At 72.5% G+C, this 111,406-nt stretch carries 108 protein-coding genes, 1 pseudogene and 2 riboswitches (2 of these 111 running past the window's edge); of the genes and pseudogenes, 52 read left to right on the top strand and 57 right to left on the bottom strand.

Features of this window, described 5'->3' with window-relative positions:
• The 4 genes from ACIBTX_RS12465 to ACIBTX_RS12450 form a co-directional block, all read right to left on the bottom strand.
• Window positions 1-289 carry the 5' portion of an HNH endonuclease gene (locus tag ACIBTX_RS12465; RefSeq protein ID WP_396832456.1) on the bottom strand. 155 nt of this gene lie to the left of the window's left edge, so 289 of the gene's 444 nt are visible here — the first part of the coding sequence; the start codon lies at window positions 287-289; its stop codon lies beyond the left edge, outside the window.
• A 215-nt stretch (window positions 290-504) separates the two neighbouring features.
• Window positions 505-1,725: a hypothetical protein gene (locus ACIBTX_RS12460; RefSeq protein ID WP_357172497.1), complete on the bottom strand. Its 1,221-nt coding sequence runs from the start codon at window positions 1,723-1,725 to the stop codon at window positions 505-507.
• 66 nt (window positions 1,726-1,791) lie between these two features.
• Window positions 1,792-3,345, bottom strand: a complete 1,554-nt coding sequence (locus ACIBTX_RS12455) for an FAD-dependent oxidoreductase (RefSeq protein ID WP_357128818.1) — start codon at window positions 3,343-3,345, stop codon at window positions 1,792-1,794.
• A 29-nt stretch (window positions 3,346-3,374) separates the two neighbouring features.
• Complete coding sequence (locus ACIBTX_RS12450) at window positions 3,375-3,857, bottom strand: MSMEG_6728 family protein (RefSeq protein ID WP_357392325.1); 483 nt, start codon at window positions 3,855-3,857, stop codon at window positions 3,375-3,377.
• 94 nt (window positions 3,858-3,951) lie between these two features.
• On the opposite strand from ACIBTX_RS12450, the pseudogene ACIBTX_RS12445 reads away from it, so the two are divergent.
• Window positions 3,952-5,718: pseudogene (locus ACIBTX_RS12445) on the top strand (potassium channel family protein); the annotation flags it as partial.
• 21 nt (window positions 5,719-5,739) lie between these two features.
• Here the strand turns inward: ACIBTX_RS12445 and ACIBTX_RS12440 are convergent.
• Together ACIBTX_RS12440 and ACIBTX_RS12435 are read right to left on the bottom strand one after the other, a co-directional pair.
• Entirely contained in the window at window positions 5,740-6,978 is a 1,239-nt protein-coding gene (locus ACIBTX_RS12440; protein ID WP_396832455.1) for an APC family permease, read from the bottom strand.
• A gap of 11 nt (window positions 6,979-6,989) precedes the next feature.
• Window positions 6,990-7,736, bottom strand: a complete 747-nt coding sequence (locus ACIBTX_RS12435) for a phosphatase PAP2 family protein (RefSeq protein WP_396832454.1) — start codon at window positions 7,734-7,736, stop codon at window positions 6,990-6,992.
• A 102-nt stretch (window positions 7,737-7,838) separates the two neighbouring features.
• Here ACIBTX_RS12435 and ACIBTX_RS12430 point away from each other — a divergent pair, with 102 nt between their 5' ends.
• On the top strand, window positions 7,839-9,050 hold the full coding sequence (locus ACIBTX_RS12430; RefSeq protein WP_396832453.1) for a DUF4032 domain-containing protein: 1,212 nt from the start codon (window positions 7,839-7,841) through the stop codon (window positions 9,048-9,050).
• Window positions 9,051-9,361: 311 nt separating this feature from the next.
• Here ACIBTX_RS12430 and nagA read toward each other — a convergent pair whose 3' ends face one another.
• Genes nagA through ACIBTX_RS12415 form a run of 3 tightly spaced genes read right to left on the bottom strand, consistent with a single transcriptional unit; the run spans window position 9,362 to window position 12,366 of the window.
• Window positions 9,362-10,471 carry an N-acetylglucosamine-6-phosphate deacetylase gene (gene nagA, locus ACIBTX_RS12425; RefSeq protein ID WP_357128833.1) on the bottom strand — a complete coding sequence of 370 codons (1,110 nt, stop codon included), beginning with the start codon at window positions 10,469-10,471 and terminating at the stop codon, window positions 9,362-9,364.
• Window positions 10,472-10,486: 15 nt separating this feature from the next.
• Window positions 10,487-11,440, bottom strand: coding sequence for an ROK family protein (locus ACIBTX_RS12420; protein WP_357128836.1), 954 nt, complete (start codon window positions 11,438-11,440; stop codon window positions 10,487-10,489).
• Window positions 11,437-12,366 (bottom strand): sugar isomerase, encoded by a 930-nt coding sequence (locus tag ACIBTX_RS12415; RefSeq protein WP_357128839.1) that lies wholly within the window; start codon window positions 12,364-12,366, stop codon window positions 11,437-11,439. Before ACIBTX_RS12415 ends, ACIBTX_RS12420 begins: the two co-directional genes overlap by 4 nt.
• 203 nt (window positions 12,367-12,569) lie before the next feature.
• Here ACIBTX_RS12415 and ACIBTX_RS12410 point away from each other — a divergent pair, with 203 nt between their 5' ends.
• From ACIBTX_RS12410 to ACIBTX_RS12385, 6 genes are all read left to right on the top strand, one after another.
• A complete protein-coding gene (locus ACIBTX_RS12410; RefSeq protein ID WP_053654382.1) occupies window positions 12,570-13,355 on the top strand; it encodes a DeoR/GlpR family DNA-binding transcription regulator in 786 nt (261 codons plus the stop codon).
• A 120-nt stretch (window positions 13,356-13,475) separates the two neighbouring features.
• Complete coding sequence (locus tag ACIBTX_RS12405) at window positions 13,476-14,486, top strand: ATP-binding cassette domain-containing protein (protein ID WP_357128843.1); 1,011 nt, start codon at window positions 13,476-13,478, stop codon at window positions 14,484-14,486.
• Window positions 14,483-15,499 carry an ABC transporter permease subunit gene (locus tag ACIBTX_RS12400; RefSeq protein ID WP_357172479.1) on the top strand — a complete coding sequence of 339 codons (1,017 nt, stop codon included), beginning with the start codon at window positions 14,483-14,485 and terminating at the stop codon, window positions 15,497-15,499. Before ACIBTX_RS12405 ends, ACIBTX_RS12400 begins: the two co-directional genes overlap by 4 nt.
• A 113-nt stretch (window positions 15,500-15,612) precedes the next feature.
• Window positions 15,613-16,035 (top strand): DUF3263 domain-containing protein, encoded by a 423-nt coding sequence (locus ACIBTX_RS12395; protein WP_357172476.1) that lies wholly within the window; start codon window positions 15,613-15,615, stop codon window positions 16,033-16,035.
• A 161-nt stretch (window positions 16,036-16,196) separates the two neighbouring features.
• Window positions 16,197-17,027 (top strand): hypothetical protein, encoded by an 831-nt coding sequence (locus ACIBTX_RS12390; protein ID WP_357172474.1) that lies wholly within the window; start codon window positions 16,197-16,199, stop codon window positions 17,025-17,027.
• A gap of 126 nt (window positions 17,028-17,153) precedes the next feature.
• Complete coding sequence (locus ACIBTX_RS12385) at window positions 17,154-17,663, top strand: GNAT family N-acetyltransferase (RefSeq protein ID WP_357172471.1); 510 nt, start codon at window positions 17,154-17,156, stop codon at window positions 17,661-17,663.
• 49 nt (window positions 17,664-17,712) lie between these two features.
• On the opposite strand, the gene ACIBTX_RS12380 is transcribed toward ACIBTX_RS12385, so the two are convergent.
• The 8 genes from ACIBTX_RS12380 to ACIBTX_RS12345 all read right to left on the bottom strand — a co-directional run bounded on the left by ACIBTX_RS12380 (window position 17,713) and on the right by ACIBTX_RS12345 (window position 27,064).
• Complete coding sequence (locus ACIBTX_RS12380) at window positions 17,713-18,609, bottom strand: superoxide dismutase (protein ID WP_357128858.1); 897 nt, start codon at window positions 18,607-18,609, stop codon at window positions 17,713-17,715.
• A gap of 128 nt (window positions 18,610-18,737) precedes the next feature.
• Complete coding sequence (locus ACIBTX_RS12375; protein WP_396832452.1) at window positions 18,738-20,936, bottom strand: AAA family ATPase; 2,199 nt, start codon at window positions 20,934-20,936, stop codon at window positions 18,738-18,740.
• A gap of 36 nt (window positions 20,937-20,972) precedes the next feature.
• Window positions 20,973-21,482, bottom strand: coding sequence for a hypothetical protein (locus ACIBTX_RS12370; protein ID WP_396832451.1), 510 nt, complete (start codon window positions 21,480-21,482; stop codon window positions 20,973-20,975).
• Between the two features lie 38 nt (window positions 21,483-21,520).
• Window positions 21,521-22,276 (bottom strand): ATP/GTP-binding protein, encoded by a 756-nt coding sequence (locus ACIBTX_RS12365; protein WP_357128867.1) that lies wholly within the window; start codon window positions 22,274-22,276, stop codon window positions 21,521-21,523.
• Window positions 22,254-22,754 (bottom strand): DUF742 domain-containing protein, encoded by a 501-nt coding sequence (locus ACIBTX_RS12360; protein WP_396832450.1) that lies wholly within the window; start codon window positions 22,752-22,754, stop codon window positions 22,254-22,256. Before ACIBTX_RS12360 ends, ACIBTX_RS12365 begins: the two co-directional genes overlap by 23 nt.
• The gene (locus tag ACIBTX_RS12355; RefSeq protein WP_355050923.1) at window positions 22,751-23,224 is read right to left on the bottom strand and encodes a roadblock/LC7 domain-containing protein; all 474 of its coding nucleotides are present in this window, start codon (window positions 23,222-23,224) and stop codon (window positions 22,751-22,753) included. Before ACIBTX_RS12355 ends, ACIBTX_RS12360 begins: the two co-directional genes overlap by 4 nt.
• Window positions 23,221-25,905, bottom strand: coding sequence for a nitrate- and nitrite sensing domain-containing protein (locus tag ACIBTX_RS12350; RefSeq protein WP_396832449.1), 2,685 nt, complete (start codon window positions 25,903-25,905; stop codon window positions 23,221-23,223). The genes ACIBTX_RS12355 and ACIBTX_RS12350 overlap by 4 nt, the downstream gene beginning before the upstream one ends.
• Window positions 25,892-27,064 (bottom strand): hypothetical protein, encoded by a 1,173-nt coding sequence (locus tag ACIBTX_RS12345; protein WP_396832448.1) that lies wholly within the window; start codon window positions 27,062-27,064, stop codon window positions 25,892-25,894. Before ACIBTX_RS12345 ends, ACIBTX_RS12350 begins: the two co-directional genes overlap by 14 nt.
• Before the next feature lie 374 nt (window positions 27,065-27,438).
• On the opposite strand from ACIBTX_RS12345, the gene ACIBTX_RS12340 reads away from it, so the two are divergent.
• Together ACIBTX_RS12340 and ACIBTX_RS12335 are read left to right on the top strand one after the other, a co-directional pair.
• On the top strand, window positions 27,439-30,303 hold the full coding sequence (locus tag ACIBTX_RS12340) for an alpha/beta fold hydrolase (RefSeq protein WP_396832447.1): 2,865 nt from the start codon (window positions 27,439-27,441) through the stop codon (window positions 30,301-30,303).
• Window positions 30,303-31,169: an ABC transporter permease subunit gene (locus ACIBTX_RS12335; protein WP_355050919.1), complete on the top strand. Its 867-nt coding sequence runs from the start codon at window positions 30,303-30,305 to the stop codon at window positions 31,167-31,169. The genes ACIBTX_RS12340 and ACIBTX_RS12335 overlap by 1 nt, the downstream gene beginning before the upstream one ends.
• Here the strand turns inward: ACIBTX_RS12335 and ACIBTX_RS12330 are convergent.
• The 3 genes from ACIBTX_RS12330 to ACIBTX_RS12320 form a co-directional block, all read right to left on the bottom strand.
• Window positions 31,159-31,767 carry a DUF4232 domain-containing protein gene (locus tag ACIBTX_RS12330; protein WP_396832446.1) on the bottom strand — a complete coding sequence of 203 codons (609 nt, stop codon included), beginning with the start codon at window positions 31,765-31,767 and terminating at the stop codon, window positions 31,159-31,161. The genes ACIBTX_RS12335 and ACIBTX_RS12330 overlap by 11 nt on opposite strands.
• Window positions 31,768-31,958: 191 nt before the next feature.
• The gene (locus ACIBTX_RS12325) at window positions 31,959-32,243 is read right to left on the bottom strand and encodes a hypothetical protein (RefSeq protein WP_357128888.1); all 285 of its coding nucleotides are present in this window, start codon (window positions 32,241-32,243) and stop codon (window positions 31,959-31,961) included.
• A gap of 43 nt (window positions 32,244-32,286) precedes the next feature.
• Entirely contained in the window at window positions 32,287-32,790 is a 504-nt protein-coding gene (locus ACIBTX_RS12320) for a hypothetical protein (RefSeq protein WP_357128891.1), read from the bottom strand.
• Between the two features lie 248 nt (window positions 32,791-33,038).
• Here ACIBTX_RS12320 and ACIBTX_RS12315 point away from each other — a divergent pair, with 248 nt between their 5' ends.
• Window positions 33,039-33,275, top strand: coding sequence for a winged helix-turn-helix domain-containing protein (locus ACIBTX_RS12315; RefSeq protein WP_396832445.1), 237 nt, complete (start codon window positions 33,039-33,041; stop codon window positions 33,273-33,275).
• 387 nt (window positions 33,276-33,662) lie between these two features.
• A complete protein-coding gene (locus tag ACIBTX_RS12310) occupies window positions 33,663-34,106 on the top strand; it encodes a DoxX family protein (protein WP_357128909.1) in 444 nt (147 codons plus the stop codon).
• Between the two features lie 108 nt (window positions 34,107-34,214).
• Here the strand turns inward: ACIBTX_RS12310 and ACIBTX_RS12305 are convergent, their stop codons facing one another.
• Window positions 34,215-34,520: a metalloregulator ArsR/SmtB family transcription factor gene (locus ACIBTX_RS12305; protein ID WP_357128912.1), complete on the bottom strand. Its 306-nt coding sequence runs from the start codon at window positions 34,518-34,520 to the stop codon at window positions 34,215-34,217.
• 91 nt (window positions 34,521-34,611) lie between these two features.
• Between ACIBTX_RS12305 and ACIBTX_RS12300 the strand changes: the two genes are divergently transcribed.
• From ACIBTX_RS12300 to paaN, 4 genes are all read left to right on the top strand, one after another.
• Window positions 34,612-35,580, top strand: coding sequence for a DMT family transporter (locus ACIBTX_RS12300; protein ID WP_357128915.1), 969 nt, complete (start codon window positions 34,612-34,614; stop codon window positions 35,578-35,580).
• 67 nt (window positions 35,581-35,647) lie between these two features.
• A riboswitch (SAM riboswitch) is annotated at window positions 35,648-35,783 on the top strand.
• 10 nt (window positions 35,784-35,793) lie between these two features.
• Window positions 35,794-37,080 (top strand): threonine synthase, encoded by a 1,287-nt coding sequence (gene thrC / locus ACIBTX_RS12295; protein WP_357172454.1) that lies wholly within the window; start codon window positions 35,794-35,796, stop codon window positions 37,078-37,080.
• A 236-nt stretch (window positions 37,081-37,316) separates the two neighbouring features.
• A complete protein-coding gene (locus ACIBTX_RS12290; RefSeq protein ID WP_357172451.1) occupies window positions 37,317-38,336 on the top strand; it encodes a GNAT family N-acetyltransferase in 1,020 nt (339 codons plus the stop codon).
• 50 nt (window positions 38,337-38,386) lie between these two features.
• Window positions 38,387-40,060: a phenylacetic acid degradation protein PaaN gene (paaN, locus tag ACIBTX_RS12285; protein ID WP_357128924.1), complete on the top strand. Its 1,674-nt coding sequence runs from the start codon at window positions 38,387-38,389 to the stop codon at window positions 40,058-40,060.
• A gap of 91 nt (window positions 40,061-40,151) precedes the next feature.
• On the opposite strand, the gene ACIBTX_RS12280 is transcribed toward paaN, so the two are convergent.
• On the bottom strand, window positions 40,152-40,682 hold the full coding sequence (locus tag ACIBTX_RS12280) for a GNAT family N-acetyltransferase (protein ID WP_357172448.1): 531 nt from the start codon (window positions 40,680-40,682) through the stop codon (window positions 40,152-40,154).
• A 284-nt stretch (window positions 40,683-40,966) separates the two neighbouring features.
• Between ACIBTX_RS12280 and ACIBTX_RS12275 the strand changes: the two genes are divergently transcribed.
• From ACIBTX_RS12275 to groL, 3 genes are all read left to right on the top strand, one after another.
• The gene (locus ACIBTX_RS12275) at window positions 40,967-41,170 is read left to right on the top strand and encodes a cold-shock protein (protein WP_124815530.1); all 204 of its coding nucleotides are present in this window, start codon (window positions 40,967-40,969) and stop codon (window positions 41,168-41,170) included.
• 114 nt (window positions 41,171-41,284) lie between these two features.
• The gene (locus ACIBTX_RS12270; RefSeq protein ID WP_396832444.1) at window positions 41,285-42,502 is read left to right on the top strand and encodes a hypothetical protein; all 1,218 of its coding nucleotides are present in this window, start codon (window positions 41,285-41,287) and stop codon (window positions 42,500-42,502) included.
• A 272-nt stretch (window positions 42,503-42,774) separates the two neighbouring features.
• Window positions 42,775-44,397, top strand: a complete 1,623-nt coding sequence (gene groL / locus ACIBTX_RS12265; protein ID WP_357128934.1) for a chaperonin GroEL — start codon at window positions 42,775-42,777, stop codon at window positions 44,395-44,397.
• A gap of 58 nt (window positions 44,398-44,455) precedes the next feature.
• Here groL and ACIBTX_RS12260 read toward each other — a convergent pair whose 3' ends face one another.
• From ACIBTX_RS12260 to ACIBTX_RS12250, 3 genes are all read right to left on the bottom strand, one after another.
• Complete coding sequence (locus tag ACIBTX_RS12260) at window positions 44,456-44,701, bottom strand: hypothetical protein (RefSeq protein ID WP_357128937.1); 246 nt, start codon at window positions 44,699-44,701, stop codon at window positions 44,456-44,458.
• A gap of 76 nt (window positions 44,702-44,777) precedes the next feature.
• Window positions 44,778-45,713: a GNAT family N-acetyltransferase gene (locus tag ACIBTX_RS12255; protein ID WP_396832443.1), complete on the bottom strand. Its 936-nt coding sequence runs from the start codon at window positions 45,711-45,713 to the stop codon at window positions 44,778-44,780.
• A 39-nt stretch (window positions 45,714-45,752) separates the two neighbouring features.
• The gene (locus ACIBTX_RS12250; protein ID WP_396832442.1) at window positions 45,753-48,362 is read right to left on the bottom strand and encodes a S8 family serine peptidase; all 2,610 of its coding nucleotides are present in this window, start codon (window positions 48,360-48,362) and stop codon (window positions 45,753-45,755) included.
• A 155-nt stretch (window positions 48,363-48,517) separates the two neighbouring features.
• Between ACIBTX_RS12250 and ACIBTX_RS12245 the strand changes: the two genes are divergently transcribed.
• The gene (locus ACIBTX_RS12245) at window positions 48,518-50,347 is read left to right on the top strand and encodes a glycerol-3-phosphate dehydrogenase/oxidase (RefSeq protein WP_357128946.1); all 1,830 of its coding nucleotides are present in this window, start codon (window positions 48,518-48,520) and stop codon (window positions 50,345-50,347) included.
• An 89-nt stretch (window positions 50,348-50,436) separates the two neighbouring features.
• Window positions 50,437-50,973: a hypothetical protein gene (locus ACIBTX_RS12240; protein ID WP_357128949.1), complete on the top strand. Its 537-nt coding sequence runs from the start codon at window positions 50,437-50,439 to the stop codon at window positions 50,971-50,973.
• A gap of 10 nt (window positions 50,974-50,983) precedes the next feature.
• On the opposite strand, the gene ACIBTX_RS12235 is transcribed toward ACIBTX_RS12240, so the two are convergent.
• Entirely contained in the window at window positions 50,984-52,384 is a 1,401-nt protein-coding gene (locus ACIBTX_RS12235) for an FAD-linked oxidase C-terminal domain-containing protein (protein WP_357172433.1), read from the bottom strand.
• 56 nt (window positions 52,385-52,440) lie between these two features.
• Between ACIBTX_RS12235 and ACIBTX_RS12230 the strand changes: the two genes are divergently transcribed.
• Entirely contained in the window at window positions 52,441-52,716 is a 276-nt protein-coding gene (locus ACIBTX_RS12230; RefSeq protein ID WP_357128955.1) for a DUF4031 domain-containing protein, read from the top strand.
• On the opposite strand, the gene ACIBTX_RS12225 is transcribed toward ACIBTX_RS12230, so the two are convergent.
• Entirely contained in the window at window positions 52,694-53,344 is a 651-nt protein-coding gene (locus ACIBTX_RS12225; RefSeq protein ID WP_357128957.1) for a metal-dependent phosphohydrolase, read from the bottom strand. The genes ACIBTX_RS12230 and ACIBTX_RS12225 overlap by 23 nt on opposite strands.
• 140 nt (window positions 53,345-53,484) lie before the next feature.
• Between ACIBTX_RS12225 and ACIBTX_RS12220 the strand changes: the two genes are divergently transcribed.
• A complete protein-coding gene (locus tag ACIBTX_RS12220; RefSeq protein WP_357129244.1) occupies window positions 53,485-54,687 on the top strand; it encodes an FUSC family protein in 1,203 nt (400 codons plus the stop codon).
• A gap of 9 nt (window positions 54,688-54,696) precedes the next feature.
• On the opposite strand, the gene ACIBTX_RS12215 is transcribed toward ACIBTX_RS12220, so the two are convergent.
• Window positions 54,697-55,932, bottom strand: a complete 1,236-nt coding sequence (locus ACIBTX_RS12215) for an aminotransferase class V-fold PLP-dependent enzyme (protein ID WP_396832503.1) — start codon at window positions 55,930-55,932, stop codon at window positions 54,697-54,699.
• Between the two features lie 79 nt (window positions 55,933-56,011).
• Window positions 56,012-56,132: riboswitch (SAM riboswitch) on the bottom strand.
• Between the two features lie 23 nt (window positions 56,133-56,155).
• On the opposite strand from ACIBTX_RS12215, the gene ACIBTX_RS12210 reads away from it, so the two are divergent.
• Window positions 56,156-57,637, top strand: coding sequence for a PrsW family intramembrane metalloprotease (locus tag ACIBTX_RS12210; RefSeq protein WP_357128960.1), 1,482 nt, complete (start codon window positions 56,156-56,158; stop codon window positions 57,635-57,637).
• Between the two features lie 36 nt (window positions 57,638-57,673).
• Here the strand turns inward: ACIBTX_RS12210 and ACIBTX_RS12205 are convergent, their stop codons facing one another.
• Together ACIBTX_RS12205 and ACIBTX_RS12200 are read right to left on the bottom strand one after the other, a co-directional pair.
• On the bottom strand, window positions 57,674-57,841 hold the full coding sequence (locus tag ACIBTX_RS12205; protein ID WP_355050889.1) for a hypothetical protein: 168 nt from the start codon (window positions 57,839-57,841) through the stop codon (window positions 57,674-57,676).
• An 84-nt stretch (window positions 57,842-57,925) separates the two neighbouring features.
• Window positions 57,926-58,264 carry a co-chaperone GroES gene (locus ACIBTX_RS12200; RefSeq protein WP_357128963.1) on the bottom strand — a complete coding sequence of 113 codons (339 nt, stop codon included), beginning with the start codon at window positions 58,262-58,264 and terminating at the stop codon, window positions 57,926-57,928.
• Between the two features lie 158 nt (window positions 58,265-58,422).
• On the opposite strand from ACIBTX_RS12200, the gene ACIBTX_RS12195 reads away from it, so the two are divergent.
• Window positions 58,423-59,721, top strand: a complete 1,299-nt coding sequence (locus ACIBTX_RS12195) for an AI-2E family transporter (RefSeq protein WP_363660095.1) — start codon at window positions 58,423-58,425, stop codon at window positions 59,719-59,721.
• A gap of 133 nt (window positions 59,722-59,854) precedes the next feature.
• On the opposite strand, the gene ACIBTX_RS12190 is transcribed toward ACIBTX_RS12195, so the two are convergent.
• The gene (locus tag ACIBTX_RS12190) at window positions 59,855-62,044 is read right to left on the bottom strand and encodes an ATP-dependent DNA helicase (protein ID WP_357172422.1); all 2,190 of its coding nucleotides are present in this window, start codon (window positions 62,042-62,044) and stop codon (window positions 59,855-59,857) included.
• An 88-nt stretch (window positions 62,045-62,132) separates the two neighbouring features.
• Here ACIBTX_RS12190 and ACIBTX_RS12185 point away from each other — a divergent pair, with 88 nt between their 5' ends.
• The 4 genes from ACIBTX_RS12185 to ACIBTX_RS12170 all read left to right on the top strand — a co-directional run bounded on the left by ACIBTX_RS12185 (window position 62,133) and on the right by ACIBTX_RS12170 (window position 65,411).
• Window positions 62,133-62,639, top strand: coding sequence for a DUF402 domain-containing protein (locus ACIBTX_RS12185; RefSeq protein WP_357128972.1), 507 nt, complete (start codon window positions 62,133-62,135; stop codon window positions 62,637-62,639).
• 55 nt (window positions 62,640-62,694) lie between these two features.
• Window positions 62,695-63,645, top strand: a complete 951-nt coding sequence (locus ACIBTX_RS12180; protein ID WP_357128975.1) for a PPK2 family polyphosphate kinase — start codon at window positions 62,695-62,697, stop codon at window positions 63,643-63,645.
• A gap of 127 nt (window positions 63,646-63,772) precedes the next feature.
• The gene (locus ACIBTX_RS12175; protein ID WP_007465788.1) at window positions 63,773-64,399 is read left to right on the top strand and encodes a DUF47 domain-containing protein; all 627 of its coding nucleotides are present in this window, start codon (window positions 63,773-63,775) and stop codon (window positions 64,397-64,399) included.
• Window positions 64,400-64,403: 4 nt separating this feature from the next.
• The gene (locus tag ACIBTX_RS12170; RefSeq protein WP_357128979.1) at window positions 64,404-65,411 is read left to right on the top strand and encodes an inorganic phosphate transporter; all 1,008 of its coding nucleotides are present in this window, start codon (window positions 64,404-64,406) and stop codon (window positions 65,409-65,411) included.
• Window positions 65,412-65,462: 51 nt separating this feature from the next.
• Here the strand turns inward: ACIBTX_RS12170 and ACIBTX_RS12165 are convergent, their stop codons facing one another.
• Window positions 65,463-66,431, bottom strand: a complete 969-nt coding sequence (locus tag ACIBTX_RS12165; RefSeq protein WP_357128982.1) for a Gfo/Idh/MocA family oxidoreductase — start codon at window positions 66,429-66,431, stop codon at window positions 65,463-65,465.
• Window positions 66,432-66,663: 232 nt separating this feature from the next.
• Between ACIBTX_RS12165 and ACIBTX_RS12160 the strand changes: the two genes are divergently transcribed.
• Window positions 66,664-67,497 carry an NUDIX hydrolase gene (locus ACIBTX_RS12160; protein WP_357128985.1) on the top strand — a complete coding sequence of 278 codons (834 nt, stop codon included), beginning with the start codon at window positions 66,664-66,666 and terminating at the stop codon, window positions 67,495-67,497.
• Between the two features lie 36 nt (window positions 67,498-67,533).
• Here the strand turns inward: ACIBTX_RS12160 and pstB are convergent, their stop codons facing one another.
• The 7 genes from pstB to ACIBTX_RS12125 form a co-directional block, all read right to left on the bottom strand.
• Window positions 67,534-68,310 (bottom strand): phosphate ABC transporter ATP-binding protein PstB, encoded by a 777-nt coding sequence (gene pstB, locus ACIBTX_RS12155; RefSeq protein ID WP_099848932.1) that lies wholly within the window; start codon window positions 68,308-68,310, stop codon window positions 67,534-67,536.
• Between the two features lie 17 nt (window positions 68,311-68,327).
• Window positions 68,328-69,416, bottom strand: a complete 1,089-nt coding sequence (gene pstA / locus ACIBTX_RS12150; protein ID WP_357128988.1) for a phosphate ABC transporter permease PstA — start codon at window positions 69,414-69,416, stop codon at window positions 68,328-68,330.
• Complete coding sequence (gene pstC, locus ACIBTX_RS12145; protein WP_357128991.1) at window positions 69,413-70,507, bottom strand: phosphate ABC transporter permease subunit PstC; 1,095 nt, start codon at window positions 70,505-70,507, stop codon at window positions 69,413-69,415. Before pstC ends, pstA begins: the two co-directional genes overlap by 4 nt.
• Before the next feature lie 41 nt (window positions 70,508-70,548).
• Window positions 70,549-71,658 carry a phosphate ABC transporter substrate-binding protein PstS gene (gene pstS / locus ACIBTX_RS12140; RefSeq protein ID WP_396832441.1) on the bottom strand — a complete coding sequence of 370 codons (1,110 nt, stop codon included), beginning with the start codon at window positions 71,656-71,658 and terminating at the stop codon, window positions 70,549-70,551.
• A gap of 213 nt (window positions 71,659-71,871) precedes the next feature.
• Complete coding sequence (gene mshD, locus ACIBTX_RS12135; RefSeq protein ID WP_357128997.1) at window positions 71,872-72,798, bottom strand: mycothiol synthase; 927 nt, start codon at window positions 72,796-72,798, stop codon at window positions 71,872-71,874.
• An 87-nt stretch (window positions 72,799-72,885) separates the two neighbouring features.
• Window positions 72,886-73,767, bottom strand: coding sequence for a polysaccharide deacetylase family protein (locus ACIBTX_RS12130; protein ID WP_396832440.1), 882 nt, complete (start codon window positions 73,765-73,767; stop codon window positions 72,886-72,888).
• 134 nt (window positions 73,768-73,901) lie between these two features.
• Window positions 73,902-74,621 carry a response regulator transcription factor gene (locus ACIBTX_RS12125; protein WP_357129003.1) on the bottom strand — a complete coding sequence of 240 codons (720 nt, stop codon included), beginning with the start codon at window positions 74,619-74,621 and terminating at the stop codon, window positions 73,902-73,904.
• Window positions 74,622-74,862: 241 nt separating this feature from the next.
• Between ACIBTX_RS12125 and ACIBTX_RS12120 the strand changes: the two genes are divergently transcribed.
• The 5 genes from ACIBTX_RS12120 (at window position 74,863) to ACIBTX_RS12100 (ending at window position 78,393) form a co-directional block, all read left to right on the top strand.
• Entirely contained in the window at window positions 74,863-75,915 is a 1,053-nt protein-coding gene (locus ACIBTX_RS12120) for a hypothetical protein (RefSeq protein WP_357129006.1), read from the top strand.
• 105 nt (window positions 75,916-76,020) lie between these two features.
• On the top strand, window positions 76,021-76,818 hold the full coding sequence (locus tag ACIBTX_RS12115; RefSeq protein WP_357392824.1) for a DUF2993 domain-containing protein: 798 nt from the start codon (window positions 76,021-76,023) through the stop codon (window positions 76,816-76,818).
• Window positions 76,819-76,934: 116 nt separating this feature from the next.
• Complete coding sequence (locus ACIBTX_RS12110) at window positions 76,935-77,012, top strand: Ms5788A family Cys-rich leader peptide (protein WP_310503780.1); 78 nt, start codon at window positions 76,935-76,937, stop codon at window positions 77,010-77,012.
• A gap of 209 nt (window positions 77,013-77,221) precedes the next feature.
• On the top strand, window positions 77,222-78,070 hold the full coding sequence (locus ACIBTX_RS12105; RefSeq protein WP_357129012.1) for a sulfurtransferase: 849 nt from the start codon (window positions 77,222-77,224) through the stop codon (window positions 78,068-78,070).
• 2 nt (window positions 78,071-78,072) lie between these two features.
• Window positions 78,073-78,393, top strand: coding sequence for a DUF1416 domain-containing protein (locus tag ACIBTX_RS12100; RefSeq protein ID WP_357129015.1), 321 nt, complete (start codon window positions 78,073-78,075; stop codon window positions 78,391-78,393).
• A gap of 71 nt (window positions 78,394-78,464) precedes the next feature.
• On the opposite strand, the gene ACIBTX_RS12095 is transcribed toward ACIBTX_RS12100, so the two are convergent.
• Window positions 78,465-82,850, bottom strand: a complete 4,386-nt coding sequence (locus ACIBTX_RS12095) for a S8 family serine peptidase (RefSeq protein ID WP_396832439.1) — start codon at window positions 82,848-82,850, stop codon at window positions 78,465-78,467.
• Window positions 82,851-83,001: 151 nt separating this feature from the next.
• Between ACIBTX_RS12095 and ACIBTX_RS12090 the strand changes: the two genes are divergently transcribed.
• On the top strand, window positions 83,002-83,862 hold the full coding sequence (locus tag ACIBTX_RS12090; RefSeq protein WP_396832438.1) for a hypothetical protein: 861 nt from the start codon (window positions 83,002-83,004) through the stop codon (window positions 83,860-83,862).
• Window positions 83,863-83,871: 9 nt separating this feature from the next.
• Here the strand turns inward: ACIBTX_RS12090 and ACIBTX_RS12085 are convergent, their stop codons facing one another.
• From ACIBTX_RS12085 to ACIBTX_RS12075, 3 genes are all read right to left on the bottom strand, one after another.
• Complete coding sequence (locus ACIBTX_RS12085; protein WP_357172401.1) at window positions 83,872-85,926, bottom strand: glycogen debranching N-terminal domain-containing protein; 2,055 nt, start codon at window positions 85,924-85,926, stop codon at window positions 83,872-83,874.
• Window positions 85,923-86,303: an SCP2 sterol-binding domain-containing protein gene (locus tag ACIBTX_RS12080; RefSeq protein ID WP_396832437.1), complete on the bottom strand. Its 381-nt coding sequence runs from the start codon at window positions 86,301-86,303 to the stop codon at window positions 85,923-85,925. Before ACIBTX_RS12080 ends, ACIBTX_RS12085 begins: the two co-directional genes overlap by 4 nt.
• A gap of 71 nt (window positions 86,304-86,374) precedes the next feature.
• Window positions 86,375-86,749, bottom strand: coding sequence for a DsrE family protein (locus ACIBTX_RS12075; protein ID WP_357129035.1), 375 nt, complete (start codon window positions 86,747-86,749; stop codon window positions 86,375-86,377).
• A 12-nt stretch (window positions 86,750-86,761) separates the two neighbouring features.
• Between ACIBTX_RS12075 and mtfM the strand changes: the two genes are divergently transcribed.
• The gene (gene mtfM / locus ACIBTX_RS12070; protein WP_267897534.1) at window positions 86,762-86,866 is read left to right on the top strand and encodes a small membrane protein MtfM; all 105 of its coding nucleotides are present in this window, start codon (window positions 86,762-86,764) and stop codon (window positions 86,864-86,866) included.
• Window positions 86,867-86,873: 7 nt separating this feature from the next.
• Window positions 86,874-87,464: an FABP family protein gene (locus ACIBTX_RS12065; RefSeq protein ID WP_355050865.1), complete on the top strand. Its 591-nt coding sequence runs from the start codon at window positions 86,874-86,876 to the stop codon at window positions 87,462-87,464.
• Between the two features lie 4 nt (window positions 87,465-87,468).
• Here the strand turns inward: ACIBTX_RS12065 and ACIBTX_RS12060 are convergent, their stop codons facing one another.
• Complete coding sequence (locus tag ACIBTX_RS12060; protein ID WP_396832436.1) at window positions 87,469-88,350, bottom strand: aminotransferase class IV; 882 nt, start codon at window positions 88,348-88,350, stop codon at window positions 87,469-87,471.
• Between the two features lie 69 nt (window positions 88,351-88,419).
• On the opposite strand from ACIBTX_RS12060, the gene ACIBTX_RS12055 reads away from it, so the two are divergent.
• From ACIBTX_RS12055 to ACIBTX_RS12040, 4 genes are all read left to right on the top strand, one after another.
• Window positions 88,420-88,848 (top strand): Fur family transcriptional regulator, encoded by a 429-nt coding sequence (locus ACIBTX_RS12055; protein WP_357129042.1) that lies wholly within the window; start codon window positions 88,420-88,422, stop codon window positions 88,846-88,848.
• The gene (locus ACIBTX_RS12050; protein WP_396832435.1) at window positions 88,845-89,957 is read left to right on the top strand and encodes a YgfZ/GcvT domain-containing protein; all 1,113 of its coding nucleotides are present in this window, start codon (window positions 88,845-88,847) and stop codon (window positions 89,955-89,957) included. Before ACIBTX_RS12055 ends, ACIBTX_RS12050 begins: the two co-directional genes overlap by 4 nt.
• Before the next feature lie 23 nt (window positions 89,958-89,980).
• Window positions 89,981-90,808: a 3-keto-5-aminohexanoate cleavage protein gene (locus tag ACIBTX_RS12045; RefSeq protein ID WP_357172396.1), complete on the top strand. Its 828-nt coding sequence runs from the start codon at window positions 89,981-89,983 to the stop codon at window positions 90,806-90,808.
• Between the two features lie 94 nt (window positions 90,809-90,902).
• Entirely contained in the window at window positions 90,903-91,862 is a 960-nt protein-coding gene (locus ACIBTX_RS12040; RefSeq protein ID WP_396832434.1) for an asparaginase, read from the top strand.
• Between the two features lie 349 nt (window positions 91,863-92,211).
• Here the strand turns inward: ACIBTX_RS12040 and ACIBTX_RS12035 are convergent, their stop codons facing one another.
• Window positions 92,212-93,009, bottom strand: a complete 798-nt coding sequence (locus ACIBTX_RS12035; RefSeq protein ID WP_396832433.1) for an alpha/beta fold hydrolase — start codon at window positions 93,007-93,009, stop codon at window positions 92,212-92,214.
• A 112-nt stretch (window positions 93,010-93,121) separates the two neighbouring features.
• On the opposite strand from ACIBTX_RS12035, the gene ACIBTX_RS12030 reads away from it, so the two are divergent.
• The 6 genes from ACIBTX_RS12030 to ACIBTX_RS12005 all read left to right on the top strand — a co-directional run bounded on the left by ACIBTX_RS12030 (window position 93,122) and on the right by ACIBTX_RS12005 (window position 97,448).
• Entirely contained in the window at window positions 93,122-93,718 is a 597-nt protein-coding gene (locus tag ACIBTX_RS12030) for a helix-turn-helix domain-containing protein (protein ID WP_396832432.1), read from the top strand.
• Complete coding sequence (locus ACIBTX_RS12025; protein WP_396832431.1) at window positions 93,715-94,461, top strand: hypothetical protein; 747 nt, start codon at window positions 93,715-93,717, stop codon at window positions 94,459-94,461. The genes ACIBTX_RS12030 and ACIBTX_RS12025 overlap by 4 nt, the downstream gene beginning before the upstream one ends.
• A gap of 72 nt (window positions 94,462-94,533) precedes the next feature.
• Window positions 94,534-94,854: a DUF2516 family protein gene (locus tag ACIBTX_RS12020; RefSeq protein ID WP_355050857.1), complete on the top strand. Its 321-nt coding sequence runs from the start codon at window positions 94,534-94,536 to the stop codon at window positions 94,852-94,854.
• Window positions 94,851-95,738, top strand: a complete 888-nt coding sequence (locus ACIBTX_RS12015; protein WP_357129064.1) for an alpha/beta hydrolase — start codon at window positions 94,851-94,853, stop codon at window positions 95,736-95,738. Before ACIBTX_RS12020 ends, ACIBTX_RS12015 begins: the two co-directional genes overlap by 4 nt.
• Window positions 95,739-95,749: 11 nt before the next feature.
• Complete coding sequence (locus tag ACIBTX_RS12010) at window positions 95,750-96,487, top strand: alanyl-tRNA editing protein (protein ID WP_151488505.1); 738 nt, start codon at window positions 95,750-95,752, stop codon at window positions 96,485-96,487.
• 46 nt (window positions 96,488-96,533) lie between these two features.
• Window positions 96,534-97,448, top strand: a complete 915-nt coding sequence (locus tag ACIBTX_RS12005) for an SDR family oxidoreductase (protein ID WP_357392828.1) — start codon at window positions 96,534-96,536, stop codon at window positions 97,446-97,448.
• Here ACIBTX_RS12005 and ACIBTX_RS12000 read toward each other — a convergent pair.
• Window positions 97,432-98,436 carry a helix-turn-helix transcriptional regulator gene (locus tag ACIBTX_RS12000; protein ID WP_396832430.1) on the bottom strand — a complete coding sequence of 335 codons (1,005 nt, stop codon included), beginning with the start codon at window positions 98,434-98,436 and terminating at the stop codon, window positions 97,432-97,434. The two genes, ACIBTX_RS12005 and ACIBTX_RS12000, sit on opposite strands and share 17 nt — an antisense overlap.
• A gap of 53 nt (window positions 98,437-98,489) precedes the next feature.
• Between ACIBTX_RS12000 and ACIBTX_RS11995 the strand changes: the two genes are divergently transcribed.
• Entirely contained in the window at window positions 98,490-99,281 is a 792-nt protein-coding gene (locus tag ACIBTX_RS11995) for an EI24 domain-containing protein (RefSeq protein ID WP_357129074.1), read from the top strand.
• 1 nt (window position 99,282) lies between these two features.
• Window positions 99,283-99,798 (top strand): O-acetyl-ADP-ribose deacetylase, encoded by a 516-nt coding sequence (locus ACIBTX_RS11990; protein ID WP_357129077.1) that lies wholly within the window; start codon window positions 99,283-99,285, stop codon window positions 99,796-99,798.
• Window positions 99,799-99,868: 70 nt separating this feature from the next.
• Here the strand turns inward: ACIBTX_RS11990 and ACIBTX_RS11985 are convergent, their stop codons facing one another.
• From ACIBTX_RS11985 to ACIBTX_RS11945, 9 genes are all read right to left on the bottom strand, one after another.
• A complete protein-coding gene (locus ACIBTX_RS11985) occupies window positions 99,869-100,114 on the bottom strand; it encodes a hypothetical protein (protein ID WP_357172384.1) in 246 nt (81 codons plus the stop codon).
• 148 nt (window positions 100,115-100,262) lie between these two features.
• Window positions 100,263-101,159 (bottom strand): GNAT family N-acetyltransferase, encoded by an 897-nt coding sequence (locus tag ACIBTX_RS11980; protein WP_396832429.1) that lies wholly within the window; start codon window positions 101,157-101,159, stop codon window positions 100,263-100,265.
• A 1-nt stretch (window position 101,160) separates the two neighbouring features.
• Entirely contained in the window at window positions 101,161-101,574 is a 414-nt protein-coding gene (locus ACIBTX_RS11975) for a RidA family protein (protein ID WP_355050847.1), read from the bottom strand.
• 155 nt (window positions 101,575-101,729) lie between these two features.
• Window positions 101,730-102,737 carry a LacI family DNA-binding transcriptional regulator gene (locus ACIBTX_RS11970; protein WP_396832428.1) on the bottom strand — a complete coding sequence of 336 codons (1,008 nt, stop codon included), beginning with the start codon at window positions 102,735-102,737 and terminating at the stop codon, window positions 101,730-101,732.
• A gap of 19 nt (window positions 102,738-102,756) precedes the next feature.
• Entirely contained in the window at window positions 102,757-104,136 is a 1,380-nt protein-coding gene (locus ACIBTX_RS11965; protein ID WP_357392832.1) for a GH1 family beta-glucosidase, read from the bottom strand.
• Window positions 104,133-104,966, bottom strand: a complete 834-nt coding sequence (locus ACIBTX_RS11960) for a carbohydrate ABC transporter permease (protein ID WP_355050844.1) — start codon at window positions 104,964-104,966, stop codon at window positions 104,133-104,135. Before ACIBTX_RS11960 ends, ACIBTX_RS11965 begins: the two co-directional genes overlap by 4 nt.
• Window positions 104,963-105,937, bottom strand: coding sequence for a sugar ABC transporter permease (locus ACIBTX_RS11955; protein ID WP_357129096.1), 975 nt, complete (start codon window positions 105,935-105,937; stop codon window positions 104,963-104,965). Before ACIBTX_RS11955 ends, ACIBTX_RS11960 begins: the two co-directional genes overlap by 4 nt.
• Before the next feature lie 69 nt (window positions 105,938-106,006).
• The gene (locus tag ACIBTX_RS11950; RefSeq protein ID WP_357129099.1) at window positions 106,007-107,314 is read right to left on the bottom strand and encodes an extracellular solute-binding protein; all 1,308 of its coding nucleotides are present in this window, start codon (window positions 107,312-107,314) and stop codon (window positions 106,007-106,009) included.
• Window positions 107,315-107,495: 181 nt separating this feature from the next.
• Entirely contained in the window at window positions 107,496-108,254 is a 759-nt protein-coding gene (locus tag ACIBTX_RS11945; protein WP_357129102.1) for a maleylpyruvate isomerase family mycothiol-dependent enzyme, read from the bottom strand.
• Window positions 108,255-108,323: 69 nt separating this feature from the next.
• On the opposite strand from ACIBTX_RS11945, the gene ACIBTX_RS11940 reads away from it, so the two are divergent.
• Window positions 108,324-109,406: a UDP-N-acetylmuramate dehydrogenase gene (locus ACIBTX_RS11940; protein WP_363660099.1), complete on the top strand. Its 1,083-nt coding sequence runs from the start codon at window positions 108,324-108,326 to the stop codon at window positions 109,404-109,406.
• On the opposite strand, the gene ACIBTX_RS11935 is transcribed toward ACIBTX_RS11940, so the two are convergent.
• The gene (locus tag ACIBTX_RS11935) at window positions 109,403-110,194 is read right to left on the bottom strand and encodes a class I SAM-dependent methyltransferase (RefSeq protein ID WP_396832427.1); all 792 of its coding nucleotides are present in this window, start codon (window positions 110,192-110,194) and stop codon (window positions 109,403-109,405) included. The genes ACIBTX_RS11940 and ACIBTX_RS11935 overlap by 4 nt on opposite strands.
• 16 nt (window positions 110,195-110,210) lie before the next feature.
• Window positions 110,211-110,975, bottom strand: coding sequence for an SDR family oxidoreductase (locus tag ACIBTX_RS11930; protein WP_357172370.1), 765 nt, complete (start codon window positions 110,973-110,975; stop codon window positions 110,211-110,213).
• Between the two features lie 204 nt (window positions 110,976-111,179).
• Between ACIBTX_RS11930 and mshA the strand changes: the two genes are divergently transcribed.
• Window positions 111,180-111,406, top strand: partial view of a D-inositol-3-phosphate glycosyltransferase gene (mshA, locus tag ACIBTX_RS11925; RefSeq protein WP_363660100.1) — the 5' portion only. 1,138 nt of this gene lie beyond the right edge of the window; 227 of the gene's 1,365 nt are visible here — the first part of the coding sequence; it begins with the start codon at window positions 111,180-111,182; the stop codon falls past the right edge of the window.

Raw genomic sequence — 111,406 nt, 5'->3', positions numbered from 1 at the left:
GCAGGATGTGGTCGATGGTCGACGCCGGGCCATCGCAGTACGCGCAGCAGTGGTCGTCGCGGCGTAGCACCCCGGCCCGGGACCAGGCCGGCCCGGAGTTGAACCGCCACCGGGTGACCACGTAACGGACCAGCCGCACCACCCGGGGCAGCGGGAAGACGCCGATCAGCCGATCGGGCTCCGCCTCGTGGATCTCGGCCACCCGTCGGCAGAGCATCCGGACGGCGTGCTGGACGGTGACCCGGTGCAACGGGCCGAGGTCGGCGTTGACGACGAGGACGGCATCCACCGGGACTCCTTTCTACAGTGGCGGCGGACAGCGAAGAGCCGCCCGGTCCGGCGTTCGGACGGGCGGCTCAGCACGTACGGGTACGCGTCAGTCGGGCCGGCCCGCCCGGGGGTGTTCCGCCGGCCAACCGCCGCAGGACAGCAGTGACGACAGCACGGTGGTGGCGTGCGACCTCGTCATGACCTGCTCCCGCTGTGGTGGCTGACCTTGCGCGATCACGGTAGGTCCGCACGGGAGAGGGGGGCAACGTATTTCGATCGGCCACCCGGCTCCTCGGGAGCGCGCTGGCGCCGGGTGCGAGGAGCGCTCCCCGCCGTGCGGCGGGCGTTCGTCAGCGGTTTGTCCAGCCGCAGTGCCATCCGCGCGGTGAGTTCGCTGTCCAGCAGCGGCCGGTTGACCTCGCCGGCGACCGCCAGCGCGGGTCCCGAGACGGAGCGCCAGATGGCGGCCAGCCCGGCGCCCAGACCGAGCAGGGCCACGGCGGCCCGGGTGGTCGGCGAGCCGGCCGCCGCTGCCGCGCTCACGCCGACCAGCGCGAAGAGCACCACCAGCAGCGGCACCAGCACCGGCCAGAAGATGCCCCGGGCGGCCTGGGCGACCAGCCGGCGGTCCCGGATGATCAGGTTCCGGGCGACCACCGCGTAGTCCTCCTCGTCGAGCAGGTCACGCGGGTGCAGGCCGCCGGTGAGCACGCCGCGCCACAGGTCGCCCTGGTTGCGCAGTTCGCGGCTCAGTTCGGCGGGCTCCGGTTCGGTCGGGTCACCCCGGCCGGCCCGTTCCACGGCCACCGCCCAGGCGGCCAGCGAGCGGCGCACCACCGCGGCCGAGTACGGCGGCAGCACGCTGGCCAACTCGTCCAACCACCGGCTGATCTGGACTTGTCGGCCGTCGAAGCGGCGCAGGAGTTGGGCGGCGTCGCCGGGCCGGACCGTGTCGGCCAGGGACCGGCCCAGCCGGTAGGCCAGTCCGACCCGGAGGTTGGTGGCCATCGCCCAGCGCAGCACGTCCACGTTGAGGTCGTCGAGGGCGAGCAGCAGCGGCTCGGTGTCGACCAGGTCCGGCCGCTCCAGATCGGGTAGGCGGTCCAGGTCGGGCAGCCGCGTGCGGGCGGCGGACGTGTCGGGCAGCGACCCGGTGTGCCGGGTGAGCGCCGAGATCTGGGCCAGCGCGACGTCGACGCCGTCGAGGTACATCCGCATCCGGCGGGGGAGTGACATCTCGGTCAGGTTGGAGAGCTTGGCCGGTGGGTGGATCGGCGTGGTCGGCCCCGGTTCGGCGTGTTGCCCGTGGTGGTAGGCGTCCGCCATCCACCAGCCCAGCCGCAGGGCGGTGACGACACAGGCGCGCTCGTCACGGATGAGTGGGTACGCATCGTCGCGGACGGCCTCCTCGGCCGGCCGGCCGTCCGCTGCGCCGGCGCGGTGCAGTGGTGACATCGCCGCTGCCCTCCCGCCCGGTCGATCGACGGATGATCAATCGAGCGTACGGCAGCGTACCGTCGCTTATGTCGCTTTTGATCGTTTTGGGGCTGCTCGCCCGGCCAGCAGGCCGCGCGGGCGGACCGAGCGCACCGGCTCGGTCGCGGCACCCTGTGCCCGCAGGATGTGGTTCGCCGCGATGATCCCGGTGGCCGCCGAACGTTCCATCAGCGCGCTCGGAAAGTTCGTCGCGATCCCGTCGCCGGCCAGGTAGACACCCGCGGCCTCGGTGCGGACCCCCGGACGCCAGGCGTGGCTGCCCGGCGTGAACGCCGGGGCCTGCGCCTCCACCCGGGCGCGCAGTTCCCGGACCCGCAGGTCAGCGGCCTCCGGCCAGAGCGTCACCAGCTCGCGGCGCATCCGTTCGGCCAACTCGTCGGCCGGCACGCCGGGCGCACAGGCGTACGCGTGCAGCTCCACGACCGAACCGCCGGTGCGGTGCGCCCAGCGCCGCGACTCGTTCTCCAACCGGTGGTACAGCGTCACCGAGTCCAGAGTGGGCTGCCGGGACACCCCGCTGAACACCGCCCGGTCGGCGGCGACGTCGCCGTCGCACCAGTACCGCGCCACCGCGTACGGCGGGCCGGGCCGGCCGAAGCGGGGCATCCGTGCCGCCAACTCCGGTGCCCGCGCGACCAGGTCGGGGGAGGCCGCCACCAGCGCGGCGAGCGCGGGCGGATCGACGGCCAGCACCACGTGCTCCGCCCGGTGGTCGCCGCCGTCGGTGGTCGTCACCCGCCAGCCGGCACCGTCACGGTGCACCCCCGTCGCGCCGGAGCGGGTGAGCACCCGACCGCCGTGCTTCTCCACGTGCCGGGTCAGCGGCTGCCAGATCGCCGTCGCATAGTCCTCGTCCGGGCAGTCGAAGGCCAGCCCCTCCGGATTGCCCAGCAGGTAGAAGTGGAACTGGGCGACCATCTCGGCCGCCGACATCTCCGCCTCGTGGTTGAAGAACGAGTGGGAGAAGACCTCGAACAGCATCGCCCGCGCCCGGTCCGGCAGCCGCAGCGACGCCAGCAACTCGTCGGCCGTGGTGTCGTCCAGTTCGGCGTAGGTGCGGACCGGATCGTAGGTGAGCAGCGGCAACGCCGCGTCCCGGTCCATCGACCGCAGGTCCGCCAGGCGCAGGCTGGGACTGCGCAGCAGCAGCGCGAGCAGGTTCGCCGGAGGCGCGGGGGGCAGCCGGCCGAACTCCTCGGTCGGCCACTGCGCGCTCAGGATCGGATAGCCCGGGATCGGTTTGAGAAAGCCCAGGCCGGGCTCGACGCGCCGGAGGATGGACCGCCAGTTGTAGTACTGCCGGAAAAACGCGTGGAAGCCGTGCTCGTTCTGCTGCTCCCCGTCGGGCAGGGCCTCCGGCCAGGCGCCCAGCCGTCCACCGATGGTCGGCGCGGCCTCCAGCACGGTCACGTCCACGCCGCGTTCGGCGAGCACCACGGCCGCCGACATGCCGGCGATGCCCGCGCCGACCACGACCGCCGCGACCGGTCGCGGCACGCGGGCGGCGCCACCGCCGCCGGGGTCCACCTCATGCTGGCGTACGCCGATGAGCCGACCCACCACACGCGACAGCGCCATGGGCACCTCCCTCGTCTGCCGCCAGTCTCCTATGCCAGGCAGCGCCGCGCCCGGTCGGACGCGGGCCAGACGTACTCCAGGTCGTCGGGCGTGTCGGTGCCGAAGATCGGGGCGTAGTGCGTCGGGTCCTTGCGCAGCAGCGAGGAGCGGTGGCTCAGGTGCAGGTCGTCACGGCCGAGCCAGGGTGGCAGGTCACCGGCGCGGGCCAGCTCGTCCTGGGTGCGTACGACACCCGCCCCGCAGGCGGCGGCGAGGTCGACGGTCAGCGTGGAGGCGCAGGTGTCCGCCCGGCCCGGCTCGGTCCACACGGCGCACATGTCCAGCCCGTACCGGGTCAGCGCCTCCTCGTACCCGGCCCACATCTTCACGGCCGGGTGGTTGCGCCACCCGTACCCCGGCCAGGTGAGCCCGCGCAACACCTGGATGGCCTCCACCCGCTGCTTGCCCAGCCGCTTCTGGTCCAGCGCGCGGGCGCTGGCCAGAAAGTCCGGGTACGGGAGGAAGGTCTGCATGGCAGGTGCTCTACCCACGGCCCGGGTCGGCATGCCTGCCCGGGACGATCCGGGTGGGGTCGCCCAGGGTGATCGTGCTGGTTACGATCCGGGCATGGCGGAGCCGTGGCGGGACCGGGCGCGACGGGCGGTCGAGTGGAACTGGCGGCTCCGCTCCGCCGGTGACCCGCGTCCGCACTACGTGATCTGTGGCCGGGACGCCCTGGCCTACTACGTGGCCCGCGCGCTGCTCGAATCCGACCTGCCCGTGGGCGGCGCACGGGTCACCGTCGTGGTGCCGGAGCGCTACCGCAGCACCGGTCCCGACGTGGCGAGCCTGCGCGGCGTCCGCGTGATCCGCTCGGAACGCCTGGACGTGGCGACCTTCGAGGCCGCCGGCCTGGCCGGTGCGACCGGGTTGGCCCTGCTGCACCAGGACGACGTGGGCAACCTGCACGCCGCGCTCTGTGCCCAGGCCGTCGACCAGCGCGTCCGGCAGGTGCTGCGGATGTTCAACGGCACCCTGGCCGACGGCGTCCGCAAGCTGATCAGGGCGCCCGTCGAGGTGCTCTCCGACGCCGAGATGGCCGCCCCGGCGTTCGTGGCCGCCGCGCTCGGCGAGGTCGATCCCAGCTCCTTCCAACACCGGGACAAGACGTTGCGGGTGGCGCGGCGTGCCGACGTCCGGACGCAGGACGTGGTGTGCGCGCTGGCCCGCCCCGACGGGCGGCAGGGGATGGAGTTGCTGCCGGCCGAGCAGGCCGGCGCGGACCTGGTGCTCGCCGAGGCGACCGGTCTGCCGCCGGGCACCGAGGTCGCCGCGCGCCGGTTGGTCCGGGCCCGGCGGCGACGCCGGCCGGTCACGATGCTGGTGCGGGCCGTACGCGGCTTCGCCACCCGCAAGATCGGCATCGCGGTGATGCTGGTGCTCGCCGTGATCGCGGTGCTGGGCGCGCTGATCTCCCGCACCGAGGGCGTTTCTCCGCTGGAGGCGCTGTACCTGACGCTGGTCACCACCCTCAGCGGCGCCGATCCGGACACCGGCAAGGCCGCCGATGCGCAGATCATGCAGGTGGTGCTCAACCTGGCCGGGCTCGCGCTGATCCCGTTGATCACCGCCGTCGTCGTGGACGGCATCGTCAACGCCCGTCTCGCCCTGCACACCGGTCTGCTGCAACCGGCCCGCGCCGGGCACGTCGTGGTGATCGGCCTCGGTAACGTCGGCACGCGGGTGATGGCCCAACTGCGCGAGTACGACGTCGAGGTCGTGGCGATCGACAAGGACCCGGCGCCACGTGGCGCGGCCCTGGCCCGCCAGTTGGAGGTGCCACTGGTCGTCGGCGACGCCGCGCTGCCCGAGACCCTGGCCGCCGCATCGGTGGCGGACTGTCAGGCGCTGGTGGTGGCGTCCACCGACGACGTCGCCAACCTGGAGGCGGCGCTGGCCGCCCGCGACCTCCGCGACGACCTGCGGGTGGTGCTGCGGCTCTTCGACGGTGACTTCGCCGAGCGGGTGGAGGAGACCTTCGCGCTCGGGGTGTCCCGATCGGTCTCCTACCTGGCCGCCCCGGCCTTCATCGGCGCGCTCACCGAACGCGCGGTCATCACCACCATTCCGGTCGACCGGCACGCGCTGCCGGTCGCCGAGGTGCCGGTCGCCGCCGGCTCCGAGCTGGACGGCCGGCCGCTGGACACCGTCAACCGGGACGGGCAGGTCCGGCTGATCGCCCGGACCCCGGCCGGCGCGGCGAAGACGATCTGGTGGAAGGACCTCGACCCCCGCCAGGTGATCTTCGCGGGCGACCGGCTCACCGTGGTCGCCCGCCGACGTGGCCTGGACTGGCTGACCCGGCAGTGCGCCCCGCCCGCGACGACCAGCCCGGTGCCGCGCGCGACGGACCTCTCAGCGATTCCGCTGCCGCAGGCCGTGCCACACCGCCCCGGCGGCGAGTACGCCGACGCCGGCGAGGACGCTGCCCAGCGGCAGGTTGAGCGCGAGCAGCAGGCAGCCGACCAGCCCGAGCCCGGCGAGCACCTGCACCGGTAGCCGTCGCCCCCGGTCCCGGCCCAACGTGAGCGCCGCCGCGTTGGTGATCGCGTAGTAGACCAGCACCGTGCAGCTGGAGAAGCCGATCGCCTGCCGTACGTCGCCGAGCAGCACCACCACGATCACCACGGCGGCCACCGCCACCTCGGCGCGGTGCGGTACCCGGCGCACGGGGTGCACGGCGGCCAGCGCGCCGGGCAGGTCGTGGCGGCGGGCCATCGCGAGCGTGGTCCGGCCCACCCCGGCGACCAGGGAGAGCAGCACCCCGACGACGGCGATGGTCGCCCCGGCCCGGACCACCCAGGCCAGGTCGGGCAGCCCGGCGGCGGTCACCACGTCGACCAGGGGCGCGGCGGACCCGGCCAGCCGGTCGGCGCCCAGCACGCCGAGCGTGATCACGGCCAGGAGCAGGTAGATCGCCAGCACCGCCCCCAGCGCCAGTGGCACCGCCCGGGGGATGGTCCGCTCCGGGTCGCGCACCTCCTCGCCGAGCGTGGCGATCCGCGCGTACCCGGCGAAGGCGAAGAACAGCAGCCCGGCGGCGGTGAGCACACCTCGCGCGGAGCCGCCGGTATCGGTCAGCCGGTCCAGGTGCACCGGCCCGCCCACCAGGCCGACGGCCGCGACGAGGGTCAGCACGGCGAGCACCAGCGCGACGAGCGCCTTCGTGGCGGTGGCCGTCTTACCGATGCCGCGCAGGTTGACGGCGGTCACCGCGACGACCGCTCCGACGGCGACCAGCCGGGTCTGCCCTGGCCACAGGTACGCCCCGATGGTCAGCGCCATCGCCGCGCAGCTCGCCGTCTTGCCGACCACGAACCCCCAACCCGCCACGAATCCCGCCAGCGGGCCGAGGCGTTCCCGGCCGTAGACGTAGGTGCCGCCGGACTCCGGGTAACGGGCCGCCAGCCGCGCGGAGCTGGTCGCGTTGCAGAAGGCGACGAAACCGGCGAGCAGCAGCGCGGGGAGCAGGCCGGCGCCGCCGGCCGCCGCCGCGGCCGGGGCGAAGACCACGAAGACGCCCGCGCCGAGCATCGAGCCCAACCCGATGACAACCGCATCGGGTACGCCCAGCCGCCGCGCCAGTCGATCCACGAGCCGAAACCCTAGGGGTACGACGTGAACGGGCGGTCCCACTCACGTAACCGGCCGGGGAGCGGCAGATCGTCCCACGGCACCCGGTGCAGCAGCCGGTCCAGGAAGAGGCCGAGCAGCAGTGCCGCGACGCCGTCGGTGAGCCAGTGGAAGTTCAGGTATGTCGTGGTGACCAGCAGGATCGCCGGGGGTGCGAAACGGATCAGGCGGTACCCGCTCGGGTGCAGTCGCCCGGCCGTCAGCGCGGTCAGCAGCACGGCGATCACCCCGTACCAGACGATCGCGTTGGCGACGTGCCCCGACGGATAGGAGAGGTCGTACTCGGTGGGCGGCAGGTCGTTGAAGATCCGGACGGACTCACCCGGCGGCAGATCCGAGCTGGGCGCTGCCCGATCGGTCAGGATCTTGAGCGGGCCGACCGTCAGGTACAGCAGCACGAACGCCGCCGCCAGCAGCAGCAGTGGCCGAACCGTGCGGGAACGCCACGCGACCGCCAGCCCGAGCGCCCCGGCGATCGGCATCAGCAGCCAGCCGCCCTGCCCGAGGAAGTTCAACACCCGCGCCGTCCAGTAGATCGGCGCCGGATGGTGGGCGTAGGCCCATTCGCGGACCGCGAGGTCCAGCCCGAGCAGCGCCCCGTTGGCCAGCGCCAGGGTCACCGCCCCGAAACCGGCCAGCAGCAGGGCGTCGAACCACCAGCCGGCCGGGCGGACGGGCCGAAGCCGCAGGTCACGTCGTACACCCGTGGGTTTGAGCACGCGACCACGCTACCGGCCCGGCGCGAGACCGGGAGGTGCGGCGCTGTGGGCCCAACCACGATGTGCGGCGGATGCGGGGGGTTACCCGTCATGCTTGTCCCCGTGCGGATCACGTCTGCCCTCGTCGACCCGGCGCTGCTCGACCTGCCCTGGTCGACACCGCTGGAAGAGTGGCCTGCCCAGCACCTGGTGGCCCTGCCGCAGGGCATCTCCCGACACATCGTCCGGTTCGTCCGGTTGGGCGACTACGTGTACGCCTTCAAGGAGACCCGCGAGCGGATCGCCGAGCGGGAGTACGACCTGCTGCGCGCGTTGGAGCGGATCGACTTTCCCTCGGTCGAGGCGGTGGCGGTCGTCGCCGACCGGCAGGCCGACGACGGGGAGCCCCTCGAATCGGTGCTGATCACCCGGCACCTCCAGTTCTCCCTGCCGTACCGGGCGCTCTTCTCGCACACCCTGCGGCCGGAGACGATGAGCCGGCTGCTCGACGCGCTCGCGGCGCTGATCGTGCGGATGCACCTGACCGGCTTTTTCTGGGGAGACTGCTCGCTGTCGAACACGCTGTTCCGCCGGGACGCGGGGGCCTTCGCCGCCTACCTGGTCGACGCGGAGACGGGTGCGCTGCACAATTCGCTCTCCAACGGGCAGCGTGGCGAGGACCTGGAGATCGCCCGGGTGAACATCTTCGGCGAGGCGTTGGACCTGCAGGCCGCCGGCCTGCTGCACGAGTCCATCGACCCGGAGCTGGTCTGCGAGGAGGTCGTGCAGCGGTACGAGCGGCTGTGGCACGAGATCACCTACGAGCAGGCGATCGAGCGACAGGCGCGGCACGACATCGAGGGACGGATCCGTCGCCTCAACGACCTGGGGTTCGACGTGGCCGAGGTGGCCATGTCGAGCGCCGCGGACGGGCGTTACCTGGTCCGGCCGAAGGTCGTCGACGCCGGCTACCACACGCGGCGGCTGCTGCGGCTCACCGGTCTGGACGCCGAGGAGAACCAGGCCCGCAAGCTGCTCAACGACCTGGACGCCTACCGCGCGGAGAGCGATCTGACCGACGAGCAGCAGGCGGCGCACCGCTGGCTCACCGAGGTCTTCGAGCCGGTGGTCCGGGCCGTGCCCGCGCACCTGCGGCGCAAGCTTGAGCCGCAGGAGCTGTTCGCGCAGATCATCGAGCACAAGTGGCTGCTCTCCGAGCAGGCCGGCCGGGACGTGGGGATGCGACACGCGGTCCAGTCGTACCTGGCCGACGTGCTGGTGCATCGCCCCGACGAACAGGCCATCCTCGGCGTCGACGTCCCCAGCCTGAGCTGATCGCCAGCGCGCGCGTCCATCGGGGCTGACGTCACGGCCGGTGGGCTGACGTCACGGTCGATGGGCTGACGTCACGGTCGGGCTGCGCCGCGAGAGGTACCAGGCCCCTCCCTCATGCCCTGTCGAGCTGCCCCGGATGTGGGGCGCGATGTGTCGGGTCGAGCTGCCCCGGATGTGGGGTGGGGCGCGTCGGGTCGAGTTGGCTGCTGCTGCCGGGTTCGGTTTCGGTGCCCGCCCGCCCCGTATCTGGGGCAGCTCGACAGGCTCTCCGACAGGCATGCGCAGGCGCTCGCCGGAGGGCACGATCCGCGTCACTCCACCCAGGAACCGCCGCGCAGCACCCGTACCACGTTGAGGTCGTCGTCGAGCACGACCAGGTCGGAGCGGAGACCCACCTGGAGGGCGCCGACGCGGTCACCCAGGCCGATCGCGCGGGCCGGGGTGGTCGCCGCCATCCGGGCGGCGTCGGCCATCGGGATGCCGGCATGCACGGCGTGCCGCAGCGCCGCGTCCATGGTCAGCGTGCTGCCGGCGATCGCGCCGTCGCGGGCGAGCCGGGCCACCCCGTCGGCGACGGTCACCGCCTGCCCGCCCAGCTCGTACTCGCCGTCGGCCATTCCGGCGGCGGCCATCGCGTCGGTGATCAGCGCGGCCCGGTCGGGGCCGGCGGTCGTGGTGGTGAAGGCCAGCATGCCGTCGTGCAGGTGTACGCCGTCGGCGACCAGTTCACAGACCACGGTGGACGCGTCCAGCAGGGCCACCACCGGGCCCGGTTCGCGGTGGTGCACCGGACGCATGCCGTTGAACAGGTGCGTACCCACGCTCGCCCCGGCGGCGATCGCGGCCTGGGTCTGCTCGTAGGTGGCGTCGGTGTGACCCACGGCGGCCACCACGCGCTGCGCGGTGAGCAGCTTGATCGCCTCCAGCGCGCCGTCGCGCTCCGGCGCGAGGGTGACCATCCGGACCGCGCCGTGGCCCAGCTCGATCAGCTCGGACAGCTCCTCGGTGGAAGGGTCCCGGAGGTACTCGGGGTTCTGCGCGCCGCAGCGGGCGGCGGAGAGATAGGGACCCTCGAAGTGGACCCCCGCCAGCACACCCTCGTCGACCAGCGGCGCGAACGCCTCGGTGGCCGAGCGCATCACGGAGAAGGGCGCGCTGACCAGACTGGCCAGCAGCGTGGTGGTGCCGTGTCCCAGGTGGAAGGCGGCCGCGGCGCGGGCCTGGTCGGCGTCCCCTGTGGTGAAGGTGTGGCCCCCGCCGCCGTGCGTGTGCATGTCGACGAAGCCCGGCAGGATCCAGTGCCCGTCGCGGACCGACGGGTACTCGGCCACCGCGGTGATCCGTTCACCGTCCCACTCGACGCAGCCCTGCCGGATGACACCGGTCGGGGTCACCACTCGGCCGTTCACCCGTTCGGTCATCGTTCCTCCTGTTGGTCAAGCACGGTCGGCGGCCAGGGTGTCGAGCGCGAGCAGGGCGGCCCCCAGGCAGCCGGCCTCGTCGCCGAGGGCGGCCGCGACGAGCTGCGGCTCACGGTGGAAGGTCATCCGCTCGTGCAGCGCCGCCCGGAGGGGGACGAGCAGCAGGTCGCCCGCCTGGGCGAGACCGCCGCCGAGCACGATCGTTGTCACGTCGAACAGTGCCTGCCCGGTGGCCAGGCCGTCGGCGAGCGCCTCGACGGCCGACCGCCAGACCTCGGCGGCGAGCGGTTCGCCGGCCGCCGCCCGCTCGGCCACGGCGGCAGCCGTCACCGGAGCGTCGGGCCGGCCGTCGGCCAGCTCCGCGTAGCGCCGGCCGATCGCGGACGCCGACGCGACCGCCTCCAGGCAGCCGGGCCGCCCGCATCCGCAACGCGGACCGTCGGGTCGGACCATGATGTGGCCGATCTCGCCGGCCGCGCCGTGCGCGCCGACGGCGGCCAGGCCGCCGACGACGTGCGCGGCGGCGATGCCGGTGCCGATCGCCACGAAGAGCACGTGGTCGGCGCCGCGTCCGGCCCCGAGCCGGGCCTCGGCGAGACCACCGACGCGCACGTCGTGGCCGAGCGCGGTGGGCAGCCCGAGCCGTCGCACCGCCAGGTCCCGCAGCGGTACGTCCCGGAAGCCCACGTTCGCCGACCACACCGCCACCCCGCGCGCCTCGTCCACCACCCCGGGGACCGCGATGCCGATGGCGACCGGGGTGAAGCCGTCGGCGCGGGCCTTGGCGGCCAGCCCTTCGGCCACGCCGAGGATGGTGTCGACCACGGCGGCCGGCCCGCGCGCGGCGTCGGTGGGGTGTCGTTCGGCGCGTACCGCCACGCCGTCCGGCCGGACCAGGGCGCACTTCATGCCGGTGCCGCCGACGTCCAACGCCACGACCACCCGGTCGTCGCGCCCAGCACCGCTCACGCCAGTACCACTGACCGGGACAGGTGTCGTGGCGCGTCCGGGTCGAGGCCACGGCTGGTCGCCAGGGCGACCGCGAATCGCTGCGCCAGGATCAGGTCGGCCATCGGGTCGACCGGGGTACGACCGGCCGACCAGCTCCCGAGCACCGTGCGCCAACCGTGCGTGCGGCTGTGCACGAAGGCGGCGCCGGTGGCCGCGACGTCCTCGGGCAGCCCGTCGGGCAAATCGCCGAACGCCCAGACCAGCCGGCCCGGCGCGGCGACCGAGATGGGACCGTGCCGGTAGTCCATCGCCGGGTACGCCTCGGCCCAGAAGGTGGCCGCCTCCCGGCACTTGAGCGCGGCCTCCTGGGCGAGGCCGACCGTCCAGCCGCGACCGAGGAAGGTGGCCTGCTCGATGGTGGCCGGGTCGATCGGCAGCGGGGAACGCACCGCCACCTCGGCGTCGGCGGCGAGCGCGGTCACCGGGTCGCCGAGGTTCGCCCGGAGCAGGGCCAGCGCGGTCGTCGCGAAACGGGTCTGCACCACCGAGCGCTCGTCGGCGAAGGCCATGGTCACCGCGGCGGCGGCCAGGTCGACGGCGGGCGCCGCCGGGTCACCGACGATGACGGTGGTGGGCGTACGCCCCCGCAGCGCGGCGAGCAGTTCCAGCACCTCGGTGGTCGTGCCGGAGCGGGTGATCGCGATGAGCCGGTCGTACTGGCGGCCGGCGGGGAACTCGGACGCCTGGAACGCGTCGGTCTCGCCCTGGCCGGCCTGCTCGCGGCGGGCCGCGTACGCCATCGCCATGAACCACGACGTGCCGCAACCGACGACGGCGACCCGCTCGCCGGGGCGCGGAAGGTCGTCACGTGCGGCGTTGGACAGCGACGCGGCCTCCCGCCAACAGTCGGGTTGGCTCGCGATCTCCGCGTCCACGTACGCCATGAGTAACTCCTCGCAGGGCCGACCTGTCTGCGCAATACGGCTCGTAAGGGCCGTATTTCGCGCGTTATTCTGCGCGAACCGAGGTGGTCGTGGCAACCGGCCGGCCGATCGCGCAGGCCAGCCTTTTGCGCCAGCCTAGTTTCGCGCACTAGTGTGCACGCAATCAATCACCGACCGTGCAGTTACTGGGAGGGGCCCCCGAGGTGGACCGGTACGCCAGATGGAACGCCCTGCTGGAGATGCTGACCGACAACGGTCGGGTCAGCGTCGAGGCGGCCGCCGAGCGGCTGGACGTCTCCCAGGCGACCATCCGGCGTGACTTCGACCAGCTCGCCCAGCAGCAGATGATCACCAGAACCCGGGGTGGCGCGGTCGCGAACGGTGTCTCGTACGACCTGCCGCTGCGCTACAAGACGGCCAAGCACTCGGCCGAGAAGCAGCGGATCGGCGCTGCCGCCGCGGCGCTCGTCACGCCCGGAACCGTGGTCGGCCTCAACGGCGGCACCACCAGCACGGAGGTTGCTCGGGCGCTGGCCGTCCGGCCGGATCTCAACACCAGTGCCGAGGGCGCCCAGCTCACCGTGGTGACCAACGCGCTGAACATCGCCAACGAGCTTCTCGTGCGGTCCCGGATGAAGGTGGTCGTGGCCGGCGGGGTGGTGCGTCCGAAGTCGTTCGAGCTGGTCGGCCCGCTCGGCGGCGCGTTGCTGCGGGAAGTCACCCTGGACGTCGCCCTGCTCGGCGTGGACGCGATCGACCCGCAGCTCGGCGCCGCCGCCCACCACGAGGGCGAGGCGGCCATGAACAACCTGATGGTCGCGCGCGCCAAGCGCGTCGTGATCATCGCGGACTCGTCCAAGCTGGGCGGTCACGCCTTCGCCCGGATCTGCCCGGTCGAGCGGGTCGAGACGCTGGTGACCGACTCCGGGGCCGCGCCCGAGGTGGTGGACGCCTTCCGGGCGGCCGGCGTGCAGGTCGTCTGCGCCTGAACGGTCACGCTCCGTCGATGAAATGCATCGACCGGCGTGTCACTGCATACCGGGTATTGCGCACCGCTGCATACCGCGTATGGTGTCGGCTGTCACGCCCACCATCGGGGGAGGTGCAGCTTGCCAGCTGTCCTGGAGATCGAAGGTCTACGTAAGACGTACAAGAGTCGTCGACGCGGCACCCGCAACGCGCTCGACGGCTTCGACATGCAGGTCGACGCGGGGCAGGTGCATGGCTTCCTGGGTCCCAACGGGTCCGGCAAGACCACCACGCTGCGTACGCTTCTCGGCCTGATCCGGCCCGACGGCGGACGGATGGCGCTGCTCGGGCACGAGGTGCCCGCCGCGCTGCCCACCGTCGCCGGTCAGGTCGGCGCGATCGTCGAGAGCCCGCAGTTCTTCCCGCACTTCACCGCACGGGACACGCTGTCCCTGCTGGCCGGGGCGGGCGAGGTGCCCGCCACGCGGGTCGACGAGGTGCTGGAGTTGGTCGGGCTCCGCGACCGGTCCGGCGAGCGGGTCAAGACGTACTCGCTGGGCATGAAGCAGCGGCTCGCCGTCGCGTCCGCCCTACTCAAGAACCCGAGGCTGCTGATCCTCGACGAGCCGGCCAACGGCCTCGACCCGGGCGGCATCCGCGAAATGCGCACGCTGATGCGCAATCTCGCCGAGTCCGGGATGACCGTGGTGCTGTCCAGCCACATCCTCGGCGAGATCCAGCTCATCTGCGACTCGGTCACCATCATCTCGCTCGGTCGACGGGTCGCCTTCGGCCCGGTCGACGAGGTGCTCGCCCAGCACTCGTCCGGCGCGGTCCGGGTACGCCTGGAGGCGGTCAGTGACCTGCCGACGGCCACCGAGGCCCTGACCCGGGCCGGCATCCGGGTCACCGGGCACCCGGACCACCTGATGCTGACCGGCGTCGACAAGCCGGCGTCGGTGACCCGGCTGCTAGCCGAGCAGAACCTGTACGTCAGCGAGTTGGCCCCGATCGCGGTCGACCTGGAGAGTGTCTTCCTCGAACTGACCGCCACCGCGCCGGTCCCCGGCCAGCACCGGCAGGTCGACGAGTCCATGAAGGTCGGTGGGACGGGTCAGCCCGGCGCCACCGGAGGAGGGTGGGGCGCGTGAGCCTCTATCGGACGGAGCTGCGCCGGCTGGCCAAGCGGCGCTTCACCCGCTACATGACGCTGCTCGGCCTGCTGGTGCTGGCCGCCGTGGTGGTCGGCGTCTTCTTCACCAACCAGAAGATCGACGCCGGCCAGCTCGCCAAGGCCGAGCGGCAGGCCGACCAGCAGTACCAGGATCAGGTCCGCTGGAGCGAGCAGGAGCGGGTCAACTGCGAGCAGGCCAAGAAGGCCGGCACCTCGAGCGACGGCCGCTACCCCGACGACTGTTCGATGATCACTCCGCCGCCGCGCGAGGAGATCAAGGCGGAGTGGTTCCTGCCGTCGACGTTCAACTTCCGCAAGACGTTCGACGAGACACTGGTCCCGTTCGCGGCGATCCTCGCCCTGGTCGGGTTCGTGATCGGCGCGTCCTTCGTCGGAGCCGAGTGGAGCACCGGCGGCATGATGAACCTGCTGCTCTGGCGGCCGAAGCGGCTCACCGTACTGCTCACCAAGCTGGCCGCGCTGCTCACCGGCATCCTGGCGGTGACACTGCCCGCCGCGGTGCTGTGGTTCGCCGGCTTCTGGGCCGTCGCCAGCTTCCGGGGCAGCACCGAGAAGATGACCTCGGGGGCCTGGCAGTCGTTCGCCCTGACCGGGCTGCGCGGTGTGGCGCTGGTGCTGGTGATCACCACCATCGGCTTCGCGCTGGCCTCGCTGGGCCGGCACACCGCGATGGCCCTCGGCGGTGTCGTGGCGCTGATGGTTGTCGGCCAGTTCGGCCTCGGCATCCTGCTGTCGATGGCGAGCGTCAAGTTCGCCGAGGCGTGGCTGCTGCCCACGTACGCGCTGGCCTGGATGACGAAGACCGTCACCCTGGAGAACTGGCAGTCCTGCAACGCGACCTACTTCGGCGAGTGCAAGCCGGAGACGATGGACATCACCTGGCAGCAGTCCTCCGCCATCTTCTCGGTCGGGCTCGTGGTGATCCTCGGCGCGGCGATCTGGGCGATGCGGCGCCGCGACATCTCCTGATCGACACGTCAACGGCGTAACGTGGCCGGCTCCGACCGTCGGGGTGTCCCGACGTGCGGGGCCGGCCGCGCCGGCTACTGCGACCATGGCCGTCGCTGACTAGGCTGAACGTCATGTCCGCCGACGCCACCCCGGTCGCCCCCGAGCCGTCCACCGACGCTCGTCCGGCCGAGGCGGCCGGCGGCGTCGCGCCGAGCGTGCCGACTCCCCGGGCCGCGCCTTCCGTCGAGAGCACCGACGAGGGCGAGCCGGCCGGGACCGCGTCGTCGGACGAGGCGACGCCTGCCCCGCCCGTCCCCGCACAGGCGGGCCTGACCACCCGCGAACTGGCCATCCTCGCCTTCGAGCAGCAGTGGTGGCGGCACGCCGGCGCCAAGGAACAGGCCGTGCGGGACACCTTCGGCGTCTCCTCGACCCGGTACTACCAACTGCTCAACGGCCTCCTGGACAATCCGGCGGCGCTCGCCGCCGATCCCGTGCTGATCGGCCGGCTCCGCCGGCTGCGCTCGTCGCGGGCCCGCAACCGCCGCCGCTGACGGTGTCGCCGGCACCTGCGGGACGACGGAGCCGCCGCGACACCCGGCAGCGCAGGAATGGAGCGTCGGCCCGCGGGTACGCGACGCCGGTCTCGTCACCGTGGCGCGGGTCAACGGAGGGAGCGGGCTATGAGAGGTACGTCCCCGACAGGACCCGGTCGATGATGCGGGTGCGTTCCGCGTCCGCGCCGGCCCCTGGTCGGCCCGTCAACGAGGACGTGGTCTTCCAGTTCGGTCCGCTGGTCGGTGTCCTGGACGGCGCCACCGTCCCGGACGGCTTCGACACGGGCTGCGTCCACGGCCCGGAGTGGTACGTCCGACACCTGGCCGCCCGGCTCGCGGTGGCCGAGGCGGCCCGCCCGGCGGCCCGCCTGACCAGCAACCTGGCCGCGGCCATCCTCGCCGTCCGCGCCGACCACGGCGGGCAGTGCGACCTCGACCACCCGGGCACCCCGTCCAGCACCGTCTGCCTGCTGCGCGACTGCGGCGACCAGGTCGACTACCTGGTGCTCTGCGACAGTCCGCTGGTGCTCGACGTGGACGGCCAGGTCACCGTGGTGACCGACGACCGGCTGGACAGCGCGATGGCCGAGCTGCGGCAGACCCTCGCCACCGTGCCGGCGGGCGCGTCGGACCCGGTCACGCGCTTCCGGCACGCGGTAAGCATCCAGCGGGAGCGGATGAACCGTACGCACGGCTACTGGGTCGCGGCGGCCGACCCGGACGCGGCCTTCCACGCGGTGACCGGGACGCTGCCCCGGCACGGTTCGGCGGCCCTGCGCCGGGCGGCGCTGCTCAGCGACGGCGCGTCCAGCGCGGTCGAGCAGTTCGGGCTGACCGACTGGGCGGGACTGCTCGACCTGCTGAGCGCCGAAGGCCCGGCCGCGCTGCTCGGCCGGGTACGGGACGCCGAGCGCGATCATCCCGATCGGCTCCGCCGGCACAAGCCCACCGACGACGCCTCGGTGGTGTTCTGCGAGTTCGGGCCATAGGCCAAATAACGACGGAGCGTGAGGAGAAACACGCGAACCGCCCGACCGGCCGGTACCCGTGGCCGGACCGCCATCCGCTGCCCAATGGGGTGGACTTCGGCCGATGGGGCCGGCAGACTGCGGCACGTGGCGAGTGCGGTCCGGCTGGAGCCGGTGGACGAGCGGAATCTGGAGCCGTTGCTCTCCGTAGCGGCTGCCGAGGCCGAGCCGGGTGAGGTGATGCCTCCCGTGGAGGCGCCCGCCGGCTGGTCGCTCGCCCGCCGGGAGGCCTTCCGCGAGTTCCACCGGGCGAGCTTCGCCGGCCTGGACGGCCCGACCGGCTCGCAGATGTACGCGATCCTCGTCGGCGGCGAGGTGGTGGGCATGATCCGGATGACACGCTGTGATGAGCCGGGCACGGTGGAGACCGGCATGTGGCTCGGCCTCTCGGCGCGGGGCCAGGGCATCGGCGCGGCCGCTCTGCGTGAGTTGCTCAACGTCGCCGCCCGCGCCGGAATGCGTGCGGTCGTCGCGGAGACGACGCCGGACAATGTCGGCGCGCTCGCCATCCTCGAGAAATGCGGTGCGAAACTGCGCTCAGAGGGTGGAAAGGTGCACGCCGAAATCTGCCTGGATTCGACGCCGCCGGCTCGCTGAGCGGAACGGATCGGCGGCGACCCCGCCGGGGCCACCGCCGACCGTCCGATCAGGCGGGCAGTCGTACGACGTCGTAGTCGACGGTCGGGCCGGGCTCGACGTCGAACCGGCCGTTGACCACGTAGAGCGCCGAGCCGAGCAGGTCGCCGGTGGCCGGCGACCGCAGCGCCGGGCTGGTGATCTCCCGCCGGACCACCCCGGCGGTGCCGGCGGCGTTCAGCTCGACGACCGCGACGACGTTGCTCAGGTTCCGGATCACGTAGAGGGTGCGACCGCGCAGCACCAGCCCGTCCGCCCGGTCCACCGAGTAGCCGCCGAGGTCGACGACACGGCTGGCGCCGGTGCGCGCGTCGACGCGGACCAGCCGACCGGTCAACATCTGGTCGACCAGCAGGTCCCCGTCGGGAAGCGCCACGATCCCGTTGTTGAACGCGTCTGGCGTGGCGGCCGGGCCGGTGAGCGGCAGTACCCGGGCGGCGGTGGCGGCGGGTAGCCGACCACCCGCAAGCAGCGGTACGACGTACAGCACCGGCCGGGCCGAGTCGGTGAAGTAGACGGCGTGCCGGGTGACCACGAGGTCGTTGACGATGCTGCCCGGCTCGTCGGTGAACCGGTAGTTGGCCAGTTGCCCGCCGGTCGCACCGTCGTAGACGCTCGCCGTGCCGGCGGAGAAGTCGGCGGTCCACAGCCGGCCCTGCGGGTCGAGCTTGAGACCGGCCTTCTCCCGCCCCGGAGCGCCCGCGATGAACACCGAACCGTGTCCGGTACGGAGGTCGCCCCGCCAGACGGCCCCGTTGCCGACCGAGCCCACGTAGACGGTGGTGCCCCGGCCGATCGTCAGCCCTTCGGGGGAGTAGCCGTCGGGCAGGGCGATCCGGGACGGGAACGACGTCCTCGGTTGGGCGTTCGCGCCCGGACCGACCGTGGCGAGGGTTGTCGCCGCCATCAGGGGGACGACGATAAGAGAGAGCAGCCTGCGCAAGAGGGTCACCGCCAGTCGTCGAGTGGATTTCTCCACTGAGGAATGTGCTGCCCTGGTAACGCTCCGCGTACCCCAGAAGGTTGGAGCGATGCTCAGTCCCGCTCGGCGGCGTACGCGGCCAGCCAGGCGACCTGGGCCGGGTCCAGCGACGGGCGGACGCGGTCGCGGGCGGTAGCGACGTGCGCGGCGGTGACCGTGGCGGCGGCCAGCGACTCCCGCATCGCGGCGAGTGCCGCCTCCCGGATCACGGCGGCGCAGTCCGCGGCCGAGAAGCCGCCCAGGTCCGCGCCGAGGGCGGCCAGGTCGACGTCGGGTGCCAGCGGCACGTTCCGGGACGCGGCCCGCAGGATCTCCGCGCGGGCCGCACCGTCCGGTGGTGGCACGTAGACGAGCCGCCCCAGCCGGCCGGGCCGCAGCAGCGCCGGGTCGACCAGGTCCGGCCGGTTCGTGGCGCCGACGACCACCACGTTGCGCAGCGCCTCCACCCCGTCCAGTTCGGTGAGCAGCGCCGCGACCACCCGATCCGTGGTGCCGCCGTCGGTGGCCTGCCCGCGTACCGGGGCCAACGCGTCGACCTCGTCCAGGAAGATCAGCGTCGGCGCGGCCTCCCGGGCCCGGCGGAACAGCTCGCGTACGGCGCGTTCGCTCTCGCCCACCCACTTGGAGAGCAGTTCCGCGCCCTTGACCGAGAGCACGTTCGCCCGGCCCGACCCGGCGAGCGCGGTGACCAGGTACGTCTTGCCGCAACCGGGCGGTCCGTAGAGCAGCACGCCGCGCGGTGGCTGCACGCCGAGGCGGGCGAAGGTGTCCGGGTAGGTCAACGGCCACAGCACCGACTCGGTCAACGTCTGCTTGACCTCGTCCAGTCCCCCGACGTCGTCAAGCGTCACCGACGCCAACTCCAACGTCGACGCGGCCATCGTCGTCGGCCGGACCACCTCCAGGGCGGCGGTGAAGTCGGCCATCGACACCGTGGGCGTCGACGCGGACTTCTGCCGCAGCGCCGCGCGTACCCCGGCCTCCCGGACCAGCGCGGCCAGGTCCGCCGCGACGAACCCGGGGGTACGGCCGGCCACCTCGTCCAGCCGCACGTCGTCGGCGAGCGGGACCTGCCGGGTCAGCACGGTGAGCTGTTCGCGGCGCAGGGGCGCGTCGGGCAGCGGCACGCTGATCCGCAGCGACAGCAGGTCCGGGGCGCGCAGCGCCACGTCGACGGCCTCCGGTCGGCTGGTGGTGCAGACCACGGCGACCCCCGCCCGGACGACCTCCGCGAGCACCTGCCGGAACACCGTGGCCAGCGGACCGGGCTCGTCCGCCGGGGCCACCGCCTCCACGTCGGTGATCAGCAGCACCGCGGGCCCGGCGGTACGGGCCGCCGTCGCGGCGGCGCGCAGCCGGTCGGCGGCGGCCTGGTCGGCCAGCGCGACCACCTCGGGCGCCCACAGCGGGTGTACGCGGGCACCCACCCGGGCCGCGACCGCCCGGACCAGCGCCGACTTCCCGGAGCCGGCCGGTCCGGAGAGCAGCACGCCCAGCGAGATGGTGGTGCCCAGCCGGCCCAGCACCTCCCGGTGGTGGAAGCCGAGGTCGAGGAGTTCGGTCAACTCGTCCGCCTGGGCGCGCAACCCCGGCAGCTCGTCCACGTCGGGCGCGTCCGTCTCGTCGACGGCGTCGACCGTCCCCGGCCGCCCGGCCGGTGGTGGCGCGCCGAGGGTGGCCGGACCCTGTTCCCAGGCGACCACCGTGTCCATGGTGACCAGCGACCCGGCGGACTCCTCGACGGTGACCACGGTGAGCAGGGTGCTCGTCCAGGCGAAGCCGACGCTGGTGGCGAGGCTGCGCCGGGCCGCCTCGACGAGACCGCGCGTCGACGCGTCCGGCAGCACGTCCTGCGGCAGCAGCGACACGTCGTCGCCGGCCGTGACCACCTTGCCGAGCAGGGCGAGCCGGAGCATCTCCGGGCTGACCGCCGCGATCACCTCCACCGGCCCGGCCAGGGTGACCCGGGCCGCCGGGGTCAGCGGCAGCGGCGAGACGCGCACCGACGCGCCGTCCCGTACGCCCAGGTTGCCGAGCGTGAGGTCGTCGGCGTAGAGCAGGGCGCTGCTCGCGCCCGCCCCGGCCGCCGCCACGATCCCGGCGGTCTCCCGGCGACCCGTCAGCCGCACCGGCGAGCCCGGTCGCAGACCCAGCGCGGTCAGCGCCTCCGGGTGCAGCCGCACGATGCCCCGTCGGGCGTCCAGCGCGGCCGGTCGAAGGCTCGCTGTCAGGGTCAGGTCGGGTGGGGCCACCGCCCGACCGTAGTACCCGTCAGCCGGTCACGCCGTTCAGCGCCGCGGATCCAACTCGTCCAGCAGCGACGGGTCGCTTCGGATCAACTCGGCCAGGCGGGCCGCCGGGTCCGGCGTCAACCCGTCCGGGCCGGACGCCCACGACGGGGCCGTCCGCCCGGAGAGCGGCCAGGACGGCGGGGGTTCCACCGGGGCCGCCGGCGGCTCCGGGCCGACCGTCACGTCCGGGCCGTCCCAGGAGATCCGCAGCGGGTACGTCCGACCGTCGTGCTCCACCCGGACGGTCACCGCCAGCCCGGGGTACGCGCCGACGACCTGGCGTACCGCCTCGGTCACCTCCTCGACCGGCCCCCACCCGGCGTCGTCGGCGGGGTCGTGCCGTTCCGCGTGCCGGGCTGGCCCGGCGTTGCGGGCCGGCGCGGTGACGCCCGGCGCGGCGGTCGGGCCCGGTGGTGGCGTGGTGCCGTCACGGTCGTCGGCCCGCCGGCGCAGCGCCTCCTCGCGCCGGGCCAGCCGGGCCAGCGTCTCGTCCAGGTCGCCCCTCACCAGATCACCCCTTCCCGCCACGGCCGGAGCCGGTCGGCTCAGGCCTTCCTGTCCCGGGTGGCCCGGTCCAACGCGCGGTCCAGGACGACCAGCAGGGCGTCCCGCACGGAGAGTCGGTCCCGGGCGTCGAACTGCACCAGGGGTACATGGTCGCCGATGGCCAGCGCCCAGCGGATCTCGCCGAGTTCCAGGGCCAGTCGCCCGTCGAACGCGTTGACCCCCACCACGAACGGCAGACCGGCCCGCTCGAAGAAGTCGATCGCCGGGAAGCAGTCGTCCAGTCGGGCGCTGTCGACGACCACCAGCGCGCCGAGCGCGCCCCGGGCGAGGTCTTCCCACATGAAGCCGAAGCGGGACTGCCCCGGGGTGCCGAACAGGTAGAGCTTGAGGCTGCGGTCGATGGTCACACAACCGAAGTCCATCGCCACCGTGGTCGTGGTCTTGTTCGACCGTACGCCCGGGTCGTCCACGCCGATGCCGGCGCTGGTCATCTCGGCCTCGGTGGTCAGCGGCGCGATCTCGGAGATCGCGCCGACCGTGGTGGTCTTGCCCACCCCGAACCCACCGGCGACGAGGATCTTGACCGGTACGGGTGGCGCGGCCGACGGACGGCTGGTCGGTCCCGTGTCGGCCGGCGGCCGGTACGGAGGTGGCGGCCCGGTCGGCGGTGGCGCGCTGGCCCGTCCGGACGCCGGAGGAGTGCCGGAGGCCGCGCCGTAGCGGGCGGTGGCGCTGTTGCCGGCGAGACCCCCGATCGGGACGACCGGCCATTCAGGAGATCGCACGAAGTCCATCAATCACTCGCAGGATGAGGTCGGGGTCGTAGGCGTCGTTGGCGTCGGTGACGTGCACGTCCAGGTGCCCGGCGGCCCGCAGGTCGCCCACCAGCACCCGGGTCACGCCGAACTGCAGCCGGGCCCGGGCGGAGATCTCGGCTACCGAGATGGGTTCGGCGCAGAGCGCGATGATCGCCTGAAGCTCCGGCGCCAGCAGGCTGACCGGCGTGCCCGTCCAGCGGGCGACGTCGGAGCGGGTCACCTGCGTCTCGAGTCCGATCGCCGGATCGGCGCCGGCCACCCGCCCGGCGGTGAGCACGAACGGCCGCAGACCGGCCGGGCCACTGTCGTCCGGAGCCGGCCCCGGCCCCGGCCCCGGCGCCGGCTCCGGCGCCGCCGACGCGCCGCCCCCACCCGGGTGCGGCGTGCGCAGGTAGGGGCGGATCCGTGCCCCGGGCTCCGGGTCCGGATCCTCGCCGGCGACGTCGGGAGTCACTGCTGAACGGCGTTCTTCAGCTCGGCGATCAGGCGCGGGGTGAGCGCGCCGCCGGCCCGGCCGGCGAAGAGCGTCATCTCGTACGCGACGGTGCCCAGGTTCGCCGAGCGGTCGGCGACGACACCCAACACGGAACCGCTGCTGATAGCGCTGATCAACAGGTATCCGTCGGCCATGTCGACGATCACCCGGTTGAGGCCGCCGAGCGCGTACCAACTGGCCGCGCCCCCGGCGAGGCTGGTCATGCCGGAGACCACGGCGGCCAGACGCTCGGCGTTGGAGCGGTCCTTGATGGCCGACATGGCCATCAGCAGCCCGTCCGAGGAGACCGCGATCGCCTCCAACACCCCGGCGGTGCTGGAGGTGAAGGAGTCCAGCAGCCAGTTGAACGTGCGGGCCTCGGGGCTGAGGTCCCCGGCGGCGGCCGGCTGGGTCTGGTCGACGTTGTCGTGCAGGAAGGGGCTGGTCACCGTGATGATCCTTCTTCGTTCCGACGATCTGGGCTGACTTCGCGGAGAGCGCGGGCGACGCCCGCCTCGAAATCGGTGATGAGGCTGCGCACCTCGGCCGGGTCGCCGAGCTGCGGGCTGGCTGGTGGGTTGGGCGGTGAGACCGTCAGGTTCGCGCCGGGCACGCGCCGACTCAGCCGGGGACGGCCCCGGTTGGTGCCGCCGGTGTCCGCCACGGTCGGGCCGAAGCCGCCCGGGGTGGTGGGCAGGTCGACGGTAGCGCCGGAATCCGCCGCCGTGGGCCCCGCGCTGGTCGGCGGGTCGGTGACCGTCCGCATTGACCAGTTCCCGCCGGGACCATCGGCGGGCGGGGCGCTCGACTCGGCCCGGCGTACGCCGGACTGGAACGCCTCGACCAGCGCGCGGGCGGCGTCCGGGTCGGCGCTGGTGGCGTCGACCGGCCGGCTGGGTGCGGCGGCCGCGGAGAGGCTCGCGCCGGGCACCCGCTGCCGGATCCGGGGGCCGGCGGACGTTCCCGCCGTGGTGGCGCTCTGCGCGACGGCGGCGGGTTGCGGTGTCGTACGGGCGGTCGCGGCGGCGTCCGCCGACTCCCGAGCGCCGAAGGCGTCCCAGGACTCGCCGGACTCCAGGCTGCGGGTGGCCCGGCTGAGCAGGTCCGTGTCGAAGCCGGACGCTGGCCCAGCGGCGGCTGCGGCGACGGCCGGCGCGGCGGTGGCCGGCGCGGCAGCGGCCCCCCGGGCACGAGCGCCCCGGGCGGGGTCGAGAGCCAGCCGTCGTCCCCGGTCCGGTACGGCGGCCCGCGCGACCGTCGCCCCGGCCCGGTCGGCGCGGCGCAGCACCAGTGACGCCTGGGGAATCTCCACCTGGGCGGTCACGCCGCCGCCGACGGTGGCGGCGAGACGCACCTCCCAGCCGTGGCGGCGAGCCAGCCGGCCCACCACGAAGAGGCCGAGCACCTCGGTCGGCGCGAGGTCGAGACGTTCCCGCCGGGTGAGCCGGGCGTTCTCCTCGGCGAGCCGTTGCTCGCTCATGCCGATGCCGTGGTCCACCACGGTGATCCGGGCGCCCGGACCGGAGGTCTCGCCGGTCACCACGACCCGGGTGTGCGGCGGGGAGAAGACCGTCGCGTTCTCCATCAGCTCGGCCAGTGCCAGGACGAGGTCGCCGATGACGGCCGGCGCGGCGGCGACACCCGCCGGCACCTGCACGTCGACGCGGGTGTAGTCCTCGATCTCGCCGAGCGCCAACCGGACCACGTCGGCCAGCGGAACCGGCGCGGTGTGCGCGTCGGCGCCCGCCGAGCCGGAGAGCACCACGAGGCTGCCGGCGTTGCGGCGCAGCCGGCTGGAGATGTGGTCGAGCCGGTACAGGTGCTCCAACCGGCCCGCGTCGGCCTCCTGCTGCTCCAGCCGGTCGATCAGCGCGAGCTGCCGGCTCACCAGGTTCTGGGTACGCCGTCCGACGTGTCCGAACATCTGCGCCACGTTGCGCCGGCCGGCGATCTGCCGCTCGACCAACTGGGCGGCGGTGTTCTGCACCCGGTCGAACGCCCGGGCCAGGTCACCGATCTCGTCGCTGGAGGAGATGACCACCGGCTGCAACCGGACCGACTGGGCGCTCTCCGCCTCGTCGTCGGTGACCCGGACCAGCTCCGCCTCCGCGACCCGGGCGACCCGGTCGGCGGAGCGGGTGAGCTGGGTCAGCGGTCGGGCCACCGTACGCGCCACCGCCGCGCTGAGCAGCACCACCAGCGCCAGGATCAGCGCCGCCGCGCCGGCCACCAGGTAGGCGGCGGTGAGCGCGCGCCGCTGGTCGGCCTTCACCTCGGCGAGAACGTCGGCGACGATCTTCTTCTCGACGAACTGACCGAGCCGGATCATCGTGCGGACGGCGGGGAACAGCGCCTCCATCGGCACGTCGCGGACCGCCCCGGCCGGGTCCCGGGCGCTGGTGATCAGGAAGTCGGGGCTGGTACGCGCGGCCACGGCGGCGTCGTTGAGCTGGGCCACCTTGAGCTGCTCGGGCGTGATCAGGCTGCGGAAGCGCGCGTTGTCGACCTGGAGGGCCGCGATGCACGCCACGTAGCCGGCGGTGGTGTCCGGAGTGCCGATCGCCTTGACGAGGATGCTCAGCGTGGCGCAGGCGCCGATGCCCTCGTCGGCGCGGAGCAGCCCGTCCAGGGCGAGCACCTGGCGGCCGGGCAACGTCTCGGTGTCCACACTGAAGACCAGCCGGAGCGATCCGATCAACTCCCGGTTGACCGGGCCGAAGGCGTCCATCACCTGGCCGGGGTTCGCGCTCCGGGCCAGTACCGCCCTGCGCAGGTCGCCCAGCCGGGAAATCCCGTTGAGCGCGTGGTCGACCTGCTCGGTCAGCGCGTCTCCGCCGTCGGCCCGCAGGTCGGCCACCCGGTCGTCCACGTCGGCCGCCTTGCGGATCACCTCGGAGCGTTCGACCCGGCCGAGGAGGAAGCCGATCGACAGGATGCGCTCCTGCTGGAGGTCCTGCACGAGGCTGCCGACCCGGCTGGCGAGCCGTACCTGGTTGGTGATGTCGGCGGCGCGCTGGGCGGCGGCCACCCGGTCGAGCACCACGGGCACCGCGAGGCCGACCATGCTCAGCAGGGGAATTACCACGAGCAGCGCGAGCTTCCCGCGGATCCGGAGCCTAGCGAGCAGCATCGAACGGCCCCCACTGTTCGGCGACCGGCTCGTGGGCCGCGCCCACCGGTTGCAGCGGTCGGAGGTCGGTCGCGGCCGGTGGTTGCCAGGGGTCGCCGGGCGGCGGGGTGGCCGGGGTCGTGGCGTCCGGCGCGGCGGCCCGCCGGCGTGTCCGCCGGTCGGCGGCGATCAGTAGTACGGCGAGCCAGATCAGCACCAGCGCGGCCACCCCGGCCGCCCCGGCGGCCAGCCACCGGTCCCGGGCCAACCCGTCGATCCGTTCGGTGAGCAGGGTGTCCAGCTCGCCGAGGATGACGGGCTGAAGTTGCCGGGCGGCGTTGCGCGAGTTGAGCGCGGTGGCGGCCAGTTGGCCCTGGTCCACCGTTCCGGAGGCGCTGGGCGTCGAGTACAGGGCCATCGCCTCCACCGACCGCTGGTAGGCGTCGAGCGGGGTCAGCACGTTGGCGCCCAGGTCGGTGCTCTCCGAGTTGTCCACGGCGGAGCGCAGGTTGTCGACCGCGTCGGTCGCGGGCGCCAGGGCGGCCACCCGCAGGCCGGTCATCTCCATCAGGCTCCGGGGTCGTTCGGCGGCCGGTCGTCGAGCGGCGAGCACACCCAGGTCGGCGAGCCGGCCGGCGCCCACCACCGCCTCGGGCAGCTTCTGGCCGGCGCTGTCCTGCAGGAAGAAGGAGTCGGCGCCCGGGTCACGGCCCAGCCCCGAGCTCTCCCGGACCTTGCGGTGCAGGGCGAGCAGCAGGTCGGTGACCTCGCCGTACGCGGTGTAGGCAGCCTCCGGGTCGGCGGGGCTGCGGTCGCGCAGCGCCTCCAGTTTGGCGCGTAGCCCGGCCCACCGTTCCTGCGTGCGCAGTTCTCCGCCGATGCGGGCGTCCACCGCGGCGGCCTGCTCGACGGCACGGGTCAGGGGCTCGCCGGGGACGGGACGGCCGGCGACGGCGGTGGTCTGGGCCTCCACCAGTGTCTCGGTGACCGGGGCCAGCGCGCGGAGGTACTCCACGCCGAGTCGTTCCCGGTCGGCCAGGCTCCGATCGTCGCCGGTGTGTCGCCAGGTGGACGCGAAGAGCGTGCCGACCGGCGCGAGCAGCGCGACGATGAGCAGCAACGGCAGCGAACGGCCGAGCATGGACGTTCGTCGACGGGCCCGCGGCGCGGGGACTGTCATGGGGTGTCTCCTCCGGCGTCGGGCGGGGGATCGGCGCGGTGTCGGGTTCGCCGACAAGTCCCGTCCACCGGACCGGAAAACTAATCGAACCCCAGGCGAGCTGGCCGGTTGCGACGAGTCAGGTTTGCGTCAGTTCGAGCGATGTCACCGTTCGTCAGGGTTCCGGGCACGCTCTGTCCGGTTCGTTGGTGTGACATGAAGGCATCGAGGGTGATATCCGCGAAAGATCGGAATTCACAGGATCCGAAGTCAACTCACTGGCCCGCCACGCCTGATGCTCGGTCGCACCGGACCGGTTCACCGATCGGGGCAACCGGACGGACGTACGGCGGATCTCAGCCAATGCTCAGGCTGCGCGCCGTACCGTGTGCCGCATGAGATCGCCGTCGCCGGCCGCGTGGTTCCGGCGTGCCCTGCCCACCCGCCGCCGCACGATCGCCGCAGCGGCGGTCGTCGTGTTGCTGGCTGCCGCCGTGACCTGGGCGGTGTGGCCGCAGGGATCGGACGTCCGCACGCAGAGCGCGATGCTCACCGTCCGCTCCGGACCGTCCGGCGACGCCCCCGTTGACCTGGACACCACCCTGTACCTCCCGTCCGGCGCGTCGTCCGGCCGGAAGGTCCCCGCGGTCCTGCTGGCGCACGGCTTCGGCGGCACGAAGGAGTCGGTGCGCTCGGACGCGGAGGAGTTCGCCGGACGCGGCTACGCGGTGCTCACCTGGACCGCGCGGGGCTTCGGCCGCAGCGGCGGCGAGATCCACCTGGACAACCCGGACTACGAGGTGCGCGACGCCCAGCGGCTGCTGGACTGGCTGGCCGCCCGGCCCGAGGTGCGGACCGACGCCCCCGGCGACCCGAAGGTCGGCGTGGTCGGCGGCTCGTACGGCGGCGGCCTGGCGCTGCTGCTGGCCGCCCAGGACCGCCGGGTGGACGCGATCGTCCCCATGATCACCTGGAACGACCTGTCCCGCGCCTTCCTGCCGGAGAGCACCGGCGGGGCGCCGACCGAGGGCGTGTTCAAGAAGGGCTGGGCCGGCCTCTTCTTCGGCGGCGGCGGCAACGTGGGCAGCGGCCCGGCCGGGCTCGCCGGTACGACCGCCGCCCAGCCCGAAGGAGCGCCGGCGTCCGCCGGTCCACCGAGCCCGGGGCCGGGCGCGGGTCCCGGAACCGCGTCCGGTGGCCTACCGGCCGGTGCCGCCGACCCGTCCTGCGGGCGGTTCGCGGCCGACGTGTGCGCCGCGTACCTGCGGATCGCCACCGCGGGCCGGGCCGACCAGGCGGCCGTCGACCTGCTGCGCCGGTCCAGCCCGGCCGGTGTGCTGGACCGGATCAAGGCGCCCACCCTGCTGGTGCAGGGCGAGGCGGACACGCTCTTTCCGCTCGGCGAGGCGGACGCGAACGCCCGGGGGATCGCCGCCGCCGGCACCCCGGTGCGGGTCGCCTGGTTCACCGGCGGGCACGACGGCGGCAGTGGACCGCGCTCGGACTCCGACCGGGTGAAGTTCCTGACCGTCCAGTGGCTCGACCACTACGTCAAGGGCGAGGGCGACGCGCCCGGCGACGACTTCACCTGGTCCCGGATCGCCGGGTTCGACGCGCTCGACCGGGGTCTGGTCGCCACCGGCTTCCGCCGCGCCGACTACCCCGGCCTGGCCGGCAACGCCCGCCGGGAGGTGGCGGTCGCCGGTCCGGCGCAGCCGATCGCGAACCCGCCGAACGGCAACCCGGCCGCCATCTCCTCGATTCCGTTCGCTGGCGGCCTCGCCTCGCTGCTCGACGGGGTGGCCGGCGACGTGCCCGGCCAGCACGCGCGTTTCGAGTCGACGCCGCTCACCGAGGCGGTCGACGTGGCCGGCGCGCCCACCGTGACCGTGCGGGCCGCCTCGCCCACCGGCGAAGCGGTGCTCTTCGTCAAGCTCTACGACGTCGACAAGGACGGCGCGGCGACCCTGCCGAACGGCCTGGTCGCGCCGATCCGCCTCACCGGCCTGCCGCAGCGGGTGCAGGACGCCCGCCCGGTCACCGTGACGCTGCCCGGGATCGTCCGCCGGATCGAGGCGGGGCACCGGCTGCGCCTGGTGGTCGCCAGCTCCGACCAGGCGTACACCACCCCCGCCGCGCCCACCGTCTACACGGTTGCCGCGGACGGCGCGGTCAGCCTGCCCACGGTCGACGGCGAGCCGATCCCCACCGCGGCGACCGTCTGGCGCTGGGTGCTCGCCGGCCTGCTCGCCGCCATCGTGATCGGGCTCGTCGTGGTCGTCGCCGTCGTCCGCCGCCGGCATCGCCGCCAGGACCGCTCGGTGCATCCGGAGTACGCGGACACGCCGCTGGCCGTGCGCGCGCTGCGCAAGGAGTACGCGGACGGGTTCGTGGCGGTGTCGAACGTGGACTTCGAGGTGCACCCGGGTCAGGTGGTGGGCCTGCTGGGGCCCAACGGCGCGGGCAAGACCACCACCCTGCGGGTGCTGATGGGGCTGACCCAGCCGACCGCCGGGGAAATCTACGTGTTCGGTCGTCGGCTGGTGCCCGGCTCGCCGGTGCTGTCCCGCATCGGGGCGCTGGTGGAGGGGCCGGGATTCCTGCCGCACCTCTCCGGCCTGGCGAACCTGCGGGCGTACTGGCGGGCCACCGGGCGACCGGCCGAGGACGCGCACTTCGACGAGGCGTTGGAGATCGCCGGGCTGGGCGACTCGGTGCACCGGAAGATCAAGAACTACAGCCACGGCATGCGCCAGCGGCTCGCCATCGCCCAGGCCATGCTGGGCCTACCGGAGCTGTTGGTGCTGGACGAGCCGACCGACGGGCTCGACCCGCCGCAGATCGCCGAGATGCGCCGGGTCCTGCAGCGGTACGCCACCGACGGGCGGGCGGTGCTGGTCTCCAGTCACCTGCTGGCCGAGGTGGAGCAGACCTGCACGCACGCGGTGGTGGTCAACAAGGGCCGGATCGTGGCCTCCGGGCCGGTCCAGGAGATCGTGGGCGAGTCGCCGAGCGTGCTGTTCGACGTCACCGATCCGGAGGCGGCGCGGGCCGTGCTGGACCGGCTGCACGGCGTACGGGTGTTGCCGGAGAGCGACGGGCAGTTGGTGGTGGACACCAACGGCACGGCCCGCAGCGAGGTGGTGGCCGAGCTGGTGCGCGCCGGCATCGGGGTGGACCGGGTGGTGCCCCGGCGACGCCTGGAAGACGCGTTCCTCGCCCTGGTGGGCGAGAACTCTCGGGGAAGCGGTGACCGGTGATGGCTGTTGTCGACGCGGGTGAGGCCCGGGGCTACCGGCCGTCGGCCACCCTGCCCTTCGCGGCGGAGTTCCGCCGGCAGGCGTCCCGGCGGCGGACCCAGCTTGCGCTCGGGTTCATGGTGCTGCTGCCGCTGATCATCCTGATCGCCTTCCAGTTCAACTCCGGCGGCGACGACGACAACGGCAACAACGAGTTCGCCAGCCTCGTCGACCTGGCCACCTCCGGCGGGCTCAACTTCACCCTCTTCTCGATCTTCGTGTCGGCGTCGTTCCTGCTGGTGGTGGTCGTCGCGCTGTTCTGCGGCGACACGGTGGCCAGCGAGGCGAGCTGGGGGAGCCTGCGCTACCTGCTGGCGATCCCGGTACCCCGGGCCCGGCTGCTGACGGTGAAGCTGGTGGTCGCGCTCGCGTACTCGGGTCTGGCCCTGGTGTTGTTGGCCGGCACCGCCCTGCTCGCGGGGACCCTGCGCTACGGCTGGTCGCCGCTGCGCAGCACGGTGGCCGCCGAGTTGGAGCCGGGGGAGGGGCTGCTCCGGTTGCTGGCCGTACTCGGCTACCTGGCGGTCGTACTCCTGGTGGTGGCCGGCCTGGCGTTCCTGCTGTCGGTGACGACGGACGCCGCGCTGGGCGCGGTCGGCGGAGCGGTCCTGCTGTGGATCCTGTCCAGCATCCTGGACCAGATCACCGCCCTGGGCGGGCTGCGGGACTTTCTGCCCACCCACTTCAGCACCGCCTGGCTGGGGTTGCTCTCCACACCGGTGCAGACCGACGACGTGGTACGCGGCACCATCTCGGCGATCAGCTACGCGACGCTGTTCTGGGGGTTGGCGTTCTGGCGCTTCACCCGCAAGGACATCACGTCGTAGGCGTCCGCCAGGCGCTGACGCCGATCCGCCCGGTGTTGCCCACGTCGACCGGGCCGTCCGGGTCGACCTCCTCGGCCGGCTGACCGGCGGCGGGCGCCACCGTCAGGTACGCCCCGTCGGTGGCGACCACCGTCGAGTCGGTGACCAGGTTGCGCCAGAGGACGCTGGCGATGGCCCGTTCGCCCTTTTGCAGCGTGATCGGCTGCGGTGGCTGGTCGTAGCCGGACGTGATGTCCTTCGCCCCGTTCTGCACCGCCAGGATGATCGGCTTGCGCTGCTCGTCGAGGACCCACACGCTCGGGTACCCGTTGAGCCGGTACGGGCGGTCACCGCAGTTGACCAGCTCCAGGCCGAGGGCGCGCAGCCCCATCGCGGCGTCCCCGCCGGTCGAGCGGATCCGGACACCGGATGCCGGGCACTCGGCCACCGGGGCGACACTCGCCGACGGGGTCGGACTCGTCGTGGAGGTGGCCTTGGGCGGCGGACCGGTGGGGTCGCCGCCCTGCCCGGCGTGATCGCGCGGCACGCAGGCGCTGAGCGTGACCAGCAGAGCGGCCCCCGCGCCGATTCGTCGCCCCCAGGCGTTGCGGAAGATCATCTCCTGATCCTCGCGCACCGACGCCCTCGGCCGCTGCCCGGGCGGTCGTCGTTCGCGCTAGATCGCCGCTGTGGGCCTGCCGATGCCAAGATCCGCGCAACTTCCCTGTTGTTGCTGCTTGCGGCGCGCGGGAGGCAGCAACAACCCTGATGTTGTGCGGATCTTCGGGCGCTGAGGGGGTTGGGGTGTGGTTACCCGGTAGCCGATGCCACGTCGTCGTCCGGCTCGCACAGCCTGTCGGGGTGGTCGGTGGGCAGGGCGCAGCGGGCACCGCCGGGCAGTCGGTGGTCGCACCAGACGCGGGTACGCACGAACTGGCGGTCCTCCTCGCTCAACGTCGTCTCACCGAAGTCGATCGCGGTGACGTGCCCGAGCGAGTCACGCAGCGCCTCGGCCAGCGCCCGCGCGCCGTCGACGCTGGTCAGGGTGGTGGGTAGGTGAACGATCCAGCGTGGCGGTACCTCGTACTCCGTCATGGTTCTTCCCTTGGTTCGGGCAGCGCCGGTCCTGGGTCCGGCGTCAGGTGGTCGCTCCGGACAACCCTTCGGTGTACGACGTGAGCGCCTCCACGGCCGCTGTAAGGCTCTCAGCCATCAGGTCGAGCTGTTCGGCGGCCCGGGACCACTGCCCGCTCGCCGCCTCGGCGGCCAGGTCGGGCTGGCCGGCTTCGGCGAGTTGCTGCCGAGCCGTGGTGATCCGCGCCGGAAGCTGACCGACCCGCGCGGCGGCGGCACCAAACTGGTCGCGGGCGGTGTCCAGCACCTCGACCAGGTCGCCGATGCTGGGCTGGCCGGCTGCGGTGCGTAGCCGGCTCGCACCGTCGCTGAGCTGCCGTTCCGCGTCAGCGGCCAGGTCGAGCGCATCGTCCCCGCGACGCCGCGCGTGCCGGATCGCCGGGTGGGCACAGCCGGCGCTGGTCCGCTCCAACAGGACGGTCGCAGCGGCTACCGCGAGGTACGTCTCGCGCAGCTCGCCGGCCACCTGCTCGACTTCCCAGGCGGCGCTCGCCTCGGTCACGGTCACGGGGGCCTCCTCTCGCATTGATGGGTGCCGGAGCAGCGCGACAACCAGCTCGGATGGGGGACATCCGAGCCGCCCTGTGCGCTGCCCCGGCCTGGGTCCGGGGCTTCCCGGAGTGACGAACCAACCCTGGTGCCAACCCGGGAGGCTCGTTTTCACGCTATTCCACCTAGTGACATAGGTCAACCATGTTCTTGAGGGTGGATCGCGTGTCGTGATCAGATGGGATTGCCAACCCGGGAGGACCGCCCATGCCCGCGATCCCACTGAGCTACGTCGACATCGCTGCGGATATCACCGCTCGTATCAAGGCCGGTGAGTATGAGCCGGGTGCCAAGCTGCCGTCCTATACGCAGCTCGCCGACCTCTACTCGGTGTCGTTCTCGACCGCAGCGCGTGCCGTTGCGCTCCTGCGTGACCGGGGTGTCGTTGTCGGCGCACCGGGGCGCGGAGTCTTCGTCAAGGAGTTGGATTCCGGCAAGTCGTGACGGGTGGACCGCGCTGCAGGTGGTCCGGAGGTTGTCGCTCAAAGTGATAAATGGGCATGCCTGGCTGAGAAGCCTTGGTCGCCGAGTGGCGGCAGCCCGGTGCGGTGACTCGCGTCGCCGCACCGATGGCAGTCGCATGCCCCATTTTCGGGGCAGCTCGACAGGGTGCACGGACACCACCCCAGTCGGTACGTTGAGGACTCGGGAGCGCTCCCAGCGGCGGGGCGATCACCGTGGTGGGCGGTCAAAACAAGGCAAATCGCAGCTTCGGCCTCGCGCGCTTCAGGTTCTTCCGCCGGGGATTTTCCCACTAGCAAGGAATTTATTAACATCGATGGCTTGAGGCCCCACCATGGAAGAGATCTGTTCCCTTCGATGGAGGTCTCCATGAACGTCTCTCGGCTCGGCGGGCCGACCCTGTCCCTCTTCCGCATCGTGATCGGCCTGCTGTTCACCCTGCACGGCCTCGCGTCGGTCTTCGGGTTGTTCGGCGGCAACTCGACGACCGGCAAGGCCATACCGCTCGGCACCTGGCCGGGCTGGTGGGCCGCCCTGATCCAGCTCATCTGCGGCGCGCTGGTGCTGGTCGGACTCTTCGCCCGACCCGCCGCGCTGCTCGCGTCCGGCTCGATGGCGTACGCCTACTTCGTCGTGCACCAGCCGGACGACCTGCTGCCGCTGCGCAACGGCGGTGAGCTGGCAGCCCTCTTCTGCTGGTCGTTCCTGCTGGTCGCGACGCTCGGCGCGGGCCCGTGGGCGCTCGACTCGGTGCTCTTCAAGCGGCGTGCCGAGGTGCCGTCGATGGCCGAGCCCAGCCCGGTCAACGCCTGACCGACCCGTAACGCGCGTCGCCGGAGCCTCGGCGTGTCGGCTCCGGCGACGCGTGCGCGGACGGGTCAGCCAAAGGGCGTGGACAGGTCAGTCAAGGGCGTGGACGGGTCAGGCCGCAGGGCGGGGAGTGAGGACCGCGTCCAGGAGGCCGGGGTAGAGCTTGTCCACCTCGTCGCGGCGCAGTCGGACCAGGCGGCTCGTGCCGGCGGCCCGGGTACGCGTCAGGCCGGCCTCGCGCAGCACCTTCAGGTGGTGGCTCCGGGTCGCCTTCGAGACGCCGAAGTCGAAGCTGCCGCAGGCCGCCTCGCCGCCCTCGGCGAGCGCCCGGACGATCTGCAACCGCACGTCATCGGCGAGCGCGGCCAGTACGGCGGTGACCGGTACGGCGGTCAGGTCGGGTTCGTGCAGCTCCATGTGACCAGCCTAACCCTTGTTCGACAACGATCGAACAACACCCTAAGGTCGGTGTCGTTGGTTCGAAGATACTCGAACATTGGAGCTGACGATGCGATCCCGCGCCGCCGCCTACCCGCTGCTCGCCGCGCTCGCCTGGGGTGCGATGTTCCCGATCCTGGCCACCGCGCTGGCGAGGGTCGACCCGCTCAACCTGACCACCGCCCGCTATCTGTTCGCCGCCGTCATCCTGGTCGGCATCCTGCTGCTTCGCGAGGGGTCTGCCGCGCTGCGCCTCGGCGGCCGGGGAGTCGAGGTGGTGGTGCTGGGTGTCGTCGGCTTCGCCGGCTTCAACCTGCTCACCAACCTGGCCCTCGAACACGCCGCCCCGCAGCAGATCTCCCTGTTCGTGGCGACCACCCCGATCATCACCCAACTGGTCCGGTGGGCCCGGGACGGCGTACGGCCGAAGCCTGCCCTGCTGACCCTCTCCCTGGTGGCGCTCCTCGGCGTCGGCCTGGTGATCACCCGCGGAAGCCTGGCCGGGCTCGGCCAGTTCGGTCTCGGCGGCCTCATGATGATCGGCGCGGTGCTCGGCTGGGCCATCTACACCCACGGCGCGACCCGGTTCGGCGCGTGGTCACCGCTGCGCTTCACCACGCTGACCGCGCTCGCCGGCACGGCCGCCATGGTGGTCGCGAGCATCGGCGCCGACGCCGTCGGGTGGCAGCACGCGCCGGCCGCCGCCGACCTGGTGGCGGTCACCCCCCAACTGGCGTACGCGGTGCTCGTCGCCGCCGTCGTCGCGGTGCTGGCGTGGAACACCGGCGTGCAGCGGCTGGGCGCGGCCAACGCCGCCCTGTTCATGAACCTCGTCCCGGTGACCACGTTCGTCGTGCAGATCGCCCGTGGCTACCGGCCGGAGGGGGTCGAACTGGTCGGCGCGGCGATCACCATCGCCGCGCTGGTCGCCGCGAACCTCGCGGCGCGCACCCGCACCCGGCCCTCGTCGTCGCCCCGGTCGACGGCGGTCACCGATCCCGTCGCGGTAGTCGACCCGGTGGCGGTGGCGGCCCGCTGACCCACTGGCTGGGATGCCCGGTGGAGGCGCCGGGCAACGTTGCCTAGACTTGACGGCACAACTGCATACCTCATCCAGAGGGGCTGAGGGATACGGCCCGACGACGCCCCGGCAACCACCCCGCGCGCTCACCGCTGAGCGACCCGCGGGGCAGGTGCCAATTCCGTCCCCGCCGCACCGTGCGATGCGGGGAAAGATGAGAGGACTCTCGACATGACGTCGACGCTCGCCGCCTCCGGCATCGACACCTCCGCCAGCCCCGCCCGCGCCCTCGTCTGCCGCGCCTGTTCGGCCCGCTACCCGCTCGCCGCCCAGCACGCCTGTTACGAGTGTTTCGGTCCGCTGGAAGTCGACTACGACACCGCGGCCCTCGCCACGGTCACCCGCGAGCAGATCGAGGCCGGCCCGAACAACATCTGGCGGTACGCCGCGCTGCTGCCCGCCGGGCAGGACCCGGCCACCCGGGTCACCCTCGACCCGGGGCTGACCCCGCTGGTGGCGGCCCCGCACCTCGCCGCCGAGCTGGGCATCACCGCGCCGCTCTGGGTCAAGGACGACAGCGCCAACCCGACCCACTCGTTCAAGGACCGGGTCGTCTCGGTGGCGCTGACCGCCGCGAAGGCGCTCGGGTTCACCCGGTTCGCCTGCGCCTCCACCGGCAACCTGGCCAACTCGGTGGCCGCGCACGCCGCCCGCGCCGGCGTGCCCTCGATCGTCTTCATCCCCAGCGACCTGGAGCAGGGCAAGGTCATCACCACCGCTGTGTACGGCGGCGAACTGGTCGCCATCGACGGCTCGTACGACGACGTCAACCGGCTCTGCGGCGAGCTGGTGGAGACCGACGAGTTCGAGGACACGGCGTTCGTCAACGTGAACGTCCGGCCGTACTACGCGGAAGGCTCCAAGACCCTCGGGTACGAGGTGGCCGAGCAGCTCGGCTGGCGGATCCCCGCCCAGGTGGTCATCCCGATGGCCAGCGGCGAACTGCTCACCAAGATTGACAAGGCGTTCTCCGAGCTGGTCGAGATCGGCCTGGTCGAGGCCCCGGCGGGCGGCTGGAAGGTGTTCGGGGCGCAGTCGGCCGGCTGCAACCCGATCGCGACGGCCCTGCACGCCGACACCGACACGATCATCCCGGTCAAGCCCACCGGCATCGCCAAGTCGCTCAACATCGGCGACCCGGCCGCCGGCCTCTACGCCCTGGAGGCGGTGCGCCGCACCGGCGGGTGGATGGAGTACGCCGACGACGACGAGATCCGCGCCGGCATCCGCGACCTGGCCCGTACCACCGGGGTGTTCGCCGAGACGGCGGGCGGCGTCACCGCGGCGGTGCTGCGCAAGCTGGTCGAGTCCGGCCGGCTCGACCCCACGGCGGAGACGGTCATCTTCAACACCGGCGAAGGACTGAAGACGATCGACGCGGTGGCCGCCCAGGTCGGCCCGACCCACCAGATCAAGCCGTCCCTGCGTGCCGCCCGCGACGCCGGCCTGCTCGGCTGAATCCACCGGGTGACTGGATTTTCGCTGTGAGTGTGGAAAACCCGCCGCGCAGGACTTGACGGCAGGAACCGGACGGCGCAAGATGCTCCGTGCGGGAGGGCATTTCGCCGAAGACTTTTGAAGTTCTTGCGACCCAACGCCGGAGGCGTTGTGCGAGTGTCCCTCCCGACCACGTCCGACAGGGCCAGCGAAAATTCGCTGGCCCTGTCGCTTTTGCACCTGCCAGGCTCGCCCACATGAGCATCACGATCGCGCCGTTCGACGGCACCGACCGGACCGCGGTCGACGAGGCGTACCGGATCGGAGCGGCGGCCACCGAGGCCGACCTGCCCGACTTCCCGCCGTCCTGCCGGCAACGCTTCGACGCCCAATTTCACACCCCGATGCCCGGCACCCGCTCCCTCTGGGCGCTGGCCCGGCTGGACGGGGTGCCCGCCGGTTACCTTCAGCTCGACCTGCCGCAGCTCGACAACACCGACAACGCCACCGCCGAGCTGACGGTCCGTCCGGACCTGCGTCGCCGGGGCGTCGGCCGGGCCCTGCACGAGTACGGGGTACGCCTGCTCCGCGAGCACGACCGCAAACGGGTCGTCGTGATGGCTGTCGCCGCGCTACCCGGCGGTCCGGCCCGACCGGCGGCGGGCGCGGCGTTCGCCACCGCGATGGGCGCGCACTCCGCGCTGGCCGAGGTGCGCCGCCGGCTGGCCATCGCCGACATCGACCGGGTCGCGCTGCGAGCGGCGCTGGCCGAGGCCCAGCCCCGCGCCGAGGGCTACCGGTCCGTCTCCTGGCAGGGCACCACCCCGCCGGAGTACCTGGCGGACATCGCCTACCTGGACGGCCGGCTCATGACGGACGCGCCCATGGGCGACGTGCAGTGGGAACCCGAGCAGGTCGACGCCGAGCGCATCCGGGGCAACGAACGCGCCCTGGACGCCCGGGGTCGGCGGCGCTACCACCTCGCGATGCGACACGAGGCGTCCGGCCGGCTGGTCGCCTGGACCCTGCTCGACGTGGGCGCCTCCGTCGACTGGCACGCGTACCAGCAGATCACCCTCGTCGACCCGGCCCACCGTGGTCACCGGCTGGGCCTCATCGCCAAGGCGGAGAACCTGCACCACCTGCTCACCCACGAGCCCGCCGTACGCGTCATCGACACCTGGAACGCGGCGAGCAACAGCTACATGGTGGCGATCAACGAGCAGCTCGGGTTCCGCCCGGTGGACGCCTGGGACAACTGGCAGCTCACTCTCTGACGGGTATCCGCCGCTACTGCTCGCGGACCTTGCTCAGGCATGATGGCGGCATGACGGAGACCCCGCATCCCCTGTACGACAGGCACGCCGACACCCTCAACCGTGCGCTGACCGCGATCACGGAGCGGGGCTACTGGTCCGCCTATCCCGAGTCCCCCAGCCCCCGGGTGTACGGCGAGACCGCCGCCGCCGACGGCAAGGCCGCCTTCGAGGCGTACCTCGGTGCTGACTTTCCCCTCGACCAGCCCGCCGCTGGCGAGCGGATCGCCACCGAGACGAGCCCGTTCGGCGTCGACCTGGCGGTGCGGTACCCGCACGCCGGCACCGACGAGTTGGTCGCCGCCGCGTCCGCCGCGTTGCCGGCCTGGCGCGACGCCGGCCCGCAGGCCCGGGTGGGCGTCTGCCTGGAGATCCTCGACCGGCTGCACAAGCACATCTTCGAGCTGGCCAACGCGGTGCAGTTCACCAGCGGGCAGGCGTTCGTGATGGCCTTCCAGGCCGGTGGCGCGCACGCGCTGGACCGGGCGCTGGAGGCGCTGGCGTACGCGTACGCCGAGATGACCCGGCACCCGGGCACGGCCGGCTGGGAGAAGGCCGCCGGCAAGGGCGACCCGCTGCGGATGATCAAGACGTTCCACGTGGTCCCGCGTGGCGTGGCGCTGGTGATCGGGTGCAACACCTTCCCGACCTGGAACTCGTACCCCGGGCTGTTCGCGTCGCTGGTCACCGGTAACCCGGTGATCGTGAAGCCGCACCCGCGCGCGGTGCTGCCGCTGGCGATCACCGTGAAGTACGCGCGGGAGGTGCTGGCCGAGGCCGGCTTCGACCCGAACCTGGTCCTGCTGGCGGCCGAGGCCCCCGGTGAGAAGCTCGCCAGCGACCTGGCCCTGCACCAGGCCGTGAAGATCGTCGACTTCACCGGTTCCACCGAGTACGGCGACTGGCTGGAGACGCACGCCCGGCAGGCGTCGGTCTACACCGAGAAGGCCGGCCTGAACACGGTCGTCATCGACTCCACCGACGACTTCGCCGGCATGTGCCGCAACCTCGGTTTCACGCTGACCCTCTACAGCGGACAGATGTGCACCACGTCGCAGAACATCCTCATCCCGGCCGGCGGCATCGAGACCGACCAGGGGCACAAGAGCTTCGACGAGGTGGCCGGCGGGATCGCGGCGGCGATCGGCAAGCTGACCGCCGACCCGGCCCGGGGGGTCGAGCTGACCGGCGCCATCGTCAACGACGGGGTGCTGGAGCGGCTGGCCGAGGTCACCAAGGTTGGCGAGCCGGTGCTGGAGTCGCGGACGGTGGCGCACCCGTCGTACGCCGACGCGGTGGTGCGTACCCCGACGGTCGTGAAGCTGACCGCGGACGACGCCCAGACGTACGGCCGGGAGTGGTTCGGGCCGATCTCGTTCGCCATCGCGACCGACTCCACCGCGCACAGTCTGGAGCTGATGCGCCGGACCATCGGCGAGAAGGGCGCGCTGACCGCCGGGGTCTACTCGACCGACGAGGCGGTGCTGGACGCCGCCGAGGCGGTCGCGGTCGAGGTCGGTGTGCACCTGTCCGCCAACCTCACCGGCGGTGTCTTCGTGAACCAGTCGGCGGCCTTCTCCGACTTCCACGGCAGCGGCGCCAACGCGGCGGCCAACTCCGCCCTGACCGACGGCGCCTACGTGGCCAACCGGTTCCGGATCGTGCAGTCCCGCCGCCACGCCTGACCTCTCGTGGTGATCAAGAGGTTCGCGTCAGAAATGACGCTGTTCTTGACGCGAACCTCTTGATCACCGGGGTCGGTGGGGGGGAGGGGGGTTAGGCTGTTCGGCGCATTTGTAGTTCGGTTAGGGCGGGGATGGTGGGGTGGGGGACCCGTACGCCGGTGTCCTTGAAGCCGAGGCGCTGGTAGGCCCGGTAGGCGCGGTCGTTGCCGACCACCACCTCCAACAGCAGCTCCGGCCGGCCGCAGTCCCGCGACCAGGCGGCCACCCCGTCGATCAGCTCGCCGAGCAGCCCGCTGCCCCGCCAGGCCGGCGTGACGTACACGGCGTAGATCACGGTGAGGCCCGGCTCGTTAGGGGCGACCGTTCCACCGGCGTGCCCGACGAGCCGGCCGCCCGGATCCGCGACGAACTGCGCGGTGTGCGGACCGGTCGACGTGAACGCCACCCGGGCGGCGAACTCGTTGTGCGGTCGGGCCGCGGCATCCGCCAACGTCTCCAGGAAGGCCAACGGCGCGTCGGCGAGCATCTCCAGTCGCAGCGCCCGCATCCGGGCGGCGTCCTGCGGTCGTACCCGGTGGATCCGCGCCTGCCGCAGGGGCGCGGAGCCCGTGTTGGTGCTCATGACCGCATGCCTACCACAGGGGCGGACGCGCACCGGTGACCCGTGCCGCCAGACCCCCTCCATCCGGTCCAAACGCAACCATCGTCATGAATCCGACGGAGCCTCGGATCGCTACGAACTATGCCCGATTTGTGGTCGTGCGCTCCCGTCACTCCTCGTGTAGCGTGCGATTTCGATCACCTCTTTCAACGGTCGCCGTCGATCGCTGAGGTGGTGGTTCGTGGGTGTCCGGCGGTGCCGGACGGCCGGGCAGGCAACGCCGCGCAGAGTGAGGGAAGTGCACCGTGGCACAGGGTTCTGTGAAGTGGTTCAACGCCGAGAAGGGTTACGGCTTCATCGCCGTCGACGGCGGTCAGGACGTGTTCGTCCACTTCTCCGCGATCGAGATGGACGGCTACAAGGCGCTCGACGACGGTCAGCGGGTCGAGTTCGAGATCGCCCAGGGTCAGAAGGGCCCGCAGGCGGAGCACGTCCGCGTCATCGGCTGACCGATCCCGATCTGCTCGCCGGCTGTTGCGCGACCGGCTGGCGAGTCGGGGCTGCGGCGCGGACGCCGGCCCGGGAAGATCGTGAACCGTTCCAGCCGATGCTGAGGAGGGTTCATGACCGACCAGTCGCCGCCACCCGCCACGCCCTCCGGGCCGGGTGAGCCGAGCCGGCCCGACCCGACGTCACCCGGCGACGGCTCCGGCGCGTCACCAGTTCCGGGCACCCCGCCCGTCCCGGACGCTGGCCTGCCGCACGCGGGCCCGCCGCCGCAGAGCGGGGACCCGGCGCAGGCGTGGGGTCAGCCCGCCGGTCCGCCGCCGGGCTGGGGTCCCGCCCAGGGAGCATGGGGTCAGCCCGGTGGTCCGCCGCCGCAGGGCTGGGCCTTTCCGCCCACCGGCGGCTACCCGCCGGGGGCCGGTCCCTACGGCGGTCAGCCGTGGTATCCGGGGGCACCGGTCGGCTGGTACCCGCCGGGTTACGGCCTCGACCCGAACGACGCCCTGGTCACTCCGCCCGGCGCCGGTATCGGGGGCTGGTTCGACCGGTTCTGGGGCGCGCTGCGCCGGGGCTGGCGGCAGTTGGTGCCGATCATGCTGCTCACTCAGGTCCTGCCGGCGGCGGTGCTGTCGGTCATCTCGTTCGGTCTGGACCCGTCCCCCACCTGGGCGGCGCAGGCCGAGACGGACCCGTCGGCCGGGCTGCCGGACAACTTCGCCACCAGCCTGTTGACCCTCGTCGTCGTGCTGGTCGGCGGCAGCCTGCTGATCGGCCTGGTGCAGGCGCTGGGCTGGGCCGCGGGCAGTTGGGTGATCACCCGGCAGGCGGCCGGCCGGCCCGCCCGGCTCGACGCGGCGCTGCGGTACGGGCTGCGCCGGGCCGTCGGCCTGTGGGGTTGGACGCTGCTGGTCAGCCTGCTCATCGGCATCGGAGTCTGCTTCTGCGTGCTGCCGGGGATCTACCTGGCGTTCGCGTTGAGCATGGCCGGCCCGGTCTACCTGTTCGAGCGGGACAACCCGATCGGCCGGTCGTTCCGGATGTTCCACGACCGGCTCGGAATGCTGCTCGGCCGGGTGGCCCTGGTGGGCGCGGCGGTGATCATCGGAACCGTGGTGCCCGGCATCCTGGAGTCCGCCGGCACCGGCGCGTTCGGCGAGGATCCGTTCGCGTCCCCGGGCCCCGCGGTCGGGGTGGTGGTGGTCATCGCCGTCACGGCGGTGCTGGCCCTGCCGGCCCACCTCGCCCAGTTGGTCGGTCTGCTGATCACGTACGCCGAGCAACGGGCTCATGAGGGGCCCGTGAACGGGGCCACACTGGCCGCGGAACTCGACTGACCGGGCTCATCGTGCTTGCACTCGGCAGGTGAGAGTGCTAAACAAGTCATTGGCACTCGCATACCGTGAGTGCCAATGGTCGGGACGGTGGGGCCTGGTTGCGCCGGTGTGGAGACACCGGGGCAGCACATGGCCGGTCGTCGCGGGCTATCCGGCCCGGCCGAAGGACGTCGTCGTCGCCAGGTGGCGACGTCCCAAGGTGCGTACACCAGGCGGCCCATCCGGGGCACACATCTCGGGTGGCCCGTGAGTGTCCAGGAGGACAACGCCGTATGGCCAAGATGATCGCGTTCGACGAAGAGGCGCGCCGCGGCCTCGAGCGGGGCATGAACCAGCTCGCCGACGCCGTAAAGGTGACCCTCGGCCCCAAGGGCCGCAACGTCGTGCTCGAGAAGAAGTGGGGTGCCCCCACCATCACCAACGATGGTGTGAGCATCGCCAAGGAGATCGAGCTCGAGGACCCGTACGAGAAGATCGGCGCTGAGCTGGTCAAGGAGGTCGCCAAGAAGACCGACGACGTTGCCGGTGACGGCACGACGACGGCGACCGTCCTGGCCCAGGCCCTGGTTCGCGAGGGCCTGCGCAACGTGGCCGCCGGCGCCAACCCGATGGCCCTGAAGCGGGGCATCGAGGCCGCGGTCGCGAGCGTCTCGGAGGAGCTGTCCAAGCTCGCCAAGGACGTCGAGACCAAGGAGCAGATCGCCTCCACCGCCTCCATCTCCGCTGGCGACAGCACTGTCGGCGAGATCATCGCCGAGGCGATGGACAAGGTCGGCAAGGAAGGCGTCATCACCGTCGAGGAGAGCAACACCTTCGGGCTGGAGCTGGAGCTCACCGAGGGTATGCGCTTCGACAAGGGCTACATCTCGGCCTACTTCATGACCGACCCGGAGCGTATGGAGGCCGTCTTCGACGACCCGTACATCCTGATCGTCAACAGCAAGATCTCGTCGGTGAAGGACCTGCTCCCGATCCTGGAGAAGGTCATGCAGGGCGGCAAGCCGCTGCTGATCATCGCCGAGGACATCGAGGGCGAGGCCCTGGCCACCCTGGTCGTCAACAAGGTCCGGGGCACCTTCAAGTCGGTCGCCGTCAAGGCGCCGGGCTTCGGTGACCGCCGCAAGGCCATGCTGGGCGACATCGCCATCCTCACCGGCGGCCAGGTCATCAGCGAGGAGGTCGGCCTCAAGCTCGACGCCGTCAGCGTCGACATGCTGGGCCACGCCCGCAAGGTCGTCGTCACCAAGGACGAGACCACCATCGTCGACGGTGCCGGTGACGCCGAGCAGATCCAGGGCCGGGTCAACCAGATCCGGGCCGAGATCGACAAGAGCGACTCCGACTACGACCGCGAGAAGCTGCAGGAGCGGCTGGCCAAGCTGGCCGGTGGCGTTGCGGTGATCAAGGTCGGCGCGGCCACCGAGGTCGAGCTCAAGGAGCGCAAGCACCGCATCGAGGACGCCGTTCGCAACGCGAAGGCGGCCGTCGAGGAGGGCATCGTCCCGGGTGGTGGCGTCGCGCTGGTGCAGGCCGGCAAGACCGCCTTCGACAAGCTGGACCTGGTCGGCGACGAGGCGACCGGTGCCAACATCGTCAAGGTGGCGCTGGACGCCCCGCTGCGGCAGATCGCCGTCAACGCCGGCCTTGAGGGCGGCGTCGTGGTGGAGAAGGTCCGTAACCTCGAAGCGGGTCACGGCCTCAACGCCGCCAACGGCGAGTACGTCGACCTGCTGGCCGCGGGCATCATCGACCCGGCCAAGGTGACCCGTTCGGCGCTGCAGAACGCGTCGTCGATCGCCGCGCTGTTCCTCACCACCGAGGCCGTCGTCGCGGACAAGCCGGAGAAGACCCCGGCTGCCCCGGCTGGCCCGGGTGGCGGGGACATGGACTTCTGAGTCCAGTTCCGACACACCGAACGGGGCGGGCCGCTGACGCGGTCCGCCCCGTTCGTCGTCAGGTGGGCAGCGGGCGCTGGTTGCGGCGCTTCTGCGCCCGGTCGTACGGCGGCAGCGACCGGATGGGCGCGTCCACCATCTCCTGCGGTTCCTCGGTCGCCGGTCGGCCGTCGGTGCTCATCTCGGCCAGTTGTTCGGCGTCGCCGTAGTCCAGCCGGTCGAACGGCAGTTGGCCGGGCAGTTCGTCGGCCGGTTTCCAGGTGATCGGCGGGCCGTCCTCGGTCTGGTCGTCATCCGTGGTCATGGCTGCCTCCTCTACCGAAACGGTAGGGGGCGTCGATGCCCGACGCGGACGAATGGGTCAATGTCCCATTTGACCGCTATTCGGCCCCAAGCCGTCGCCGGTACAGGAAGAAGACCCGCTCGATCCGCGCACCCGCGCTGCCCGAGTAGAACGGCACCGGCCCCACCCAGCCGATCTCCGCCCGGTCCAGTCCCGCCGCACGCTGATCCCGCAGGCAGCGTCGCAGCAGCACTCCGCCGATGCCCGAGCCCTCGGCGGCCGGGGCGGTGCCCATCGGCCCGAACCAGCTCGGCCGGGACGATCCGTAGGCGGCGAAGCCCAGCACCTCGCCGGCCCGCTCCGCCAGGTGGCAGCCGGCCCCCTCGCGGCCCACCGATCCGGCCAGCTCACCGTCCCAGGCGCCGCCGAAGGTGGACCGGGCGAACGCGGTCAGCGCCGGCAGGTCAGCGGGCTCGGCCCGCCGTACCGTGATGCCCTGCCCGGCCAGCCGCCGCTCGGCGGCCTCCGTCGACCGCAGCGCCGGGGACTCGTCGTACGACAGGTCCGCCGTCATGTTCCAGGCGGTCCGGTCCTGCTGGTAGCCGAGCGCGAGGGCCGCGCACACCGCCGGCGTGTACCGCACGTCGATGCCCGGCCAGGCGTAGTACGGCGGGTTTCCGGCCAGCAGCACCTCGGTCACGCCGTGCTCGGCGAGCGCCCGCTCGGCCCGGGCGAGCAGCGCGCGGCCCACACCCCGGCGACGCTGCTCCGGCAGTACGGCGACCAGGTCCACGTGCCCGATGCCCGGCTCCGTCGGCGACACCGAGCAGAGCAGCACCCCGACCAGGTCGCCGGCCCGGTACGCCCCCAGCCCGATCACCGTCCGGTCGACGGCGGCCCGCGGCCAGAGGACGTCCACGACGGCGTCCGCCTCGGCGGCGTCCTCGGGCAGGTCGAGGGCCTGCGCGCAGAGCCGCGCCACGGTGGGCGCGAGATCGAGGGCCAGCTCGGTGACGGTGATCTCGGCGTCCATGGGTGCCGACCCTAGATCACCCGCCGCCTCCCGCCCTGCTCACCCCCGGGCGGCGCGGACGGCGGCGTACGCGTCGACCTGCCCGGCGCCGGTGACGTTCGCCGGGGTGCCGCAGGCGTCACTCGGATTGCGTGAGCGGTACGTCGGCTCGGCCGGTGTGGCGGTGTCCCGCAGGATCTGCCGGGTCCGGGTCAGATCGCCGATCAGCGCCGGGTTCGCCGACCACATGAGCGCGACCACTCCCGCCACCTGCGGGGTCGCCATCGACGTGCCGTCCAGCGCCGCGTACCCGCCGCCGGGCATGGCCGAGACGACCCCCACCCCGGGGGCCAGCACGTCCGGCTTGCCCGCGCCGCCCTCCACCGGCCCGCGCGAGGAGAACTCCGCGACGCGTCGCTGCGCGTCCACCGCGCCCACGGTCAGCACGTTCGCGTACGGCGCGGGTGGTTCGTCGATCGACGCGCACCACGGGCCGCTGTTCCCGGCGGCGGCGACCACGAAGATCCCGGCCGCGTCCAGCGCCGTGGTGGCCGGCAGCAACGCGCCCCGGTCGCAACCCTCGATCGAGGGGCAGCTCCACGAGTTGGTCAGCACCTGCGGGGCGCGCTCCGGCCGGCCGTCGGTGAACGGGTCACCCCCCGCGGGGAACGGCGCCAGCATGAACTGGAGGCAGTCCAGGTAGTGCCCCGGGCTGCCCAGGTTGCGGTCCAGGTTGACGCAGCCCACCCACTGCGCGTCCGGGGCCACGCCGATGCCGTTGCGCCCGACCGCGCTGCCCACCGTGTGGGTGCCGTGCCCGCCCTGGTCGTTCGGTGCCCGGGTGCCGTCCCACGGGTCGTACCAGGAGTCGTCACCGCCCCGGAACCCGGGCCGCAGCGCTGGATGGCTGCCGTCCACGCCGGAATCGGAACTGCCGACCACGATCCCCGCGCCGGTCGCCCCGAGCTGGGACCAGACCCGGTCCGCGCCGAGCTGACGGATGTTCCACTCCGGGCCGGTCGGTGCCGGCGCGGTGCCCCGGGTCTGCCCCGCCGGGGCGGGCAGGGGCCGTAGACGCTGGCTGATCAGCACCCGGGCCACCTCGGGCCGACGGGCGAGCCAGGCGCGCACGGCCGGACCACCGTCCACCTCGACCGCGTTGACCAGGTAGTACGGCACCGGGTCGAGCCGTAGCCGCCCCGCCGTGCGGCGCAGGTCGGCCTGCGTACGGTCGGCGGTCGCCACCAGCCGCCGGTAGACCTCCGTTGCCCGGGTATCCCGCCCGGCCTGTCCCGTTGCGCCGGCCGGGATGCCGCTCAGGTCGGCCTGCTCGCGCAGCACCACCAGCAGCCGCTCGCCGTACAGGCCGGGCTGACCGGGCCCGGCGTCGACCACGCCCACCGCCACCAGCAGGACCGCCGCCGCCAGCGTGGCCACCCGGCGACTCGGGGTACGTGCCGCCGGGCGGGCCAGCAGCACCGCGTACCCGATGGCGAGGACGACCGCGACGGCGAGGCCGACGCCGGCGGCGGCCGCAACCCAGAACGGCACGTCGCGGGTGCCGACCAGCAGCAGAGTGATCTCTTCCGGATCGGTGAAGGCCAGCGGCCCGAGGGCGGCCAGGCCCACCAGCCAGCCGGTCGCGACCCGGCCCACGCGGGCCGGATCGGTCGTGTCGACGCCGGGCTGCGAGGCCGCGACCAGTCTCCCGGTGGCCGGCCGCCAGGTCGCGGCCCAGAGCGCGGCGAGCACGAAACCGGTCGGCGGCAGCGTCAGCAGGGCGGGCAGCTGCGCGCCGGACTGGCCCGTCCCGGCCGCGAGCAGCAGCAGCGCCAACCCGGCGACGAGGCCACCGACCAGCACCAGGCGGGCCGGTCGGGGTGGCCGGCCGACCGCGAACCGGGACCAGAAGGTGGCGTCCAGCAGCATGGCGGCCAGCCCGCCCAGCGAGGCGGCTGCCAGGACCGCGAGGACCGTCTCCAGCAGGCCGCCGAGCGCGCCCAGCCAGGCCCACGGCAGCAACAGCGCCAACCCGGCGGCGACCGCCAGCAGCGGCACCGCGCCCGGCCGACGCGAGCCGCGCCCCGCCAGCTCCGCGTCACCGGTGGCCCCCGTCCGCGCGGCGACGGCCCGCCCCGGGTCGGATTCGGTCCGCGCGGCGTCGGTCGGGGCGGCGTCGGTCGGGGCGGCATCGGTCCGCGCGGCGTCGCCTTCGCCGCCGGGCGCCGGGCCGTCGACCAGGCCAGCCGGCCCGGGGTACGTCCGCCGACGTCCCGACCACCTGACGGCGAGCGCGCCGAGCAGCGCCGTCGCGGCCAGCGCGGCGAGGTAGGCCTCGTGGTGCACGGGCGGCACCACCCGCAGCAGGGTGAGCACACCGAGGGTCAGCGCACCGAGCAGCCACACCCGTCCGGTGGCCCGGACAGCGGCCGAGCGGGGCAGGACAGCCAGCAGCAGGGCGGGCGTGCCGGCCAGCACGACGGCGGCCAGGCCGAGCACCGGCCAGAGCCAGCCCACCCGGTCCCGTCCGAAGCCCAGCAGCACCTGATCGGTCAGCCAGCCACCGGTCTGGCTGGCCACCGTGACCGCGACGGTCCAGCAGCCGACGAAGACGGCCGCGACCACCGGCCACGGGGAGCTGCGGTCGTCGACTCCAGGATGACCATGCATCCAGGAACCCTACGGCTACCCGGAAAATCTTTGGACACTTCCCGGTGGCCGCCAACGGGAACTGTCCGAGATCTGCGGCCGGTCGAGGTGGAACGCGGGCGGGGCGGAGCTGGCGGCACGTGTCGACCGGCTGGTACGGCGGTTACGGTGGATGAGTGCGTGATCCCAATGTTTCCCGGTCCGTCGCCGGGCAGCTCTCGCCGATCCGTCGTGCGGCAGACCTGCGCCGACTCCGCGCCGAACGCTTCGACGTCCTGGTCATCGGGGGTGGGGTGACCGGTGCCGGTGCCGCCCTGGACGCGGCGTCCCGGGGCCTGAAGGTGGCCCTGGTCGAGGCGCGCGACCTCGCGTCGGGCACGTCGAGCCGATCCAGCAAGCTGATCCACGGCGGGCTGCGTTACCTGGAGCAGTTGGAGTTCCATCTGGTCCACGAGGCGCTGACCGAGCGCGGTCTGCTGGCGACCCGGCTCGCGCCGCACCTGGTCCGTCCGGTGCCGTTCCTCGTGCCGCTGCCCGCCGGCCGGGGTCTGCGGGACCTGCCGGCGCGCGTCTTCCGCCGTTCGTACTACGGCGCGGGCGTGGCCGCGTACGACGCCTTCGCCGGTCTCTTCGGCGGTGGCCGGGGCATGCCACTGCACCGGCACCTCACCCGGGAGGGCGCTCGGCGGATCTTCCCGAGCCTGCGTGCCGACACCCTGGCCGGCGCGATCCGCTACTACGACGGGCAGGTCGACGACGCCCGGTTGGTCGTCACCCTGGCCCGCACCGCGGCCAGCCTCGGCGCCACGGTGGTGAGCAGCGCCCGTGCCGTCGGGTTGATCCGCCAGGCGCGGGAGGTCACCGGTGTCCGGGTCCGCGACCTGGAGGCCCCGCCCGGCTCGCCGGACGCGGAGTTCGAGGTGCAGGCCCGCACCGTCATCGCGGCCACCGGCGTGTGGAGCGACGACATGTCCCGGATGCTCAACGACGTGGGCCTGCGGCCCGGCATCCGGGTGCGCGCCTCGAAGGGCGTGCACCTGGTGGTGCCCCGCTCGGCGATCACCGGGGAGACGGGGCTGATCCTGCGTACGGCGACGTCGGTGCTCTTCGTCATCCCGTGGGGCGGGCACTGGATCATCGGTACGACGGACACCGACTGGCGGTTGGACCGGTCCCACCCGGCCGCTTCGGCACGCGACATCGACTACCTGTTGCAGCAGGTCAACACCGTCTTGGACCGGCCGCTGACGACCGCCGACATCGAGGGCGTCTACGCCGGGCTGCGCCCGCTGCTGGCCGGGGAGGCCGACTCCACCTCGAAGCTGTCCCGGGAACACGCGGTGTTCGAGCCGATGCTCGGGCTGCTGCTGGTGGCCGGTGGCAAGTACACGACGTACCGGGTGATGGCGTCGGACGTGGTCGACCGGGCCGTACGCCGGTTGGGGGGCGGCCGGGCGTCGCGGACGGCCGACCTGCCGCTGCTGGGCGCGGACGGGTACGCGGCGCTGTGGCGGGACCGGGCCGACCTGGCCCGGCGGCACGGTGTTCCGGTGGGGGTGGTGGAGCACCTGCTGGAGCGGTACGGCAGCCTCACCCTCGATCTGCTGGCGCTTGTCGACGCCGAGCCGCTGCTCGCGTCGCCGCTGGCCGGCGCTCCGGAGTACCTGGCGGCCGAGGTCGCCTACGCGGCGCGGGCCGAGGGGGCGCTGCACCTGGAGGACGTGCTGACCCGACGTACCCGGATCTCGTTCGAGACCAGTCACCGTGGCCTGGAGTCGGCGGAGCACGCGGCCGAGTTGATGGGCTCGGTGCTGGGGTGGGACGCGGCCACCCGGGCCGCCGAGGTCGAGCACTACCGCGCGCGGGTCGAGGCGGAGCGCCGGTCCCAGCTCATGCCGGACGACGCCGGGGCGGACGCCGCGCGACTCGGCGTGCCGGACGCCCGCGGGTACGCCGCGGACCGGGGTGGCGACGATCAGGCGGAGCTGCGACCCACGGCGAGATGACCGGTATGTAACGCTACCGATGGGTAACTAGCTATAGCGGCCCGGATGGTGGTTTCGAACGCTACCTACGGTGGGGTAGGTTTCCGCGCGTGCTGTACCGCGCGCGCCCCCTTCTGCTCGCCCCCGTTCTCGCCGTGGTGCTCGTCGGTGCCCTGGCCGGGTGTTCGCTGCTCGGTCGCGACGACGCCGAGACGCCGGCCGCCCCTCCGCCGGCCGGCTCGGCGGCCGGCCAATCGACCCCCGAGGTCCCCACGACGGTCGCCCAGGGGCAGGTCAGTCTGCTCCAACGCCTCGGAGCGGACGCTCCGCTGCGCACCCTGAGCGTCGAGCGGGACGGCTCGTGGCAGTGCCTCGACTGCGCCGGTGACGGGGTCACCTCCCGCGGCCGGCTGGCGCCGGAGCAGACCGAGCGGCTGCAGGTGCTGCTCGCCGACCCCCGGCTCGCCGAGGAGACCGACCAGGCCCGGCGGTACCGGACCACCTGCATCGACGCGCTCACGTCGAGCCTGCTTACCTCGTCCGGGCTGATCTCCTCGCAGGACTGCCCGGGTGAGGAGCGCCCGCCGGTGGCCGGCGAGATCCTGTTGCTGCTCACCCAGGCCACGCCCGCCGAGGTCAAGGGCTGAGCGCAGCCCGTCAGAGCACCTTGCCGGGGTTGAGCAGACCGGCCGGGTCCAGCGCCGACTTGATCGCCTGGTGCACCCGGACGCCGACCGGGCCGATCTCCCGCGCCAACCACTCCCGCTTGAGCAGGCCCACGCCGTGCTCGCCGGTGCAGGTGCCGCCCAGGTCCAGACCGAGGCGCATGATCTCGTCGAACGCCCGCCGACCTCGCTGCACGCTCTCCGGGTCGGCCCGGTCGACGACGATGTTCGGATGCATGTTGCCGTCCCCGGCGTGCCCCACCACGCCGATCGGCACCTCGCACTCCGCCGCGATCCGGGCCACCCCGTCGAGCAGCGCGGCGAGCGCACCGCGCGGCACGGCCACGTCGTCGATCACCAGGCCGCCGCTGCCTCCGGGGTGGGTGTCGGCGGCGAACTTCTCCATCGCGGGATGGGCCAGTCGACGGGCCTGCAACAACGCCGCCGCCTCCAGCGCGTCGGTGGCCGCGTAGACCTCCTCGGCGCCGGCCGCCTCGCACACCTGCGCCACGGCGGCCAGGTCGTCGGCGGCCCGGTCACCGGTGTCGGCGGCGGCCAGCAGCAGGGCCTGCGCGTCGGTCCGCAGGCCCATCGGCCGGTACGCCTCGATCGCCCGCAGGTGGGTCTGGTCCAGCAACTCCAACAGGCTGGGGGTGAGGCCCCGCGCGGCGATCTGGGCCACCGCCGTGCCCGCCGCCGCGGTGGATCCGAAGACCGCCACCAGGGTCAACGAGTCGGCCGGGGCGGGCCGTAGCGCCACGGTCACCTCGGTGATCACGCCGAGGGTGCCCTCCGAGCCGACGAAGAGCCGCGTCAGGTCGTAGCCCGCCACCCCCTTGGCGGTGCGCCGGCCGGTGCGCAGCACCTCCCCGGAGGCGAGCACCACCTCCAGGCCCAGCACGTACTCGGTGGTCACGCCGTACTTCACGCAGCACATGCCGCCCGCGTTGGTGGCCACGTTGCCGCCGATCGTGGACGACTCCCAGGAGCCGGGATCCGGCGGGTACCAGAGGCCCTGCTTCGCGACCGCCGCCGCGAGCGCGGCGTTGACGACGCCCGGCTGGACGACCGCGATGCGGCTCACCGGGTCGATCTCCCGGATCTCGTCCATCGCGACGGTGCTGAGCACCACCGAGCCGTCCACCGCGTTCGCCGCGCCGGCCAGCCCGGTTCGCGCGCCCTGCGGCACGACCGGTACGCCGTGGCGGGCCGCCGCGCGGACCACCGCGACCACCTGCTCGGTGGTCCGGGGACGGGTCACCACGAGGGGTACGCCGGCGGCGCAGAGGTCGGCCTCGTCGCGCTGGTGCCCGCGCAGCAGGTCCGGGTCGGTGAGCACGGCGTTCTCGCCCAGGGCGGCGCGCAGGTCGTCGAGGAGTCCGGTGGGGGCCATGCCGCCGAGGCTAAGCCGTGTGTCAGCGGTCATCAACGCGGGTTAGCTTTGGCGACATGCTCTACCTGGACCGGCCTGCCTGGCCGTGGCGCGGTCGGCTCTGGTCGCACCTGATCAGCGATGTCTCCTACGCCGAGTTGCACGCCTTCGCGGAGGCCTTGGGCGCACCCCGACGCGCTTTCGACCGGGACCACTACGACATTCCGGCCGATCGGTTCGCGGCGGCGGTGTGGCTCGGCGCCCGGGTGGTGCCGAGCCGGGAACTGGTCCGGCTGCTGCGCGACGCCGGGCTGCGCCGCCCGAAGCACCTCAGCGGTTCGCCGGCCCGGTGAGAGTTACCAGCTCACGACGAAGATTGTCGCGGGCCGAGGCCTCCCACCGTTGCGCCAGCGGCGGCAGCCGGAACAGCGCGGGCAGTTCCAGCAGCCCGGTGAGAACGCGGGCCCGACCGGTGCGGAAGGCCGGGTCGGGCACGTGCGCGTACTCCCGTCGGATGGCCGCCGCGTAGCGGTCGTAGGCGGCCGGCGGGCCGGCCAGCACGGCGAGGTCGGCGTCGCAGAGCAGCGCGCCGTCGTCGTCGTCCGCCGTCACCCGGTGCCCGGCGGTGAGCAGGACCAGCCGACGGACCTCGGCCACCGCGGGTTCGGGTACCCCGAGCCCGGTGAGCAGGCTCCCGGCCAGTTCCGCGCTGTCCCGTTCGTTGGCGTCACCGGCGGCCCGGGGGTCGTAGACCGCGTCGTGGCACCACGCTGCCAACCGGACCAGGTTCGGCCGTTCGGCCAGCCCGGCATGGCGGTCCACCACATCGAGTACGGCGGCCAGGTGCGTGACGGTGTGGTATTGCCGGTGCGGCTCCCGCCAGCGGGCGAGCAGCCGCTCACCGGCCAGAGTCGCGTGCTCGTCGGTTTCCGCGCCGGCGGCGCGGACCGCCGCCCGCCACCGTTCCAGCAGATCGGCCACCGTCCGAGTCTGCCGCATTCGTCCGCACCGCGCGCCGGCGGGAGGATTCAGCGGGTCTGCCACGGGTAGTCGCGCCCATGGCGGTGGCCCGGGACAAGAGACCTCCGACGGTGCGGCGTGTGCCGCTGCGCGACGGACTGGTGGACGTCGACGGAGCGCGTATCGCCGAGGCCACCGAGCAACTCAAGCACCGCAGCCGGGCCACCCTGCACGACCGGCTCCACCGGGTACGGATGGCCGGTGGGCTCGCCGTCCAGGCCGGGTTGGCGGCCGGCCTGGCGTACCTCGTCTCGCACAAGGTGCTCGGCAACCCGCAGCCGGTCTTCGCGCCGATCTCCGCGGTCGGCACCCTGGCCGCGTCGGTGGGTCAGCGGTTCCGCCGGACCGTGGAGCTGATCGTCGGGGTGGGCGTCGGGGTGGCCGTCGGCGATCTGCTGATCTACTTCCTCGGCACCGGCGCGTGGCAGCTCGGTCTGGTGGTCACCGTGGCGATCCTGCTCACCATCTTCGCCGGGGCGAGCGTGGCCATCGTCATCCAGGCGGCGGCCACGGCGGTGCTGATCGTGACGCTGAGCCCGTCCACCCAGAATCTGGAGATCCCCCGCTTCGTCGACGCGTTCCTCGGCGGCGGCGTCGCGTTGCTGGTGACGGCGGTGCTGCTGCCGTTGAACCCGCTCCGGGTGATCAACCGGGCCGCCCGGCCGGCGCTGGACCTGCTCGCGGCGCAGCTCGACGCCACCGCCGACGGCCTGCGCTCCGGGGACCGCGCCACCATCCAGCGGGCGCTGGAACGGCTGCGCAACAACAAGGACGAGCTGGCCACCCTGAGCGAGGCGATCGAGGGCGCCAAGGAGACCGCCACCCTGTCGCCGGCCCGCTGGCACCGCCGGGACGAACTCGTCCACTACGCGGAGGCGGCCGACCCGATCGACCGGGCGATGCGCAACTCCGGCACCCTGATCCGCCGGTCCGTCACCCTGATCGAGGACGACGAGCCGGTGCCCGACCCCATGCCGGACGCGATCGGCCACCTCGCCGAGTCGGTCCGGCTGCTCAAACACGAGTTCGCGGCGGGGGAGGAGCCGCAGAAGGCGCGGGAGCGGTCGCTGCGGGCCGTCAGCGAGGCCGGCCGCGCGTACGGGGAGGGGGTGGGCTTCTCCGGCAGCGTCGTGATCGCCCAGATCCGCACCACGGCCAGTGACCTGCTGGTGGCCTCCGGCATCGAGCAGGAGGAGGCGAACCGCTGCATCCGCACCTCCTTCGGGGACCAGGAGCGGCCGGTGGGTGAGCCCGCCGAGCCGGGCGACGCGCCGAAGCCACCCACCGCCCCGCCAGTCGGCTGAGAACGCGCCTCAGGCCAGCTCGGCGAGCGCCGCAAGGAGCCGGTCCACCTGGGCGGCGGTGCTGCCCAGACCGATGCTGGCACGCAGCGCGGTCGGCGGCAGATCCCGCCGGCCGGTACGCGAGGCAGCCTCGTCGAGCAGCCGCCGGGCCAGCGGGTGGGCGCAGAACAACCCGTCCCGTACGCCGATGTGGTGCTCGGCGGCGAGCCGGGCGGCCACCGTGGCCGAGTCCTGGCCGGCGACCACGAACGACACGATGCCGACCCGGGGCGCGTCCGGGCCGAAGGTCCGCAACTCCACGACGTGCGGCAGGGCCGCGAGGCCGGCGCGGAGCCGGGCCAGCAACGCCTGCTCGCGGGCGGCGAGCGCGACCCGGTCGGCGTCGGTCAACGCCGCGCACACCGCCGCCAGCGCCACCGCGCCGAGCAGGTTGGGGGTGCCGCCCTCGTGCCGGGCCGGACCGGTCGTCCAGGTCACGTCGTGGGTGGCCGGCCCGACGTGGCTGGTGGCCCCTCCACCGGCGAGGTACGGCGGGGCCGCGTCCAGCCAGTCCGCCCGGCCGACGAGCACACCCGCGCCGAACGGGGCGTACAGCTTGTGGCCGGAGACGGCCAGGTAGTCCACGTCGAGCGTGCGCCTGTCGACCGGGACGTGCGGGGCGAGCTGCGCCGCGTCGAGGACGATCCGGGCGCCGTGCCGGTGGGCCACCCGGGCCAGTTCGGCGACCGGCCACAGCTCACCGGTCACGTTGCTCGCCCCGGTCACCGCGACCAGCACCGGCAGCGCGGGGTTGCTGTCGCGGCGCAGTTCGGTCAGCGCGGCGGCGAGATCGCGTACCGCCCCGGCCGGGTTGGCGGGTACCGGCAGGCGTACCGAGCCGCGCGGCCAGGGCAGCAGGTTCGCGTGGTGCTCACCGGCGAAGGTGACCACCGTCGTGCCGGCCGGCAACGACCGGGCCAGCAGGTTGAGCGCGTCCGTGGTGTTGCGGGTGAAGACCACGTGGTCATCGGCGCCCGCGCCGAGGAAGTCGCCGACGGTCTGCCGGGCCCGCTCGTAGGCCAGCGTGCAGCGCCGCGACAGCGCTCCCGCGCCCCGGTGCACGCTGGCGTACCAGGGCAGCAGTTCGGTGACCGCGTCGGCCGCGGCCCGCGCGCACGGCGCGGTGGCCGCGTAGTCGAAGTTGATCTCGCCGGGCACGCCGAGCACGTCGAGCGCCGCCGACGGCGGGGACGCGAGAGCGGGCAGGCTGGGCAGCGAGGGTACGAGGGTGACGGACACGCCGGAACCTCCGGGGTCAGGGACCCCGGGTATGGCATCGGGACGGGGTCCGCGCTTGCCCAGCACGCCGATCGGGCTGGGCCCGGTCATCACCCGGGGCACCCCACCGCGAACTCGACGAGGGTTGCCGGCCAGCAAGCCGGGGCTTGACGCTGGCGCTCGTGACCTGCCGGCAGCATAGCGGCTGTGGATGCGACCGGACCAGCCGGCGGGGGATGGCTACGCTGACCGCATGGCCGACACCCCGCCCGGTGCACCCCTGCCGTCGCCGCCGCACCCGCCCGCGGTTCCGCCCGCCGGCACGTCACCCGGGATGCCGCCGCGCCGCTTCGGCTGGCTGCGGTTCCTGGTGCTGGCCGGGGTGGTGCTGCTCATCGCCGCGTGCGCGGTCTTCATGGTCGTCCGCCTCGGTCAGTCGCTCGGCCTCGACGCGCTGCTCATCGGGGTGGGCGCCGCGATCCTGCCGGTGCCGGTGCTGGTCGCCTGCTTCCTCTGGCTCGACCGGTACGAACCGGAACCCCTGAAATACCTGGTCTTCTGCTTCGCCTGGGGGGCGTTCGTCTCCACCGCCGCCTCGCTGAACGTGAACGAGTTCGCCGCCGGACGATTCGCCGACTGGGGGCTGCCGGACGCGCTGACCGGCGTACTGGTGGCGCCGTTCATCGAGGAGTTGACCAAGGCGCTCGGCCCGATCCTGCTGCTGGTGTTCCGCCGCCGGGAGTGGTCCGGGATCACCGACGGCCTGGTCTACTGCGGGCTCTCCGCGGTCGGCTTCGCCATGGTGGAGAACATCCTCTACCTGGGCGGGTACGGCTACGCGGCCGGTGCCGACCGGTACGGCCCGGCGACCGGCACCCAACAGGTGATCGCCATCTTCATCGTGCGGATCCTCCTGTTCGGGTTCGCCCATCCCCTCTTCACCTCGATGACCGGCGTGGGGCTCGGCGTGGCCTCCCGGAGCGCCGACCGGCGGGTCCGGGTGCTGGCCCCGATCGCCGGCCTGCTGCTCGCGATGATGCTGCACGGCACGTGGAACCTGCTGCCGACGCTTACCCAGGCCACCGGCGAGGCCGTGATCATGCTGTACGGCTTCCTGGGCCTGATGGTGCCGGTGTTCTTCGGCGTGGTCGGGCTGGCCGTGTGGCTGCGCGCCTGGGAAGGGCGGCTCACCGAACGGACGCTGCCGGACTACGTACGCGCCGGCTGGTTGAGCCCACCGGAGGTGGCCGCCCTGAGCAGCCTGGGTCGTCGGCACGCCGCCCGGAGCTGGGCACGCCGCGTCGGCGGCGACGCCGGTGCGCGTGCCATGCGCGGGTACCAGCTCGCCGCGACCCGGCTGGCCCTGCTGCGGGACGGGACGCTGCGCGGTCTGGACCGTAAGCCGTCCGACCGGGAACGGACCGCCGTCGAGGAGCGGCAGCTCCTGGAGGCGATCACCGCGTACCGGTCGTACTTCGTGGGCCGCGACCCGCAGGCCCCGGTCGGTGTCTGGGACGGTAGCCAGTACCACCTGCGCTTTCCGGACGGCACGCAGCGATCGGTGTCCGCGCCCGACGAGCCGGTGGTGCCCATTCCGGTGGTGCTCGCCCCGCCGCCCCCGGTCGGCAACTATCCGCCGCCCGGTTGGCACGGCCTGCGCCCCGCCGCGCCGTGGCCGCCCGGTAACGCCTGAGCGCGGGCGGGCGGTCTCGCGGCGCGGCCGGCGGGGTCAGGTCATCAGGGTGGTGAGGAAGTCGCCGAGTCCCTGGGCCATGGCGATCAACGCCGCCCCGATCCCCTTGAACAACTGCGCCGCGCCGTCCGGCCGGAACGCCATGAAGTAGATCAGGAACGCGACGCTGCCCCAGGTCAGCAGTTTCTTCACGAATACCGGCATCGTCCCTCCCCAGGGCAACGGTCGCCGGCTGGCTTCCCGTCGTACGGTCCGACAAACGAAGCGGTCGGGCCCGGGGCGGGGCGGCTACAGGTAGAGGCCGGTGGGGTCGTTCTCGATCCGCTCGGCGGCCACGGCGTGCACGTCGCGCTCGCGTAGCAGCACGTACCCGCGGCCGTGCAGCTCGACCTCGGAGCGGTCGTCGGGGTCGAAGAGCACCCGGTCGCCGGAGACGATGGCGCGGACGTTCGGCCCCACACCCACGGCGGTGGCCCACGCGAGGCGCTTGCCGACCGCTGCGGTCGCCGGGATGACGATTCCTGCGGTGGAGCGACGCTCGCCCTCGCTGCCCTCCATCCGCACCAGCACGCGGTCGTGCAGCAGGCGGATCGGCAGGCCGGAGTCGAGATCCTGGTCGGCGGTCACGGGGCAGACGCTACCGTGTCGCAGCTGACCGTCCGCCGGTGGTTACGCCCATGGTCGTGCGGGCATTGTGTGGCGGAACTGCCCTACGGTGTCGGGAACGGACGTATGCTGTCCGACCTGTCGCCGTGGGCGGACGACTCTTCTGCCAGGAGGTGCGCTTGAGCCGCTTCGAGCGGGTACGCGGGCGGCTGCGCCGCGCCTACCAGTCAGAAAAGAAGTCGGTACGCGCCGCCCAGGAGACCCCGAGCGACGCGCCGGAGACGCCCGGCATCGCCTCGCCGGCCGTCCCCGGGCCGGCCGCCCCGGCGCAGGCCACGGTCGTCGGAGCGGAGCCCCCGGTGGACCTGCACAGCTCGACGTCCAGCCGGGACGACGCCGACGTGCCGCACGGCCTGCGGATCGCCGCCGCCTGGTGCTGGCGGCTGATCGTGATCGGTGTGGTGGCCTGGGCGCTGCTCCGGATCGTCGGCACCGTCCGGATCGTGATCATCCCGTTGGCCATCGCGTTGCTGCTCTCGGCGTTGCTCGCGCCGGCCGTGGGTTGGCTGCTGCGGGCCCGGCTGCCCCGTTCGCTGGCGACGGCCGTGGTGCTGGTCGGCGGTCTGGCGGCGGTCATCGGCACGCTCACCCTGGTGGTCAACGAGTTCATCCGGGGCGTTCCGGAGCTGAGCCAGAAGTCTTCCGAGGGCGTCCGGCAGATCCAGAACTGGCTCAAGACGGGCCCGTTGCACCTGTCCGACACCCAGCTCGACCGGTACATCGACGAGGCGCAGGGCTGGATCAACGACAACACCTCGAAGTTCACCAGCGGCGCGCTGAGCACCGCGGCGACGCTGGCGGAGGTGCTGACCGGCACGCTGTTGGTGCTGTTCGCGACGTTCTTCTTCCTGCGCGACGGCAACAAGATCTGGCGTTTCGTCGTCCGGCTGCTGCCGGTGGCCGCCCGCTGGAAGGTCGACGACGCCGGGCGGGCCGCCTGGCAGACCCTCGTCGCGTACGTCCGCGCGACCGTGCTGGTCGCCTTCATCGACGCCGTCGGCATCGGCATCTTCCTGGTCATCTTCGACGTGCCGTTCGCCTTCCCGCTGGCCGCCCTGGTGTTCCTCGGCGCGTTCATCCCGATCGTCGGTGCGGCGCTCTCCGGCGGTGTCGCCGTGCTGGTGGCGCTTGTCGACAGCGGCCCGGTCACCGCGCTGATCATCCTGGGCGCCGTGATCGGCGTGCAGCAGGTCGAGGGGCACGTGCTCCAGCCCATCATCATGGGCCGGGCGGTGGCCATCCACCCGCTCGCGGTGATCATCGGGATCGCGGCCGGCGTGGTGCTCGCGGGCATCACCGGCGCGCTGGTCTCCGTCCCGCTGATCGCGGTGCTGAACACCGCGGTACGCCGCCTCGTCGCCCGGACGGTCCCCGACACCCCGCCCGACGCCGTGGTCGTCGCCTCGCAGGCCCCCTGACCGTCCGCCCCCACCCCCGGACTCCGCGATCTTGCACTTTCGGTGGTGACAATAGGGCCCAAAAGCACCATATCGGCAACCGAAACTGCAAGATCGTCGCGGAGTTCGGGGCCCGACTCCGGGGCGCGGGCTTTTACGTGGTGGCTAGGCGTTTCAGGGCGCCGCGGGCCACCTCGGGGCGGGTCGTGTACCAGAACGGGGGCAGGGAACGGCGCAGGAAGGGTCCGTAGCCTCGGGCGGTCTCCAGGCGTGAGTCGAGCACCGCGACGACCCCCTTGTCGCCGGTGGCTCGGATCAGCCGGCCCACGCCCTGCGCGAGGCGTACCGCGGCGATCGGCACGCTGACGGCGGCGAACCCGGAGCCGCCGCCCGCGTCCACGGCGGCGGCGCGGGCCGCCGCGAGCGGCTCGTCGGGCCGGGGGAAGGGCAGCCGGTCGATGACCACGAGCTGGCAGGCGTCGCCCGGCACGTCCACCCCCTGCCAGAGCGACATCACCCCGAACAGGCAGCTCGACCGCTCCTCGCGGAACCGGCGGACCAGCAGCGGCAGCGCCTCCTCGCCCTGCAACAACACCGGCAGGTCGGTCCGCGCGCGCAGCAGCTCCGCCGCCTGCGTCGCGGCCCGCCGGGAGGAGAAGAGCCCCAGAGTACGACCACCGAGCGCCTCGACGAGCCCGAGCAGCTCCTCACCGGCCGCGTCGGGCAGCCCGGAGACGCTGGGCCGGGGCAGGTGCGCGGCGACGTACAGGATGCCCTGCCGTGCGTAGTCGAACGGCGAGCCCACGTCCAGCGAGCGCCAGCCCGGTCCCTCGGTCGCCGGGATGGTGGTGGCGTCGGCCAGCCGGCGGCCCGGTGTCTCGGCGGCCGGGCGGCCCGCGCCGGTGCGGGCGGCCTGCGCGGCGGCGGCGGGCGACGCCGGAACCGGCGGCGCGTCCAGGCCGAGGGCGCGGGCCACCGTGTCGAACCGGCCGCCGAGCGCCAGGGTGGCCGAGGTGGCGACCACGGTGCGTTCGTCGTACAGGTGGGCGGCGAGGGTGCCGGCGACCGACAGCGGTGCGACCACCAGTGCCCGTCGGTTGCCGCTGTCGTTCTTCTCCACCCAGGCCACGTCGTGGTCGGCCTCTTCGAGGAGCCGTTGGGCGGTGGTGGAGAGGTCGTCCATCGCGGCCTTGGCCTGCTGTTTGCGCACCGGATCGGGGTCGTCGGACTTGATGTCGCCGATGGCGTCCAGGGCGGCGCGGGTGGCCGAGTCGAGCAGGGTGCACGCCTCGCGCAACGGGGTCGGCAGACCGGCGGTGAGGCGACCGGCCGGCGCCTCGGCCAGCCCGACGGCGAGGGCGTCACCGGCGGCGACGAGCGCGTCGGCCGTCTCCGGGCGCAGCAGCGGGCGGGCCCGCCGGGTGGACCGGTCGATCATCTCCGGCACCAGCTCGGCCTGGGCGGCGGAGGAGACGCGGTCGGCCAGCTCGTGCGCCTCGTCGACGATCAGCAGCTTGTGCGGCGGGACGATGTGCCGCTCGGCCAGCATGTCCACCGCGAGGAGGCTGTGGTTGGTCACCACGATGTCGGCCTCGCGGGCGCGGGCCCGGGACGCCTCGGCGAAGCACTCCGCGCCGAACGGGCAGCGGGTCGCGCCGACGCACTCCCGCGACGGCATGGAGACCAGCCGCCACGCCTGGTCGTCGACGCCCGGGTCCAGCTCGTCGCGGTCGCCGGTGTCGGTCTTCTCGGCCCAGTCACGCAGGCGCTCGATCTGCTTGCCCAGCCGGCCGGCCTCGCCGAGCCACTTGGTGCCGCCGCCGGGGCGGGCGGCCGGGGCGTCGAAGAGGGTGTCCTCCGGCTCGTCGGCGGTGGAGTTGTCCAGTCGGGCCAGGCAGAGATAGTGGTGGCGACCCTTGAGCACCGCGAACGTGGGCCGGCGGCCGAGCAGCGGCTCGACCGCGTCGGCCAGTCGGGGAAGGTCGTGGTCGACGAGTTGGGACTGCAACGCCAGCGTGGCCGTGGAGACCACCACCGGGCCGTCCACGGTGAGGGCCGGCGCGAGATAGGCCAGTGACTTGCCGGTGCCGGTGCCGGCCTGCACGAGCAGGTGCTCGCCGCTGGTCACGCAATCCTCGATGGCGGTGGTCATCTGCTGCTGGCCGGGCCGCGCGGTGCCGCCGGGGACCGCGCCGACCGCCGCCGCGAGCAGCTCCGTGCCGCTGGGCCGGGCGCCCCGCCGCCGGCCTGCGCCACGGGCCGAGGGGGTGGCGGAACCGGTGGCGGTGCGGGGCGGAGTCACCGTGCGACGGTACCCGTCGCCGCCGACACCGACCGCGCCCATCCGCCCGCGTGGCGTGGGCCGGCGGGCCGGCGTCGTCCGGTTACGGCGGCACTACGACGTGTGGGCGCTATCGGTTAGGGTGCGAATCATGCCGAGCGACGTGGTCCGAGTGATCTACCGCAAGTACGACGGCAGCGCCCACCGCGACTACCCGGCCCGCCGCCTCGCCGAGGACGACCTCGGCGTCTGGCTCGGCGTCCCGTTCGGCACCGAGTCGGTCTACCACGGCCGGCCGTCGGTGGAGAAGATCCCCTTCGTCCTGCTGGTGCCGCACCACGCCTGGTGGACGTGCATGTTCAACCCCCCGCCGCGCACCAGCGAGGTCTACTGCGACATCGCCACTCCGGCCCGTTGGGAGTCCGACGACACCGTCCACCTGATCGATCTCGACCTGGACGTGGTCCGCCGGCGGGCCACCGGCGTGGTGGAGCTGCTGGACGAGGACGAGTTCGCCGAGCACCGGGCCCGCTTCGGCTACCCGGACGACGTGGTGGTCGAGGCCGAGGCGGCGGCCCGGTGGTTGTACGGCGCTCTCGGCGACGGCACCGAACCGTTCGCCACCTCGTACCGCAAGTGGTTGGCCCTGGTGGTCTGAGCCGGCGCGTCGGGCTCGCCGGGCGGATGGCGCGCGGGTGGGCGATGATCCTCAGATGAGCGAATCCCGGCAGGAGCAGGGCGGTCGGATCGTGACGCCGCGCGGTGGGTCCGTGCGGGATCTGTTGCGGGTCACCGCTCCGGTGGATCTCGCCGCGATCGATCCCCGGTCCACGCCCGGCCTGCCGGCCGCCGAGGAGATGGGCGAACGCCGTAAGACCTGGGCCCGCGCGCAGGTGGAGCTGATCGGCGAGGAGTTGGGCCGCCAGCAGGAGATGCTGTTCGCGATGGCGAAGGCCGGGTCGACGCGTCCCGCGCACCGGGTGCTGCTGGTGCTCCAGGCGATGGACTGCGGTGGCAAGGACGGCACGATCAAGCGGGTGGCGGGCGCGATGAACCCGCTGGGCCTGCACATCCGCTCGTTCGGGCCGCCGACCGAGGAGGAGTTGCAACACGACTTCCTGTGGCGGATCCGCCGGGAGTTGCCGCCTGCGGGGTACGTGGGCATGTTCAACCGGTCGCACTACGAGGACGTGCTGATCGCCCGGGTCGGCGCGTTGGTGCCGGAGGCGATCTGGCGGGCCCGGTACGACGAGATCAACTCCTTCGAGCGGGAGTTGACCGAGGACGGCGTGACCGTGATCAAGGTGATGCTGCACATCTCGTACGCCGAGCAGGGCGAGCGGCTGCTGGAACGGCTCACGGACCCGCGTAAGCACTGGAAGTACAACCCGTCGGACGTCGACTCCCGGTCGCACTGGGACGACTACCAGGCCGCGTACGCCGAGGCCCTGAGCCGGTGTGGCACGGACGCCGCGCCGTGGTTCGTGGTGCCGGCGGACCGTAAGTGGTACCGGGACTGGGCGGTGGCCCATCTGCTGAAGGAGACGTTCGACACGCTCCGGCTGGGGTATCCGCCTGCCGATTTCGACGTGGCGCACGAGCGCGAGCGGTTGGCTGCTGGGGGAGCGGGGACGGCTGGGACGCCCGAGATGAACACTAGGTGAACGAGCGGTGAATGTGGTCCGACCAGGGGTGGGCCGGCGAATTTGCGGATCTGGCGTTTCCTAGCATTCACCGAGCGGACGCCCACGGACGCCGCCACCCTTCCACCGACGCGACGAGGTCTGTGCTGTGAAGTTTTCCTTCCGCCCCACCGAGGGCGCCTTCTACGAGCTCTTCACCAGGGCCGCGCAGAACCTGGTCCGGGGCACCGCGCTGCTGAACGAACTGGCCCTGCCCGGTGTCGACGTGCAGTCGGTCAGCGAGCGACTGACCGAGGTCGAGCACGACAGCGACCAGATCACGCATGATCTTTACAAGAAGATCAACTCGACCTTCATCACGCCCTTCGACCGGGAGGACATCTACCGGCTCGGCTCGCTGCTCGACGACGTGATGGACCACCTGGAGGCGGTCGGCGACCTGCTCTACCTGTACGGGCTCACCGAGCTGCCGGCGCTGCCCCGCGAACTGCACGAGATGGTCAACGTGCTCGACCAGCAGGCCAAGCTGACGGCCGAGGCGATGCCCCGGCTGCAGTCGATGAAGGATCTCGAGGACTACTGGATCGAGTGCAACCGGCTGGAGAACGAGGGCGACCGGATCAACCGGCAGCTCCTCGTCCGGCTCTTCTCCGGCGAGTACGACGCGTTGACGGTGCTGAAGATGAAGGAGGTCGCCGACGAGTTGGAAGCCGCCTGCGACGCCTTCGAGCACGTGGCCAACACGGTCGAGACCATCGCGGTCAAGGAGTCCTGAACCGGTGTCTACCGAACTCATCGCCGTCCTGGCGGTGATCGCGGTGGCCCTGGCGTTCGACTACACCAACGGCTTCCACGACGCCGCCAACGCGATCGCGACAAGCGTCTCCACCCGCGCGCTGACACCCCGGATCGCCCTCGGCCTCGCCGCGGTCGGCAACTTCATCGGCGCCCACTTCGGCGCCGGCGTCGCGAAGACCGTCGGCGACGGCCTGGTCACCCTCCCCACGGGGGTGAGCAGCCTCGGGGTGGTCTTCGCCGGGGTGCTGGGCGCCATCGCCTGGAACCTGATCACCTGGTACTTCGGCCTGCCGTCGTCGTCCTCGCACGCGCTCTTCGGCGGCCTGGTCGGCGCGACCCTGCTGTCCAGCGGCGGCATCGTGCAGTGGGGCAACATCGGCGAGAAGGTCATCCTGCCGATGGTGCTCTCGCCGATCGTCGGCCTCACCCTCGGTTACCTGCTGATGCTGGCGATCCTCTGGCTGTTCCGTAAGGGTCAGCCGGGCAAGCTCAACCGGGGTTTCCGCCACGCGCAGACCGTCTCCGCCGCCGCCATGTCGGTCGGCCACGGCATGCAGGACGCCGCCAAGACGATGGGCATCGTGGTGCTGGCGCTCTACACCGGCGGCTTCCAGGAGAGCAAGACCCACATCCCGGGCTGGGTCTTCTGGACCTCGGCCACCATGCTGGCCCTCGGCACGTACGCCGGTGGTTGGCGGATCATCCGCACCCTCGGTCGTAAGATCATCGACCTCGGGCCGCCGGAGGGCTTCGCCGCCGAGACGGTGGCCAGCGCGGTGCTCTACTTCAACGCCCTGGTGCTCAAGGCCCCGATCTCCACGACCCACACGATCACCTCGGCGATCATGGGCGTGGGCGCGACCAAGCGACTCTCCGCGGTCCGCTGGAACGTCGCCGGCAACATCGTGATCGCCTGGATCATCACGTTCCCGGCGGCCGCGCTGATCGCCTGCGTCACCTACCTGCTGGTCCGGCCGCTCTTCGGCTGACCGGTCCGCGTGCCCGAAACGGCCCCCGGCTGTCCGGGGGCCGTTTCGCGTTCACTCGTAACGCACGCCGATCTGCTCCCGGACCGTGTCCAGCAGGGTCATCACCTCGAGGGTCGTGGTGTGCGGCACCAGCGGGCTCTCGGTCAGCCCGGCGGCCAGGCAGCGCCCCACCTCGATCGCCTCGTACTGGTAGCCGTTGCCGGCCTCCTCGGCGGTGATCGTCTCGGGCTCGGCGCCGTCCCGGTACAGGGTCAGCGAGGCCGGCCGGAAGAACGGCTCCGGCAGGTCGATACGGCCGGCGCTGCCGGTGATCGAGGCGGCCAACGAACTCGCGCCGACCATGCCGCAGCTCAGCGTGGCCACTGCCCCGCTGTCGTACCCGAGGAGGATGCCGGTGTTCTCGTCGGTCCCCTCCGGGCCCAGGTGCGCCCAGGAGCGGATGTGCTGCGGCACGCCCAGCAGCAGGTGCGCCAGGCTGATCGGGTAGATCCCCAGGTCGAGCAGCGCGCCCCCACCCAGCGCCGGGTTGCGCATCCGGTGCTCCGGCGGGAACGGCCCGGCCACCCCGAAGTCGGCCCGCACGTTGCGCACCGTGCCGATGGCGCCCTCGGCGATCAGCTCGACCGCGCGGAGGATGAGCGGGTTAGTCCGCATCCACATGGCCTCCATGAGGAAGACCCCGGCGGCGCGGGCGGTGTCCACCAGCTCGGTGCTGGTGGCCAGGTCGAGGGTGAACGGCTTCTCCAGCAGCACCGCGCGGCCGGCGGTCAGGCAGGTCAGCGCCGCCTCGTGGTGCGCGGCGTGCGGAGTGGCCACGTAGATCACGTCGACCTCAGGGTCGGCGGCCAGCTCCACCCAGGAGCCGTACGCCCGCTGCGCGCCGTACGTGTCCGCGAACCGCCGCGCGCTGTCGGCGGAGCGGGAGCCGACCGCGACCAGTTCGGCGTCCGGCACCAGCCGGAGGTCTTCGGCGAAACGGCTGGCGATGTGGCCGGTGGCCAGGATGCCCCAACGAGTCATGCGTCGAACGCTAGCCGAGCCAGCTGAACGGCCCGCTGCTGCCCAGCCCGTCTCTGCTCGGCCAGCGGTGCGGTGGTCCCGGGCCTGACGCCGCGATGAGCGTGATGACTGTGCGGCATATTGATGCCACACAGTCATCACGCTCGCGGCGGCGACCGGTCGCACCGAGCCGGCTGCCTCGTCGCCTGACGCTCGCCCGGCGACAGCGGGGCCGGACACTAGGCTCGCGGGCATGACGATCGACAGCGACGGCTTCGCCGCGCCGGCCGCCCTGGTCGAGCACGCCCGCCGGTTCCAGGCCGAGGGCGGCAGCCCGGCGACGCCGCGGGTCGCGGCCACCGTGCTGCTGCTGCGTCCGACCGACACCGACTTCGAGGTGTACGTCATCCGCCGGGTCGCCGCCATGACCTTCGGCGGGATGTACGCCTTCCCCGGCGGCGGGGTGGACCGCTCCGACTCCGACGCGCACCTGGACTGGGCTGGGCCGACGCCGACCGACTGGGCGGGGCGGCTCGGAGTGGGCGCGGACGCCGCCCAGGCGGTGGTCTGCGCTGCCGCCCGGGAGGTCTTCGAGGAGGCGGGTGTGCTGCTCGCCGGGCCCGGCCCGGCGACGGTGGTGGGTGACGTCAGCGGAGACGACTGGGAGACGGCCCGGCAGGACCTGGAGGGGCGTCGGCTGGGCTTCGCCGCACTGCTCGCCGACCGCCGACTCACCCTGCGGTCTGATCTGCTGTTGCCCTGGAGCCGGTGGATCACTCCGGAGTTCGAGCCGCGCCGCTTCGACACGTACTTCTTCGTGGCCCTGCTGCCGGCCGGACAGCGGACCCGCGACGTCTCCGGCGAGGCCGACCACACGCTGTGGATCCGGCCGGCGGACGCGCTGGCCCGGGCCCAGGCCGGCGAGCTGACCATGCTGCCACCGACCCTGGTAACGCTGGCCCAGATTGCGGCGGCCGGCGACCTGGCGGGAGTGGCAAGCGCGGCGGCGGATCGCGACGCCGCCACCCCCGTCACCCCACGCCTGGACCTGCCGCCGAACGGCGAGCCCCGCTTCGTCCTGAGCTGAGCCCGCCGCCAGCGTCGTCGAGTGCAGTCCGGCGGCTCAGCCGAAGCGGCCGGTGATGTAGTCCTCGGTCTTCTTCACGCTCGGGTTGCTGAAGATCTTCTGGGTGTTGTCGTACTCGATCAGCCGGCCCGGGTCGCCGGTCTTCTCGATCGAGAAGAAGGCGGTCCGGTCCGACACCCGGGCGGCCTGCTGCATGTTGTGGGTCACGATGATGATCGTGAACTTGTCCTTGAGCTGGAACATCAGGTCCTCGATGGCCAGCGTGGAGATCGGGTCCAGGGCCGAGCAGGGCTCGTCCATCAGCACGACCTGCGGCTCGACCGCGATGGTCCGGGCGATGCAGAGCCGCTGCTGCTGACCGCCGGAGAGGCCCGCGCCCGGCTTGCCGAGGCGGTCCTTGACCTCGTCCCACAGGTTCGCCGAACGCAGGGCCTTCTCGGCCGCGTCCTCCAGGATCGACTTCTTGCGGACCCCGTTGAGCTTCAGCCCGGCCACCACGTTCTCGAAGATGCTCATGGTCGGGAACGGGTTCGGCCGCTGGAAGACCATGCCGATCGTGCGCCGGACCGCGGTGACGTCCACGTCCCGGTCGTAGATGTCCTGGTCGTCGATGGTCAGGCTGCCCTCGACGCGGGCCCCCGGCAGCACCTCGTGCATCCGGTTGATCGACCGCAGGAACGTCGACTTGCCGCAACCGGACGGCCCGATGAGAGCGGTGACGGTCTTCGGCTCGACGGTCAGGTTGATGTTCTCGATCGCCTTGAAGCCGCCGTAGTACGCGGTGACGTTCGAGGCGGAGACGCGCTTGGCCATGGTGGTACCTCCGGGGTTCATCGGCTGAGCCTGTTGCGACGGGCCAGCAGCTTCGCCGCGATCGTCAGGATGAGCACGAGGGCGACCAGGGTGAGTGCCGCGGTCCACGCCCGTGCCGGCGAATACTTCGACGCCTCGCCGGCCTGCTGGTAGACGAAGAGGGCCAGCGACGACTGGTTGTTCTCGAAGGGGTTGAAGTTGATCGCGGCGCCGCCGCCGGCGACCAGGAGCACCGGCGCGGTCTCGCCGGCCGCGCGGGCGATGGCGAGCATGACGCCCGTGACGATGCCGGGCAGTGCCGTCGGCAGGACCACCCGCAGGATCGTCTTCCATTTGGGTACGCCGAGCGCGTATGCGCCCTCGCGCAGTGGGGCCGGCACGAGGCGGAGCATCTCCTCGGTGGACCGGACGATCGTGGGCAGCATCAGTACGGCAAGGGCCAGCGCGGCGGCGAAGCCGGAGAAGCTCGGCCGGCCGTCGTTGAACCAGGGCGACACGATCAGCACCCAGAACGCCAGCACGAAGAGGCCGGTGACGATCGACGGGATGCCCGTCATGACGTCCACGAAGAACCGGATCGCGAAGGCGAACCGACCCCGCCCGTACTCGACGATGTAGATGGCGCAGAGGATGCCGAGCGGGACGGTGATCAGGGTGGCGATGCCGACCTGCTCCAGCGTGCCGATGATCGCGTGGTACGCGCCGCCGTTGGCGTCCCGGGCCCCGATGTTGTTCATCGAGGTCTGGAAGAAGTTGCCGTCCAGCCGCTCGGTGCCCTTGCTGACCAGCGTCCAGACGACCGAGATGAGCGGCAGCACCGCCAGCACGAACGCGGAGTGGATCAGCGCGCTCCAGGTACGGTTGCGGGCCGATCGACGCCCCTCGACCACGTTGGCCGCAGCGAAGAGCCCGGCCAGGTAGAGGATCGCGCCGAGGACGACGACGAGGACCGGGCCGCCGATGTCTCCGCCGTAAACGATCACGGCGGAGAGTGCGAGGGCCGCCACGGCGATGACCGGTGCGGCGTACCAGGGCAGCCGCCGGGCCCGCAGTGAAGCCGGCTGGGCCGGCGGCCGGGTGCGGTGGGAGGTGACGGTTGTGGTCATGCGGCGGACTCCGTGAACTCCCGGCGGCGGTAGATGATCGCCCGCGCGATGATGTTGACGATCAAGGTGATCGCGAACAACACGAGGCCGGAGGCGATCAGGGCGCCCCGACCGGTCTCGTTCGCCTCGGCGAATCGGTTGGCGATGTTGGCCGCGATGGTGTTACCACCGGACTCGAGCAGGTTGAACGAGATGGCGTAGGTGGAGCCGAGGGTCAACGCCAGCGCGATGGTCTCGCCCAGCGCTCGGCCCAGGCCGAGCATGACCGCGGCGATGATGCCGGGACGGCCGTACGGCAGCACCGCAGTGCGGAGCATCTCCCAACGGGTGGCGCCCAGGGCGATGGCGGCTTCCTCGTTGGCCTTCGGCGTCTGGAGGAACACCTCGCGGGTGAGCGAGGTGACGATCGGCAGGATCATGATGGCCAGTACCAGAGAACCGAGCAGGATCGAGTTGCCGTAGGGGCCGTCGCCGCCGAAGATCGGGATCCAGCTGAAGTACTTGTTGAGCCAGACAGAGAGGTCCGACACCGGGCCGATGAGGTAGTCGCGACCCCAGAGGCCGAACACCACGCTGGGTACGGCAGCCAGCAGGTCGATCAGGAAGCCGAGGCTGTTGCCAAGCCTGCGCGGAGCGTAGTGGGAGAGGTAGAGCGCGATGCCCATTGCCACAGGTACGGCCATGAGCAGCGCCAGGGTGGCGGTGAGCACGGTGCCGAAGGCGAGAGCGCCGATGCCGAACGTGGGCGGGTTGTCGTTCGGAAACCAGCCTTCGAAGGTCCAGAAGTTCGCGGAGTTGGCGCGTAGGGCCGGGATCGCCTTCGCGATCAGGAAGACCGCGATGGCCACGATGATGACCAACACTGTCGTTCCGGCAGCCAGGGTGAGGCCACGGAAGGCCCGCTCGGCCCCGAACTTCCGGTTTCGGGGCAGCGTGTCGCCGCCGCCGCCCAGCCCGGTGCCGCCCGGGAAACGGGTGCTGACTGGTGCCTCGGCCACACGCGCCGAGGCACCGGCGGGCCACTCGTGACTCTGGGTCACGCGCGTCCCACCGGTGCCGGCGTCGGCCGAGCGGTGAGGGGTTTCACCCATCTGCTCGCTCGATTCGGTTGCGGAGGTGTGGTGGTCTCGGATCAGGAGAGGTTCTCGACCGCGGTCTCGACCTTGGTGCGGACCGTCTCGGGCAGCGGGGCGTAGCCGAGGTCGGTCAGGGAGTTCTGGCCCTCAGCGCTGGCGGCGTGGCTCAGCAGACCCTTGACCAGCTTCAGCTTGTCGGCCGCGAGGCCCTTGCTGCAGACGACCTCGTACGTCGCCAGGACGATCGGGTAGGCCCCGGCCTCCTTGGTGTTGTAGTCGATCGACAGCTTGAGGTCGTCGCCCTGGCCCTCGATCTTCGCCCCGGCGATGGTCTTGCCGGCCGACTCAGCGGTCAGCGCGGCCCACTCGCCGGCACCGTTCTGCACCTTGGCCATGTTCAGGCTGGAGTTCTCGGCGTACGACCACTCGACGTAGCTGATCGTGCCGACCGTGCTCTTGACCTTGCTGGCCACACCGTCGGACTTGGCGGCACCAATACCACCCGGGGCCTTCCACGCCTTGGCGTTGCTGAAGGTCCAGTCCGACTCGGCGGTCTTCGACAGGTACTTGGTGAAGTTGTCGGTGGTGCCCGACTCGTCCGAGCGGTGGACCGTCTGGATGGCGGCGGACGGAAGCTTTGCGTCCGGGTTGTCCGCCTTGATGGCCGGGTCGTCCCACTTGGTGACCTTGCCGGCGAAGATCTTCGCCAGGGTGGCCGGCTTGAACTGCAGGTTGTCCACGCCGCTGCCGGCGTTGTAAACGACCGCGACCGGGCCGATCACCATGGGCAGGTTGAGAGCCTTGCCGCCGGCGCACTTGGCGTCGGCCTGCGGCTGCTCCTCCGGCTTGAGCGCGGAGTCGGAGCCCGCGAAGTCGGCGGTCCCGGCGATGAACGCCTGGATGCCGGCGCCCGAACCGGAAGCCTCGTAGTTGATGGTGGTGCCGGCGCACTTCTGCTGGTACGCCTTGATCCACTCGGCCATGGCGTTCTTCTGGGCCGACGAGCCCTGTGCGTTCACCGTGCCGGTACCGCAGTCGACCGCGGCGGCGGAGCCCGAGGCGCTGGCGCCGGAAGTGGGCTCGTTGTTGTCCGAGCCGCATGCACTGAGGCCGAGCGTCGCGGCAAGAGCGAGGCAGGCAATAGTGCCGTACCGCTGGAGCTTCACCTGAGGGGTTTCCCTTCGCGTCTGACTTGGCGCCCCGATCCCGGGGCCCGAGGACCGGCACTGACCGGCTGACACGAAAGTTAGAAGTGCCAGGTAGCCGGTTCGCCGGTCGCAAGTGAACGCAGGGTGAACAGGTCCGGCCCCCGAGGTGACCGCTCGCTGAGGGTGAGTTGTCCGTTAAGTGAACCGGGGCACTTCAGTGCCCGTTGCCGCTCAGCCGAGGTGGTAGTTGATGTGCGCGGACCACCGGGCGAAGCCCAGCCGCTCGTACAGCGCGACCGCCCCGGTGTTCGAGTCGTCGACGTAGAGCATCACCCGGTCCAGGCCCCGCCTGTCCCGCAGGTACGCGAGCCCCGCCGTGGTCAGCGCCCGACCCAGGCCGCCGCCGTGCGCGGTCGGCTCCACCCCGAGCACGTACACCTCGCCGATCCGGGCCGACCCGGGCCGTTCGTGCACCTTCGTCCAGTGAAAGCCGAGCAGTCGACCGGTCGAGGTCTCCTCGGCGAGCAGGAAGCCGGCCGGGTCGAACCACGGCTCGGCGAGCCGGAGCCGCAGGTCGTCCGGGGTCCACCGGCCCTGCTCGGGGTGCTCGGCGAAGGCCCGCGCGTTCAGGGCCAGCCACGCCGTGTCGTCCGCCCCCGGCCGGAACGCGCGCAGCGCCACCCCGTCAGGCAGGCGCGGCTCGCCCAGTGGAGCCGCCAACGGTCGGCGGAGCTGCCAGAGCACCCGCGCACGGGCGAACCCCAGGTCCACGGCGAGCGCCGCCGCCGACGGGTGGTCGCCGTGCGCCCACGCCCGCAGCGGTCCGGTCGCCGACGCGAGCACACCCCGGGCCAGCGCGCGGCCGGTGCCGCGCCGCCGGTACGCCGGGTGCACCACCAACTCGACACCGATCCCGTCCACCGGGTCGGTGGTGTCCAGGTGCGCGTACCCGGTCAGCGTGCCGTCGTCGGCGCGGGCGAGCAGGTGTACGGCCGGAGCGTCCGCGTCACGCAGGCGGAGCAGGACGTGCTCGTCCAGCGGGTCCGCGCCGTCGGTGTCGCCCGCCGTTCGGGCCAGGGCCAGTACGCCGGCGATCTCCGCGGGGGACAGTCGGTCGGTCCGGGTGACCTGGTCGCTGGTCGGTTCCGCGCTGCTCATCCCGTCACCGTAGCCGTTGCGTCAGGCGCGTCCCGGACTGTCGCCCGAGTAGCGTCCCGGACCCGTCGCCCGAGGAAGGTGGCCGCCTCACGTGGGGTCGGTGGGCAGCGCCTCCAGCTCGTACCGTGCGGTGAGTTCGGGCAGGATCCGGCGCAGCGCGTCGACCGTGCCCTGCCGGTCGCCGCCCGCGTCGTGCATGAGGACGACCGCCCCGGGTTGCGCCTGCGTGAGCACCGTGGTGGCGATCTTGTTGGCTCCGGGCGCCTGCCAGTCTGACGGGTCCACCGACCAGTGCAGCGGGGTCATGCCGAGTTGCCGGGACACCGACACCACCGGGTAGGTCCAGGCGCCGCCGGGTTGGCGGTACCAGACGACCGGGACGTCCGGCACGGCTGCCCGGATGGCCTCGTTGGTGCGGATCAGGTCGGTGCGGATCTGGTCGGCGGACCGGTTGCCCAGCGAGACGTCGTGGTGCCAGGAGTGGTTGCAGAGCGTGTGGCCGTCCGCCACGATCGCCTGGATCAGGTCGGGGTGGTCCTGGGCGTTCTCGCCCACCACGCAGAACGTGGCCTTGACGTCGTACTCGCGCAGCAGCGCGAGGACCTGGGGGGTGTAGCGCGGGTCCGGCCCGTCGTCGAAGGTCAGCGCGAGGCGGGCGGTGCCGGTGTCCGTGTGGGCGCCGAACAGCTTGTCGCCCCCGGCGTCCCGGCCCGTGCCGTCCTGGCTGGCCTCGGCGGGACCGGCGGCGCTCTGGCTGGTGCTCGGGTGTTCGGTCGACGGCTGCTCGGGAGGCTGGTCGGCGTAGTGGGGCCCGGTGGCGTCGGTGGTGACGCCCGTGGCGTGCTGCCGGGTCTGGTCCGGGACGAGGCTACGGCCCAGCACGTACGCGGAGCCGAGCAGCGCCGCCACCACCACTGTCACGATCCCTGCCACGCGCGCGGTCGAGCTGACCCGCGTCACGGCTTCCACCCGGTCGGCCGGAGCCCCCGGCCCGTCGCCCCCGTGTTACCTGCGCGCACCCTTGCCCCCTTTTGCGACAAACCCGGCAGTCAGAATAGGACTGCCAAGCTGCGCAAAAGGGGCATATGGGGAATCGGGCGAAGCTAGACGGGCAACGGCGCGTGCTCCGTCTCCGGCAGCGAACGCGACGGGGGTACGACGAACTTGTAGCCCACCTGGCGGACCGTGCCGATCATCGACTCGTACTCCGAGCCGAGCTTGGCGCGCAGCCGTCGGACGTGCACGTCCACCGTCCGGGTGCCGCCGAAGTAGTCGTATCCCCAGACCTCGCGCAGCAGCTGGTCGCGCGTGAACACCCGGCCCGGGTGCTGGGCCAGGAACTTCAGCAGCTCGAACTCCTTGTAGGTGAGGTCGAGCGGGCGGCCCTTGAGCTTCGCCGCGTACGTGTCCGGGTCGATGGTGAGTTCCCCGGCCCGGATCGAGCCGCCGGCGCCGGCCGTCGCGTTGCTCAGGCGGCCGACCGCGAGCCGCAGCCGGGCCTCCACCTCGGCGGGACCGGCCGAGGCGAGGATGACGTCATCGACGCCCCAGTCCGCGTTCAGCGCGATCAGGCCGGCCTCGGTGACGACCGCGACCAGCGGCACCCCGAGCCCGGTGGCGTGCAACATCCGGCAGGTCGCCCGAGCTTCGCTCAACTCCGACCGGGCGTCCACCAGCACCGCGTCGGGGCTGGGCCCGGCAACAAGGGTGCGGACGTCGCGCGGCGCGGTGCGCACCGAGTGTGGCAGCAGGTCGAGAGCCGGCAACACAGCCGACGGTTCGCCTGCGCGCGCAGTCACCAGCAGCAGGATTTCCACGATCACCTCCGTCCCGGCGGCGCATCGCCGCACGCGACCAGACACACTCGTGAGGGAGTGCGCTGAGAAATTGCGTGGTCCCGGCGTCGCTGACGGGCGGGTAACGCGTTGAGCGTAGCCGATCGCCTCGGCTGCACCGTCAGGCCATTTCCCGTTTGTCTAGCTTGCCCCTGATCGTGGCACAGGTTTTAACGTTACTGAAACCCGCGACCACTGCACCGGGCGGTCGATCTGGCACGATCGGGGCGTGTTTCCCTCCACCTCGCCGGACGCCGGCCGCGACTCGTGGACCGACGGACCCCGTCCGGGTCCGGCCGCTCCGACCCGTGGCCACCCACCCGCGCCGCGCACCGGGCCGGCTGTCGCCGACGGCGAGCGCCGTGGAGGTGGACCGCGCCGGGCCCGCCGCGCCGGTGAGCCGGCCCGTCGTACCGAGGAAGAGACCGACGAGCCGGAGGAGGAGGTCGTCCCTCCGGTCGAGGTGCACCGCCCGCTGGCGCTGACCATCGCCGGCTTCGCCGCGCTGCTCGGCGTGGGCTTGGTGCTCGGCGCGCAGACGTCGGGCCCGGGTCACCGCCTGCCGTTCGCCGTCATCGTCTTCGGCGTCCAACTGCTGTTCGTGCTCGCCTGGACGATGGCCATGCGCCCACCGGCGCTGCTGCTGGTGGGCGGGATCAGCGCCGCCGTCGCCGCGGCCGCCGACGTCGCCGCCGTCCGGAGCGACATCGCCGGCCTGGCGCCGCTGGGCTACCTGGCCGTCGGCGGCTTCCTCGCCGCCGTGCTCGGCCAACTGGTCCGCCGCGTCGACCGGGTCCGGGTCACCGACTCCCTCGGCGCCACCCTGCTCATCGTGGTCGGCGTCGTGGCCTTCGGCACCCTGATCGTGCTCAGCCGCATCCCCGCCGGCACCCAGGCGATCACCGTCTGCCTGACCGCGAGCGGGGTCGCGCTCACCGTCGCCCGGCTCACCGACGCGGTGCTGCCGTGGCCCCGGCTGGCCCCGCAGGTGCCCCGGGGCGCGGCCGGCGTCGTCGGCGGCGCGATGGTGGGCACGCTGGTCAGCGCGCTGCTCGGCGGCTATCTGGTAGCACCCTTCACCCCGACCAGGGCCGCGGTGATCGGCCTGGTCGCGGCCGTCACCGCCGTCCTCACCGACCTCGCGGTGGGGTACGCGGAGGCAGGTCGCCTCATGGCCGGAGAGCCGCCCACCATGTGGGTCGCCCGGCACATGCAGGGGCCGCTCGGCGGGTTCGCCCTGGCTGCGCCCGCCGCGTACGCCATGTGCATGCTCTTCCTCTGAGCCCACGGTTGAGGTCGGTGCCGCTCGGGTACCTACGGGTGCGCCGCGCAGCGGCACCGGTTCGGACGACCCGCCGTGTCGCGGCGGGCGGAGACAGGAGGCGGCGTGGCCCAGGAGTATCCGGTCGACGACCAGCAGCAGGCCCGGCCCCAACGGCGCGGACGCAAGCTGCTCATCGGCCTGGTCGTCCTGCTCCTCGTGGTGGCGGGCCTGCTGGTGGTCGCCGACCGGGTGGCGGTCGGGGTGGCCGAGCGGCTCATCGCCGAACGGGTCAGCCAGGAGATCAGCAACCAGGGCGCGCAGTCCGCGGCGCCCGACGTCGAGGTCGGTGGAATGCCGTTCCTCACGCAGGTGCTCGACGGGCGGTACGAGCGGATCTCCATCTCGCTGCGGGACGTGCAGGCCTCGGTCGACGGTGACGCCGTACGGCTGCCGGTGCTGGACGTCGACGCCCGCAACGTGCGGGCGTCGCTGGACACGCTGCGGACCGGGCAGGGCGACGTCGTGGCCGACACGGTCGACGGCACCGGCACGATCAGCTACGAGAGCCTCGCCGCGCTGCTGAAGCGACCCGGCCTCACCCTCGGCGAGCAGGGCGGCAAGCTGGCCGTCAGCGCCCCGGTCGACATCCTCGGCACGAAGTTCACCGTCGCCGGCACCGCCGACGTCACCGTCGCCAAGAACGGCGCGGTCGCCCTGCGCTTCAACAACCTGGACGCCGCCGGGCTCCCGAACCTGCCGCTGGCCCGCACGATCCTCAGCAACTACGCAAAGAGCATCTCCATCGACGTGCCGCTGCCCGACCTGCCGTTCCAACTCACGGTCCGCAAGGTCCAGCCGCTGCCCGAAGGGCTGGCCGTCACCGCCGACGCGAAGAACGTACCGATCAACTCGGTCAGCTGAGTCGTGCGTCGACAGCCCGGTCCGCTGGGACGCCACAGCGGCCCGGCAGCCGGACGATTCCCGGATGGTGGTCGGCACGGTGGCAGCCCTCCGGATCGCTGGTAGGCTGCCTGACCATGGGGACCCACCTCACCAAACGGCGCGCGGTCGACCTGTGCCGCGTGGCCACCTGCCTGTGTCGCCCTGTCATCTGACGGCGGGGCTGTTTTCGGCCGCCTGACGGCGGCCACCGGCACGCAGGGTCCTCGACCCTTTCCGGTGATCCCACCGAACGCCCGGCAGCGGCGCCGTCGCACGAACCCGTGATCCCGTCCTTCCGCTGGGTCCCGCGCGCGGTGCGACAGTTCAACCCATCGATATTCGCGCGTTGGCTCACCATCCATCCTCACCAGGGAGTGAATCGATGAGTCGCGACACCGCACTCGTCTCGGCCGAGTGGGCCGAGAAGAACCTCGACGCCCCGGGCGTCGTCTTCGTCGAGGTCGACGAAGACACCTCGGCCTACGAGACCGGCCACATCGCCGGCGCTATCAAGGTCGACTGGAAGACCGACCTCCAGGACCCGGTCCGCCGGGACTTCGTCAACAAGGCCCAGTTCGAGGCGCTGCTGTCCGAGCGGGGCATCAGCAACGACGACACCGTGATCCTCTACGGCGGCAACAACAACTGGTTCGCGGCGTACGCCTACTGGTACTTCAAGCTCTACGGCCACCGCGACGTCAAGCTGCTCGACGGTGGTCGCAAGAAGTGGGAGCTGGACGCCCGCCCGCTCGTCACCGAGACGACGCCCCGCCCGGCGACCCAGTACGTCGCGCAGGAGCCGGACACCTCCATCCGGGCCTTCCGCGACGAGGTCGTCGCCGCGATCGGCACCAAGAACCTGGTCGACGTGCGCAGCCCCGACGAGTTCGCCGGCCGGCTGCTGGCCCCCGCCCACCTGCCGCAGGAGCAGGCGCAGCGGGCCGGTCACATCCCGACGGCGATCAGCGTCCCGTGGTCCAAGGCGGCCAACGAGGACGGCACCTTCCGGTCCGACGACGAGCTGCGCAAGATCTACGGCGACGCGGGGCTGGACGACAGCAAGGAGACCATCGCGTACTGCCGGATCGGCGAGCGCTCCTCGCACACCTGGTTCGTGCTGCAGGAGCTGCTCGGTCACCGCAACGTGAAGAACTACGACGGCTCCTGGACCGAGTACGGCTCGCTGGTCGGCGTGCCGGTCGCGCTCGGCGACGAGCCAGGGGAGGCCTGACGATGACCGCTCCCACCGCTGCGGGCTGCGCCGCACCTGACCAGGCCGCGCCCCTGCCGGCCAGCCTGGACCTTGAGAAGGAGACCGTCATCACCGGCGTCGTCCGGTCGGCGGCGGACGAGGTCGTGCCGGGCGCGTACGTCCGGCTGCTCGACTCGACCGGCGAGTTCACCGCCGAGGTGGTCACCTCGGCCGCCGGCCAGTTCCGGTTCTTCGCCGCACCCGGCGCCTGGACGCTGCGGGCGCTGTCCCGGCACGGCAACGGCGACACCGCCGTCACCGCCGGCCGGGGCATCAACGAGGTGTCCGTCACCGTCGCCTGACCCACCGCTCTGATCGACCGGGGCCGGTCACCCTCCTGGGTGGCCGGCCCCGGTCGTCATCGTGGGCGTGATCAGATGCCGGTGGCTCTCGTGCAGGACGAGACCGGGGCGAGGACGACGTCGACGGTCTCGACGAGGCCCGCCCTGATGCGGGTGCGCCGCGTCTGCGGTATCCACCCGTCCTTGGCGACGATCACCTCGTAGCGGCCCTTGGGCAGCCACCAGACGTACCGGCCCTGCGGGTTCGCGGTCAGGGTCCAGCCGGTCGTCCTGCCCACCCGGTTGACCCGTACCGTCGCCGCGACCCCGACGGTCGCGCCGGTGCAGGTGACCCCGGTGACGCTGCCCTGGATCCGGCCCCAGCTCGCCGGCGGCGAGACGGTCATCCGCGCCGGCACCGCCGGAACCCGGTACGGCGTGTCGGACGCGATACCCAGCTCGCCTGAGTAGGTGCCCGGCTGGGCCACATCGGCGGCGGCCGTGGCACGCATCTTGACGGTGACCGTCCGGGAGGCCCCCGGCGCGAGGGTGAACGTGCCCGGCTTGGTGGTCAGCCAGGGTAGGTCCGCCTCCCCGGCGCACAGCTCCAGGCCGCTGAGCCGTTCGGCGTCCGGGGAGCCGACGAAGGGGGACGGCGAACCGCCGATCCGGTACGCGCCGCAGGCGGCAGCGCCCCGGTACCGACCGGACTGGACGTTGGGCAGGTCGCGCCAACTCCCCGCCACCGGGTCGTACGCGATGGTCCGGTTGGTGACCGTGGTGGACGCCGCCGTGACTCCACCGGCCAGGACCAGGAGGTCACCGGCCGCCGCGTACTGGGCGCCCCAGAGGTCCACCGGCAGGTCGGGCAGGGGATGCCACGCGTCGGCCGCCGGGTCGTACCGGTAGGCGTCGGTGTAGTCGGCGTCGCCGGTGCCACCGGCGCAGTAGACCGCGCTGCCGATCCCGCCGCAGGAGAGCCAGGACACCGGGTGCGGGTACGCCGCGCCGGTGCGGAACGTGCCGGTGGTCGGGTCGAGGACGACGAGCCGGTCCGATTCGGCGCAGTCGTTGTCCTGGCAGCCACCGACCAGGTAGATCTTCCCGCCGGTGACCGCCCCGCCGGCCGCCGCCACGGGGAACGGGTTGCCCGGCCCGGCCAGCGTGCTCCACGTGTCGGTGGCCGGGTCGAACACGTCCACGGAGGCGACGGTGTCGTCGTCGACGCCCCAGCCACCGAGGACGTACAGCTTGCCGCCGACGGCCGCCGCGACCGGCTTCGCCCGGCCGCTCGGCAGGTCGGGCAGCGCCGCCCAGGTGTCCGTGTCGGGGTCGTAGCGCCAGGCCTTGCGCTCCAGCCCGCTGCCGCCACCGCCGCCGACGGAGTACACCTTGCCGTCGAGGGTGGCCGCCGCGTTGTCGTAGACCGCCGCCGGAAGGGTGGCGATACCGGTCCAGGCGTCCTGCGTCCCGGTCCCGGTCCCGGACGCGCCGTACGCGGTGCCCGTACGGGTCTTGCTGATCCCCTTGATCCGCTGCTCCCGCAGGGGCGCTCCGGCTCTGGACGGCGCATCGAACCGCCCGTTGCGCTCCACCAGGTTGACGGCGGCCGGCGCGCTGCCGGTGTTGCGTACCGTCAGCTTCGCGGTCCGGGTGCTGCCGTACGGCTGGGACGACCGGACGGTCGTCGGTGTGACGGTGAGGCGACCGGCCGCCAGCGCGACGTCCAGGCGGCGGACACCGTCGGCCGGCACGCTCGCCGTCTCGGCGGCCACCTGGTACGGCGTCCGGCTGGCGGTGAACCGGTGTGCCCCGGTCAGCCCGGAGAACAGCCAGTAGAAGCCGTCCGGCATCGTCGGGTCGTCCGGCGTCGGCGCCGACCTGCCCCGGTCCTGCGGGCGGTCGGCGCTGACCACGGTGACCCCGTCGAGCGGCGTGTCGGTGTTGCGGTCGGTGGTCACCCCGAGCACCAGCCCGCCCGGGGCGGGTACGCAGTCGCGGTTGACCACCTGCACGTCGTCCACCTGCCACCACCAGGCGAAGCTGCCGTGGAAGCGGAACCGGACCCGTACCGTGGCGGCCCCGGCCGCCGGGTCGAGTGGCACCTCCTCGACGACCGGCCCGCGCCGGCTGGTGGTCTGGTGCCAGACCGTGGTCCAGGTGGCGCCGCCGTCGGTGGAGACGTCCACGTCGGCGGTGTCGCTCACGCCGACCGCCCGCCAGTCGCTGTGGAAACGCAGCACCGGCGCCGGCGTGCCGCGCAGGTCGACGCTCGGGGTCACCAGGTCGGTGTCCTGGGTCCGGCCGGAGCCGAGACGGTCGCTGTCGGCGATGGCGAAGGCGCCGCTGCCGCCGGTGAGGTTGCCCCGCTCGCCCGCGTCGGTGAAGGTCCAGCCGCCGTCGTCGGTGCGGTCCCGTACCGACCAGCCGTCCGGCGTCGCGGCGCTGTCGAAGCTCTCCCGCAGCAGGGGGGTGCCGAAACTGCCGGTGTAGCCGGCCGCCGTGCATCCGGTCTCGACCGGTACGGCGAGGTCGGCCGTCACGGGGTCGCCGCCGGTGACCACGTCCCGGGTGACCGTGCGGTAGCCGGGATAGCGGGCGGTGACGGTGAGCCGGTACGTGGCGTTGCCGGGCACGGTGAACGAGTACCGGCCGGTGGCCGGGTCGGTGAACACCGGTCCACCGGGACGGCCGGTGACCTCGATCCGGGCGTAGAGCGGCCAGCCGTGCCCGGAGGCGTCGGTGACCTGGCCGGCCACGGTGACCGTCGGGTTGGCCGTCAGGGCGAAGTCCCGGGTGACCGCCCCGCCCTCGGTGACGGTGACGGTGGCGCTCTGTCCGGCGTACCCGTAGGCGCTGACGGTGACCGTCGCCTCGCCGGCCGGCACGGTCAGCGCGTACCGGCCGTCCGCGCCGGTGGTGACGCTGCGGGCGCCGTCGCCGACGGTCGCGCCGGCGATCGGGTCGCCGCCGCCGGCCGTGGTGACCGTGCCGGTGATCCGTCCGACGGCGCCGCGCGGCGCGGCCCGCGTCGCCGCGTACGCGTCCAGCCGACCTTCGCCGAACACGTTGTTGTCGGCGGCGGTGCCTCCGCAGGCGGTGGCGTCGACGTCGCGGGCGGTGCGGTCCAGCAGCTCCTCGGTTCCGGCGACGTCGCCCCGGAGGGTCGGCGCGGCCGACCAGAGCAGCGCCACCGTGCCGGAGACGTGCGGCGCGGCCATCGAGGTGCCGTCGTACGCGGCGTAGGAGTCGCCGGGAACACTGGAGCGCACGTTGCTGCCGGGCGCGGCCACGTTCGGCTTGTACGACCGTCCTTCGGTGCCGGCGCCCCGCCCGGAGAAGTCGGAGATGGTGTTCTGCACGTCGTACGAGCCGACGGCGTACGCGTTGGCGTTGTCTCCGGGTGAGCCGGCGCTGCCGCAGGCCGGGCCGTCGTTGCCGGCGGAGAAGACCCCGAAGATGCCGGCAGCGCGCCAGGCCGCGATGGTCTGCTCGAACCACGGGTCGCCGCCGGCGCCGCCCCACGAGTTGTTGACCACGTCGGGGCGCAGGTCGGGGCGGGGGTTCTGCCCGTTCAGGTCGGTCGGGGCCAGCACCCACTGGCCGGCGGCGAGCAGCGAGGCGTCGGTGCAGGAGTCGGTCTCGCAGCCCTTCGCGGCGATCCACTTCGCGCCGGGAGCGACGCCGATCTGGTTGCCCGCGCCGTCGTCGCCGACCATCGTGCCGGTGGTGTGTGTGCCGTGGCCGACGTTGTCGCAGGGCGCGGCGCTGGGGCACCCGCCGGCCGGGTCGTACCAGTTGTGGTCGTGGTTGAAGACGCCACCGCCGAGGTTGCCGCGGTACGCCCCGACCAGCGCCGGGTGGTCGTACTGGACGCCGCTGTCGATCGTGGCGACGACCACGCCGTCGCCCCGGTCGCCGAGTTCGCTCCACACCTGCGGGGCGTTGATGTTGGTGAGCCCCCACTCCGGGCCGTTCGCGTCCGCGTGGCTGCCGGTGGCCGGGGTGGGCCGCAGCAGGGGATAACTGCGGCTCGGCTCGATCCTCGCCACGTCCGGCCGCTTGGCGATCTCGTCGAGCAGCGCGCGATTCCCGGTGACACGGACCGCGTTGGCGATCCAGTACGGGGTGTATGCCGCCTTGCGGTTCCTGAGCAGCGTGCGTAGGCCCTTCTGGGTGCGCGTGGCGGTCGTGGTGAGCAGCCGGTGCACCTCGCGGGCCCGGTCGTCCGGGTCACGCAGCTTGGCGGTCCGCGCCACCGGTGCGGTGCTGCGCAGGTAGACGAGGAAGCTGCCGGTGCCCGTCGCGCCGAGCTGGCGGAGCAGCCGCTGGTCGACGCGGGCGGGCGTGGGCGCGGGTCGGGCGGCGACGGCGGGTTGGGCGGTGAGGGCCAGCAGGGCCGCGACGCATGCCACGGCCGTTCGCCAGCGGACGGATCTCGCATTCGGTGGTGGTTGGAGCACTGTTCCTCCCCACATCGGGTCCCGTTGGGTCCGGGACCTGCTCGGACGGTGCTCAATGCCTAACGATCGGCCGGTGACCTGGCGTTATGCCGGCCGAAAGGCGGGCTGTCGGGTCGTCGACCACTGCCTTTCGAGAGCGGAGGACGGCTCGTGACACCATGGCCGGGTGAGCGGTGCTGTCCAGACGGGTTGGCCCTCGTCGAGCGACCCCGCCCCGCCGGCGCCCGCCCGGCGCGGGCGGCGCTGGCTGCTGGTCGCGACCGTCCTCTGGGCCCTCCTGCTGGCCGGGCTCACCTGGATGTCGGTCCGCGACGACCCACCGACGGTGCGCGAGCAGCGCACCCTCGCCGAGGCCGCTCCGGTGGTCGACAGGGCGGTCGGCGAGCTGGCCCGGGCCGCCGGCACGACCGGGCTGCTGGAGCTGGGACCGGCGCGGGTCAGCGCGGGCTGCCGCGTCACCCCACTCGCCGACGGCGCGCGGCTGCGTCGCGAGATCGCCGTGTTGGCGCCCGCCGACACCGGGCGGGCCGTACTGACCGGCATCGCCGACCGGCTGCCCGCGAGCTGGCGGGCCGGCGTCGGCCCCGGCCTGGACGGTCCGGAACTACGCGCCGACGCCGGAGAGTTCGTCGCCGTCGCGGGGCGGCCGACCGGGGACGGCCGGCTGCGGTTGACCGTCGACACGGGCTGCCGGCCGCCGGGCGCCGGTTACGACCCGCCGCCGGCCACCGCCGTCGGCCCGGAGGCGGCGGCGCTCACGGCCGCCCTGACCGCGCTGGGACGGCCGACCGGCAGCGCGCCGGACCTGGTCACCGCGCCCTGCCCGGACGGCACCCTGGCCCGTACCGCACGGTCCGCCGCCGGTCCCGGCCCGGCCGAGACCAGCGCCCTCGCCGCGCTGGCCGGCGGCACCCCACTGCTGGACAACCCGCCGGTGTACGCGTACCGCGCGGGTGACGTGACCGTGCTGGCCGAACTCGGTCCGGCCGCCGCACGCGTGGCCGCCACCGTCGGCTGCCCCGGCTGAGGAGGCGGGTCAGCCGCCCGTGCCTCGATCGTCCGGATCGCGGCTGCGCCCCAACGCGTCGATGTGGCCCCAGCGACCCGGGATGTCCAGCAGCTCCACCCGGCCCATGCCCGGCGGCACGGCCGGGTCGATGATCAGATGTTCACCCTGCGGTTCCAGGCCGAGCATCACGCGTAGCAACAGCAGCGGCGTGCCGCTCGACCAGGCCTGCGGGCTGCACGCGGTGGGGTACTCCACGGGGTAACCGGTGCGGCTGCGGGTGTAGCCCGCGAACGCCTCCGGCAGCCGCCCGCCGAAGTACTCCGACGCGGCCAGCATGGCGTCGCAGATTCGCCCGGCCTCCTCCCGGTAGCCGTACCGGGTCAACCCCCAGGCGATGATCGAGTTGTCGAACGGCCAGACGGTGCCCACGTGGTAACCGATGGGGTTGTACCGGCCCTCGCCCTCGGCCAGGGTCCGCACCCCCCAGCCGGAGAAGAGCCGCGGCCCGAGGAGGTGTTCGGCCACCTTGCCGGCCCGTGGCTCGTCCACGATCCCGCTCCACAGCAGGTGCCCGATGTTCGACGTCAGCGCGTCGACCTGCTGACCGTCGGCGTCCAGGGCGAGCGCGTAGTACCCGCGGTCGGCGATCCAGAAGTCGCGGTTGAACCGCTGCTTGAGCTCCGCCGCCTCCCGTTCCAGCCGGTCGGCGTACGCCGGGTCGTCCCAGACCTCGCGGGCGAGCCGGGCGGCGCGGACCTTCGCGTCGTACGCGTAGCCCTGCAACTCGCAGGTGGCCCGGGGGAAGCCGGGCAGCCGGCCGTCGGCGTACGAGATGCCGTCCCAGGAGTCCTTCCAGCACTGGTTCTGCAGGCCGGTCTCCGGGTTGCGGGTGCGGTACGACAGGTAACCGGTGCCGAGCAGGTCGCCGTAGGTGTCGATCCAGTCCAGCGCGGCGCGGACCTGCGGCTCCAACTGCCGGACCAGCGCGGTGTCGCCGGTCCAGCGCTCGTACTCGTCGACCAGGATGACGAACAGCGGGGTGGAGTCGGCCGAGCCGTAGTACGGCGAGTGGGGCTGCTCCTCGAAGCCGGCGGTCTCGCCGTACCGCAGCTCGTGCAGGATCTTGCCCGGCTCCTCGTCCCGGAAGTCGTCCACCCGGTGCCCCTGAAGGCCGCCCAGCATCTGCGCGGTCGGCGGGATCAGCTCCGGCAGGAACGGCAGCACCTGCAACGAGGTGATGATGCTGTCCCGACCGAAGAGGGTCATGAACCACGGCAGCCCGGCGGCGATCAGCCGTACGCCCAGGGCGATCGACTCGTAGCGCAGCGCGGCCAGGTCGTTGAGACTGCGCCGGTACGCCCCGGCCAGCGGCTCGCAGTCGCAGCCGAGCTTCGGCGCCCGGTCGATCAGCTCCCGGTGCTCGGCGCGGATGGCGTCCCCGCCGCGGCCGCCCGCGTACGGCAGGGTCGTGCGGATGTCCTCGCCCCGCGCGCCGAAGACGGTGGTGGAGATGCGCAGCCGGGTCGTCCATTCGCCGTTGCTGTCGACCCGGACGCGGAACGTCATCCCGGCGGGGTCGACCTGTGCCGGTGCCGTGGAGCGGATCCGGGTCTCCCGGTGGAAGGCCTCCCGCCGGTACGTCAGGCGCAGCTCGTTGTCGGTCACCGCGACCGTCGTCCGGCCCACCTTCTGTTGGGCGTGTTTGATCTCGAACAGGTCGGCGAAGTCGCTGCCCATCTCGACCCGGACGATGAAATCGGCCTCCTCGCCGGAGTGGTTGAGGACGGTCAGCTCCTCGTCGAAGCCACCCCCGATCTCGCGGCTGCGGATCACCGACGCCTTGGCGTCCAGGTAGTGGGTGGGTTCGCCGGGCGCGAGGAAGAACGTGGTCCGGTACGACTCACTGGTGTCCACGGAGAGAGCGTGCAACCGCTGCCCGTCGAGGGTGAGCACCCAGCTCGACAGGAAGCGGGTGTCGAACGAGAACAGTCCCGTCGGGAAGTCGAAGGACGGCTCGATGTCCCCACGGTGGTCGGTGACCAGGAAGGTGTTGCCGTCCAGGATGCTGACGAGATCCTTCACGAACGCCGCCCGACTGCCTCGCGGGCGACCTCGCGCGGGTCCCTCGTGCCCGGCGGGTCCGGAAAGAAGCGGCGGAAGGCCAGGAAGAGCACCACGTCGCCGCTGAAGGTGCTCTCGTTGCGCAGCACGGCGGCGAGGGCCTGGGCTTCACCGGCGATCAATCTGTCGAACAGGGCCGAGCTGCTGTACCAGATGGCGTCGGCCGGGCCTCGCTCGCGGGTGGCCCGCACCTCGCCCGGCCGCATCCGGACCAGCCAGTGCTCGGTCTGGTGGTTGATGCCGAGGTCGATCTGGAGGGTTCCGGCGGCCAGGCCGCGCAGGACCCTCGGTGCCCGCGCCGGCAGGGATTCGAAGAACCGCTGGGTCGCCTCGGTCACATCCGAATCGTAGGCAGCGCTTCGGGTTGCCGGGTCGGTATTCGCACTCCGCCATCCGGCTGAGTCAGGGGTCAGTACACGAGTGCCTGCGCGCCCTCGGCCAACGCCTCCTCGACGAAGACCGCGGCGCCCGCGATCCGCACACCGGGCAGTACGTCCTCCGGGCCGATCTCCCGCCGGGCCGCGCACTGGGTGCAGGCCGTCACCCGAGCGCTGGTCAGGATGACGTGCAGCAGCTCGGCCAGCGGCGCGGAGTGCGGCAGCTCGAATTCCTGGGCGCGGCCGGGCAGCGCGAACCAGGTCGACTCCCCGGTCAGCCAGAGCGAGACGTCCACGCCGGCCGCGACCGCCGTGGCGGCGACCGTGAACGCCTGCGCGCACCGCTCCGGGGCGTCCGCACCGGCGGTGACCTTGACGACGAGAGAGCGGGCCATGGGGCCCAGCATAGGATGGTCGGGATGGTTACCGAGATCGGGTTCGTCAGCCTGCTGGTCGCCGGCCTGGGCGCGCTCGCCGGTGGCCTGGTCTATCTGGCGGTAAGGATTTCAAGGGGACGTTGGTGAGCGCACAGTGAGCGACGAGAATCCGCTGCAACCGCCGTGGCTCAACGCGCCGCCGGTCGAGGAGTACCCGTACGAGGAGAGCCACGACCTGCGCGTCGGGCCGAAGCTGCACCCGGCGCTGGACGGCCTGCTGCCGTACATCGGTCTGTGGCGGGGCCGGGGCAAGGGCGGCTTCCCCACCATCGAGGACTTCGACTACGCGCAGGAGATCCGGATCAGCCACGACGGCCGGCCGTTCCTGCACTACGAGTCGCGGGCCTGGATCCTCGACGAGCAGAGCCGGCCCGTCCGCCCGGCCGGGCGTGAGGTCGGCTGGTGGCGGCCGGTGCTGGTGGACGGCCGGGCCACCGACGAGTTGGAGGCCCTGCTGACGACTCCGACCGGTGTCATGGAGCTGCATCTCGGCAAGCGCACCGGCACCCAGGTCGAGTTCGCCACCGACGCGGTGGTGCGGACGGCGACCGCCAAGGAGGTCACCGGGGGTCACCGGCTCTTCGGCATCGTCGAGGGCGCGCTGCTGTACGCGCAGGAGATGGCCGCGATGGGTCACCCGCTCAGCCCGCACCTGTCGGCGCGGCTCGTCCGGGTCGGCGGCTGACGGCTCAGTCGACGGGGAAACCCAGCAGTTCGTGCAGGGCGGGGGTACGCGGGCAGGGGTCCCGGCGTACCCCGTCCAGCATCCGCACCTCGGCGAGTCCGCGTACCGAGGAGCTGAACCAGAGCCCGTCGGCGGTGTGCAGCTCCGCCGGCGTCACCATCCGTTCGGCACCGTCCAGGCCCAGCTCGTGTGCGTGGGCGAGCAGCCAGGCGACGGTCGTGCCGGGCAGGATGCCGGTGGTGGCGGCGGGCACCGTGCAGATCGTGTCACCGGTGAGCCACACCACGTTGGCGATCGGCCCCTCCAGGGCGTACCCGTCGGACGAGACCCAGAGCACGTCGTCCACCCCGGCCCGTCGGGCCCAGCGGCGGGCGGCGCTGTTGACCGCGTACGAGGTGGATTTGATGCCCGCCGGTAGCCAGTCCAGCCCGGTACGCGCGTCGGCGGGCACCCCCAGCGGCAGGACGGCCACGGTTATCCCGTTCCGTCGCGCCGCCAGCGACGACGCCGGCACGGCGGTCAGCGTGGCGTAGACGGTCGGCGGACCGCCGGCCTCCGAGCCCCGGGTGCAGACCAGCCGTAACGCGCCCTCCACCTCCGCCGGCCAGCCCACGAGCACGGAGTCGAGCAGATCGGTCAGCGCGTCGGTCGGCGGCAGGTCCAGCTCGACGGCTGCCGCCGCGGTGATCAGCCGGGCCAGGTGCTCGTCGCGGAGCCACGGTCGCCCGTGGCGCAGGTGCATCGACTCGAAGAGGCCGTCGCCGCGCAGGACGCCCAGGTCGTCGCCGCGGAGCACGGGTTCGTCCGCCGGGATCGGGCCCCGACCCAGCACGGCGATCCGCGCGCTCGGCGTGGCCGGGACATTGCCGACGGACGACGTCACCATGACCGTCGAGCGTAGCGGGGGACAACCGCGCGTAGGGAGTCGGCGCGTTCGTCGAACTATGATCGGACGGTGTCCGAATCCTCCCTCGCGGAAATGCTCCGGGCCCGTGGGCTGCGGCTGACGGCGCAACGGCAGCTCGTCCTGCAGGCGGTGCTCGATCTGGGCCACGCCACCCCGGAGCGGGTGCACGCCGCCGTGCGGGAGGTCGCCGCCGGGGTCAACATCACCACCATCTACCGCACGCTGGAGCTGCTGGAACGGCTCGGCCTGGTGACGCACACCCACCTGTCGCACGGTTCGCCCACGTACCACGCGGCGGGTGAGCACCAACACGTCCACCTGGTCTGCCGGGAGTGCGGCGCGATCGACGAGATCGATCCGGAGCTGCTCCGCCCGCTCGCCGACCAGTTGGTCGCGCAGCGGGGCTTCCGGGTGGACATCGGGCACGTGTCACTCTTCGGCGTCTGCGGCCGGTGCGAGAACGGGGACCACAAATGATCGACATCGCGGGCGCGGTGGCCGTCGAGAGCATCGACGAGGCCAGCCGCGATCAGCCGGACCCGGCGCACGTCGCCGCCGGGGTGCGGGGCGTGGCCGCGCACTACGGCGATCCGCTGCGCGAGCAGCGCGTACTTGACACCGAGGTCGGCCTGGTCGACAGGTCGCACCGGGGGATCGTCGCGGTGCCCGGCGAGGAGCGTGCCGGTTGGCTGCACACGATCACCTCGCAGCACCTGTCGACGCTGTCCCCCGGTGAGGGCACCGAACTGCTGGTGCTCTCCCCGCACGGGCACGTCGAGCAGCACGCCCTGGTCGCCGAGGACGGCGAGACCACCTGGCTGGACACCGAGCCGGGAGCGACCGACGGCCTGCTGGCGTACCTGGAGAAGATGCGGTTCTTCAGCAAGGTCGACCCCCGCGACGCCACCGCCGAACGGGCGCTGCTGTCGCTGGTCGGTCCGGCGGCGGCGGAGGCCGTCGGGACGCTCGGCGTGACCGGGCTGGCCGCACCGGACCTGATCCCGGTGCCGGGTCCGAAGTTCGCCGCCGGGGCCGTGCCGCCCCGGGCGGGCATCCGGTACGACGTCCGACCATTGTCGATCGGCGGTTGGGCGCGACGCGGCCTCCTCGGGGTGGACCTGCTGGTGCCCCGCTCGGCGATGGAGCAGGTCGTCGCGGAGCTACGCGGCGCGGGCGTGCCGGTCGCCGGCCTCTGGGCGTACGAGGCGATCCGGGTGGCCGCCCGGCAGCCCCGGGTGGGGGTGGACACCGACCACCGCACGATCCCGGCCGAGGTGGACCTGATCGGCCCGGCCGTGCACCTGGACAAGGGCTGCTACCGGGGTCAGGAGACGGTCGCCCGCGTGCACAACCTGGGCCGGCCACCCCGCCGCCTGGTGCTGCTGCACCTCGACGGGGTGACCACCGACCAGCCGCCGACCGCCGGTACGCCGGTGACCCTCGACGGACGGGCAGTGGGTTTCGTCGGCACCGCCGTGCTGCACCACGAACTGGGTCAGGTCGCGCTCGCCGTCCTGAAGCGGAACGTCCCGGACGACGCCGCTCTGATGATCGGTGAGACCGCGGCGGCGATCGACCCGTCCTGACCGGCACGTCTAGGATCGCCGGCATGACGACAGGGACGTTGATCACGGTGGCCCCGACGGGCGCGGAGTCGGCCAAGGCGGAGGTGCCGGCACTGCCGGTGACGCTGGACGAGCTGCTGCGCACCGCCAAGGAGTGCGAGGCGCTCGGCGCCGCCGTGATCCACGTCCACATCCGCGACGACGAGGCCCGGCCGACCCTCGACCCGGCCCGCCTGGCCGAGACGGTGGCGGCGCTGCGCGAGAACACCGACCTGATCGTGCAGCTCTCGTCCGGCGGCGCGGTGACCGACCCGGAGGCGTCCCGGCTCGCCGTGCTCGACGCCCGTCCCGACATGGCCTCCTGCACCATGGGCACGGTCAACTTCGGCGACGACGTCTTCCTCAACCGTTGGGAGTTCATCGTCGACCTGCACACCCGGATGCAGGAGCGCGGGATCGTGCCGGAGTACGAGATCTTCGACCTCGGTCACCTGTCCGCGTTGCAGCGGCTGCTCGGCAGGTACGGGCTGCCGGCGGGCGGGCACGTACACGTCGACTTCGTCATGGGGGTGCCGGGCGGCATGCCGGGCACCACCGAGACGCTCGTCGCCGCCCACCGGATGCTGCGGGACCTGCCCGAGGGCACCACGTTCTCGGCCACCGGCATCGGCCGCAGCACCATTGCGGTGCTGCTGGCCTCGCTCTCGACGGGCGGGCACCTGCGGGTCGGCATGGAGGACACGGTGACGTACGCCAAGGGTCGTCCGGTCGAGTCCAACATGCAGCTGGTCGCCCGCGCGGTCGGCTTCGCCCAACTCGCCCAGCGGCCGCCGCTGAGCACCACCGAGGCTCGCGCGCTGCTCGGGCTGTAAGGCCACGGGCTTCCCCCGCCCCTGTCACCCGCGCGGTTGACGACCTGGTCACCCCGCCGACGGGCGGCCCGATCCCCTGGGTACCGTCCAGCACGTGGGAAAGACGTACGAGGGCGGCGTGCCGCTCGCCGAGGTGGTCCGGTCCGGGTTCGTGGAGGGTGGGCACCGCGGTTCGGTGGTGGTGCTGGACGCGACCGGGGCGACCCTGGCCGCCGCCGGGGACGTGACCGCGCCGATCTTTCCGCGCTCGGCCAGCAAGCCGATGCAGACGATCGGGATGCTCCGCGCCGGCCTTGCGCTCAGCGACCCGGCCGACCTGGCGCTGGTGTCGGCGAGCCACGCGGGGGAGGACTTCCACCTGGCCCGGGTCGGCGCGCTGCTCGACCGGGCCGGGTTGGACGCCTCGGCGCTGCACTGCCCGCCCGACCTGCCGGCGGGCGTGGCGGCCCGGGAGGCGGTGCTACGCGCCGGGGGTGGGCCGAGCCGGGTCCAGATGAACTGCTCCGGCAAGCACAGCGGGATGCTGCTGACCTGCGGGGCCGCCGGCTGGCCCCGGGACGGCTACTGGCGGCCGGAGCACCCGTTGCAGCAGCGGTTGCGGGCGACCGTCGAGGAGTTCACCGGCGAGCCGACCGCGGCGGTGGGCGTGGACGGCTGCGGCGCACCGGTACTCGCGGTGTCGCTGACCGGCCTGGCCGGGGCGTACCTCCGGCTCGTCGACGCCGAGCCCGGCTCGGCGCCGCGCCGGGTGGCCGACGCGATGCGGGCCCACCCGGAGATCGTGGGCGGTACCCAGGCCGACGACACCCGGCTGATGCGCGGTGTTCCGGGCCTCCTGGCCAAGATCGGCGCCGAGGGTGTGTTCGCGGTCGGACTGCCGGGCGTCGGCGCGGTGGCCCTCAAGATCGACGACGGCGCCGACCGGGCGCGCATGCCGGTCCTGGTCTCGGCGCTGCGGCGGCTCGGCGTGGACGCTCCCGTGCTGACCGAGTACGCCGAGGTGCCGCTCTTCGGCGGCGGCGTCCCGGTAGGCGCAATCCGCCCCCTCTGGTAACCCCCACCTCCCGGTCTCGCCCCCACCCCACCCCGTTGATCATGAAGTTATTGCCACTCGAGCCGCCCTGGGGTCAAGGGGTGAGTGCAATCGTTAGGTGGCGGTGTGGCTGGGGTGGAACGGTCGCCGGTGGTCGTGATGCCTCAGAGTCATCAAGATGACTCTGAGGCATCACGCTTGTCCGGGTGCCGGGTGCCGGGTGCCGGGTGCCGGGTGCCGGGTGCCGGGTGCCGGGTGCCGGGTGCTGGAGGTCGGGTGCTGGAGGTCGGGTGCGGGGTGCCGGGTGCCGGGTGGCGGGTGTGGGGTGGCGGGTGCGGGGTGGCGGGTGCTGGAGGTCGGGTGGGGGTGCTCAGGTTAGGAAGTTCAGGAGGGCGGCGTTGACGGCCTCGGGGCGCTCCAGGGGGAGCAGGTGCGCGGCGTCCGGGACGTCCGGCAGTCGTGTCGCGTTCGGGACCTCGGCGGCGATCCGGTCGGCGAGTTGGCGGATGTCCGGTACGTCCGCCGCGCCGGCGGTGACCAGGACGGGGATCTTCAGCTCGCCGAGACGGCCGATCGCCGGTGGCGTCAGCTCTCCCACCTCGACCGCGCCGAGCGCCAACTCGGCGGCCAGGGCGCGCTGGTCCATCTCCTGCGCGAACGCCAGCAGTTCGGGGTCGACGTCGGCGGGCTGACGCGCCGGGCCGACCACCCAGAAGCGCACCTCGCCGGCCGCGCCCGCCACGAAGTCGTCCGGGTCGACCTCGCCGACCAGGTCGTCCCAGAGCTCGTTGGCCTCGTCGGACCACTCGTTGCCGGAGACCGCCGTGTCGAACAGGGCGAGCGCGCTCACCCGGTCCGGATGGGCCAGGGCGGTGTCGACGGCGACCGACCCGCCGAAGGAGCAGCCGACCAGGGCGGCCTGCGGCAGGTCCAGAGCGTCCAGCAGGCCGGCCACGTCGTCGTGGTGTGCGAACGGCGTCGGCGGCAGTTCGGAGTCGCCGTACCCGCGCAGGTCCGGGACGATCACCCGGTGCCGGGCGGCGAGCGCGGGTACGACGCCCCGCCACATGCGCCGGTCCGCGATGCCGGCGTGCAGCAGGACGACGGGCGAACCGCTGCCGGCCTCGTCGTACGCGAGAACTGCTCCATTGACTGTGATCTTGTGCACCAACGGACCGTACGGACCGGTTGGGGTGGGCGCAAACGGGACGCTGAGACCTTGCTAACTTTGGCAAGCATTTTGCTTGCAGGAGTTAGCGGATCCGGTTAGCGTCGGCACCATGGCGACCCCAAAGGACCTCCCCGACGTCGGCGGGTTCATCCGCGATCTGCGCCGTAACGCCAAGATCTCGCTGCGCCAGCTCGCCGAGCAGGCGGGGGTCAGCAACCCGTACCTGAGCCAGATCGAGCGCGGCCTACGCCGGCCGAGCGCCGAGGTGCTCCAGCAGTTGGCCAGCGCGCTGCGGGTGTCGACCCCGGCCATGTACCTGCGGGCCGGGCTGCTCGACGACAAGGAGGGCCACGGCGTGCTCGCCGCCATCGCGGTGGACCCCGACCTGACGATGGCCCAGAAGCAGTCGCTCAGCCAGATCTACGAGACTTTCCGCCGGGAGAACGCCCGGCTGTCCGAGGCCCAGGCCGCGAGCGGGGCGGCCACCCCGACCGATGTCGCCGACGGGCCCGCCGACGTGGCCAACCTGGCCGCGACCGGCCCCACCACCGAGGGCGGCACCCCGACCGAGGCCGTGCTCGAGTCGGTCGCCGTGACCGAGGCGGGCCCCGCACCCGCCCCGAGCAGCACCCCCGGGACGAACGCCCCGAGCAGCACCCCCGAGAAGAAGAAGGCCGCCGAGACGGCCGAGGAGGAGACGTCATGACCGAGCCGAAGACCAATCGCATCCCCGCTCCCATCTACGCCGCCGCCGGGGCGGCCGAGCTGGCCATCGAGCAGCTCCGCAAGCTGCCCATGGCCGTCGGTGTGCACGGCACCCGGGTCGTCGCCGACCTGGGCGGCCGGGCGGTGCTGACGGGCTTCGAGCTGCGTCAGAAGGCCACCGAGACGCTGCGTACGGCCAACGAGACCGCCGGCACCCTGCGCGACCGCGCACAGGCCGAGCTGGACCTGGCCAAGCTGCGCGAGTCGGCCGACCTGGCCAAGCTGCGCGAGGTCGCCGACATCGAGAAGCTGCGCGCCGCCGCCACCCGCAACGCGGCCGTGGTGGTCACCGCGGCCCAGGCGGCCCAGGAGCGGGCGTTCGCCGCGTACGGCGCGCTGGTGGCTCGCGGCGAGCGGGTCGTCGGCGCCGGCGTGCTGGAGGCCGCCGAGACGGTCAACGCGGACATCGAGGCCACCGAGGCGGCCACGGCCACGGCCGAGACCGCCACCACGGCCACGGCCACGGCTCAGACCGCCACCACGGCCACGGCTCAGACCGCTACGACGGCGCAGGCGACGCCCGCCCCGGCGGAGGCGCCGAGCCCGACCGAGGTCGCCGAGATCGCAGAGGCCAAGCCGGCCGCCGTCAAGAAGGCGACCCGGGCGAAGGCCGCGAAGCCGGCCGAGACCCCGTCGGCCAAGCTGCCCCGGGCCACCAAGCGGACCCGCCCGGCGGCCGAGTAGTTCACACCTGTCGGCGATCCCGACGGCGTCCTTGTCGGACGTAGTCGGGGTCGTCGACATAAACTTGCCGGCATGGCCACCGCCGCGCCGATCTTCGCGTTCGAAGTCCGTTACGTGATCGAGCTGATCCTGCTCGTCTTCGCGTTGATCATTCAGGGTGTCGCGCTGGTGCATGCCATCACGCAGCGGTCCGACGCCTTCGCCGCCATCGGGACGCTGCCCAAGGGCGGCTGGATCGCGATCCTCGCGGTCTGCCTCGTCCTGATCCTGCTCAGCCGCGGTCCGATCAGCCTCTTCGGACTGATCGGCATCGCCGCCGCGCTCATCTACCTGCTCGACGTGCGGGTCGGTCTCCGCGACCTCAGCGACGGCAACGGCAAAGGGTTCTGGTGAGAGGTTTCCGCTGGCCTCCTCCACCGGACAGCGGCCCCCGCACCTTCGGTCCGGGCCCGGGTGGGCCGCGCACCGGCCGTCCGGCGATCCCCGATCCGGAGACCGAGCTCGTCGACACGCCGCACGGCGTGCAGTTGGAACGCCTGGTCACCGGCGTCGGTGACCCGGTCACCGTCTTCGCGCACGGGCTGGGCAACGGGATCGCCACCACGCGACCGTTCGGCAGCGGGGTGGCCGGTCGTCGGCTGTTCTTCCAGTTCCGGGGGCACGGCCGCTCGGACGCGCCGCCCGGCTCGTGGACCTACCTCGACCTCGCCCGTGACCTGCGGGCCATCGCGGATCTCGGCGGCGCCAGCCGGGCGTTCGGGGCGAGCCTCGGCGCGGGGGCGCTCTGCCGCCTGCTCGCGGAGAGTCCGGAGCGCTTCGAGAAGCTGGTGTTCTTCCTGCCGGCGGCGCTCGACCAGCCGCGCGGTCCGGCCGCCTGGGACCGCGTCGGCGCCCTGGTGGATGCCGTGGCCAGCGGTGACGCGGGGGCCGTCGCGGACGTCGTCTCGCTGGAGCTGCCGGCGGCGGTGCGCAACACGCCGGCCGGCTGGGCGTACCTGCGGCAGCGACTGGACCAGTTGCTCCGCGACGGCCTGGACGAGGGCCTGGCCACCCTGGCGGGGCAGGTGCCGCTCGACGACGCCGGCGTGCTGTCGGCGGTCACCGCGCCGGCCCTGGTGATCGGGTGCGCGGGCGACGACCTGCACCCGGTCGAGGTCGCCGAGCAGCTCGCCGCCGCGCTGCCCCGGGCCACTCTGCACGTGTACGACCGCCCCGGGTTCCTCTGGTCGGAACGCGCCGACCTGCGGGAGCGCATCTCCGGCTTCCTCAACGAGTAACGTGCCCTGTCATGGGCGTCACACAGCATGGCCGGACGCACCGGCTGGATCTCGCGGACCCGACCCTGCGCGAGTGGACCTGCACGGTCCTGCACGCCGACCCGGAGCAGGGCATCGTGCTCGACCGCTCGGCGTTCTACCCGGGTGGTGGCGGTCAACCGCCGGACCACGGCGTACTGCTCTGGCAGGGCGTGCAGACCCGGATCGTCGGCACCCGCAAGGGCGACGACCCGTACCTGATCCCCGCCGAGGGTGACCCGTTGCCGCCGGTCGGCACCGAGGTCGTCGGCGCGGTGGAGGACGAGCGCCGCACCCGTCTGATGCGTACCCATTCGGGGTTGCACGTGCTCTGCGGCGTGGTGTTCCGCGACTTCGGCGCGCTCGTGACGGGCAACTCGATGGAACCGGGCGAGGCTCGGATGGACTTCAACCTGCCCGAGGTGCCGCCGGACTTCAAGAGCCGCATCGAGGAGCTGGTCAACGCCGAGGTGGCCGCCGACCGCTCGGTCGCCACCCGGGTGCTGCCGCGTACCGAGGCGTTGGCTCTGCCGGACATCATCCGCACCCAGTCCAACCTCATCCCGCCGGACGAGCAGGAGGTGCGGATCGTCGACATCGTCGGTCTGGACGTCCAGGCGGACGGCGGCACCCACGTCGCGTCCACCGCCCAGATCGGCAAGGTGCAGGTCGTCAAGGTGGAGAGCAAGGGTCGGGCCAACCGGCGGGTCCGCGTCCGGCTGGTGGATTGACGAATTCGGACGTCGGCTGTCAGGTATCGCTGGCAGCCTCGCAGGCATGACACCACCGCTCGCAGGAAAGATCGCGCTCGTCGCCGGCGCCACCCGGGGCGCCGGCCGACAGATCGCGGTCCAGTTGGGCGCCGCCGGCGCCACCGTGTACGCCACCGGTCGCAGCAGCCGCGCCGGCCGTTCGGAGATGGACCGGCCGGAAACCATCGAGGAGACCGCCGAACTGGTCACCGTGGCCGGCGGCACCGGCATCGCCGTGCAGGTCGACCATCTGGTGCCGGAGCAGGTCCGCGACCTGGTCGCCCGGATCGATGCCGAGCAGGGCGGCCTCGACGTGCTGGTCAACGACATCTGGGGCGGCGACCCCCTGGTCACCTGGGACAAGCCGGTCTGGGAGCAGCCTCTCGACAAGGGGTTCCGCACCCTGCGGCTGGCCGTCGACACGCACATCATCACCAGCCACTTCGCCCTGCCGCTGCTGATCCGCAAGCCCGGTGGCCTGGTCGTCGAGATCGGTGACGGCACCAAGGCGTACAACGACGAGAACTACCGCCTCTCGGTCTTCTACGACCTGGCCAAGACCTCGGTCAACCGGCTCGCCTTCAGTCAGGCGCACGAGCTGAAACCGCACGGCGGCACAGCCGTCGCGCTCACCCCCGGCTGGCTACGCTCCGAGGCGATGCTGGAGCACTTCGGGGTCACCGAGGAGAACTGGCGCGACGGGGCCGCCACCGACCCGCACTTCCTGATCTCCGAGACGCCCGCCTTCGTGGGCCGCGCGGTGGCCGCGCTCGCCGCCGACGAGGACAAGGCCCGCTGGACCGGCCAGTCCGTCGACGCGGGCACGCTGTCCAAGGTGTACGGCTTCACCGACGTCGACGGGAGCCAACCGGAGGCCATCCGGTACATCGTCGAGGTGGTCGAGGCGGGTAAGCCGGCCGACGTCACCGGCTACCGCTGACGTCGTCCGCCACCGCCGGGCCGTCGTAACGTGCGGCGGCCCGGCGTGCCGCGTCCGCCAGGCGTCCGCGCAGCTCCGGCGGGTCGAGCGCCTCCACCTCCGGGCCCAGCGCCAGCAACTGGGCGTACGCGACGTCGACCGTCTCCACCGGCAGTCGCGCCACCACCCAGCCCTGCCCGTCCGGTTCGCTGATGGTGGTGACGACCTCGTCGTACACCTCGGGAGCGTCGACCACGTGCCGGAGCTGGCGCAGGCCGGCGGGGCTCAGCCGGACGGTGACCTCGGCCCGCAGTATGGTCCGCAGGAACGACCCGGCCTGCTCGTGCCAATGCCCGGCCAGGTCGAAGCCCTCGTTGCGCGCGAACCGCTCGTCGTCCACCTCGACGCCGGTCACCCGGTCCACCCGGTAGGTGCGCATGTCGTCGCCGACCCGACCGACCAGATACCAGGTCGCGTTCTTGAGCACGAGTCCGTACGGCTGAAGGTGCCGGGCCACCTCGTCGCCGCCCCGCCGATAGCGCAGCCGTACCACCCGATCGCCCCAGACCGCCCGCGCCAGCTCGGTGAGCCAGGGCGGTGGCGGCGTCTCCTGGAACCATCCCGGCACGTCCAGGTGGAACCGCTGACCCGTGCGTACGGGCGCGTCGCGCAGGGCCGGTGGCAGTGCGGCGAGCACCTTCAACTCGGCGGCGGCGACCGCGTCGGCCAGACCCATGTCGCCGGCCGGGCCGGGCAGACCGGCCAGGAACAGGGCCTCCGCCTCGTCGCGGTTCAGCCCGGTCAGCCGGGTCCGGTAGCCACCGAGCAGCCGGTACCCGCCGGCCCGGCCCCGGTCCGCGTAGACCGGAACACCGGCGGCGGACAGCGCCAACACGTCCCGGTAGACGGTCCGCTCGGAGACCTCCAGCTCGTGTGCCAGCTCGCCGGCCGTCATCGACCCGCGCGCCTGCAACAGCAGCAGCAACGAGATCAGTCGGGAGGCACGCACCCGCCCATCCTGCCCCGTGCCGCTTCGATCAACTGTCGTTAGGCTGCTCGATCGTGGACGCCAGCAGAATCGCCAGCCCGGTCACCGGGGCCGTCGGACGCTTCCTCCTCGGGGTGCGGCTGCTCCTGCGCGGACTGGGCCTCTACGTGCGCAGCCCGAAGCTCATGCTGCTCGGTATCGTGCCGGCGCTGATCTCCGGCGTGCTCTTCGTGGCCGCGTACGCCACCCTCGTCTACTTCGTGGACGACCTCGCCGCCCTGGTCACCCCGTTCGCCGACGACTGGTCGAGCACCGGCCGCAGCCTGGTCCGGGTGATCGCCGGCCTGGCCTTCCTGGGGATCGGCGGTCTGCTCGCGGTGATCAGCTTCACGGCGGTCACCCTGGTCATCGGCGACCCGTTCTACGAGAAGATCTCCGAGAAGGTGGAGGAGCGGCTCGGCGGCACCTCGGACGCCGTGGACGTGCCGTTCTGGTCCTCGCTGCGCCGCAGCACCGCCGACTCCGTACGCCTGGTGGCCCTCACCGCGCTCGTCGGCATCCCGCTCTTCCTCGCCGGGTTCATCCCGGTGGTGGGCCAGACGGTGGTACCGGTGATCGGGGCGGCCGTGGGTGGCTGGTTCCTCGCCGTCGAGCTGGTCGGAGCGCCGTTCTACCGACGCGGCATGCGGCTGCCGCAGCGCCGGACCATCCTCAAGGCGGACCGGCCGACCGCGCTCGGCTTCGGAGTCGCGGTCTTCCTGTGTTTCCTCATCCCGCTCGGAGCGGTGCTGGTCATGCCGGCCGCCGTCGCCGGCGCGACCCTGCTGGCCCGCCGGTCGTTGGGCCAGTCGATCGAGGAGAGCTGACGTGGAGATCACCCTGATTCAGGGCGACATCACCGACCAGCGGGTCGACGCCATCGTGAACGCCGCGAACTCGTCCCTGCTCGGCGGCGGTGGAGTGGACGGCGCGATCCACCGACGCGGCGGCCCGGCCATCCTGGCCGACTGTCGGGCGCTGCGTGCGTCCAAGTACGGCAAAGGGCTCCGCACCGGGCAGGCGGTGGCGACCACCGCCGGAAACCTGCCGGCCCGCTGGGTCATCCACACGGTCGGCCCGGTCTTCTCGGCCGCCGAGGACCGGTCGGGGCTGCTGCGCGACTGCTACGCCAACAGCCTGCGGGTGGCCGACGAACTGGGCGCGGCCACGGTGGCGTTCCCGCTGATCTCCGCCGGCATCTACGGCTGGCCGGTCGACGACGCGGTCCGCCAGGCGCTGACGGTGCTCCGCTCAGCCACTCCGGCCACGGTCACGGAGGCCCGCCTGGTGCTCTTCGGCGCGGACACCCACGCGACAGCCCGCGACGTCTTCGAGGCGGCGTAGGCCACGTGGCTTGATCACTTGATGCTGACCAGTTGGAAATCGCTTCTGGCAACTGGTCACCATCAAGTGATCACCGTGCGCCAGTCGGAGCCGCGTCATTCCACAGCGACTCGAAGTGCTCCACGTAACGATCGAACGGGCCACCCGCCTCGCGGCGTCGGAGGTGCATGGTCACCGAATCCTGCCCTAGTCCTGCGCCGATGTGGGTAGCCACGATCGCCTCGTCGTCGAGGACCCAGACGGACATGGCAACGTGCCGGTCCGACAGTCGGACGGCGAGGGGTTCCGGAGACTTCGCGATCTCCGCCTGGGTCATGGCTATGCGGGTCGCAAGCGTGAGCGGAGTCGCCTCGATGCCTTCTCGTGCCACGGTGATCTCACTGCCGGGGTCACCGAGCAGGAAACGTACATCGCCGCCGCCCTGCGCCTTCGCTCCGAGCGTCGCGGAGGCATTGGGTGACTGATCAGGTGAGGTCGGCCAGGCAGGTCCACTGCGACGCCACCGGGCGGTAGCCCAGCCGGGCGTTGATCGCCAGCATCGGCGCGTTCGACTCGTCGTTCGAGGTGTACGCGATCCGTACGCCGGCAGCGGCGGCCCGGTGCAGCGCCGCCGTCTTGGCCAGCCGGGCCAGTCCCCGACCCCGGTACGCCGGGACTGAGCAGGTGTAATCCGACCACATCCGCTCGCCGTCGCGCTTGACCAGGCTGAACGCGGCCACCTCGCCGTCGACTTCGGCTGCGGTGCTGGCCGTCTTGTCCAGGCCAAGTTCGTCCCAGACGTCGTACCGCCAACTCTCGAAGGTGACCGTGTCGACGGGCACGTCAGCGGGTTCGTCGACGGCCGAGGCGACGTCGGCTTCGTAGAGCAGGTGCGGGTCCATCTCGGCGATCGGCCGCAGCCGTACGCCCGGCGGCGGCTCGGGCAGCGCGGGCGGCGGGGTCAAATCCAGCGCCGAGTAGCGCACCTCGCGGCTCGGTTCGAACCCGTGGTGGCGGGCGAACGGCAGCGAGTCCGTCGCGGCCGTGGCGCGTACGCGGCGAATCCCGAGAGGGCGGAGGTGATCGGTCGCGGCGGTCAATAGCGCCGTCCCGATGCCGCGCCGTCGATGATCCGGGTGTACGTGCAGGGTGTTGACGTTGCCGAAGCCCTGCACCGAGGTCGAGGTGTTGGGCTCGGCGGACGTCCAGCCGACCACCTGGCCGTCGACCTCGGCCACGAACGCGATCCAACCCTCGTGCGGCGGCGGTTCGGCCAGCATCTTGCGGGTCGACTCGACCCCGCGTACCAGGTACGGGTGGACGATCGTCCGCAGCGCCACCACGGCTGCGGCGTCGTCCGGCCGGGCTTCGCGGATGCGCATGTCAGGCCCCCGTCCGTACGGCGGCGACGGCCTCGACCTCGACGAGCTGGTCGGTGTAGCCGAGCACGGCCACACCGAGCAGGGTGCTGGGCGGATCGTGGTCGCCGAAGAAGTCCCGGACCACCTCCCAGACGGTCACCAGGTCGGCCTGCCGCGACGATGCCACGTACACGGTGGTCTTGACGACGTCGGTGAGTCGCGCGCCGGCCGCGCCGAGCGCGGTCTCCAGGTTCGTCATCACCTGCCGGGCCTGTGCGGCATGGTCGCCCGGCGCGACGGTACGGCCCTCGGCGTCGAGCGGGCACGCGCCGGCCGTGAACACCAGCCGAGCGGGCGGTTCGACGGTCGCCGCGTAGGCGTACTCGGCGACGTCGGAGAGGGCGGGCACGTGCAGCAGCGCGACAGGATCCGGCATGCCGGCGAGGCTAACGACGATCGCCCGCCGTAGCGACGGATTAACCGCCCCCTGCACCTCGATGCCTGGTCACTACTTCCGGGAAATAGTGGCATCCCGGCGTCGTGAGGCCACTATTTCCCGGAAGTTGCGCGGATCTAGGAGCGCGGGAGCGGTCAGGCCGAGGCGCGGATGATCAGCTCGGTGTCGAGCATGATCGCCGGTTCGATCGCCTCGCCGGCCGCCAGCCTCAGCAGTTGGCGGGTCATGCGTCGGCCGAGTTCGACGATCGGCTGGCGGACGGTGGTCAGCGGCGGCTCGGTGTACGCGGCGGTCTCGATGTCGTCGAAGCCGACCACCGCCACGTCCTCGGGCACCCGCCGACCGGCCGCACGCAGCGTTCGCAGGGCGGCGTGCGCCATCAGGTCGGAGGCGGCGAACACCCCGTCCAGGTCGGGGTGGTCGTTGAGGAGCTGGTGCATCGCCGCCGCGCCGGACTCCCGGGTGAAGTCGCCGACGGCGACCAGTTCGGGTAGCCCGGCGGCGGCGACCGCGTCCCGGTAGCCGTTCAGCCGCTCGATGCCGGCGACCATGTCCTGCGGGCCGGCGATGGTGGCGATCCGCCGCCGACCGCTGTCGATCATGTGTCGGACGGCGGCGGTGACGCCGCCGACGTGGTCGACGTCCACGTACGGCACGGGTACGTCGCCGAGCGGCCGGCCGCTGACCACCACCGGGATGCCGAGGCGGGCCAGCGTGCCGGGCAGCGGGTCGGCGCCGTGCAGCGAGGCGAAGAGCACCCCGTCGACGTGGCGGCCGGTCGTGTACCGCTCGACCCGCTGGTGCCCGGCCGGTGAGCCGGCCAGCATCAGCACCAACTGCTTGTCGGCGGCCTCCAACTCCTGACTGACGCCCCGAATGATGCCGGGGAAGACCTGGTCGTCGGAGAAGACCCGGGTGGCCGCCTCCGGCATGACCAGGGCGATCGAGTCGGTGCGCTGGGTGACGAGGCTGCGGGCGGCGAGGTTGGGCACGTACCCCAACTCGGCGACCGCCCGCTTGACGGCCTCCCGGATCGGCTCGGCGACGGTGGTGGAGCCGTTGACCACCCGGGACACGGTGGCCCTGGACACCCCGGCCCGTGCCGCCACCGCCTCCAACGTCGGCCGGTGCGCCGTCGTCATCGTGACTGTCCCCCGCTCGTCACAGCCCGTTCCGGGAGATCACCTCCTGGTACCACCGGGCGCTGGCCTTCGGTGTGCGCCGCTGGGTCAGGTAGTCGACGTGCACGATCCCGAACCGCTTGCGGTAACCCTCCGCCCACTCGAAGTTGTCCAACAATGACCATACGAGATACCCGCGCAGATCAACGCCCCGGGAGATCGCCTCGTGGGCGGCCCGCAGGTGCCCGTCGAGGTAGGCGATCCGGTCGTTGTCGATCACCTGCCCCAGCCCTTCGGGCGACTCGGTGCCCGCCTTGTCGGGGAACGCCGCGCCGTTCTCGGTGATCAGCAGTGGCACGCCGGGATAGTCGGCGGCGATCCGTTCCAGCAGCCGCGTCAGCCCGGCCGGCTCGATCATCCAGCCCATGTCGGTGAGGGGTCCGCTCGGCGGGAGGAAGTGCACGGCGCCCTCGGTGCCCGGGTACGCGCCGTTGCCGTCGCCGTCGGGCCGCCCCGCCACGTAGGTGGGCGCGTAGTAGTTGAGCCCGAGCAGGTCGATCGGGGCGGCGATCACCTTCTCGTCGCCGTCGTGGATGAACGTCGGCTCGACGATGCGCGCCACGTGCTCGCGTACGTCGTCGGGGTAGCCGCCGGTCAGCAGCGGGTCCAGGAAGATCCGGTTGTGCAGGCCGTCGACCAGGCGGACGGCGGCGGCGTCGGCCGCGCTCTGCGGGTCGGCCGGTCGTACATCTGCCGGGTTGATGGTGATGCCGACGCTGCGTGCGCCGGCCGCGCGCAGCGCCCGCGCGGCCAGGCCGTGCGCCAACAGCAGATGGTGTACGGCGGTGAAGGCGGCTGCCCCGTCCTGTGCACCCGGGGCGTGCACCCCGTTGGCGTACCCGAGGTAGGCCGAGCACCACGGCTCGTTGAGGGTGGTCCAGGTGTCGATCCGGTCGCCGAGGCGGGCGTGGACGGCGGTGGCGTACGTGGCGAAGTGTTCGGCGGTCTCCCGGTTGGTCCAGCCGCCCCGGTCCTCAAGGCTCTGCGGCAGGTCCCAGTGGTAGAGGGTGACGATCGGGTCGATGCCCCGGGCGAGCAGGGTGTCGGTGAGGCGGTCGTAGAAGTCGAGCCCGCGCGGGTTGACCGGACCGCTGCCGTCCGGCTGGACCCGGGGCCAGGCGACCGAGAACCGGTACGCCGCCAGGCCCAGCTCGGCCATCAGCGCCACGTCGTCGGCGTACCGGTGGTAGTGGTCGCAGGCGACGTCGCCGGTGTGGCCCTGGTAGACCTTTCCGGGCGTACGACAGAAGGTGTCCCAGATGGACGGACCGCGACCGTCGTCGCGGGCCGCGCCCTCGATCTGGTACGCGGCGGTGGCCGCTCCCCAGAGGAAGTGTTCGGGAAATCGGATCTCGTTCACGCCTTGACCGCACCTTCCATGATCCCGCCGATGATCTGGCGACCGAACAGCACGAAGACCAGCAACAGGGGCAGCGTCGCGATGGCCGTGCCGGTGAACACCTGTGACATGTCCTGGTAGTACCCGTCGGACAGCGCCCGCAGGGAGAGCTGAACGGTCGGATTGGCCGGGTCGTTCAACACAGCGTACGGCCACAGGAAGTCGTTCCAGGTGGTCATGAACGTGAGCAGACCGAGCACGGCGGCGGCCGGGCGCAGCGCCGGCAGCACCACGTGCCACCAGATCCGCGCGGTGCCGCAGCCGTCCATCCGGGCGGCCTCGATCAGCTCGTCGCTGATGGCCTGGCCGGCGTACTGCCGCATCATGAACACCCCGAACCCGGTGACCAGCACCGGGACGATCACCGCGGGCAGCCGGTCGTTCCACTGCAACTTCGTCATGAGCAGGTAGAGCGGGATCACCCCGAGCTGGGTCGGCACCATCATGGTCGCGATGATCACCAACAGCAGCGCGTTGCGGCCCCGGAAGCGCAGCTTCGCGAAGGCGAACCCCGCCAGGCTGGAGAAGAAGACCACCGAGACGGTGACGGTGGTCGCCACGATCACCGAGTTGATCAGGCCGGTCAGGAAGTACGCGTCGGTGTTGTCGAACAGCCGGGCGATGTTCGCGCCCAGGTTGTTGCCCGGCGTGATCGGCGGCGGCAGTTGGCCCATCGCGTCGCTGGTACGACTGGCCACGACGAACATCCACCAGATCGGGAAGATCGACAGGACGGCGGCGCCGACCAGGGCGAAGTAGGTGAGCGGGCTGGCCCGCCAGAGCCGACTCATCGGGTTTCCTTCCCGCCGAGGCGGCGCAGGACCAGCACGTTGACGGCCGCGACGAGTGCGATCAGCGCGAAGAGCAGCCACGCCACCGCCGAGCCGTAGCCGAAGTTGTAGTGCGGCGCGAAGGCGTTCTCGAACATGTACATGGTCAGGGTCTGCGACTCGCGCAGCGGTCCGCCGCGGATCGGGTTGGTGCCGGAGTGGAACATCCGGGGCTCGGTGAAGAGCTGAAGGCCGCCGATGGTGGCGATGATGGTGCAGAAGATGATCGTCGGTTTGAGCAGCGGCACGGTGACCGACCAGAACTGTCGGGCCCGGCTCGCGCCGTCGATCGCCGCCGCCTCGTAGAGGTCCCGGGGGATGGCCTGCATCGCGGCCAGGAGGATCAACGCGTTGTAGCCGGTCCACCGCCAGTCGACCATCGCGGAGATCGCGACCCAGGAGGCGATCCGGTTGGACTTCCACTCGATCGCGTCCAGCCCGATGAGGTCGAGCAGCCAGTTGACCATGCCGAACTCGCGGCCGAAGAGCACCCCGAAGACGATCGCCACGGCGGCCGTGGAGGTCACGTTGGGGACGAGCACCGCCATCCGCCAGCCCGTACGCCCCCGCAGGCCTCGGTTCAGCAGGTTGGCCAACCAGAGCGCGGCGAGCAACTGTGGCACGGTCGAGATGACGAAGATGCCGAGCGTGTTGACCAGCGCGTGCCAGAAGTCCACGTCGGCGAGGAGCCGGGTGTAGTTCTCCGCGCCCACGAACGGATGGTCGGTGCCGAGCAGGTCCCAGTCGTGCAGCGAGACCCAGAAGGTGTACGCCAGCGGGTAGACCCCGAACACCGCGAAGAGCAGGAAGAACGGGGCGATGTAGAGGTACGGCGAGTAGCGGGTGTCGAGGTGGCTGAGCCGACCCGACAATCGGCGGTGGGGTCCGGCCGACGGTGCGACCGGTGGGCGGGCGTCGAGCTGAACGGTCATGCCCGGTGACTCCTTTCCGTCGTGCGGGCGGGAACCGGGGTCCGGCGCCCGCCCGCACGCTGGCTCGGGCTACTTGGCGGCGGCCTTCTTGGCGTTGGTCACCGCGTCCGTCCAGCCCTGCGCGGGGCTGCGCTGGCCCAGCTCCACGGTGCGTACGGCGTTCTCCACCTCGGTACGCACGGCCTGGTTCTTGGGGCCCATGTAGACCGGCTTCAGGCTCTTCGCGCCGGTGCCGAAGATGGACCCGACGGGCGCACCGGAGAAGTACGCGTTCGTCGACTGGGCGATCGCCGGGTCGTCGAGCGCCTGCGGCGACGACGGCAGCGGCCCCTTGGCCTTGAACGCGCCGATCTGGCCCTTGGCGCTGGTCAGGAACTTGGCCAGCTCGATGGCCTCGGCCTGGTGCTTGCTCTGCTTCGGTACGGCGAGGTGCGACCCACCCCAGTTGCCGCCGTTGCCGGGCACCCGGGCGATGTCCCACTTGCCCTTGGCGGCCGGGCCGGCGTTGCCCTCGATGACCCCGGTCATCCACGCGGGGCAGGCGATGGTGGCGAACTTCGTCTGCTTGAAGGCGGACACCCACTCCTCGGACCACGAGCCGTACTTACCGGAGAGGCCCGAGTCGATGATGTCCATCGTGGTGTCCCAGGCCTGTCGTACGGCCGGGTTGCTGTCGACCACGACGTTGCCGCTGGTGTCGTAGTAGCTGTAGCCGGTGCTGTTGCCGGCGGTCTGCAACAGGATCGTGTTGAAGGTGTTGGTGGCCGCGTCGAGGAAGGACGCCCCGGTCTTGGCGGCGACGAACTTCTCCCCGGTGGCGATGTAGTCCTGCCAGGTGGGCCAGAGCTTCGACACCTCGTCCCGCTCGGTGGGCAGGCCGGCCTTTTCGAAGAGGTCCTTGCGGTAGCACATGGCGATGCCGCCGACGTCGGTGCCGAGGCCGATGAGCTGCTTGCCGTCGGCGGTCAGGCCGGCGTTCCACTTCCACTCCAGGAAGTTGCCCTTGAGGTCGGCGGCGCCGTGGTCCAGCAGGTTGACGAAGTTGTTCGGATTCGCCTTGTACTCGACGAGCAGACCCTCCTCGATGGCCACGATGTCGCCGGCCCCCCGGCCGGCGGCGAGCCACTGGGTCAGCTTCGGTGAGTACTCGTCGAGGTTGCTGCCGGTGCCCCGCTCGACGATCTTCACGTCGGAGTGCGCGGCCATGTACTCCTGGTAGAGCTGGTCGTAGCCGAACTGGCCGAAGACGTCGACGGTCAGCGTGATCGGCCCGTCCGCCTCGGCGTCGTCACCGCCGCCGCAGCCGGCGGTGACGAGCAGGGCGGCTGTTGCGGCGAGGGCCACCGCGGCGAGGCGGCGGCGCGGAAGGACAGCCATCGTATGGACCTCTCTCAGGGTGATGAGGTGGTGGTAGAAGACCAAGAGAGCGCTCTCACGTCAGGGTGGTGGGTCGCTCGCACCCTGTCAAGAGAGCGCTCTCACGAATTCGGGCGGCAGGCGAACGAGGGCGTCACCCCACCAGGGGTGACGCCCTCGTCACGCGCGGCTGTCGCTGGGATCAGCCGGTACGCAGACCCTCCAGCAGCGCGCGGTCGCCCGTCACGTCGAGCGTCTCGAAGCTGACCCGGCCCCAGAGCGCCAGCAGCAGGTCGCTCGCGGTGCCGCTGACCTGCGCGCGGGCGTGGTGGTCGTCGTGGTCGAAGATGGTCGCCGTGTCGAGCAGCGCCACCCCCTCGCCGCGCAGCCGCAGATACCACTCCTGGTCCGCGTCGGTCGCCGCGAGCTGGACCACCCCGCGCCAGTCGCCCTTCACCTGTCGCCGGCCGGCCGGCAACCAGGTGTCCAGCACCTCGCTCACCCCGTCGGCGGCCAGCTTCGCCTCGACCGGCTCACCGGCCGCGATGGCGAGCTGGGCGTCCCAGCGGTGCACCGCCGTCTCGTGCGCCATCCGGCGGGGCCAGAAACCGGCCTTCTTCGGCTGCGGGGCCCAGTTCCACGCCGGCGCCTCCGGGTCGAGCCCGTCGAACAGGGTCATCAACTGGTCGTACCCGTGCTGCCAGAGCTGGAGCGCGCTCACGCCGGACGGCACTTCGGACGCGTCCCGGCGGGGCGGCGCCTCGGTGCTGCCCGACCCGGCGAACGAATAAACCCAGTGGTAGAGGCCCGCAAGGTGCAGAGTGAGATCATTGACCGTCCAGCCGGGACAGGACAGCACGGGTGTCTCCGGCGGTGCCTCGGCAACCGCCGCGGCGAACGCCGGACCCTCGGCCCGGAGTGCCCCAATCCAGAAATCCTTGCTGCCCTGCACTCTGCTCATCGCCATCCTCCCGGGGGTGCCGGGCCACCAGTAGGTGCCACGGCTGCCCATCAGCCTAAGGTGAAAGACGTGTCAGACGCCTACGCCCAGCCGACAACCGAAGCCGATCGTGCCATTCCGGGTCCACTGGCCGGCTACACCACGCTACGGATGGGCGGGCCCGCCGGGCGGATCGTGGCCGCGACCAGTGCCGACGAGATCATCCGGGCGGTCCAGGCCACGGACGAGCCGATCCTCGTCCTGGCCGGCGGCAGCAACGTGGTGATCGGCGACGATGGCTTCCCCGGGACGGTCGTGCTGGTGCGCTCGGGCGGCCTGCGGGTACTCGCCGAGGACGCCGAGTCCGTCACCGTCCGTGTCGAGACCGGCGAGCCGTGGGACGACCTGGTGGCCGCCACTGTCCGTAACGGCTGGGCCGGCCTGGAGTGCCTCTCCGGCATTCCCGGCTCGACCGGCGCGACCCCGATCCAGAACGTCGGCGCGTACGGCCAGGAGGTCGCCGAGACGATTACCGCCGTCGAGGTGTACGACCGCCTCGACGGCACCCGCCAGCTCGTTCCCGCCGCCGAGTGCGGTTTTGCCTACCGGGGCAGCATCTTCAAGTACCAGGACCGCTGGATCGTGCTCTCGGTCGACTTCCGGCTCGCCCGCTCGCCGCTGTCCGGTCCGGTGCGCTACGCCGAACTGGCCCGGGCGCTCGGCGTCGAGGTCGGCGACCAGGTGCCGCTGGCCGAGGCTCGGGCGGCGGTGCTGCGACTACGCGCCGGCAAGGGCATGGTGCTCGACGCCACCGATCCCGACACCCGCTCGGTCGGCTCCTTCTTCACCAACCCGGTCCTGGACCGGGCGACGTACGAACAACTCCTGGAACGCTCCGCCGAGGTGGGCGACCCGCCCTCCTGGCCCGGGGCGGACGGGCTGGTCAAGGTGAGCGCGGCCTGGCTGATCGACAAGGCGGGCTTCACCAAGGGCCACCCCGGTCCCGGCGGCGTCGCCATCTCCAGCAAGCACACCCTCGCCCTGACCAACCGCAGCGGCACCGCCAGCACCGGCGACCTGCTGATGCTGGCCAACACCATCCGCGACGAGGTCCACGCCCGCTTCGGCGTGACCCTGCACCCCGAACCAGTCCTGATCAACTGCACTCTCTAACCCTCCGGGGGCCAGGGGAGGGTCAGCTCGCCCTGACGCCAGCGTTGCGGAGTGGACAGCACGGGCCAGCCCTCAGCCTTGAGCTGGGACACCGCGCGCACCCAGCGTTGGCGGGGGCCGAACGTGGCATAGGGAGCCGCACTCCGCCAGGCGTCCTCCAGCGCCCGGATCAGATCGTGGATGGCCTCGCCCGGAACGTTGCGGTGGATCAGCGCCTTGGGTAGCCGCTCGGCCAGCTCGGCGGGGCTGCCCAGCGTGGTGAGCTTCGCGGCCAGGGTCAACGTCCGAGGGCCGTCCGCGTCGAGGAGCAGCCAGCTCGCCAGCCGGCCCAGCTCGTCACAGGTGCCCTCCACGAGCACCCCACCCGGGGCGAGCGCGGCGGTCATCGTGCGCCAGGCGTCCTGCACGTCACTCTCGTCGTACTGTCGCAGGACGTTGAACGCGCGGACCAGCACCGGCCGGAGCCCGGCCAGCTCGAAGCCACCCCGGGCGAAGGTCAGGCCCGGCGGGTCGGCGGCCGGCGTCGCGGCGGCCACCCGCGCCTGGTCGATCTCCAGCCCGACCAGGCGTACGTCCCGACGGACCCCCGCCGCCAGCCGCGCCCGCAGCTCCACGGCGGTGACCGGCGTCGCGCCGTAGCCCAGGTCCACCACCAGCGTATCGGCCGCGTCCCGCAGCCGGTCGGCGCAGGTCGCCACGATCCAGTTGTCCACCCGGCGGAGCCGGTTCGGGTTGGTGGTGCCCCGGGTGACCACCCCGAGGGGCCGGCGTCGTGGAGCCCCGCTCATGCGTCCGGTCCCGGGGTCAGGAGACCCGGTGCACCTTGTGCTGTGCGGCCTGCGCACGAGGCCGGACCACCAGCCGGTCGACGTTCACGTGCTCGGGGCGGGTGGCGCACCAGGCGATGCAGTCGGCCACGTCCTCGGCGACCAGCGGCCCGGGGACCCCGGCGTAGACGGCGGCGGCCCGCTCGGCGTCCCCGCCGAAGCGGACCAGCCCGAACTCCTCGGTCTGCACCATCCCCGGGTCGATCTCGATGACCCGCAGCGGCCGGCCGCACAGCTCCAGCCGGAGCGTGCCGGCGATGGCCGTCTGCGCGTGCTTCGCCGCCGTGTAGCCGCCGCCACCCTCGTACACGGTCAGCCCGGCCGTGGAGGAGACCACCACGATGGTCCCCGAGCCGGACGCCTCCAGCGCCGGCAGCAGCGCCTGGGTCACCCGCAGCGTGCCGAGCACGTTCACGTCGTACATCCACTGCCAGTCGTCGAGCGAGCCGGACTCCACCGGGTCCAGGCCGCGTGCGCCGCCGGCGTTGTTGACCAGCAGGGTGACCGGCCCGGACGCCTGGACGGCGGCCTCGGCGAGCCCGGCCACCGACTCGTCCGAGGTGACGTCGCAGGTCACCGCGGTTGCCTGCCCGCCAGCGGCGGTGATCTCGGCGACGAGATCGGTGAGACGGTCGGCGCGGCGGGCGGCGGCGAGTACGTGGAAGCCCTCGGCGGCGAGCCGGCGGGCGGTGGCCGCGCCGATCCCGCTGGACGCTCCGGTGACGATGGCGACAGAGGTCATCGGGTCATTGTCACCCGCGCCGCACCGCCGATCCCGACCGGGCGTCGGGCTGTGTCGGCGGCCGTTCGTGATGAGGTCCGTCACGCCGGGCGGCCGCGCCGACGCATTTCCGTTGCCCGATGGGGAAGATGACATCCGGCGTACAGGTTGACCGAGAAGCGCCGGTCGTGCGTGACGGCATTAACCGTGACAGAAGGAGCGGACGTGGCGGAACTGCACACCGGTGTCGGTCGTCAGCGAGGTGCGCGACCGTGGCCGCGACCCCGGCGCATCGCCACCCTCTCCGTCCACACATCCCCCCTGCACCAGCCCGGAACGGGCGATGCCGGGGGGATGAACGTGTACATCCTGGAAGTCGCCCGGCGGCTCGCCGAGGCCGACGTCGAGGTGGAGATCTTCACCCGGGCCACCTCGGGCGACCTTCCGCCGGT

Source organism: Micromonospora sp. NPDC049359 (assembly GCF_044466585.1).
Taxonomy (GTDB): domain Bacteria; phylum Actinomycetota; class Actinomycetes; order Mycobacteriales; family Micromonosporaceae; genus Micromonospora.
This window is presented reverse-complemented; position numbering and strand designations above follow the sequence as displayed.

What these genes read in the sequence shown, in the direction of transcription:
- ACIBTX_RS11930 (WP_357172370.1), bottom strand. Translation starts at nt 110,975, where the DNA reads ATGACCTCTGTCGCCATCGTCACCGGAGCGTCCAGCGGGATCGGCGCG.
- ACIBTX_RS11980 (WP_396832429.1), bottom strand. Translation starts at nt 101,159, where the DNA reads ATGCGCATCCGCGAAGCCCGGCCGGACGACGCCGCAGCCGTGGTGGCG.
- ACIBTX_RS12010 (WP_151488505.1), top strand. Translation starts at nt 95,750, where the DNA reads ATGGGCGTCACACAGCATGGCCGGACGCACCGGCTGGATCTCGCGGAC.
- ACIBTX_RS11975 (WP_355050847.1), bottom strand. Translation starts at nt 101,574, where the DNA reads ATGCCGGATCCTGTCGCGCTGCTGCACGTGCCCGCCCTCTCCGACGTC.
- ACIBTX_RS12250 (WP_396832442.1), bottom strand. Translation starts at nt 48,362, where the DNA reads ATGCATGGTCATCCTGGAGTCGACGACCGCAGCTCCCCGTGGCCGGTG.
- ACIBTX_RS12100 (WP_357129015.1), top strand. Translation starts at nt 78,073, where the DNA reads ATGACCGCTCCCACCGCTGCGGGCTGCGCCGCACCTGACCAGGCCGCG.
- ACIBTX_RS12345 (WP_396832448.1), bottom strand. Translation starts at nt 27,064, where the DNA reads ATGACAGTCCCCGCGCCGCGGGCCCGTCGACGAACGTCCATGCTCGGC.
- ACIBTX_RS12165 (WP_357128982.1), bottom strand. Translation starts at nt 66,431, where the DNA reads ATGACTCGTTGGGGCATCCTGGCCACCGGCCACATCGCCAGCCGTTTC.
- pstA (WP_357128988.1), bottom strand. Translation starts at nt 69,416, where the DNA reads ATGACCACAACCGTCACCTCCCACCGCACCCGGCCGCCGGCCCAGCCG.
- pstB (WP_099848932.1), bottom strand. Translation starts at nt 68,310, where the DNA reads ATGGCCAAGCGCGTCTCCGCCTCGAACGTCACCGCGTACTACGGCGGC.
- ACIBTX_RS12110 (WP_310503780.1), top strand. Translation starts at nt 76,935, where the DNA reads ATGGGGACCCACCTCACCAAACGGCGCGCGGTCGACCTGTGCCGCGTG.
- mshD (WP_357128997.1), bottom strand. Translation starts at nt 72,798, where the DNA reads ATGAGCAGCGCGGAACCGACCAGCGACCAGGTCACCCGGACCGACCGA.
- ACIBTX_RS12230 (WP_357128955.1), top strand. Translation starts at nt 52,441, where the DNA reads ATGCTCTACCTGGACCGGCCTGCCTGGCCGTGGCGCGGTCGGCTCTGG.
- ACIBTX_RS12305 (WP_357128912.1), bottom strand. Translation starts at nt 34,520, where the DNA reads ATGGAGCTGCACGAACCCGACCTGACCGCCGTACCGGTCACCGCCGTA.
- ACIBTX_RS12060 (WP_396832436.1), bottom strand. Translation starts at nt 88,350, where the DNA reads ATGGTGACGTCGTCCGTCGGCAATGTCCCGGCCACGCCGAGCGCGCGG.
- ACIBTX_RS12380 (WP_357128858.1), bottom strand. Translation starts at nt 18,609, where the DNA reads ATGGCGGCGACAACCCTCGCCACGGTCGGTCCGGGCGCGAACGCCCAA.
- ACIBTX_RS12205 (WP_355050889.1), bottom strand. Translation starts at nt 57,841, where the DNA reads ATGCCGGTATTCGTGAAGAAACTGCTGACCTGGGGCAGCGTCGCGTTC.
- ACIBTX_RS12455 (WP_357128818.1), bottom strand. Translation starts at nt 3,345, where the DNA reads ATGGCGCTGTCGCGTGTGGTGGGTCGGCTCATCGGCGTACGCCAGCAT.
- groL (WP_357128934.1), top strand. Translation starts at nt 42,775, where the DNA reads ATGGCCAAGATGATCGCGTTCGACGAAGAGGCGCGCCGCGGCCTCGAG.
- ACIBTX_RS12075 (WP_357129035.1), bottom strand. Translation starts at nt 86,749, where the DNA reads ATGCTGGGCCCCATGGCCCGCTCTCTCGTCGTCAAGGTCACCGCCGGT.
- ACIBTX_RS12335 (WP_355050919.1), top strand. Translation starts at nt 30,303, where the DNA reads ATGGCTGTTGTCGACGCGGGTGAGGCCCGGGGCTACCGGCCGTCGGCC.
- ACIBTX_RS12190 (WP_357172422.1), bottom strand. Translation starts at nt 62,044, where the DNA reads ATGGGCGCGGTCGGTGTCGGCGGCGACGGGTACCGTCGCACGGTGACT.
- ACIBTX_RS12050 (WP_396832435.1), top strand. Translation starts at nt 88,845, where the DNA reads ATGATCGACATCGCGGGCGCGGTGGCCGTCGAGAGCATCGACGAGGCC.
- ACIBTX_RS11935 (WP_396832427.1), bottom strand. Translation starts at nt 110,194, where the DNA reads ATGAGCGGGGCTCCACGACGCCGGCCCCTCGGGGTGGTCACCCGGGGC.
- ACIBTX_RS12105 (WP_357129012.1), top strand. Translation starts at nt 77,222, where the DNA reads ATGAGTCGCGACACCGCACTCGTCTCGGCCGAGTGGGCCGAGAAGAAC.
- ACIBTX_RS12290 (WP_357172451.1), top strand. Translation starts at nt 37,317, where the DNA reads ATGAGCATCACGATCGCGCCGTTCGACGGCACCGACCGGACCGCGGTC.
- ACIBTX_RS11955 (WP_357129096.1), bottom strand. Translation starts at nt 105,937, where the DNA reads ATGACCGTTCAGCTCGACGCCCGCCCACCGGTCGCACCGTCGGCCGGA.
- ACIBTX_RS12315 (WP_396832445.1), top strand. Translation starts at nt 33,039, where the DNA reads ATGCCCGCGATCCCACTGAGCTACGTCGACATCGCTGCGGATATCACC.
- ACIBTX_RS12270 (WP_396832444.1), top strand. Translation starts at nt 41,285, where the DNA reads ATGACCGACCAGTCGCCGCCACCCGCCACGCCCTCCGGGCCGGGTGAG.
- nagA (WP_357128833.1), bottom strand. Translation starts at nt 10,471, where the DNA reads ATGACCGAACGGGTGAACGGCCGAGTGGTGACCCCGACCGGTGTCATC.
- ACIBTX_RS11960 (WP_355050844.1), bottom strand. Translation starts at nt 104,966, where the DNA reads ATGAGTCGGCTCTGGCGGGCCAGCCCGCTCACCTACTTCGCCCTGGTC.
- ACIBTX_RS12390 (WP_357172474.1), top strand. Translation starts at nt 16,197, where the DNA reads ATGATGCGGGTGCGTTCCGCGTCCGCGCCGGCCCCTGGTCGGCCCGTC.
- ACIBTX_RS12260 (WP_357128937.1), bottom strand. Translation starts at nt 44,701, where the DNA reads ATGACCACGGATGACGACCAGACCGAGGACGGCCCGCCGATCACCTGG.
- mtfM (WP_267897534.1), top strand. Translation starts at nt 86,762, where the DNA reads ATGGTTACCGAGATCGGGTTCGTCAGCCTGCTGGTCGCCGGCCTGGGC.
- ACIBTX_RS12255 (WP_396832443.1), bottom strand. Translation starts at nt 45,713, where the DNA reads ATGGACGCCGAGATCACCGTCACCGAGCTGGCCCTCGATCTCGCGCCC.
- ACIBTX_RS12235 (WP_357172433.1), bottom strand. Translation starts at nt 52,384, where the DNA reads ATGGCCCCCACCGGACTCCTCGACGACCTGCGCGCCGCCCTGGGCGAG.
- ACIBTX_RS12325 (WP_357128888.1), bottom strand. Translation starts at nt 32,243, where the DNA reads ATGACGGAGTACGAGGTACCGCCACGCTGGATCGTTCACCTACCCACC.
- ACIBTX_RS11950 (WP_357129099.1), bottom strand. Translation starts at nt 107,314, where the DNA reads ATGGCTGTCCTTCCGCGCCGCCGCCTCGCCGCGGTGGCCCTCGCCGCA.
- paaN (WP_357128924.1), top strand. Translation starts at nt 38,387, where the DNA reads ATGACGGAGACCCCGCATCCCCTGTACGACAGGCACGCCGACACCCTC.
- ACIBTX_RS11970 (WP_396832428.1), bottom strand. Translation starts at nt 102,737, where the DNA reads ATGACGACGGCGCACCGGCCGACGTTGGAGGCGGTGGCGGCACGGGCC.
- thrC (WP_357172454.1), top strand. Translation starts at nt 35,794, where the DNA reads ATGACGTCGACGCTCGCCGCCTCCGGCATCGACACCTCCGCCAGCCCC.
- pstC (WP_357128991.1), bottom strand. Translation starts at nt 70,507, where the DNA reads ATGGGTGAAACCCCTCACCGCTCGGCCGACGCCGGCACCGGTGGGACG.
- ACIBTX_RS11945 (WP_357129102.1), bottom strand. Translation starts at nt 108,254, where the DNA reads ATGAGCAGAGTGCAGGGCAGCAAGGATTTCTGGATTGGGGCACTCCGG.
- ACIBTX_RS12160 (WP_357128985.1), top strand. Translation starts at nt 66,664, where the DNA reads ATGACGATCGACAGCGACGGCTTCGCCGCGCCGGCCGCCCTGGTCGAG.
- ACIBTX_RS12450 (WP_357392325.1), bottom strand. Translation starts at nt 3,857, where the DNA reads ATGCAGACCTTCCTCCCGTACCCGGACTTTCTGGCCAGCGCCCGCGCG.
- ACIBTX_RS12095 (WP_396832439.1), bottom strand. Translation starts at nt 82,850, where the DNA reads ATGTGGGGAGGAACAGTGCTCCAACCACCACCGAATGCGAGATCCGTC.
- ACIBTX_RS12210 (WP_357128960.1), top strand. Translation starts at nt 56,156, where the DNA reads ATGCGACCGGACCAGCCGGCGGGGGATGGCTACGCTGACCGCATGGCC.
- ACIBTX_RS12185 (WP_357128972.1), top strand. Translation starts at nt 62,133, where the DNA reads ATGCCGAGCGACGTGGTCCGAGTGATCTACCGCAAGTACGACGGCAGC.
- ACIBTX_RS12340 (WP_396832447.1), top strand. Translation starts at nt 27,439, where the DNA reads ATGAGATCGCCGTCGCCGGCCGCGTGGTTCCGGCGTGCCCTGCCCACC.
- ACIBTX_RS12415 (WP_357128839.1), bottom strand. Translation starts at nt 12,366, where the DNA reads ATGGCGTACGTGGACGCGGAGATCGCGAGCCAACCCGACTGTTGGCGG.
- ACIBTX_RS12310 (WP_357128909.1), top strand. Translation starts at nt 33,663, where the DNA reads ATGAACGTCTCTCGGCTCGGCGGGCCGACCCTGTCCCTCTTCCGCATC.
- ACIBTX_RS12330 (WP_396832446.1), bottom strand. Translation starts at nt 31,767, where the DNA reads ATGATCTTCCGCAACGCCTGGGGGCGACGAATCGGCGCGGGGGCCGCT.
- ACIBTX_RS12395 (WP_357172476.1), top strand. Translation starts at nt 15,613, where the DNA reads ATGTCCGCCGACGCCACCCCGGTCGCCCCCGAGCCGTCCACCGACGCT.
- ACIBTX_RS12030 (WP_396832432.1), top strand. Translation starts at nt 93,122, where the DNA reads ATGGCGACCCCAAAGGACCTCCCCGACGTCGGCGGGTTCATCCGCGAT.
- ACIBTX_RS12180 (WP_357128975.1), top strand. Translation starts at nt 62,695, where the DNA reads ATGAGCGAATCCCGGCAGGAGCAGGGCGGTCGGATCGTGACGCCGCGC.
- ACIBTX_RS12025 (WP_396832431.1), top strand. Translation starts at nt 93,715, where the DNA reads ATGACCGAGCCGAAGACCAATCGCATCCCCGCTCCCATCTACGCCGCC.
- ACIBTX_RS12365 (WP_357128867.1), bottom strand. Translation starts at nt 22,276, where the DNA reads ATGGACTTCGTGCGATCTCCTGAATGGCCGGTCGTCCCGATCGGGGGT.
- ACIBTX_RS12005 (WP_357392828.1), top strand. Translation starts at nt 96,534, where the DNA reads ATGACACCACCGCTCGCAGGAAAGATCGCGCTCGTCGCCGGCGCCACC.
- ACIBTX_RS12300 (WP_357128915.1), top strand. Translation starts at nt 34,612, where the DNA reads ATGCGATCCCGCGCCGCCGCCTACCCGCTGCTCGCCGCGCTCGCCTGG.
- ACIBTX_RS12020 (WP_355050857.1), top strand. Translation starts at nt 94,534, where the DNA reads ATGGCCACCGCCGCGCCGATCTTCGCGTTCGAAGTCCGTTACGTGATC.
- ACIBTX_RS12350 (WP_396832449.1), bottom strand. Translation starts at nt 25,905, where the DNA reads ATGCTGCTCGCTAGGCTCCGGATCCGCGGGAAGCTCGCGCTGCTCGTG.
- ACIBTX_RS12045 (WP_357172396.1), top strand. Translation starts at nt 89,981, where the DNA reads ATGACGACAGGGACGTTGATCACGGTGGCCCCGACGGGCGCGGAGTCG.
- ACIBTX_RS12280 (WP_357172448.1), bottom strand. Translation starts at nt 40,682, where the DNA reads ATGAGCACCAACACGGGCTCCGCGCCCCTGCGGCAGGCGCGGATCCAC.
- ACIBTX_RS12460 (WP_357172497.1), bottom strand. Translation starts at nt 1,725, where the DNA reads ATGTCACCACTGCACCGCGCCGGCGCAGCGGACGGCCGGCCGGCCGAG.
- ACIBTX_RS11985 (WP_357172384.1), bottom strand. Translation starts at nt 100,114, where the DNA reads ATGACCCAGGCGGAGATCGCGAAGTCTCCGGAACCCCTCGCCGTCCGA.